The sequence below is a fragment of the Pelomicrobium sp. P1 genome (assembly GCF_052805615.1).
In genome coordinates this window covers 1-101201 of the sequence record NZ_JBRBEM010000017.1, presented here as the reverse complement: position 1 = coordinate 101201, position 101201 = coordinate 1, and the positions used below count along the sequence as shown (strand labels likewise).

The window sequence follows — 101201 nt, the reverse complement described above, 5'->3', positions numbered from 1 at the left end:
GGGAGGCCCAGGTGGAGCAGCTCGTGCAGGCGATGGCCGCCTTCGCCCCGCCCTCCATGGGCCAGGGAACGCTGCCGCCGCAGTACCAGCAGGCGCTCGAACCGGTGATCGCGGCGAACTGGCAGTAGACCGGCGCGCGGGAGGAGGGGTCACGGGCGACGGTTGGTCATGCCCCCGAACCGAGCGAGCCCCTCCGGATCCAGCACCGTCACCACTCCGTAGTCGGCGACGATCAAACCGGCCTTTTCCAGCACTTGCAGCGCTTGGTTGACTCGCTGGCGGGAGGCGCCCACCAGGTAGCCCAGCTCTTCCTGGGAAATCTGGATCTGGGGCTGGGCCGCCGGGTGCAGCAGGGGATTGAACAGGAGCGCCAGGGACCTCGCTACTCGCGCGTCCAGGTCGAGCAGCCGCTCGTGCTCCAGCATGCCGATGAAGTGGGCGAGCCGCTCGTTCAACTGGGTGAGGAGGAAGCGGTTGAAGGCGAAGCTCGTGTCCAGCAGCCAGTGGAAGGTGGCCTCGGGCATGAAGGCCATGCGGGAGGCGCGCAGCGCCACCACGTCGTAGCGGCGCGGCTCCCCTTTCAGCACAGAACCTTCCCCGAACCAGCTTCCCCCGGGAATGCCCGCCAGGGTGAACGACTTGCCGGAATCGGCGGTGCACTGGAGCTTGACAAGCCCCTCTACCACCCCCAGCCAGGCCCGGGAGGGCTCGCCCCGGGGGCAAATCAAAGCCCCCGGCCCGTAGTCCCGCACGACCGTGGAGGCTTTGACCCGGGCGAGCTGCTCGGCCGTGAGTTCCCGGGTCCAGGGGCTCAGGGCCAACATCTCATCGAGAGACCGCACGTGCTCAATTGTCAATGAAGTGACAGTGTACGGGGAAGATCCGCCCTAAGCTTTGTCTGAGCACACAATTTCGGCACGGGCGCATGCTGCGACGCAGTATGACCTCGGGATCCAGGCATAAAGGAGGCAGGGGGTTCATCGCTGGCGCAGGATGGGGGTCCGGAAGCCAGGCGTTCCGCTAGAATCGATCCTATCAGCGCCGGCCGTGGCGTAAGAGCAGGAGCGAGTCCATGAAGGTGCGGGAGCGTCCGTGGGCCATGGCGGGCAGGCGCCGGCTGGTCCCGTCCCAGGACGCGCAGGAGGAAATGCAGACCTTGGGAGTGCCGGGGGAGGCTCCGGACACTTTTCCCCGGCTGCTGCTGCACCACGTGGCAGTGCGGGGCGAGCGTCCCGCCATCCGGGAGAAGGACTACGGCATCTGGCAGACCTGGACCTGGCGCCAGGTGCTGGACGAAGTGCGGGCGATCGCTTGCGGGTTGGCGGCCGAGGGCTTCCAGCGCGGCCAGCGCCTGGCCATCATCGGGGAAAACCGCCCTCGGCTCTACTGGGCCATGGCGGCGGCCCAGGCCCTGGGCGGCATCCCGGTGCCCTTGTACCAGGACGCCGTGGCCCAGGAGATGGGCTACGTATTCCGGGACGCCGAAATCGGCTTCGCCATCGTGGAGGACCAGGAGCAGGTGGACAAGCTCCTGGAAATCCTGCCCGACTGCCCTTTTCTCAAGCGTATCTGCTACGACGACCCCCGGGGGCTGCGCCACTACCCCCAGCCGCAGCTCCAGAGCCTGGACGCCCTCGAGGCCCGGGGGCGTACCTTCGACCGGGAGCACCCGGATTTCTTCCTGCGGGAAATCGCCCTGGGCCGCGCGAGCGACACCGCGGCCCTGTTCTACACCTCGGGCACCACCGGCAACCCCAAGGGGGTGGTGCTCACCCACGACAACCTGATCAGCGCCGCCCGCATCGGCACCGAGATGGAGGGGCTCACCCCCGAGGAAGAGGTGCTCGCCTATCTGCCCATGGCCTGGATCGGGCAGAACATGTTCTCCTACGCCCAGGCCTACGTGGCGGGCTTCTGCGTGAGCTGCCCCGAGTCGGCCGACACGGTGCTCAACGATATGCGGGAGATCGGGCCGACCTATTACTTCGCGCCGCCCCGGGTGTTGGAGGCGCTGCTCACCCAGGTGACCATCCGCATGGATGACGCCGGCTGGCTCAAGCGCCGGATGTTCGACCGCTTTATGGAAATCGCCCGCCGGGTGGGGGGAAAGATCCTCGGGCGCCGGGAGCGGGTCTCCCTCCTCGACCGCCTGCTGTACCTGGCCGGCGACCTCCTGGTCTACGGGCCCTTGCGCAACGTGCTGGGCTTGAGCCGCATCAAAGTGGCTTATACCGCCGGGGAAGCCATCGGCGAGGACCTGTTCCAGTTCTATCGCTCCATCGGCATCAACTTGAAGCAGCTCTACGGCTCCACCGAAACCTCGGTCTTCGTGTGCGTGCAGCCGAACGGGCAGGTGAAACCCGACACGGTGGGCCCGCCGGTGAAGGGGGTGGAAGTGCGGATCGCTGACAACGGGGAGATCCTGGTGCGCTCCCCCGGGCTGTTCCAGGGCTATTACAACAACCCGGAGGCGACCGCCCAGGCCAAGGATCGGGAAGGATGGTTCCACACCGGGGACGCCGGCTACTTCGACGAGGACGGGCACCTGAAGATCATCGATCGCGCCAAGGACGTGGGGCGGCTGGCCGACGGCACCCTGTTCGCCCCCAAATATATCGAGAACAAGCTCAAGTTCTTCCCCTACATCAAGGAAGCGGTGGCTTTCGGCCACGGGCGCGACCGGGTGTGCGCCTTCATCAACATCGACATGGAGGCGGTGGGCAACTGGGCGGAGCGCCGGGGGCTGCCCTACTCCGGCTACACCGATCTCGCCGCCCAGCCCCAGGTCTACGACCTGATCCGGGAGTGCGTGGAAAAGGTGAACCGGGACCTATCCCTCGATCCCAAGCTCGCCGGCTCCCAGATCCACCGCTTCCTCATCCTGCACAAGGAGCTGGACCCGGACGACGGGGAGATCACCCGCACCCGCAAGGTGCGGCGGCGCTTCATCGCCGAGAGGTACGCCCCCCTGGTGGAGGCGCTCTACGCGGGCAGGGAAGAGTGCTACGTGGAGACCCAGGTGCGCTTCGAGGACGGGCGCACCGGCGTGCTCAAGGCCACGGCGCGCATCGCCGACGCCCGCACCTACAGCGTGGACCTGGCAAGAGCGGCCTCCTGATGAACGGCGAGCGCCGGTTCGGCCCTCCGATCCTCACCGTCGAAAACATCTCCCTCTCCTTCGGGGGCGTGAAGGCCCTGGACCGGGTGTCCTTCGAAGTGCGGGAGCGGGAGATCCTGGCCATCATCGGCCCTAACGGCGCGGGGAAAAGCTCCCTGCTCAACGTGATCAACGGGGTCTACCATCCCCAGGAAGGGACCGTGACCTTCCTGGGCAGGAAGCGCCACCGGGTGCGCCCCCACGAGGCCGCCGCCCAGGGCATCGCCCGCACCTTCCAGAACATCGCCCTGTTCAAAGGCATGAGCGTGCTGGACAACATCATGACCGGGCGCAACCTCAAGATGAAGACGGGCTTTCTCGCCCAGGCCCTCTACTGGGGCTGGGCCCAGCGGGAGGAAATCGAGCACCGCAAGAGGGTGGAGGAGATCATCGACTTCCTGGAGATCGAGCACATCCGCAAGACTCCGGTGGGAAGGCTTCCCTACGGGCTGCAGAAGCGGGTGGAGCTGGCACGGGCCCTCGCCGCGGAGCCTAAGCTGCTCCTGCTGGACGAGCCGATGGCGGGCATGAACCTGGAGGAGAAGCAGGACATGTGCCGCTTCGTGCTGGACGTGAACGACGAGTTCGGCACCACTATCGTGCTGATCGAGCACGACATGGGCGTGGTCATGGACATCTCGGACCGGGTGGTGGTGCTCGACTATGGGCGCAAAATCGCGGACGCAGCGCCCGATGAGGTGCGCAACAACCAAGCGGTGATCGACGCCTACCTGGGCGTGGCCCATTGAAGAGGATGACATGGCTTTTTTCATCGAAGTGCTGATCGGGGGCTTGCTTGCCGGCATCATGTATTCCCTGGTGGCCCTCGGCTTTGTCCTCATCTACAAGGCCTCCGGGGTGTTCAACTTCGCGCAAGGGGCGATGGTGTTTTTCGCCGCCCTCACCTGCGTGAGCCTGATCGAGCACGGCTGGAACTTCTGGTTGGCGGTGGGGGCGACCCTCGCCACGATGGTGCTGCTTGGGGTCCTGACGGAGCGCTTCATGCTGCGGCCCCTGGTGAACCAGCCGCCCATTGCGCTTTTCATGGCCACCATCGGCCTCACCTTCCTGCTGGAAGGCGTGGCCCAGCTCCTGTGGGGCTCCCAGCCCCACGGGCTCGACATCGGCATCCGCGACGTGCCGCTGGAGGTGCAAGGCGTGCTCATCAGCCAACTCGATCTCTTCGCCGCCGGCACCGCCGCGGTGCTGGTGACGGCGCTGGGGATATTCTTTAGCCGCACCAAGGTGGGGCGCGCCCTGCGGGCGGTGGCGGACGACCACCAGGCGGCCCTTTCGGTGGGCATTCCGCTGCAGCACATCTGGGCCATCGTGTGGGCGGTGGCGGGGGTGGTGGCCCTGGTGGCGGGGCTCTTGTGGGGCGCTCGCACCGGGGTCCAGTTCGCCCTCACCTTCACCGCCCTCAAGGCGCTGCCGGTGTTGATCCTGGGCGGCTTCGAATCCATCGCCGGGGCGATCGTGGGCGGCCTGATCGTCGGCGCCACCGAAAAGCTGGCCGAAATCTACGTCGGGCCCTTCATCGGCGGTGGCATCGAAAACTGGTTCCCCTACGTGCTGGCGATGGTCTTTTTGCTGATTCGGCCCGAGGGGCTGTTCGGCGAGAAGCGCATCGAGCGGGTGTGAGCCGGGCGCAGGGGGAGCACGCGCAGGAACGGGACCGAAGCCATGATCTACCGCGAAGCCGGCCAGTTCAAGACCAGCTACGTCGCCGACCAGCAGATCTTCCCGATCCGCCAGGATCGCCTCGGCATGGCCCTCATCCTGGCGTTCGCTTACATCGTGGTGCCCGTGATCGGCAACGACTATTGGTTCACCGCCATCCTCATTCCCTTCCTGATCCTGTCCCTGGCGGCCCTGGGCCTCAACATCCTGACCGGCTACGCGGGGCAGCTCTCCCTGGGCACGGCGGGCTTCATGGCGGTGGGGGCCTTCGCCGCTTACAACTTCATCCTGCGCGTGCCCGACATGCCCTTCCTGGTGGCCTTCGTGCTCGCGGGCCTCGCCGCCGCCCTGGTGGGCATCCTGTTCGGGTTGCCCAGCCTGCGCATCAAAGGGTTTTATCTCGCGGTGGCCACCCTCGCCGCCCAGTTCTTCATCGAGTGGGCCCTCATCAAGTTCGGCTGGTTCACCAACTACAGCCCTTCGGGGGTGATCGACGCCCAGACCATGATCCTGTTCGGCATCGCCCTGGACAGCCCCCTGGAGAAATACCTGTTGACCCTGTCCATCGTGTCCGTGCTGGCGCTGGCGGCCAAGAACCTGATGCGCTGCGAGACGGGCCGCGCCTTCATGGCCATCAGGGACATGGACGTGGCGGCCGAGGTGATCGGCATCCCCATGCTCAAGACCAAGCTGCTCGCCTTCGCCATCAGCTCCTTCTACTGCGGGATCGCGGGGGCCTTGTACGCCTATGCTTATCTGGGTACGGTGGAACCTCAGGCGTTCGATCTGACCCGCTCGTTTCAGGTGCTGTTCATGATCATCATTGGCGGCATGGGGAGCATTCTGGGCTCGTTCCTGGGAGCGGCCTTCATCACCTTGCTCCCCATCCTGCTCAACGTGGTGGCCCACGCCTGGTTCGGCGGGGCGGTGCGCATGGCGGTGCTGTCAAACCTGGAGCTGGTAATCTTCGGTGGCCTCATCATTTTCTTCTTGGCGGTGGAGCCCCACGGGCTCGCCCGGCTGTGGCAGATCGCCAAGGAGAAGCTGCGGCTCTGGCCCTTTCCCCACTGACGAGGAGGCGTATCATGGGATCAAGGCGCAAGGTTTAACAAGGCCCGGCCCGACCGGGCCGTGAATCCGATCGATCAGCATTGGAAGGAGGAAAGAGGATGAAACGCGAGTCATTCAAGTCGTGCCGCATCGGCCTGGCCCTGGTGGCCGCCGTTGCGCTGGCGGGAGCTTTCGTGCCGACCCAGGCCGCAGAGCAGTTCATTCCCATGCTGTCCTACCGGGTCGGGCCCTACGCGCCGGGCGGTTCCGGGTTCTTCGGCGGCTACATCGACTACCTGGACATGATCAACAAGCGCGACGGCGGGGTGAACGGGGTCAAGCTCACCTGGGAGGAGTGCGAGACCGAGTACAAGAACGACCGGGGCGTGGAGTGCTACGAGCGGCTCAAGGGCAAGGGCCCGACCGGCGGGACCGTGTTCACGCCGCTTTCCACCGGCATCACCTATTCCCTGATCGAGCGCGCGACCGCCGACAAGATCCCGGTGATCTCCATGGGTTACGGACGTACTGACGCTTCCGACGGCCGCATTTTCCCCTACATCTTTCCGCTGGTCACCAACTACTGGAGCCAGAACACTGCCAAGATCAAGTTCATCGGCATGCGCGAAGGGGGGATGGACAAGCTCAAGGGGAAGAAGATTGCTAATCTCTATCACGGCTCGGCCTACGGCAAGGAAACCATCCCGGTCCTCGATATCCAGGCGAAGAAGTACGGCTTCGAGGTGAAGCACATCGAAGTGCCGCACCCGGGCAACGAGCAGCAGTCCCAGTGGCTGGAGATCCGTCGCTACAAGCCCGACTGGGTGATCCTGCGGGGCTGGGGGGTCATGAACCCGACGGCCCTCAAGACTGCGCAGAAGGTAGGCTTCCCGGCCGACCGGATCGTGGGCGTGTGGTGGAGCGGCGCGGAGGAGGACGTGATTCCTGCGGGTGACGCCGCCAAGGGCTTCATCTCAGCCGCCTTCCACCCGTCAGGGCGCGACTTCCCGGTAATCCAGGATATCTTGAAGCACGTCTACGGCGGCGGCAACCGGGGCAACATGACCGATCAGAGCCGCATCGGCCAGCAGTACTTCAACCGCGGCGTGATCCAGGGCATCCTCACCGTGGAGGCGATTCGCACTGCCCAGGAGAAGTTCGGCAGGGGCAAATCCCTCACGCCGGAGCAGGTCCGCTGGGGCATCGAGAATCTCAACATCGACGAGAAGCGCATCCGTCAGCTCGGGGCCTTCGGGCTGCTGCAGCCCTTGAAGGTCTCGTGTCAGGACCACGAGGGCGGCGGCGCGGTCAAGTTCCAGCAGTGGGACGGGGAGCGCTGGAAGGTGATCTCGGACTGGATTCCCTCGGATCAATCCATCGTGCGCCCCATGATCGAGGAGTCGGCGGCCAGGTACGCCAAGGAGAAGGGGATCAAGCCCCGGGAGGGCACGTCCCTCGGCTCCGACTGCGGCAATTATCCCGAGCACCTGAAGAAGATCGTCTCGGGTGGTTGAAGAGAACGGGCATGCCGGAGGACGCTCGCATTTCTCTGCATGCCCTCTCCCCCGGGGAGAGGGGAAAAGGGCGGCGCTAAATGGTTGGCCAGCCATCTAGCGGAAGCTCGGTTGGCGCCGCGAGCGGGATGGAGGCGAGCCTCTATCTCCTCGCGGTCAACAACATCGAGGTCATCTACGACCACGTCATCCTGGTGCTAAAAGGGGTGTCCCTGGACGTGCCGGAAGGCAGGATCGTGGCGCTTCTGGGCGCTAACGGGGCGGGCAAGACCACCACCCTCAAGGCCGTCTCCAACCTGCTGCGGGCAGAGCGGGGTGAGGTGACCAAGGGCAGCATCGTCTATAAAGGCCGGCGGGTGGACGCCCTCTCCGCCCCCGAGCTGGTGAGGCTGGGGGTGATCCAGGTGATGGAGGGCCGGCGCATCTTCGGCCATCTCACGGTGGAGGAGAACCTGCTCACCGGCGCCTACACCCGGCGGGCGAGCCGGGCCGAGATCCGCCAGGACCTGGAGCGGGTCTACGGCTATTTCCCGCGCCTCAAGGAGCGGCGCAACGCCCTGGCAGGCTTCACTTCCGGGGGCGAGCAGCAGATGACCGCGGTGGGGAGGGCCTTGATGGCCCGCCCGAGCATGATCCTGCTGGACGAGCCGTCCATGGGGCTCGCGCCCCAGATCGTGGAGGAGATCTACGAGATCGTGCAAAGCCTGAACCGCAATGAGGGGGTGAGCTTCCTGCTGGCGGAGCAGAACGCGAGCCTGGCCCTGCGCTACGCCCACCACGGCTACATCCTGGAAAACGGCCGGGTGGTGATGGAGGGCGAAGCCCAGGCGCTGGCGAACAACGAGGACGTCAAGGAGTTCTACCTAGGCATCTCCAAGGGCGGGCGGCTGAGCTTCCGGGACGTCAAGCACTACCGGCGCCGGAAACGCTGGCTGGCGTGACAGAGTTCGTTTCCCATGGACTATTACGACGCCCTGGAAACCCGCGACCCGCAGCTTCGGGAGCGGGCCCTCGTGCAAGCGCTCGCGGCCCAGATCGAGCACGCGAAGCGGGTCGCCCCGGCCTTCGCGCGGCTTCTCGCCGGGGTCAACGGCGCCGACGTCAAGAGCCGCGCGGATCTGGCCCGCCTGCCCCTCATCCGCAAGTCGGAGCTTCCCGAGCTGCAGCGGGCCGAGCCCCCGTTCGGGGGCCTCGCCTCCACGCTGCCCGGAGCGGTGGTGCGCGTCTTCTCCTCTCCGGGTCCCATCTTCGATCCCGAAGGCGCGGGTGCCGACTGGTGGCGCTTCGCCCGGGCCCTCTACGCGGCGGGCTTTCGCCGGGGCGACTGGGTGCACAACGCCTTCTCCTACCATTTCACCCCGGCCGGGTTCATGGTGGACAGCGGCGCCCGGGCCCTGGGCTGCACCGTGTTCCCGGCTGGCGTGGGCCAGACCGAGCTTCAGGTGCAGGCCATCGTCCGGCTCAAGCCCCAGGGCTACGCCGGGACGCCTTCCTTTCTCAAGATCCTGTGCCAGCGGGCCGACGAGCTGGGCGCGGACGTCTCTTCGCTCACCAAGGCGTTGGTCTCCGCGGAAGCCCTTCCGGCGAGCCTGCGGGAGGAAATGGGCCGCCGAGGAATCCGGGTGCTCCAGTGCTACGCCTCCGCCGACCTGGGGCTGATCGCCTACGAGTCGGAGGCCATGGAGGGCCTCATCGTGGACGAAGGGGTGATCGTGGAGATCGTGCGGCCCGGGACCGGCGATCCGGTCCCGGACGGGGAGGTGGGCGAGGTGGTGGTGACCACCCTCAACCCGGACTATCCCCTGATCCGCTTCGCCACTGGGGATCTGTCCGCCGTGCTTCCGGGGCGAAGCCCCTGCGGCCGCACCAACCAGCGCATCCGGGGCTGGATGGGGCGGGCCGACCAGACCGTCAAGGTCCGGGGGATGTTCGTGCATCCCGCCCAGGTGGCGGAGATTCTACGGCGCCATCCCCAGGTAAGCCGCGGGCGCCTGGTGGTGGACCGGGACGAAGCCGGCAACGACCGCATGACCCTCCACTGCGAACTGGAGTCGGGGACGGATGGGGCTGGCCTGCTCGAAGCCTTGATCCGCGCCATCCGGGACGTGACCGGCTTGCGGGGCGGAGCGCTTCTGTGCCGCGCGGGAGAGCTACCCAACGACGGCAAGGTGATCGAAGACCGGCGCAGCGTGTCTTAGCGGGTCCCTGGAAAGGTTTTACCCCGCTCGACCATCTTCCACCCCTCTCCTCATGCCGGCGCCGGAGGGGAAGGCTGTTGCATTGCATTATAATGACGCGTTACGGCCTTCTTCTTCTCATGACGGCGAAGATCATTGACGGTAAGGCGGTGGCCGCCCAGGTGCGGGCCCGGGTCAAGGAGCGGGTGGCTCGGCTGCGGCGGGCGGGCGTCGTCCCGGGGCTGGCGGTCATCCTGGTGGGAGACGATGCGGCGTCCCGGGTGTACGTGGGCACCAAGGTGCGGGCCTGCCGGGAGGCGGGAATTCTCTCCCGCCGAATCGAGCTCCCCGCCCAGACCGCCGAGGCGGAATTGATCCGCACCATCGAAGGCTTGAACCAGGACTCGGCGGTGCACGGCATCCTGGTGCAACTGCCCCTGCCTCCCGCCATGGACGTCCATCGGGTGTTCGAAGCGGTGGCGGCGGAGAAGGACGTGGACGGCTTCCACCTGCACAACGTGGGGCTGCTGTCCATCGGCCGGTGGGGGCTGGCGCCCTGCACCCCGGCGGGCATCCTGCGGCTGCTGGCCCACGAGGGGATCTCCTGCCGGGGCCAGCACGCCGTGGTGGTGGGGGCGAGTAACCTGGTGGGCAAGCCCATGGCCTTGATGCTCCTGCAGGAAGGGGCCACCGTGACCGTGTGCAACTCCAAGACCCGCGACCTCGCCCGGTACACGCGGCTTGCCGACCTTCTCGTCGTCGCCGTGGGCAAGCCCGGCCTCGTCACCGCGGACATGGTGAAGCCTGGCGCGGTAGTGATCGACGTGGGCATCAACCGCCTCCCGGACGGGAGGCTCACAGGCGACGTGGACTTCGACACCGTTGCCCAGCGCGCTTCCTGCATCACGCCGGTGCCGGGCGGCGTCGGGCCCATGACCGTGGCCATGCTTCTGGAGAACACGGTGACCGCGGCCGAGCGCCAGACGCGCGCGAGCTTTCCCACACCCTTAGCCGACCCCGTCGACACCGCCTGAAGAGCGCCAGGGCGCGTGGAAAAATGCGCCCGCGCCCGGTATCATGATTTTTCGGCCCTCCAAGCGCAAGGCCACGAGCCGGTCGCTTGAGTGCAAGGAACCTCTGAAAACGCGCCCTGCGCGGGGTGCCTTCAGGGGTTCTTCAGGCGCGGGTCACCGCCCGCGCCGCCCCCATAAAGTCCAACAGACAAGGTGGAGAAAATGGCTGCTCTTTCCGACCACGATCCCCAGGAAACCAAAGAGTGGATGGAGGCCTTCGAGGCGGTGCTCGAGTTCGAAGGCGCCGAACGGGCCAATTACCTGCTCGACGCCTTGATCGACCGGGCGCGCCGCACCGGCACTTACGTGCCCCGTGACCTCACCACGCCCTACATCAACACCATTCCACCAGACAAGCAGGTGCCCTCGCCCGGCGACCACGAGCTGGAGCACCGCATCCGCTCCTACGTGCGCTGGAACGCGGTGGCCATGGTCCTGCGGGCCAACCGCCACACCAACGTGGGCGGCCACATCGCCAGCTTCGCCTCCGCCGCCACCCTCTACGACGTGGGCTACAACCATTTCTGGCACGCCGAGAGCGAAAACCATGGGGGCGACCTGGTGTTCGTGCAGGGGCACTCGGCCCCGGGCATCTACGCCCGCGCCTTCCTCCTGGGGCGGCTGACCGAGGAGCAGCTCGACAACTTCCGCCAGGAGGTGGACGGCCGGGGGCTTTCGTCCTATCCCCACCCCTGGCTCATGCCCACGTTCTGGAAGTTTCCCACCGTGTCCATGGGGCTCGGACCCATCCAGGCCATCTACCAGGCCCGCTTCATGAAGTACTTGCACGACCGCGGCATCGTCGACACCTCCGGGCGCAAGGTGTGGTGTTTCTGCGGCGACGGGGAGATGGACGAGCCGGAGTCCCTGGGCTGCATCTCCGTGGCGGGGCGCGAGAAGCTGGACAACCTGATCTTCGTGGTCAATTGCAACCTGCAGCGGCTGGACGGCCCGGTGCGCGGCAACGGCAAGATCATCCAGGAGCTGGAAGGGGACTTCCGCGGCGCCGGCTGGAACGTGATCAAGCTGATCTGGGGCTCTTATTGGGATCCGCTGCTCGCCCAGGACAAGAACGGGTTGCTGCTCAAGCGCATGGAGGAGTGCGTAGACGGGGAGTACCAGACCTTCAAGGCGCGCGACGGCGCCTACGTGCGCAAGCACTTCTTCGGCAAGTACCCGGAGCTCGCCCAGATGGTCGCTCATATGACCGACGACGACATCTGGCGCCTGAACCGGGGCGGCCACGATCCCCACAAGATCTATGCCGCCTACCACGCGGCGGTGAGCCACAAGGGCCAGCCCACGGTGATCCTGGCCAAGACGGTCAAGGGCTACGGCATGGGTGAGGCGGGCGAGGGCCAGAACATCACCCATCAGCAAAAAAAGATGGGCACTACCTCCCTCAAGGCTTTCCGCGACCGCTTCAAGCTGCCCATTCCCGACGAAAAGCTGGAAGAGATCCCTTACCTCAAGTTCGAGGAAGGCTCGCCCGAGCTCAACTACATGCGCGAGCGGCGCATGGCCCTGGGGGGCTACCTTCCCTCGCGGCGGCAGAAGGCCGACAAGTCCCTCGACGTCCCGGAGCTGTCCGCCTTCGAGGCCCTGCTCAAGGGTTCGGACGGCCGGGAAATGTCCACCACCATGGCCTTCGTGCGCATCCTGAACGTGCTGGTGAGGGACAAGAACATCGGGAAGTACGTGGTGCCCATCGTGCCGGACGAGTCCCGCACCTTCGGCATGGAGGGGATGTTCCGCCAGTTGGGGATCTGGTCGTCGGTAGGCCAGCTCTACGTGCCCGAGGACGCCGACCAGCTCATGTTCTACAAGGAGGACAAGCACGGCCAAATCCTGCAGGAGGGGATCAACGAGGCCGGCGCCACCTGCTCCTGGATGGCGGCGGCGAGTTCCTACAGCGTCCACAACCAGATCATGATCCCGTTCTACATCTTCTACTCCATGTTCGGGTTCCAGCGGGTGGGCGACCTCCTATGGGCGGCGGGGGACATGCGCTGCCGCGGCTTTCTCATAGGCGGCACTGCCGGCCGCACTACCCTGAACGGTGAAGGGCTGCAGCACGAGGACGGCCACAGCCACATCCTCGCTTCCACCGTGCCCAACTGCATCGCCTACGACCCCGCCTTTGCCTACGAGCTAGCCGTCATCATCCAGGACGGCCTGCGGCGCATGATGCATGACCAGGAGGACGTGTACTACTACATCACCGTCATGAACGAGAACTACGCTCACCCGCCCATGCCCGAAGGCGCGCGGGAGGGCATTCTCAAAGGGATGTACCTCTTCTCCGAGGCAGAAGCGGGCAAGGGCACGAAGGCGCCGCGGGTCCAGCTTCTGGGCAGCGGCACCATCCTACGGGAGGTGATCGCCGCCTCAGAGCTCCTGGCGAACGACTTCGGCGTGATCTCCGACGTGTGGAGCGTGACCAGCTTCAACGAGCTGCGGCGGGAGGGCATGAGCGTCGAGCGCTGGAACCTGCTCCATCCGGAGTCGCCGCCGCGCAAGAGCTACGTGGAGCAGCGCCTGGCGCAGCGGCCCGGCCCGGTGGTTGCGGCCACCGACTACATGCGGCTCTTCGCCGACCAGATCCGGCCCTATCTGCCCAAGCGCTTCATCGCCCTCGGCACGGACGGTTTCGGCCGTTCTGACACGCGCGAGAAGCTGCGCCGCTTCTTCGAGGTAGACCGCCACCAGGTAGCGGTGGCGGCCCTCAAGGCCCTGGCCGACGAGGGCGCGGTGCCGGCCTCCAGGGTTACGGAGGCCATCAAGAAGTACGGCCTCGATCCCGAGCGGGCCGACCCGTGGAAAGTATGAGTCCCGTGCAACGACAGCATCCGGCAGCCGGAACACGCAACCCATGACAACACTGCAAGAAGTAAGGGTACCGGACATCGGCGACTTCAAAGACGTGCCCGTTATCGAGGTGCTGGTCAAACCGGGCGACCTGGTGAAGGCGGAGGATCCCCTCATCACCTTGGAGTCGGACAAGGCCACCATGGACGTGCCCTCGCCGGCGGCCGGGACGGTGAAAGAGGTCAAGGTGAAAGTGGGGGACAAGGTTTCCGAGGGAACCCTGGTGCTGACCCTGGAGGCCGCCCCTGCCCAGGAAGCTCCCCGACCACCTGAGGCCACGCCGCCAGCCCCCGCCCGAAACGAAGTGCCCCCCGCAGCCGCGGCCCAGGCGGCCTCGGCCCCGCCTGCACCAGCCCCGGGAGCGGCTCTGCCGCCGCGGGAAAGCGCCCCGGTCGCTCCTCCCTGGGAGCCGCCCCTTGCGGCCCCTGGGGCGCCGCCTCCCATCGACGAGGCGGGGTTTCGCAAGGCCCACGCGAGCCCGGCGGTGCGCCGCTTTGCCCGGGAGCTGGGGGTCGATCTTACCCGGGTGAAAGGTTCGGGTCCCAAGGGCCGCATCCTCAAGGAGGACGTGCAGGCCTTCGTCAAGCAGGCCCTCGCCCGACCGGCGACGGGCCCGGGTTTCGGGTTCGCCCTGCCCGAGTGGCCGCAAGTGGATTTTTCCAAGTTCGGCCCGGTAGAGACCCGGCCCTTGAGCCGAATCAAGAAGATCTCGGGAGCGAACCTGCACCGCAACTGGGTGGCCATTCCCCACGTCACCCAGCACGAGGAGGCCGACATCACCGAGCTGGAGGCGTTTCGCAGGCAGATGGCGGAGGAGGCCCAAAAGGACGGGGTGCGCCTGACGCTCCTCGCCTTCCTGCTCAAGGCCGCGGTGGCGGCCCTCAAGAAATACCCGGAGTTCAACAGCTCCTTGACGGCGGAGGGGGACGCCCTGGTGCTCAAGGGCTACTACCACATCGGCGTGGCGGTGGACACGCCCGAGGGCCTAGTGGTGCCGGTGATCCGGGACGTGGACCGGAAAGGGGTACTGACCCTCGCCCGGGAGCTAGCGGAGGTGAGCGCCCGGGCCCGGGAGAAGAAACTTTCGCCCGCCGACATGCAGGGAGGCACCTTCTCCATCTCCAGCCTGGGGGGTATCGGCGGCACCGCGTTCACCCCCATCATCAATGCCCCCGAGGTGGCCATCCTGGGGGTCTCTCGCTCCGCCTGGAAGCCGGTATACCGGGATGGGGAGTTCGTTCCCCGGCTGCTCCTGCCCTTGTCCCTGTCCTATGACCACCGGGTGATCGACGGAGCGGCAGCCGCCCGGTTCATCACCGCCTTGGCGGAAGTTCTGTCCGACATCCGACGGCTGGTGCTTTGAAAGCCTTCCGGCTCATCGGCGTCCTCGGGGGCACCTTTGACCCCATCCACTACGGCCACCTGCGCGTCGCCGAGGAGGTGGCCGAAGCCCTGGGCTTGGCGGAAGTCCGGTTCGTGCCGGCCGCCCGGCCGCCCTTGCGGGAGGCCCCGGTGGCGACGGCGGAGCACCGGGCGGAGATGGTGCGCCTGGCCATCGCCGGGAATCCTCGCTTCGTCCTGGAGCCCTGCGAGCTCCAGCGCCCGGGGGTGAGCTACACCGTGGACACCCTGGAGACCCTGCGGCGGGCGCTGGGCTCCGATACGGGCCTCTGCCTGATCCTGGGGGGCGACGCGGCGGCGCGCCTGCCCGCCTGGTCTCGCTGGCAGCGATTGGGGGAGCTGGCCCACCTGGTGCTGGTTAACCGGCCGGGCGGCGGCCCGGTTCCGGATCCGGCTTGGCCGCCGGCGCTCCTGCGGGAGTGGGAGGCGCGCCGCCGCGACGCCCCGGCGGAGCTCGCCCGCGCCCCGGCGGGGGGCATGCTCCAGGTGGCCACCACCCCCCTCGCCATCTCCGCCTCCTCCCTGCGGGCCCTGCTGCGCGCCGGCCGCAGCCCCCGTTATTTGCTTCCCGATTCGGTTCTCGATTATATTGAGATCAACCGGTTGTACGTCCCAGGAGGCGGATGAAACCCGAAAGACTGGCCAGAATCGCCGTTACGGCGCTCGAAGATATCAAGGCCCGCGATATCGTCGTGTTGAACACGACCAAGCTCACCACCCTGTTCGACCGCATGATCATCGCCAGTGCCGACTCCTCGCGGCAGACGCGGGCCCTGGCGATCCACGTGGTGGAAAAAGCGAAGCAAGCCGGCGCCCCGGTGCAGGGCGTCGAGGGAGAGGCGGCCGCCGAGTGGATCCTGATCGACCTGGGCACGGTCATCGTCCACGTGATGCAGCCGGCGGCTCGCGATTATTACAACCTGGAGGAGCTCTGGGGTGGCAGCCGCCCCCGCCGCGAGCGCCAGCGGATTCAGCCGGAACCGGTGAGCTTGCCCTGACCTCGGGCTTCCACCGGGCGTCGCCATGAAGCTTCTGGTGGTGGCGGTGGGCGAAAGGATGCCGTCTTGGGTCATCACCGGCTTCGAGGAATATGCCCGGCGCATGCCCCGGGAAGCGCGCGTGGAGCTGGTGGAAATCCGGGCGCAACGGCGGACGGGGAGGGGCGTGGAACAGGCCTTGAGGCATGAGCGGGACCGCATCCTGGCGGCCCTGCCCGCGGGGTGCATGCGGGTGGTGCTGGACGAGGGCGGCCGGGCGCTGGATACCCGGGGTTTCGCCCGCTTCCTCTCCCGCTGCCTGGGAAGCGGGCGCAGCCTCGCCTTCGTGATCGGCGGCGCCGACGGGCTGCACCCCGACGTGAAGCGGGAAGCGGACCTGCTCCTTTCCCTCTCTCCCATGACCCTGCCCCACGGCCTCGCGCGGGTGGTGCTGGCGGAGCAGTTGTACCGGTCGCTTGCCCTGCTGCACGGGCATCCCTATCACCGGGAATAACGCAAACCGCAACAAAAAGAAACCATGGTGCTCAACCGCAGGCGCGTCTATCTCGCCTCCCGCAGCCCCCGGCGGCGGGAGCTCCTGAAACAGATCGGCATCGAGTTCGAGCTTCTGCTCCTGCGGGAAGGCCCGACCCGCCAGGCGGACGTGGACGAAACGCCCCACGCCGGCGAGACGCCCGAAGCCTTCGCCGAGCGCATCGCCCGGGCCAAGGCCGAAGCCGGCATGCGCTACCTCTTGCAACGGCGGCTGCCCCGGATGTATCCCGTCTACCCACTGCTGGCCGCCGACACTGTGGTGGCGCTGGACGGAGCCGTCATTGGCAAGCCCCAGTCCAGCGCCCACGCGGCGGAGATCCTGCGCCGCCTTTCTGGTCGCACCCACCAGGTCTATACCGGCGTGGCGGTGGCCTTCGAGGACCGGCTGGAATCGGCCCTTTCGGCGAGCCAGGTCACCTTCCGGGCCCTCTCGGACGAGGAGATCGCCGCCTACGTCGCTACGGGGGAGCCCATGGACAAGGCGGGCGCCTACGGCATCCAGGGCCTCGGCGCCGTCTTCGCGACCGAGCTGCGCGGCAGCTATTCCGGGGTGGTCGGCCTGCCCCTGTACGAGACTAGCATGCTCCTCAAGCGGCTCGGCTATGGAATTTTCTGAGCGCCCCGTGGCCGAAATGCAGAAATCCGCCGCCATGAGCGACGAGGTCCTGATCAACGTCACGCCCCAGGAGACCCGGGTCGCCGTCATCCAGCAGGGCGTGGTCCAGGAGCTGCACATCGAGCGGGCCAGTAGCCGGGGCCTGGTCGGCAACGTCTACGTGGGGCGGGTGTCGCGGGTGCTCCCGGGCATGCAATCGGCGTTCATCGACATCGGGCTCGACCGAGCGGCGTTCCTCCACGTGGCCGACATCTGGGCGCCGCGCCAGAACGGCCAGGGTGCGCTTCCCATCGAGCGTCTGCTGTCCGAAGGCCAGAGCCTACTGGTGCAGGTGATCAAGGACCCGATCGGCGGCAAAGGCGCGCGGCTTTCCACCCAGATCAGCATCGCCGGCCGGTTCCTGGTGTATTTGCCCCAGGAGAGCCATATCGGCATCTCCCAGCGCATCGAGGACGAAACCGAGCGGCAGATGCTGAAAGAGAGGCTGCTGCAGCTCATTCCGCCGGGCGAAGGCGGCGGCTACATCATCCGTACCGTGGCGGAGGGCGCCACCGACGCCGAGCTGGTGGCCGACATCGGCTACCTGCGCAAGCAGTGGGCCGACATCCAGGAGAAGTTCCGCGCTTCCGGCCCCCCGGCCCTCCTCTACCAGGACCTCACCCTGGCGCTGCGGGTGCTGCGCGATTTCGTCGGCGAGGAGACGGGGCGCATCCTGGTGGACTCCCGGGAAACGTACCAGAGGATGCTCGCCTTCGCGGCGGATTTCGTGGCCAACGTGGTGGAGAAAATCGAGCATTACGCCGGGGAGCGGCCCCTGTTCGACCTCTACGCGGTGGAGGACGAAATCGAAAAGGCCCTGGCCCGCCGGGTGGACCTCAAGTCCGGCGGCTATCTCATCATCGATCAGACCGAGGCCCTCACCACCATCGACGTCAACACTGGCGGCTACGTGTCTGGCCGCAGCTTCGACGAGACCATCTTCAAGACTAACCTGGAAGCGGCCCAGGTGATCGCCCGGCAGTTGCGGCTGCGCAACCTGGGCGGCATTATCATCATCGACTTCATCGACATGGACAGCGAAGAGCACCGGGCCGCGGTGCTCTCCGAGTTCAAGAGGGCCCTCGCCCGGGACCGCACCAAGATGACGGTCAACGGCTTCACGGCCCTGGGGCTGGTGGAGATGACCCGCAAGCGCACCCGGGAGAGCCTGGCCCACGTCCTATGCGAGCCCTGCCCCACCTGCCAGGGCCGGGGCGAGATCAAGACCGCCCAGACGGTGTGCTACGAGATCCTGCGGGAGCTCTTGCGGGAGGCGCGCCAGTTCAACGCCCGGGAGTTCCGTATCCTCGCCTCCCAGACGGTCATCGACATGTTCCTGGACGAGGAGTCCCAGAGCCTGGCCCAGCTCGGCGACTTCATCGGCAAGCCGGTGAGCCTGCAGGTGGAGACCCTCTACACCCAGGAGCAGTACGACGTAGTCCTCATGTAACTTCGCGGCCGTAGCTCCGCGGCCGCTGGGCCCCCGGCTACCGCTTGTCCTTTTCCGCGGCGGCGCGAAGCAGCGCTTCGATCGCCTGCGCCGGCGCCGTCACTTCCACCCGCTTGCGGCGCGCGCCGGCGCCGGAGGCGATCCGCACCCGGCACACGGGCACGTCGAGCGCTTCCGCGAGGAAGCGGATGAGCTCCGCGTTGGCCTGGCCCTCCACGGGCGGGGCGGCCACGCGGATCTTGAGGGCGTCTCCGTGGAAGCCGGCCACCTCGGTGCGCCGCGCCCCGGGCTGCACGTACACGCTGAGCACCAGCGGTCCGCCGGGATGGGGAGGGGCGGGCTTCACGATGACGGAAACGGCACCGGGTTAGAAGGCCTGGGCGAGGCTCATCTCCAGCCAGGCCACCGGCAGCATGAGCGCCAACTGGCAGGCGATCAGGACGAAGAGAGGCGACAGGTCCACGTTGGCGATGGGCGGGATCCACCGCTGAAAGGGCCTCAGAAACGGCCGGGTGAGGCTGTTCAGGATCGGGGTGGCCGGGCTGTAGGGATTCACCCAGGAGAGCACCGCCTGGACGATCACCGCCACCATCAGGATGTAGATGCTGAGCTTCAAGAGCTTCACCGCGGCGAAGACGCCCAGGGCGATGAGACCCGCGCCGATCGCCGAGCCCCCCGGGGTATGGCCCGCGATGAAGAGAACCAGCAGGCGGAGCAGGACTTCGGCCAGCCAGGCGAGCACTAGCGTCGCCAGGTCGGCGCCCCACAGACCCGGGATCACCCGCCGGGCCGGCAGGACGGCGAAGTTGGTGACCGCCGCCAGGAACTGGGACAACGGGTTGTAGGGCGGCGCGCGGAAGAGCTGAAGGTAGAAGCGCAGGAGCAGGGCCAGGATGAACAACCCGAAAAAGGTCTCCAGCAGAAAAACGAGGGCTTGGCTTGCCATGTCAGTCGAGCTTTCCGAATTCGTCACCCAGCTCCGCTGCCCGGGCATGGGCGGCGCGCACCGCTTCCTCGATGTGGCTGCGCACCCGGACAGCTTCCAGCACGGCGACGGCCCGCTCGGTGGTGCCGCCCTTGGAGGTGACCTGGGCCCGCAACGACGCCACCGGCACCTCGCTCTGGCGGGCCAGGGTGGCGGCGCCGTAAAACGTCTCCAGGGTGAGCAGGCGCGCCTGCCGGGGCTCCAGTCCCAGGCCCACCGCCGCCTCCTCCAGCGCCTGCATGAAATAGAACACGTACGCCGGCCCGCTGCCCGAGACCGCCGTGACCGCGTCGAGCAGCGTCTCCCGCTCGAACCACAGGGTGCGGCCCACGGCGCCTAGGATGGCTTCGGCCCGCTGCCGCTCCTCGGGACCTACCTCGGGGAGGGCGTAGAGGCCGGTGATGCCGCAGTGAACCAGGGCGGGGGTGTTAGGCATGCAGCGCACCAGGCGCCGATAACCTCCCAGCCAGCGGGCCAGGTCGTCCAACCGGATGCCGGCGGCGATGGTGATGACGAGTTGTAGGCCAAGGCGCCCGGCCAGGCCCCGGGCCGCCTCGCGCATGTGCTGGGGCTTGACCGCCAGGAGCACTGTGTCGTCGGCGCCTACCTCCGGCGCTGCGGTCGTCGCCACGCCGAAGCGGCCCGCCAGGCGCTCCCGCTGGGCCGCGTCGATCTCCACCACGCGGATCTCGCCCGCGCTCCAGCCCTTGTGGAGCAGCCCGCCAATCAGGGCGGTCGCCATGTTGCCGCCGCCGATGAAAGTGATAGCCATCGTTTTCTCCTGCGCCGGAGGCGCCAAGAAAAAAGAGATGAAAAACCTCTTTCAACGCAAAGGGCGCGGAGGGCGCAAAGGAAAACATGATCTTGTAGGAGTTTCTTGCGCGCCCTTTGCGCTCTTTGCATTGAGGACTTCTTTTTCTTTCCTTTGTGCCTCCGTGTCTCTGGGGTTCACCTTTCTCCCGCGGGCGCCGAAGATCGCCGTGCCCACCCGCACCATCGTGGCGCCTTCGGCAATAGCCGCTTCCAGGTCGTCCGACATGCCCATGGACAGGGTGTCGATGTCGATTCCCCGGGCCTGGAGCGCCAGGTGCATATCCCGCAAAAGGCGGAACTGGCGCCGCTGTTCCCCTTCGTCCCGGGTGGGGCGGGGGATCGCCATGAGCCCGCGCAGTTTCAGGCGCGGAAGGCCGGCGATGGCTTGCGCCAAGGGGAGGACCTCCTCCGGCGCGACGCCGCCTTTCGAAGCTTCGCCGCTCACGTTGACCTGGATGCACACGTTGAGGGGCGGCATCTCTAGGGGGCGGGAGTCGGCGAGCCGTCGGGCGATTCGCTCCCGGTCCACGCCGTGGACCCAGGCGAAGCGGCGCGCGATGGCTCCGGTTTTGTTGCTCTGGATGGGGCCGACGAAGTGCCATTCCAGCGGCAGCTCCGCCAGGGCGTCCATCTTCCCGAGGGCTTCCTGCACGTAGCTCTCGCCGAAGGCCCGCTGGCCGGCCCCATAGGCCTCCCGGATCGCCTCGGGGGGCCAGGTTTTGCTCACCGCCACGAGCTGCACTTCCTGCGCCGTTCTTCCGGCCGCCTCGGCCGCTCGTCGGATGCGCTCCCGCACGGCTTGCAAGCGCTTTGCAATTGGGGACATAATCGGCCGGGCTTTTGGCTGGAAATCGCTTTAATCGCAGGATCTTATCTCTGTATCCGGGAAGCCGCAGCAGGAAATTATAATGGACATCGCCGAGCTCCTCGCGTTTGCCGTCAAGAACAAGGCCTCCGACCTGCACCTTTCGGCGGGCCTGCCTCCCATGATCCGCGTGCATGGGGACGTGCGCCGCATCAACCTGCCTCCCCTGGAGCACAAAGACGTGCACGCGATGATCTACGACATCATGAACGATTCCCAGCGCAAGCACTACGAGGAGCACCTGGAATGCGATTTCTCCTTCGCCATTCCCGGCCTCGCGCGCTTCCGGGTCAACGCCTTCGTGCAGAACCGTGGCGCCGGCGGGGTGTTCCGCACCATTCCGTCCAAGGTGCTTTCGCTGGAGGAGCTGAACGCCCCCAAGATCTTCCAGGACATCTCCAGCCAGCCCCGTGGCATCGTGTTGGTGACCGGCCCCACCGGCTCGGGCAAGTCCACCACCTTGGCCGCCATGATCAACTACATCAACGAGAACGAGCATGGCCACATCCTCACCATCGAGGATCCCATCGAGTTCGTGCACGAGAGCAAGCGCTGCCTCATCAACCAGCGGGAGGTGGGGCCCCACACCCATTCCTTCGCCAATGCGCTGCGCAGCGCCCTGCGGGAAGACCCGGACGTGATCCTGGTGGGGGAGATGCGGGACCTGGAGACTATTCGGCTTGCCCTCACGGCGGCGGAGACCGGGCACCTGGTGTTCGGGACGCTCCACACCAGCTCCGCCGCCAAGACCGTGGACCGGATCGTGGACGTGTTTCCAGCGGCGGAGAAGGAGATGGTGCGGGCCATGCTTTCGGAAAGCCTGCGGGCGGTCATCTCCCAAACCCTGCTCAAGACCAAGGACGGCTCGGGCCGCGTGGCGGCCCACGAGATCATGATCGGCACGCCCGCCATCCGCAACCTGATCCGGGAGAACAAAATCGCCCAGATGTACTCCGCCATCCAGACGGGGCAGGCGGTGGGCATGCAGACGCTGGACCAGTGCCTGCAGGACCTGGTACGGCGCAACGTGGTAGCGGCTTCCGAGGCTCGCTCCCGGGCCGCCAATAAGGACCTGTTCCCCGGTGCGTGAGCATTCGGGCGGTTGAAGCCCTGTGCTCCGGAAGCGATTCTCAAAACATTTGACGACACTTGACCCTCTCCCGCCTTCTCCCCTTCCCCCTCTCCCGGGGGCTCAGTAGGAGACCGACATGGAACGCGACCAGGCAACCAAGCTCGTGCACGATCTTCTGCGCCTGATGGTGAGCAAGAACGGCTCTGACCTGTTCCTGACCGCCGGCTTCCCGCCCGCCATCAAGGTGGACGGCAAGATCGTCCCGGCTTCCAGCCAGCCCCTCACGCCCCAGCACACCCTGGAGCTCGCCCGCGCCATCATGAACGATCGGCAGGCGGCCGAGTTCGAGTCCACCAAGGAGTGCAACTTCGCCATCAGCCCTTCCGGCATCGGCCGCTTCCGGGTCAACGCCTTCGTGCAGCAGGCGCGGGTAGGGCTGGTGCTGCGCACCATCAACACCGAGATCCCGACGCTGGAGAGCCTGGGCCTGCCGGAAGTGCTCAAGGAGGTGGTGATGAGCAAGCGGGGGCTGGTGATCGTGGTGGGGGCCACCGGCTCGGGCAAGTCCACCACCCTGGCGGCCATGATCGGCTACCGCAACGAGAACAGCCACGGCCACATCATCACCATCGAAGACCCGATCGAGTACGTGCACGAGCATAAGAAGTGCATCGTCACCCAGCGGGAGGTGGGCGTGGACACCGATTCCTGGGACGTGGCCCTCAAGAACACCCTGCGCCAGGCGCCGGACGTGATCCTGATGGGGGAGATCCGCGACCGGGAGACCATGGACTACGCCATCGCCTTCGCCGAGACCGGCCACCTGTGCATGGCCACCCTCCACGCCAACAGCTCCAACCAGGCCCTGGACCGCATCATCAACTTCTTCCCCGAGGACCGGCGGCCCCAGCTCCTCATGGATCTTTCCCTGAACCTGCGGGCGATGATTTCCCAGCGCTTGATCCCGCGGGCGGAGGGCAAGGGACGGGTGGCCGCCATCGAGATCATGCTCAACACGCCCCTCATCTCCGACCTGATCTTCAAGGGCCAGGTACACGAGATCAAGGACGTGATGAAGCGCTCCCGGGAGCTGGGCATGCAGACCTTCGACCAGGCCCTGTTCGACCTGCACGAGGCCGGCGTCATCACCTACGAGGACGCGCTGCGCAACGCGGACTCCATGAACGAGCTGCGGCTCGAGATCAAGCTGCGGGGCCAGGAGGCAAAGGACAAGAACCTGATGGAGGGCCTGGACCACCTCCGTCTGACCTGAGGCGGCGGTCGCGCCGTCGCGCGAGAGCGCGAGTCGTTTAGAGGTTTCCCAGGCTTAAGGATCGAAACGCCCACCGCCCGTTTCATCCTTCGCTTTCGTCCCTCCTTCCTTCTACGCGCTTCTTTACCATCCTGCCTTCCACCATGCGGAACTCGAACAGGCGGCACTCCAGGGCGCCGTTGAAGAGGGGCACGCGCCGGGTGGGCTTCAAGCGGATCAGCCGCGGCAGCCGCAGGTCCGCCGTCAGCAGGTAGACGCTCCATCCGGCGAAGCGCGCCTTCAGCGCGTCGCCCAGGCGGGGGTAGAAGGCGCCGAGGGCGTCCCGTTCCCCCAGGCGCACCGCGTAGGGCGGGTTGGCCACCAGGATGCCCGAGGGCGCGGGCGGTGGAAGTTCCAGCACGTCGGCTCGGCGCAGTTGTACCACTTCGATCAGCCCGGCCGCCCGGAGGTTGGCGGCGGCCGCGCGCACGGCTCCGGCGTCCACGTCCGCGCCGTAAATGGGACCGGGGGAGGTCCGGCGGATGCGGGATTCGGCCTCGCGGCGCACTTCCTGCCACTGGCGCGGGTCGTGGAAGGCGAGCTTCTCGAAGGCGAAGGACCGCTTGAGCCCCGCCGGGATCTGGAGGGCCATCTGGGCCGCTTCTAGCAGGAAGGTGCCGCTGCCGCACATGGGATCGAGGAGAGGCACGCCGGGCTTCCATCCGGTCAGCCGGAGGATGCCCGCGGCCAGGTTTTCCCGGATAGGCGCCTCCGCGCTGGCGGTGCGCAGGCCCCGCTTGAACAGGGGTTCGCCGCTGGTGTCCAGGTAAAGGACGAGGCGCCGGTCATCGAGAAAGGCGTGGACGCGCACGTCGGGGGAGCGGGTGTCCACGTCGGGCCGCCCGCCCTGCTCAGCGCGGAACCGGTCGCAGATCGCGTCCTTGATGCGCAGGGTTACGTAGTCCAGGCTTTTCAACCGGCAACGGGTCGCCGCCACGTTCACGCGAATGGTATTCCCCGACCCGAACCAGACGGGCCACGGCAGGCTCGAGACGGCGTCATAGACGTCCTGCTCGTTCCGGTAGGCGCCCTCCGCCACCTGCCACAGGACCCGGCTGGCGATGCGGCTCGCCAGATTGACCCGGTAGCACACGGCCAGGTCGCCGCCGTAAGCGACCCCGCCCTCCAGGGGCGTGGGATCGCGGGCTCCCAGTTCCGCCAGCTCCTGGGCAAGGACGGGCTCCAGGCCCCGGGGGCAGGGGGAGAACAAGCGCGCCCGATGAAGGTCAAATTGCATGGCGTTATACGGGTTGCAAAACGGCGGTGCAACTGTACACTACGTCTTGTACCTGAAAGCGCTTGCAACCCTTCGGCATGCAAAAAAGCAGAATAAGACGGAAGGAGCACGACCGCGCGTCCCGATCCGAAGCTGCCATCCCCTGCCTGTTACGCATCTCTCCCACCTCATGAACCTGGCCCAGTATCTTGACCAGTATCGCACCCGGAGCGACCGGGTGCTCTACACCCAATGGACCGGCGACCGCTGGAAAGATTACACCGCGGCGGAAATGCTGGATCTCGCCGCGCGCTGGCAGCAGGCCTTCCGGGACCAGGGCTTCGTGCCGGGCGACCGGGTGGCCTTGTGCCTCAAAAACGGGGTTCACTGGGTGGCGGCGGACCTGGCGGCCTTGGGAATGGGACTGGTGGTGGTACCCCTCTACGTGAACGACAACGCGGAGAACATCGCCTGGTGCGCGAACCATGCCGAAGCCCGGCTGCTTCTCCTGGAAAACGAGCGCCTGGTGGACTCCCTGCGCGCCGCGTCCCAGAAGCTCCCCCTGCTGGTGTGCCTGGAGGGGGGCGCGGAGAAGGGAGTGGCGAGCCTAGAATCCTGGCTGCCCCGGGCGCAGCAGCCGTTCCAGGCAATGGATCTCGAGCCCCAAACCCTCGCCACCATTTGCTACACCTCCGGTACCACCGGCCGCCCCAAGGGGGCAATGCTCTCCCATCGCAACATCATGTCCAACGTGGAAGCCTGCCTCAAGGTGGTCACCCTCTACGATGACGACGTGATGCTGTCCATCATCCCCCTGTCCCATATGTTCGAGCGGACGGCGGGCTATTACCTGCCCCTCAAGCGGGGCATCCGCGTGGCCTATTCCCGCAGCATCCAGCAACTGGCGGAGGATCTCGCCACCGTCCGGCCCACCATTCTGCTGGCGGTGCCGCGGGTCTACGAGCGCTTCCTCGCCCGCATCGAGCAGAGCTTGGCGAACGCGCGGCTCAAGCGGGCGCTTTTCCACCGCACAGTGGAGCTGGGCTGGAAACTCTTCCAGAAACGGGGCGGCGCCCTGGACCGGCTGCAGTACGCGCTACTCAAGCGGCTGGTGGCCCGGAAGATCATGGCGCGCCTGGGCGGGCGCGTGCGCCTCTCCGTGGTGGGCGGCGCGGCGGTGGAGCTGCGCATCGCCAAGACCTTCGTCGGGCTCGGCCTCCTCCTGCTCCAGGGCTACGGCCTGACCGAAGCCTCCCCCGTAGTGACCGCCAACCGGGAGGACGACAACGATCCCACCTCGGCGGGCAAGCCCCTGGACGGGGTGGAGATCCGGGTGAACGAGAAGCAGGAGCTGCTGGTGCGGGGCCCCAACGTGATGCTGGGCTACTGGCGCGATCCGGAGGCCACCGCCGCCGTCATCGATCGGGACGGCTGGCTCAACACGGGGGACCAGGTGGAGATGCGCGACGGGCGGGTCTACATCATCGGCCGCACCAAGGAGATCGTGGTGCTCTCCAACGGCGAGAAGTTCCCGCCCGAGCACGTGGAGGCGGCGATTCTCAACGACCCGATTTTCGAGCAGGTGGCGCTGGTGGGGGAGGGGCGGCCATACATCGTCATGGTGGCGGTGACCCAGGAAACCGACGAGAAGAAGCTCATCAAGCGGGCCAACGAACAGTTGAAGGATTTCCCCCGCTACATCCGGGTGCGCCGGGTGATCGTGGAGCGGGAGCCGTGGACCATCGAGAACGGCGTGCTCACCCCCACCATGAAGCTCAAGCGCCGGGAGATCCTGAAGCGCTACCAGGCGCAAATCGAAAAAATCTACGCCTCCGACCGCCTGGGCGAGTAGGCCGCGTCCCGGCGGCGGCGCCCGAGGCGGGCTATAATTCTTTTTTTCCGTTCTTCGGGTTTTCGACCCATGGACCAATTTCACGGCACCACCATCGTTTCCGTGCGCCGGGGCGCCCAGGTGGCGCTGGGCGGCGACGGCCAGGTCACGCTGGGCAATGTAGTGGTGAAGGCGGGCGCCCGCAAAGTGCGGCGGCTCTACAACGAGCGGATACTGGCCGGGTTCGCCGGCGGCACCGCCGACGCCTTCACCCTGTTCGAGCGCTTCGAGGCCAAGCTGGAAAAGCACCAGGGCAACCTCACCCGCTCGGCGGTGGAGCTGGCGAAGGACTGGCGCACCGACCGCATCCTGCGGCGGCTGGAGGCCATGCTGGCGGTGGCGGACCGGGAGACCTCCCTTATCATTACCGGGAACGGGGACGTGCTGGAGCCGGAGATGGGCGTGATCGCCATCGGCAGCGGCGGGCCCTACGCCCAGGCGGCGGCGCGGGCGCTGCTGGAGAACACCGAGCTCGGCGCCGAGGAGATCGTGCGCAAAGCGCTCGCCATCGCCGCCGACATCTGCATCTACACCAACCAGCAGCATGTGGTCGAGGTGCTGGAGTAGCCGCCGGGAAGCTCAAGGGATTTCGCCATGTCCATGACCCCCCAGGAAATCGTCCACGAGCTTAACAAGCACATCATCGGCCAGGAAGCCGCCAAGCGGGCGGTGGCCATCGCGTTGCGCAACCGCTGGCGGCGGCAGCGGGTCCCGGAGCCCCTGCGCCAGGAGATCACGCCGAAGAACATCCTCATGATCGGCCCCACCGGGGTGGGCAAGACGGAGATCGCCCGGCGCCTGGCGCGGCTCGCCGACGCCCCCTTCATCAAGGTGGAGGTCACCAAGTTCACCGAGGTGGGCTACGTGGGGCGGGACGTGGACACCATCGTGCGCGACCTGGCGGAGGTGGCGGTCAAGCAGACTCGGGAGCAGGAAGCCCGCAAGGTGCGACACCGGGCGGAGGACTTGGCCGAGGAGCGCATCCTGAACGCGCTGCTCCCCCCGGCGCGGGGCTTCGGCACCGAGGCGGCGCCGGAGGCCGATAGCGCCGCCCGGCAGAAGTTCCGCAAGAAGCTGCGGGAGGGCGAGCTGGACGACCGGGAGATCGAGATCGAGGTGGCGGCGGTGCAGCCCCACATGGAGATCTTCGCCCCGCCCGGCATGGAGGAGCTCACCTCCCAGATCCAGGGCCTGTTCCAGAGCCTGGGCGCCGCCCGCAAGCGGCTGCGCAAGTTGAAGATCAAGGAGGCGATGCGGCTCCTCACCGACGAGGAGGCGGGGAAGCTCCTGAACGAGGACGAGATCAAGGCCAAGGCGGTGGCCAACGTGGAGCAGAACGGCATCGTATTTCTCGACGAGATCGACAAGATCGCGAGCCGCGCCGAGACGGTAGGCGCCGACGTCTCCCGCCAGGGGGTGCAGCGGGACCTGCTGCCCCTGGTGGAGGGGACCACCGTCTCCACCAAGTACGGCATGATCCGCACCGACCACATCCTGTTCATCGCCAGCGGCGCCTTTCATCTGTCCAAACCCTCGGACCTGATCCCTGAGCTGCAGGGGCGCTTCCCCATCCGAGTGGAGCTCGACTCCCTTTCGGTGGACGACTTCGAGCAGATCCTCACCAACACCGATGCCTGCCTCACCCGGCAGTACCAGGCGCTGCTTGCGACCGAGGGGATCATCCTGGACTTCCGCCCGGACGGCATCCGGCGGCTGGCGGAGATCGCCTATCAGGTGAACGAGCGTACCGAGAACATCGGTGCGCGGCGGCTGTACACGGTGATGGAGAAGCTTTTAGAAGAGGTGTCCTTCGAGGCGGGACGCCGCTCCGGCGAGAGCGTGGTGATCGACGCGCCCTACGTGGACGCCCGGCTCAAGAACCTAGCCCAGAGCGACGACCTGTCGCGCTACATCCTCTAAGCCGGCCTCTGCGGGCCGGCGTTGCGGCCTACCGGGAGACGATCAGGGGCCTCAGGTTGAGGGCGGCGGCGATGCGCTCGGCTGCCTCCCGGGCCGAGGCGGCGTCGGGGTAGGGCCCCGCCTGCACCCGGAACAGGCGTTCGTGGAAGGCGAGCCCCAGGGCGTCCGCTAGCCAGGCGAGCTCGCCCCGCAGTCGGCCGAGGAAGGCTTGCGCGTTCTCCCGGGAGCCGAAAGCGCCCAATTGCAGGTAGTAGCCCGGGGCGGCGGAGAGCGCGGCGTCGGGGCCGCCGCTGACTGGGGAGGCGGGCGGGCTTGTTGGCCCGGGCTCGGCCCCCGGGACCGGGGCGCTCGCCTGAAGGGGTGGGGCGGCGGGCAGCGTCCCCGGCAGCAGGGCCTCCACTTCCACCCAGGCGCTCCCCGCCTCCACCATGCCTAGCTTGTAGGCCGCGGTGTAGGAGAGGTCGATGATGCGCTCCGACAGGAACGGCCCCCGGTCGTTGATCCGCACTACCACGGACCTGCCGTTGCCCAGGTGGGTCACCCGGGCGTAGCTCGGAATCGGCAGCGTGGGGTGGGCCGCGGTCATGGCGTACATGTCGTAGGGCTCTCCCGAAGCGGTCGGGCGGCCATGGTAACGGCGCCCGTACCAGGAAGCCATGCCCCGCTGCTTGAAGGGCCTTGGCTCCGCCATGGGGATGTAGGTGCGCCCCATGGCCTCATAGGGGCGGGCGTTGGCGGCGCGGATGGGCTCCGGCCGGGGCACGGCGTCGGGAATCGCCTCCAGGTTGGGCGGTGGATTTTCCCCAGGGCCGTCGTCCAGGTAATAGCCGCCCCGAGTGGGGACGCCCCCGGGCGGGGGTTCCATCGCTACGGGGCTTCGTTTGGGGGCCGTGCCGCAGCCGCCCAGGAGGAGGGCCGCCGCCAGCCCCAGGGGCAGAAGCCACCCGGCGCAGAAAGGGGGGGCGCCGGCGGATGGCCGAGGCCCTGGGGCCGAAGGCCCGGCCCGGTTTTCGCCCTCGATCCCGGCCCCCTTTCCCGCTTCCCGCATCATGCCTCCCTCGCCGGACGTCAGGTTCTGACCAGTTTCTTCGTGGTGTGGATGCTCATGAGCATACCGAAGCCCAGGAGCAGCGTCACCAGGGAAGTGCCGCCGTAGGAGATCAAGGGCAGGGGCACGCCCACCACCGGCAGGATGCCGCTCACCATGCCCATGTTGACGAAGGCGTAGGTAAAGAAGGTGAGGGTGATGGCGCCCGCCAGCAGCCGACCGAACGGGGTGGAGGCGTGGGCGGCGATGTAGAGGCCGCGGCCGATCACCAGCAGGTACATGAGGAGCAGCAGCAGATTGCCGATGAAACCGAACTCCTCGGCGTAGACGGCGAAGATGAAATCGGTGGTGCGCTCCGGCAGGAAGTCCAGGTGGGATTGGGTACCCTGGAGCCAGCCCTTGCCGGCGATGGCGCCGGAGCCGACGGCGATGGTGGACTGGATGGTATGGTAACCCGCTCCCAGGGGGTCCTGGGTCGGGTCCAGCAGGGTCAGGATCCGGCGGCGCTGGTAGTCGTGGAGCACCGACCACAGGATGGGCAGGCTCGCCAGGGCCGCCGCCGCCAGCCCCGCCATCAGCCGCCACGACATCCCCGCCAGGAACAGGACGTAGAAGCCGGAGGCGCCGATGAGGAGCGCCGTGCCCAGGTCCGGCTGGCGGACGATGAGCCCCATGGGGACGGCGAGCAGCAGGGCGGCGACGGCGAAATCGGCTAGCCGCGGCGCTTCCTCCTTGCGGGCGAAGAACCAGGCTAGCAGCATGGGCACGGCGATCTTCATGAGCTCCGAGGGCTGGATGCGGACGAAACCCAGGTCCAGCCAGCGCCGGGCCCCATTCACCACTTCCCCCACCAGGGCCACGGCGACGAGGAGCGCCAGCCCCAGCAGGTACAGGGGCACCGCGGCGCGCATCAGCCGCTGGGACGGCACCAGCGCCACCGCCCACATGGCGGCCAGGGCGACTCCCAGGTTGGTCAGTTGACCCATCACCCGGGCGAGGCTCGCGCCCGAGGCGCTGTACAGGGTGATCAACCCGGTGGCGAGGAGCAGGGCCGTGGCGGTGAGCAGCATGCCGTCCATGCGGCTCGCGACGAAGCGCAGGGCTCGCTTAATCGTTGGGCTCATTCGTAGGCTCCCCTTGGAGCGGCCCGGGGCTCGGCCGCTTGCCGAGAAGATAGTAGTCGAACACCACCCGGGCGATGGGGGCGGCGGTGGCGCTCCCGGCGCCTCCGTTCTCCACCAGGATCGCCAGGGCGATGCGGGGCGCCTCCGCGGGGGCATAGGCGACGAAGAGGGCATGGTCCCGGTGCTCCTCGCGGAGCTTTTTCTCGTCGTATTTTTCTCCCTGTTTCATGGCCACCACCTGGGCGGTGCCGGTCTTGCCGGCGAATTCGTACGGGGCACCGGCCCCGGCCCGCGCCGCCGTGCCCCCGGGACGGGTGACGTCCACCAGGGCCTCCTGCACCAGCCGCAAATGGTTGGGGTCGAGCTTGAGGGTGTAGAGGGGCTCCGCGGCGATGCGCCGCACTTCGCCGGTGGCGGCGTCCTCGATGGATTGCACCAGGTGGGGGCGGAAGGCCGTGCCCCCGTTGGCCAGGATGGCGGTCGCCTGGGCGAGCTGCATCGGGGTGGCCAGCATGTAGCCCTGGCCGATGCCCACCGACACCGTGTCCCCCACGTACCATTTGTCCCGCAGCCGCTTCCGCTTCCATTCCTGGGACGGCAGCAGGCCGGGAAGCTCTCCCTCGATGTCCACCCCGGTTTTCTGGCCGAAACCAAACTTCCTCATGAAGGCATGGATCGCGTCTATGCCCAGGTCCACCGCTAGGCCGTAGTAGTAGGTGTCGCAGGAGACCACCAGGGACTTGCGCAGGTCCACCAGCCCGTGGCCCCCCGGCTTCCAGTCCCGGTACCGGTGGTTGTGTCCAGGGAGGGAGAACCAGCCCGGATCGCTGATGGTGTAGGAGGGGGTGCGCTTGCCCAGCTCCAGGCCCGCCAGGGCCATGAAGGGCTTGAAGGTGGAACCTGGGGGGTACTGGCCCCGCAGAGCCCGGTTGTTGAGGGGGCGCTCGGGGGATTCGTTGAGCGCCTTCCAGTTCTGGGGATCGATGCCTTCGACGAAGAGATTGGGATCGAAGCCTGGCTTGGAGACCAGTGCCAGGATTCCCCCGGTCGCCGGCTCGATCGCCACCAGCGCTCCCCGACGCTCGCCGAAGGCCTGCTCGGCCACTTCCTGCAGTCGGATGTCCAGCGCCAGGGTGAGGGTGTTGCCGGCCACCGGGGGCGTGCGTGCGAGGGTGCGCAGCGCTCGGCCGGAGGCGTCCACCTCCACCTGTTCCACCCCAGTGACGCCATGCAGTTCCTCTTCGTAGCTGCGTTCGATGCCGACGCGCCCGATGTAGTCCGAGCCTCGGTAATTGGCGTAGCTGCCCTGCTCCTTGAGCGTCTCGATGTCCCGGTCGCTGATGCGGCCGATGTAGCCCACCACGTGGGAGGCGGTCTCGCCCCAGGGATACTGGCGAAACAGCCGGGCGCGCAGCTCCACGTTGGGGAAGCGGAAACGGTTGGCGGCGAAGCGCGCTGCCTCCTCGTCGGAGAGCCGGGTACGGATGGGCAGACTCTCGAAGCTCTTCGCCTCCTCCAGCAGCCGCTGGAAGCGGCGCCGGTCCCTGGGCGCGATTTCCACCACGGTGGAGAGTTCGTCGATCAGGGCGTCCAGATCGCGCACCTTGGCCGGCGTGATCTCCAGGGTGTAGGCGGAGAAATTGCTGGCCAGGACCTCGCCGTTGCGGTCCAGGATGAGGCCCCGGTTGGGCACGATGGGCACCAGAGAGATGCGGTTCGCCTCGGCCAGGGTCTGGTAGTGCTCCCGCTGCACCACCTGCAGGTAGAAAAACCGGGCTGCCAGGACCGCGAACGCCGCCAGCACCAAGAAGCCGGCCGCCGCCAGCCGCAGGCGAAAGGCGTGCACTTCCCGCTCGGTGTTCTTGAGCTCGACCCGCCGGTTCATAGCGCGTCGGGATCCGGCTTGGGCTTCTGCGGAAGGGTGAACAGGAGGGAGACCACGGGCCACAGGAGGGCGCCGGTGAGCACCGACAGAAAGACGCTCCAGCCGGGAAAAGACGCGCCCCCCGCCAGGGCCACCAGCAGGGAGACGAGCTGCTGGGCCAGGAGGATCGGGGCGACGTGCAGCACCTGGCCGCCGGGCCCGAACATCAACACCCGGCGCCGCCAAGTGAGCCCGAGGAAGGCGAGCACCGCATAGGCGAGGGCGTTCTGGCCGAACAGGGTGGCATGACCCACGTCCATGAGCAGACCCAGGCCCCAGGCGATGCCGATTCCCACCCGGCGCGGTTCCCGGATGCACCAATAGAGCAGGGCGACGGCCATGAAGTCCGGGCGAGCCGCCAGCCAAATCCCGGACCAGGGCAGCAGGGTGAGCAGCAGGGCGCCGATCAAGGTGAGGGCGATGAGGCCAGGGCCGGCCGGCCGCAGCAGCTCTTCCGCCCGGGGGACACTTACCGCCATCAACGTTCCTTGCCCTGGACCGGGTGGGGCCGGGCCGGCACCGCCCCCTGCCGCGCCAGGATCAGCACCTGGCGGTACTGTTCCGCCCCCGCTACCGGCTGGCAGACGATGCGGGCGAAGGATTGGCCCGTGTCCCGCTCGATTCGGGTGACCCGGGCCACGGGTAACCCCGGCGGATAGACGCTGTCGATGCCCGAGGTGACCAGCAGGTCACCGGTTTCCACGTCTACCGCCTGGGGCAGATAGCGCAGCTCCAGGGTCCCGTCCTCGCCGCCGAAGACGATGGCCCGCAGCCCGGTGCGCACCACCAGCACCGGCACGGCGTGGTCCCGGTCGGTGACCAGGGTCACCTCGGAGAGGAGGGGATAGACGCGGGTGACCTGGCCCACCACCCCCGCCCCGTCGATCACCACTTCCCCCGCCTGGATCCCGTGGGCCGAGCCTTTGTCCACCAGGATCTTGCGGCTGAAGGGGTTGCGCTCCGCGTACAGGATCTCGGCCGCCACCGCCCGCTGCCCGTACTGCTCCCGGGCCTCCAGCAGGTTGCGCAGGTGGGCGTTCTCCGCCTCCAGCGCCTCCAGCCGCTGCAAGCGGGCGAGGATGGAGAGCTGTTCCTGGCGCAGCCGGGCGTTGTCCCGGGCGAGCTGGCTCTGGGTGACGAAGAAGTCCTTCACCCGGTGGTAGAGGGCGCCGGGTGCCGTGGCGATGCGCTGCAGGGGATAGAGAGCGATGGACGCGCCGTCCCGCAGCACGTCCAGGTAGTGGTAACGGGCGTCGGTCGCCAGCAGGGCCACCGACAGGGCGGCGAATAGCGCCAATCGGGCGAAGGGGCTGGGTCCGCGTTTGAAGAAAGGGGGCGGGGAGTATTCCATTCACGCAGGCGGGGAAAAAAGGCAGGGAACCAAAGAGCCCGCGGGCCCCGGCCTCCCCCGTGAAGCCCCGCCCCTCCCCGGGCCCTTCCCGTGCCTCAATCGCTGGTGAATATGCTGCCTCCCAGCTTGTCCATGCGCTCCAGGGCCCGCCCCGATCCCCGCACCACGCAGGTCAGCGGATCGTCGGCCACGATCACCGGCAGTCCCGTCTCTTCCATGAGGAGCCGGTCGATGTCCCGCAGCAACGCCCCGCCCCCGGTCAACACCATGCCCTTTTCGGCGATGTCCGCCCCTAGCTCGGGGGGAGTCTGCTCCAGCGCCTGCTTGACTGCGCTCACGATGGCGTTCAGGGGCTCGGTGAGGGCCTCCAGGATCTCGTTGGAGGAGATGGTGAAGCTGCGGGGGATGCCTTCGGCCAGGTTACGTCCCTTGACCTCCTTTTCCCGCACCTCTGAGCCCGGGAAGGCGGAGCCGATCTCCTTCTTGATCTCCTCGGCGGTGGTCTCGCCGATCAGCATGCCATAGTTGCGACGGATGTAGTTGATGATGGCCTCGTCGAACTTGTCGCCCCCCACCCGCACCGAGTTGGAGTAGACGATCCCGCCCAGGGAGATGACCCCCACCTCGGTGGTGCCGCCGCCGATATCCACCACCATGGAGCCGGTGGCCTCCTCCACGGGGAGGTCCGCGCCGATGGCCGCCGCCATGGGCTCCTCGATCAGCTCCACCTTGCGCGCGCCCGCCCCGTAGGCGGATTCCCGGATCGCCCGCCGCTCCACTTGGGTGGAGCCGCAGGGCACGCAGATCACGATGCGCGGGCTGGGGGAGAAGAGCTTGGAGTCGTGGACCTTCTTGATGAACTGCTTGAGCATCTGCTCGGTGACGGTGAAGTCGGCGATCACCCCGTCTTTCATCGGCCGGATGGCGGTGATGTTGCCCGGGGTGCGGCCGAGCATCTGCTTGGCCGCCAGCCCCACCTGCTGGATGACCTTCTTGCCGTTGGGCCCGCCTTCCTGGCGGATTGCCACGACGGAGGGTTCGTTGAGGACGATGCCCTTGCCGCGGACCCAGATCAGGGTGTTGGCCGTGCCGAGGTCGATGGCGAGGTCATTGGAAAAGTAAGAGCTTAGGAAACCGAACATGGATTTTCTTCCGCGGCCGGGCTGCGCCCGATAAATAAATTATGATACCCTAACGAGCTTTGTTAATTGAAGCACTTAAGCGGCCGCCATGAGCCTCTCCCTGGACGACGTTCGGCGCATCGCCCACCTCGCCCGCATCGCCATCACCGAGGAGGAGGCGCAGATGGTGCTGCAACAGCTTACCGGAATTTTCGCCCTGATCGAGAAGATGCAGGCGGTGGACACCCGGGACATCGAGCCCATGGCCCACGCCCAGGACGTGGTGCTGAGGCTGCGGCCCGACGAGGTGACCGAAGCCGACCAACGGGAGTTGTTCCAATCGATCGCCCCGCGCGTGGAGGCCGGCCTGTACCTGGTGCCCAAGGTCATCGAGTGAAAACCCGCTCCCGGCCGAAACGCCCGGAACGGGCCAAAGCCCCGTGGATCTGCTGAATTCCAGCCTCAAGGCTCTGGCGGCCGCGCTGGCAGAGCGCCGGGTCTCCAGCGTGGAGCTCACCCGGGCGTATCTCGCCCGGATCGAGCGGCTCAACCCCCGGTTGAACGCCTTCATTACCCTGGATCCGGAAGCGAGCCTGGCCCAGGCGGAGGCGGCCGACCAGCGCCTCGCCCGGGGGGAGGCCGGACCCCTCACCGGGGTCCCGGTGGCCCACAAGGACATTTTCTGCGCAAAGGGGTGGCGTACCACCTGCGGCTCCAAGATGCTCGCCAACTTCGTTGCTCCCTACGATGCCCACGTGGTGGAGCAGCTGAACGCTGCCGGCATGGTGAGCCTGGGCAAGACCAACATGGACGAGTTCGCCATGGGTTCGTCCAACGAAACCTCCTACTTCGGGCCGGTGCGTAACCCCTGGGCTCTGGACCGGGTCCCGGGCGGCAGCTCCGGGGGCTCGGCTTGCGCCGTGGCGGCCCGGCTCGCGCCAGCCGCCACCGGCACCGACACCGGGGGCTCCATCCGGCAGCCGGCGGCCCTGTGCGGGATCTCGGGCCTGAAGCCCACTTACGGCCTGGTGTCCCGTTACGGAATGATCGCCTTTGCCTCCAGCTTGGACCAGGGCGGGCCCATGGCCAGGTCGGCCGAGGACCTGGCGCTGCTCCTCAACGTCATGGCGGGCTTCGATCCCCGGGATTCCACCAGCCTGGAGCGGGAACCCGAAGATTACACCCGCGACTTGGAAAGCCCCCTCAAGGGCTTGCGCCTGGGGCTGCCCCGGGAATACTTCGCGCAAGGGGTGGCGCCGGACGTGGCCCGGGCGGTGGAGCAGGCCTGCACGGTGTTCCGCGAGCTGGGCTGCGAGACCGTGGAGGTTTCCCTTCCCAACATGGAGCTTTCGGTGCCGGTGTACTACGTCCTGGCGCCGGCGGAGGCCTCCAGCAACCTGGCCCGCTACGATGGGGTGCGCTACGGTTACCGGACGCCGCAGTACCAGGATCTGCTGGACATGTATACGAAGACCCGGGCGGAGGGCTTCGGCGCCGAGGTCAAGCGCCGCATCCTGATCGGCACCTATGTGCTCTCTCACGGCTACTACGACGCCTATTATCTCCAGGCGCAAAAGGTGCGGCGGCTGATTGCCCAGGACTTCAAGCGGGCCTTCGAGCGCTGCGATCTGATCCTGGGACCCACCTCGCCCACCACCGCCTTCCCCCTGGGCAGCCGCTTGAGCGACCCGGTGCAGATGTATCTTTCCGACATCTTCACCATCGCCGTGAACCTGGCCGGGCTGCCGGGGCTGTCCATCCCCGCCGGTTTCGACGGCGAGGGCCTGCCGGTGGGATTGCAGATCGTCGGCGGCTATTTCGCCGAGGCCCGTATGCTGAACGCGGCCCACCAGTACCAGAGGGTTACCGACTGGCACCGGCGTATGCCGCCGGACCTGGAGGAGTCATGAGCGCGCCGCGGGAAGGCTGGGAGGTGGTGATCGGGCTGGAGGTGCACGCCCAGCTCTCCACCCGGGCCAAGATCTTCTCGGGAGCGTCCACCGCCTTCGGCGCCGCCCCCAACACCCAGGCCTGCGCCGTGGACATCGCCCTGCCCGGGGTGTTGCCGGTGTTGAACCGGGGCGCGGTGGAGCGGGCGATCAAGTTCGGCCTGGCGGTGAACGGGAAAATCAACCGCCGGTCGGTGTTTGCCCGCAAGAACTACTTCTATCCCGATCTGCCCAAGGGCTACCAGATCAGCCAGTACGAGCTGCCCATCATCGTGGGCGGCGCCGTTCCCATCCAGGTGGGGGGCGTCGAGAAGGCGGTGCGGCTGACCCGCGCCCACCTGGAGGAGGACGCCGGAAAATCCCTCCACGAAGATTTCCACGGCATGACCGGCATCGATCTCAACCGGGCCGGCACGCCGCTGCTGGAGATCGTTTCCGAGCCGGACATGGGCTCCACCGAGGAGGCGGTGGCCTACGCCAAGGCGCTCCACGCCCTGGTGCGCTGGATCGGCATATGCGACGGCAACATGCAGGAGGGGTCGTTCCGCTGCGATGCCAACGTCTCGGTGCGGCGGCGGGGGGAGATGCGGCTCGGCACCCGCTGCGAGATCAAGAACCTCAACTCCTTCCGCTTCCTGGAGCGGGCCATCGACTACGAGGTGGAGCGGCAGATCGAGCTCCTGGAGGACGGGGGCCGCGTCGTGCAGGAGACCCGGCTGTTCGACCCGGACCGGGGGGAGACCCGCTCCATGCGCACCAAGGAGGAGGCCCACGACTACCGCTACTTCCCCGATCCCGACCTCTTGCCCCTGGAAGTGAGCGAGGCGTGGATCGAGGAGGTGCGGGCGACCCTTCCCGAGCTGCCCCAGGAGAAGCGCAGCCGCTACCAGCGGGAATACGGGCTCACCGCCTACGACGCGGGGGTGCTCACCTCCAGCAAAGAGATGGCGGACTATTTCGAGGCACTGGTGGAGCGGCTTCCCCGGGAGCCCAAGCTGTGCGCCAACTGGGTGATGGGGGAGCTCTCCGGCTGGCTCCACCGGCGGGGGCTGGAGATCGACGCGAGCCCCATCTCCCCCGCCCAACTGGCGCGCCTGCTCGGCCGCCTGGTGGACGGTACCATCTCCGGCAAGATCGCCAAGGAGGTGTTCGACGCCCTGGCGCGGGGGGAGGCGGAAGGGGAGGAGGCGGCCGACCGGATCATCGAGGCCCGGGGGCTCAAGCAGATCTCCGACGCCGCCGCGCTGGAAGCCATCGTGGACCGGATCATCGCCGCCAATCCCCAGCAGGTGGCGGACTACCGAGCCGGGAAAGAGAAGCTCTTCGCCTACTTCGTGGGCCAGGCGATGCGGGCCACCCAGGGCAAGGCCAACCCGGCTCAGCTCAACGAGATCCTCAAGCGCAGGCTGGGCGGCTCGTGAGCCACCCCCGCCGCGGGGCGGCTCAGCGGCCCTTCAGCTCCCGGTAGCGCGCCTTGTCCGCCTCGAAGCGGGCCCGGATGGCGTCCATCTCGCCCTCCTTCGCGGCCACCTGGGCCTTAAGGGCGCTGAGTTCCCGCTCGGCGTGGGCCAGCTCTTCGCTGAGCCACTCGGGCACGGGCTTCCCGCGCCCGGCGAACTTATCCGCGTCCGCTTTCAACTTGCCGACTTTCTCGGCGGCGCTCTTTTCCCGGGCCTTCAAGCTCGCGATGGCGAGTTCCGCCTGCTTCAGGTTGCGGTCCCGGGCGAGATCGATTTCCCGCTCGCTGGCGTAAGTGGCGAGCAGGGCCCGGTCCCGGCGCTCCCGCTCCATCGCCTCCCGCTCCTGTTCCGGGCTCGTTCTCGGTTCTTCCCGCTTGACCGGCTTCCCCCCCGGAACCTGCCCCGCTTCGTACTCCCGCACCACGATGCCGCGCTTGTTCATCTCCTGGAGGCCCTGCTGCACGCAGTCCGGGGTGAGCCTATCGGTGTAATAGACCCGGCCCTGGGGATCGGTGCACTTGTACATCCTGGCGTCAGCCGGGGAGGGGAAGGCCGCGGCGGTAAGCGCCGCGAGGCCGCACAGCCAGAAGAGGGCGTGCCGTCCCCTGGCCGACGTTGCCGCTGGGTGTCCGGTGGGTATAGATCGGTCAGACATAGGGCAAAACCCTGTGAGCCGTTGCACATCCGGGCAGCGCGGGCGTTCTCAAGGGCGCGCGCCGAAGGTTTCCCGGTAACGGCGAATCTCAAGCAAGCGCTGTGCCAGTGACTCCTGGGTTTCCAGGTGGGCGATCACGTCGTCCAGCGTGGCGATGCTGATCACCGGGATGCCGTAGGCCTGCCGCACTTCCTCCGCGGCGGACCGGGACCCGAGGCCCCGTTCCATCCGGTCCAGGGCGATCACCACGCCGCAGGGGATGGCGCCGGCGGCGCGGATCAGTTCCACCGCCCCCCGCACCGAGGTGCCGGCGGAGATCACATCGTCCACGATCAGCACCCGGCCCTGGAGGGGGGCGCCGATGGTGGCGCCGCCTTCCCCGTGGTCCTTGGGCTCCTTGCGGTCGAAGCAGAAGGGGCAGTTCAAGCCCTCCTCGGCCAGGGCCACGGCGGTGGCGGTGACCAGGGGAATGCCCTTGTAGGCGGGCCCGAACAGCATGTCGAAGGCGATCCCGCTCGCGCGGATGGCTTTCGCGTAAAATTGCGCCAGCGCCCTGAGGGAAGCGCCGTCGTTGAACAGGCCCGCGTTGAAGAAGTAGGGGGACACGCGTCCCGCCTTGGTCCGGAACTCGCCGAAGCGCAGCGCGCCGCGGGCGATGGCGAACTGGACGAACTGCCGGCGGAAATCGGTCATGGGGAAAGAGCCGGGCGATGGCCAAGCGAGGGCATAGGGAACGAGAAGGGCTCGGGGCGGCGGTTTGAGCGGACAGCCGACAATTTAAGCGGCCCGGCGCTTTTTTTCCAGTATCGGCGTGTTGCGGATCATCACCCTCAACCTGAACGGCATCCGCTCGGCGGCGGCCAAGGGATTCTTCCAGTGGCTGCCCGCCCAGCGGGCCCACGTGGCCTGCGTGCAGGAGTTGAAGGCTTTGGCGGACGATCTCACTCCGGAGATGGTGCGGCCGGACCGGATGCAGGGACACTTCCACTTCTCCCAGCGGCGGGGCTACAGCGGCGTGGGCATGTACTGCAAGCATCCTCCCGACCGCGTGGTAGAAGGCCTGGGCATTCCCGACATCGACGCGGAGGGCCGCTACCTGGAGGCCCGCTACGGTGCCCTTTCCATCGTGTCCCTGTACGTGCCTTCGGGCTCGGCCGGGCCGGAGCGGCAGGCGGCCAAGTTCAGCTTCATGGACCGCTTCTTTCCGGTGCTCGCCAAGCTGGCCAAAAGCGGGCGCGAGTACATCCTCTGCGGCGACATCAACATCGCCCACAAGGAGATCGATCTCAAGAACTGGCGCTCCAACCAGAAGAACTCGGGCTTCCTGCCGGAGGAGCGCGCCTGGTTGAGCCGGGTCTTCGATGAGTTGGGATGGGTGGACGTCTATCGCCGGCTCTACCCGGACGCGACCGGGGAGGCCTATACCTGGTGGTCCAACCGGGGCCGGGCGTGGGAGAAGAACGTGGGATGGCGTATCGACTACCAGATCGCCACGCCGAAAGTGGCCCAGCTCGCCCGGCGGGCCTTCGTTTACAAGGGCGAGCGCTTCTCCGACCACGCGCCCCTGGTGATCGACTACGACCTGACCCTGCCCGGGCGCTGATTTCAGGCCTTCGCCGCGCCTCCCTTGCCCATCGACCGCTCATCGCACCCCTGGCTCGCGGCCCTGGGCGTGTACCTGGAGCCCCGGGTGGCGCGCATGCTGCTCCTGGGCTTCTCCTCGGGGCTGCCCCTGCTGCTCACCCTGGGGACCCTTTCTTTCTGGCTGCGGGAAGCGGGGGTGGACCGCACCACCATCGGGTTCCTGAGTTGGGTGGCCCTCGCCTATGGGCTCAAGTGGGCTTGGGCGCCCCTGGTGGATCGCCTGCGGTTGCCCTGGCTCACCCACCGGCTCGGGCGGCGCCGGAGCTGGCTGCTCGCGGCCCAGCTCGCCGTTGTCGTGGGCCTTACGGGCATGGCCTTCTCCGATCCGGCCACCCACCTGGAGCGGCTGGTGGCCTTCGCCCTGCTCACCGCCTTCGCCTCCGCCACCCAGGACATCGCCATCGACGCCTTCCGCATCGAATCCGCCCCGCCCGAGCTGCAGGGCGCCATGGCCGCCGCCTACCAGGCGGGCTACCGGCTGGCCGTGATCCTCGCTTCCGCCGGGGCCCTGTGGATCGCAGCGCGCTTCGATCCGAGCGAGGCAACCTACGAAGCGTTGCCCTGGACCGTCGCCTACTTGGCGATGGCCGGCTTCATGGGGGTGGGGATGGTCACGGTGCTCTACTCCGCGGAGCCGCGGGTGGCGGTGTCCCGGGAGACCCTGGAGCGGGAAGCCCGGGTGAGCGCCCGCCTCCACGGCAGCGGCCTCTTGCCCAAGGGGCTCGCGGACCTGCTCGCCTGGGGCTACAGCGCGGTGGTGAGCCCGTTCCTGGATTTCCTGCTGCGCTACCGCTGGCAGGCCCTGCTGATCCTGGCCTTGATCGCCACCTACCGGATCTCGGACGTGGTGATGGGGGTGATGGCCAACCCGTTCTACGTGGACATGGGCTACACCAAGGACGAAGTGGCCGCCGTGTCCAAAGTCTACGGGGTCGTCATGACCATCGTGGGGGCGGCCATCGGCGGGGTGCTGAGCCTGCGCCTCGGGGTGATGCGCATCCTGTTCCTGGGCGCCGCCCTTTCCGCCGCCACCAACCTCCTGTTCGCCTGGCTCGCCACCCAGGGGCACAACCTGCCGGGGCTGATCCTGGCGATTTCCGCCGACAACTTAAGCGCCGGGATCGCCAGCGCCGCTTTCGTCGCCTATCTTTCGGGGCTGACCAACGTGGCCTACTCCGCCACCCAGTACGCCCTGTTCAGCTCCGTCATGCTGCTCCTGCCCAAGGTCCTGGCGGGCTTCTCGGGGCTGGCGGTGGACCGCTTCGGCTACGAAAGCTTCTTCGTCGGGACCGCCCTGATCGGCCTGCCAGTCTTGCTGCTGGTGTGGCTCGCCGCTCGCAGCGAGCGGCGTCGGACGGCCTTCGCCCCTCCCCCTCCTCAGTCGAAGGTGCGCTGAAACTGGAGGTCGAAGCGGCGCGGCTCGCCCCGGGGCTGGATCTGCAGGCTGAAGCGCAGGGTCTCGGGCCGGGACAGGCGGTATTCGCCGATGTAGTAGATGGCGCCGCCTTCCCGCACTTCCTTGAGCTCCAGGGTGGTGAGCCGGGCGGTCAGGGTGACCACGGTCGCCTTGACCTCGGCGGCCACCGGCTGGAGCGCACCGCTCGCGTCCCGCTTCAGCACCGCCACGGTCAGCATGCCGGCGTTGCGGCTGCGGGTAATGCCGTAGGCCCGGGCCACCTCCGGCGCGAGATCTTCGGTGACGAGGGCGTTGTAATGGATCTCGTAGTCGCCGAACTTCTTGGACAGCTCGGCGACGCCGCCGAGGGGCAGCAGCAGCGCCGCCAGCCCAAAGACGAATTTCCATGCTTTCATGGGGAGAGCCCCTTGAGATGGCCTGGAGCCATATTTTTCTCCGGCTGCCGGGTGGATACGAACGGCATTATGCCCGTTTCGTCATTTTGATGGGCCCGGGTCGGGGAAGGCAAGACCAGCGCCTCTTTCTCATTTTCGTTCCCGGCGCTCGGGTCGATTCGTGGCGCCATTCCGGGTGACATGAAGCTTCACCGGAGCTGCTCGACCCGGTAGACCGCGATGGAGCCGAGCAAGTTGGGGAACCAGGTCACCGTGGACCCGTTGCCGAGCACCATGCGCTCCAGGATCCGCACCCCGTGCTGATCGCAGAACCATTCGAAATCCTTGAGGGTGCACAGGTGCACGTTGGGCGTGTTGAACCACTGGTACGGCAGGCTCTTGGACACGGGCATGCGCCCCATCAGCACCTGCACCCGGTGGCGCCAGTAGCCGAAGTTGGGAAACGAGACGATGGCCTCGCGTCCCACTCGCACCATTTCGCGCACGATGCGCTCGGTGTGGCGCATGGCCTGCAGGGTCTGGGACAGGATCACATAATCGAAGGAACCGGACTCGAAACCCGAAAGCCCCGACTCCAGGTCCGCCTGGATCACGTTGACCCGGTTCCTCACGCAGGCGAGCACGCCTTCGTCGTTGATCTCCACCCCGTAGCCGTGGGCGCTGCGGGTCTCCCGCAGGTAGCGCAGCAGCGACCCGTCCCCGCAGCCCAGGTCCAGCACCTGGGCGCCGGGCTTGATCCAGCGGGCGATGGCCTGGAAGTCCGGCCGCGCCGCGGCGAGCTGGGCGACGGCGGGATCGATGGCGGCGGGCAGCCTGGGCTCCTTCATCGACCGCCTCCCAGGTCGATGTTCTCCATGTACGCCCGCATGAGCGCGTGGTAGTGGGGATCCTCCATGAGGAAGGAATCGTGGCCGTGGGCCGAGCGGATCTCCGCGTAGGTCACGTCCAGCTTGTTGTCCAGCAGCGCCTTGACGATGTCCCGGGAGCGGCCCGGGGCGAAGCGCCAGTCGGAGCTGAAGGAGATCACCAGGAAGGCCGCCCGCGCCGGCCGGAACGCCGCCGAAAGATCCCCGCCGTGGGGATAGGCGGGGTCGAAGTAGTCCAGGGCCTTGGTCATCAGCAGGTAGGTGTTGGCGTCGAAATGGCTGGCGAACTTGTCGCCCTGGTAGCGCAGGTAGGACTCGATCTCGAACTCGATGTCCCAGCCGAAGGTGTAGTCCCCCGCGCGCAGCTCGCGGCCGAATTTCTCCGCCATGGAGTCGTCGGAGAGGTAGGTGATGTGGCCCAGCATGCGGGCGAGCCGCAGGCCCCAGCGCGGCACCACCCCGTGGGAATAGAAGTCCCCGTGATGGAAGTCCGGGTCGGTGAGGATCGCCTGGCGCGCCACGTCGTTGAAGGCGATGTTCTGGGCGGTGAGCTTGGGTGCCGCGGCGATGGCGATGGCGTGGCGGATCCGGGTCGGGAAATCGATGGCCCACTGCAGCGCCTGCATGCCGCCCAAGCTCCCTCCCACCACCGCGGCCCACTGCTCGATGCCCAGGTAATCGGCGAACCGGGCCTGGGAGGCCACCCAGTCCTCCACGGTGACGATGGGAAAGGAGGCGCCGTAGGGCTTGCCCGTCTCCGGGTTGATGCTAGCCGGCCCGGTGGAGCCGTGGCAGCCGCCCAGGTTGTTGACGCCCACGACGAAGAAGCGGCGGGTGTCGATGGGCTTGCCCGGGCCCACCATGTTTTCCCACCAGCCGGCGCTCTTGCGGTCGTCGGAGTGGTAACCCGCCACGTGGTGGCTGCCGGACAGGGCGTGGCACACCAGCACCGCGTTGGAGCGCTCGGCGTTGAGCTCCCCGTAGGTCTCGTAGGCGAGCTCGTAGCCCGCCAGCGCGCGCCCGCACTTGAGGGTGAGGGGCTCGTCGAAGCGGACCTTCTGCGGCGTGACCAGGCCGACCGAAGTGGGATCGAACATGGAGATGGCGCGATCGCTCGATTCGAGGCGCGATTATAGCGTCATCTAGGCGTTCAGCCGCTCGAGCAGGGTGAGCAGCCTTTCGTGGCTTTCGGCCTTGAGCATTTTCCGGGTGAGCCCGGCGATACGGGAGAGGTCGGTGCGCAGCACCTGCTGCTTGACCATGAGGATGTTGGACGGGTGCATGGAGAACTCCCGCAACCCGAAGCCCAAGAGCAGGCGGGTAAGCGCCACGTCCCCCGCCATCTCGCCGCACACCGCCACGGGCACCCCCGCCCGGGTGGCGGTGCCGATCACCCGAGCCACCAGGTGCAGCACCGCCGGGTGCAGGGGATCGTAGAGGTGGGCCACGGCCTCGTCGGTACGGTCGATGGCCAGGGTGTACTGGATCAGGTCGTTGGTGCCGATGGACAGGAACTCAAGTCGGCGCAGGAACGCCTCCAGCATAAGGGCGGCGGCCGGCACTTCGATCATGCCGCCCACCGGCACCTGGGGATCGAACTTCACCCGCTCGTCGGCCAGCTCCCGCTTGGCCTGCTCGATCAGGGCGAGGGCCTGGACCAGCTCGGAGAGACTGGAGAGCATGGGCAGCAGGATGCGCACCCGCCCGTAATGGGAGGCCCGCAGGATCGCCCGCAACTGGGTGCGGAACATGTGCGGCTCGGCGAGGCACAGCCGGATGGCCCGCAGACCCAGGGCCGGATTGGCGCTGAAGCGCTGGGCCCCGTTCAGTTGCTTGTCGGCTCCCAGGTCTAGAGTGCGGATCGTGACCGGCAGCCCCTTCATCTGGCGCACCACCCGGCGGTAGGCTTCGAACTGCTCGTCCTCGCTGGGCAAGTCGTTGCGGTTCAGGAACAGGAACTCGCTGCGGAACAGCCCGATGCCGCTCGCCCCGCTCTCCTTCACCTGCTCCACGTCCTCGGGCAGCTCGATGTTGGCCTGCAGTTCCACCGGCACCCCGTCCAGGGTGACCGCCTTGGCGCTCTTCAGGCGCTTCAGCTTCTGCCGTTCCAGCTCCCACAGGTGGCGCCGCAGCTCGTACTCCGCCAGGATGCTCCGGTCCGGGTTCACCACCACCACCCCGGCGCCGCCGTCCACGATCACCAGGTCGTTTTCCCGGACGAGCTGGCGCGCGTGGCGCAGGGCCACGATGGAGGGGATGCCCAGGCTGCGGGCGACGATGGCGGTGTGGGAGGTCGCGCCGCCCAGGTCGGTGACGAAGGCGGCGAACTGGTGGTGCTTGTAGATCATCACGTCCGCGGGGGAGAGGTCCCGCGCCACCAGGATCACGGGCTCGCCGGCGGCGGGTGCGGGGACGGCGGCGGGCGGATGCCCTAGCAGGGCCTTTATGATCCGCTCCACCACCTGCACCACGTCGTTCTTGCGCTCGCGCAGGTACTCGTTCTCCATCTCGTCGAACTGGGCGACGAGGGCGTCCATCTGCATTCGTAGGGCCCATTCGGCGTTGCACTGCTCGGTGCGGATGCGCTGGATCGGCGCCCGGGACAGGATCTCGTCCTCCAGGATCATGAGATGGACGTTGAGGAACGCTTCCAGCTCCGCTGGCGCGTTGGGCGGCAGGCTTTCCCGCTGGGCGATGATCTCGTTGCGGGCCGCCTTCACCGCCGCCTTGAAGCGGGCCACCTCGTCGGGGATGCGGGACTCGGGCAGCACGTAATGGGCCACCTCCAGGCTGGCCTGGGAGGCGAGGTGGGCGCGGCCGATGGCGATGCCGGGGGAGGCGCCCGTGCCGTGCAAGGTGAAGCTCATGGCAGAAGGGTCCGGTTGGGGCGGCGGGCTATTCCCCCTCGCCGAAATAGTCGCCGATCAAGGCGATCAGGGCCTGCATCGCTTCTTCCTCGTCGGGACCTTCGGTCTCGATCACGATGCGGGAGCCTTTCCCCGCCGCCAGCATCATGACCCCCATGATGCTCTTGGCGTTGACCCGCCGCCCGTCCCGGGAGAGCCATACGTCGCTCCGGTACTGGGAGGCGAGCTGGCTGAGCTTGGCGGAAGCCCGGGCGTGGAGGCCCAGCTTGTTGATGATCTCAACGTCCCGTCGCAACATTCCGCTGGGGGTCGCTCGCCGCAAGATGCATGACGCCTTCGATGCCGCCGGAAAGCGCCTTGGCGATCACCGTGGCGAGCGGCTCGTTGCGGTAGGTGAGGGCGCGGATCAGCATGGGCAGGCTCACCCCGGCCACCACTTCCACGCGCCCTGGCACCCTCAAACGGCAGGCGATGTTGCACGGCGTTCCGCCGCAGATGTCCGAGAGCACCAGCACCCCGTCCCCCTGGTCCAGTTGCTTCACCAGCTTGAGCGCCTGGGGCAGGATCGCCTCCGGGTCGTCGTGGACCGTCACCCCCACCTGCATGAGCTGCAGCGGGCGGCTGCCCATCACGTGGCTGGCGCAGTGGATCAGGCTCTCGCCCAGGGTGCCGTGGGCGACGATCAGGATGCCTACCATGGGTTGTCCCCCAAGTTCAATAAGATGATTTTACTGCAAAGCCACCGGCCCAGGCGGCGCGGGCAGGCTCCTGGCTTCCCGGTCCACCAGGCTCAGGCGCGCCTCCAGTTCCGGCGTGACATGGAGTCCGCCCTGGGCGTCGATCAAGAGGGCCGCCGGGGTGCCCATGGTCCGGGCCGAGGCGGGAAACCCCTCAAGGCCCGCCAGGAACACGGGCTTGGAGGCCGCATCCGACAAGGTTCCGGCGTCCGGGCCGGGCGGGGCCAGCACCGTGGCCGATTGGGCGCTTTGCCCCGGCAGGCCGGTACGCGGGTCGATGAGATGGCAGTAGCGCCGGCCGTCCAGCTCGAAATACCGCTGGTAGTCGCCGGAGGTACCGATCGCCTCCCCGTCCTGGAGATCGAGCACGGCGATGGGCCCGGGCTTGCGCGGGTGCTGGATGCCCACGCGCCAGGGCCGATCCCCCCGGCGGCCCAGGGCGAGCACGTTGCCCCCCACGTTGATGAGGGCGTTGGCCACCCCTTTCCCCCGTAGCAGCCGGGCCGCGTGGTCCAGGGCCTTGCCCTTGAGGTAGCCCCCGAAGTCGAGCTGCACCGCCGGGTTGCGGCTCGCCGCGGTTCCTTGCGCCAGAACGATGTCTTCCATGGCGGGGCGCTGGGCCACGAGCCGGGCCACGGCGCCGGCCTCCGGCAGGCGCGGCTCGAAGGTCTCCCCGTGGAAGCCCCACAGCGCCACCAAGCGGCCGATGGCCGGGTTGAACAGCCCTCCGGAGCGGCGGGAGAGCTCGGTCGCCTCCCGGATGAAACCGGCGAGCTCCTCCTCCACCGGCACGGGCTGGGGGCCTGCGGCGAATGCCGCGTTGAGGGCGGTTAACCGGCTCGGCTTCCAGGCGTGGTACTGGTCGTGCAGGCGCTGGAACTCCCGGAACACCTCCCGGGCGAGGGCCCGGGCGCGGGGCTCGGGCTCCCCGTACAGGGTCACCTCTACCAGGGTGCCGAAGACGTAGGCCTGCTCCTGGTGGACCGGCTCGCCCCCGCAGCCCCCAAGGGCGAGGGCGAGCGCCAGGAGCGGGAAGCGCCAAAATCGCTGGGACCGCAAACGGTGCGGGGAAAGAGGCAATCGAGCCACAAGCGCCGGACGAAAGCTTAAGCCATGGCCCCGCGCGCTTTCCGGCAGCTCGTCATGGGATTTCCTTGGGCCGGTCGCGCCGCTCGTGCCGTAGCGCCGCCCCCCGCTCCAGGGCGTCGATCATCATGCCGGCCACGTTGAAACCCGTCTGCTGGGCGATCTCCACCATGCAGGTGGGGCTGGTGACGTTCACCTCGGTGAGATAGTCGCCGATGACGTCCAGGCCTACCAGCAGGAGCCCATGGGCCTTGAGGGTCGGCCCGAGGCTTTGCGCGATCTCCCGGTCCCGGGGCGAGAGGGGCTGGGCCACGCCTTTGCCCCCCGCCGCCAGGTTGCCCCGGGTTTCCCCGGGCCGAGGGATGCGGGCGAGGCAGTAGGGCACCGGTTCCCCGTCGATCACCAACACCCGCTTGTCTCCCTTGACGATGTCGGGGAGATAGCGCTGGGCCATCACCGAGCGGGCGCCGTGGCGGGTCAGGGTCTCCACGATGACGTTGAAGTTGGGGTCGTCCCGGCGCACCCGGAAGATCTCGGCGCCCCCCATGCCGTCCAGGGGTTTCAGAATCACGTCCCCGTGCTCTTCCAGGAAAGCGCGGATCAGGTCGTGCCGGCGGGTCACCAGGCTGGGCGGGATGAACTGGGGAAACCGGGCGCAGGCCATCTTTTCGTTGAAGTCCCGCAGCGCCTGGGGCCGGTTCACCACCCAGGTCCCCGCTGCCTCGGCCAGCTCCAGGAGATAGGTGGAGAAAACGTATTCCATGTCGAAGGGCGGGTCCTTGCGCATGAGCACCGCGTCGAAGCGCTCGAGGGGGGTCTCGGCGGCCTCGCCCGCCCGGTACCAGTCGTGAAGGTCATCGGTCAGGGAAAGGGGCCTCGCGTGGCCCACCACGCCGCCGTTGCGCCAGGCGAGATCGCCCTGCTCCATGGCCCAGAGGCGATGTCCCCGGGCGGCCGCCTCCCGCATCATGGCGTAGGAGGAATCCTTGTAGGTCTTGAGGCTGTCGAGGGGGTCGAGGATGAACAGCAGGTCCATGCCCGCCTCAGCCGGAGATCGCGGCGAGCTGGGGCTCGGCCAGGTACTGCTCCAACTCCATCGCCGCCGCCACCAGGGCGAGCCGCGCCACCACGCTGTAGGCATAGAACCGGTTGGGCGGGCAGTCCGGGCTGCCGGTGAAGTCGGGGGTGAGGCAAGAGGTCTCGAAGGCGAGGGGCACGAAGTGCATGCCGGGCGCGTTCAGGTTCTCGTCTTTGCCTCGGGCGGTGTGCACCCGGTAGAAGCCGCCCACCACGAAGTGGTCGATCATGTAGATCACCGGCTCGGCCACCGCGTCGTCGATGTTCTCGTAGGTGTAGACGCCCTCCTGAACCAGCACCTCGTGCACTTCCAGCCCTTCCTTGACCACCGCCATTTTCTTGCGCTGGTTGCGGTTGAGCTCCCGCACCTCGCTGGCGTCCCGCACCATCATCACGCCCATGCCGTAGGTGCCGGCGTCGGCCTTTACCACGGCGAAGGGCGCCTCGCGGATGCCGTACTCCCGGTACTTCTCGCCCACGTCCTTGAGGATCTCGTCCACGTAGGCCGCGAGGCACTCCTCGCCGCGCTTTTCCTTGAAGTTGATCTGGCCGCAGGCGGCGAAGTAGGGGTTGATGAGCCAGGGGTCGATGCCGATGAGCCCAGCGAACTCCTTGGCCACCCGCTCGTAGGCGGTGAAATGGCGCGACTTGCGCCGCGTGCTCCAGCCGGCGACCAGGGGCGGGATCACCGGCTGCTCTAGCCCCTTGAGGATCTCCGGCACCCCCGCCGAGAGGTCGTTGTTGAGCAGCACGGCGCAGGGGTCGAAGCCTTCGACGGTCAGGCGGTTGCCTTTGCGCTGGAGCGGCTCCAGGGTAAGGATCTGTCCGTCCGGTAAGGGGATCGTCTTGGGGGCGGTTACCTCCGGCAGCAGGCTTCCCACGCGCACGTGGAGCCCCGCGAGCCGCAGGATGTTGGCGAGGGCGGCCACGTTTTGCAGGTAGTGGACGTTGCGGGTATGGCTCTCGGGGATCAGCAGCACGCCCCGCGCCTCGGGGCAGATCTTCTCCACCGCCGCCATCGCCGCCTGCACGCACAAGGGCAGGAAGTCCGGATTGAGGTTGTTAAAGCCGCCGGGAAAGAGGTTGGTGTCCACCGGCGCCAGCTTGAAGCCGCTGTTGCGCAGATCCACGGAGGCGTAGAACGGCGCCGCATGCTCCTGCCACTGACCACGGAGCCAATGCTCGATCGCGGGCATGGCGTCGAGGATCGCGCGCTCCAGATCCAGGAGGGGGCCGGACTGGGCCGTGGTGAGGCGGGGAACGTTCATGGGAGCTTCCTGAAAACCAGGATTTTACTACCGGAACCGGCCGGGGCCAGCCCGGCGCGGGGACGCTCGCCAAAAAAAAACGGGCGCCCGCAGGCGCCCGTCCAGGCCGACTTCAGAGGATCAATGGCTCAGTTGTAGGCTTTCTCGCCGTGGGAGGTGACGTCGAGGCCTTCGCGCTCTTCCTCTTCGGTGACCCGCAGCCCGATGGTGGCGTCGATCACCTTGTAAATGACAAAGCTCAGGATGCCGGTCCACACGATGGTGGTGAGGGTGGCGATGATTTGCTTCATGACCTGCCCGCCCATGGACACGCCTTCCGGATAGCCCACGCCGCCCAGCCCGGCGGACATGAAGACGCCGGTCAGGATCGCGCCGAGCATGCCGCCCACCCCATGGACGCCGAAGACATCCAGCGAGTCGTCATAGCCGAGGGCGTGCTTGAGGCTGGTCACCGCCCAGTAGCAGATGATGCCGGCCAGCGCCCCGATGACCAGGGCGCCCATCGGCCCGACGAATCCGCACGCCGGGGTGATGGCCACCAGCCCCGCGATGGCGCCGGAGGCGGCGCCCAGCATGCTGGGCTTGCCCTTGCTCATCCACTCCACGAACATCCAGCCGAGCACCGCGGCGGCGGTGGCGAACTGGGTGTTGGCGAGCACCATGCCGGCGATGCCGTCGGCGGCCAGCTCCGAGCCCACGTTGAAGCCGAACCAGCCCACCCACAGCAGGGAGGCTCCCACCATGGTGAGCCCCAGGTTATGGGGCGGCATGGGCTCGCGCCCGTAGCCCACCCGCTTGCCCAGCACCAGCGCCCCCACCAGCCCGGCGATGCCGGCATTGACGTGCACCACCGTGCCGCCGGCGAAGTCCTTGGCGCCCAAGTCTGCCAGCCAGCCGCCGCCCCACACCATGTGGGCGATGGGCGCATAGCAGAAAACGAGCCATAGCGCCATGAACCACAGCACCGCGGAGAACTTGATGCGTTCGGCAAACGCCCCGACGATGAGCGCGGGCGTGATGGCGGCGAAGGTCATCTGGAACGTAGCGAAGACGTATTCGGGAATCACCCCACTCAGGGTCTCGGGCGTGATGCCCTTCATGAAGGCCTTGGACAGGCCTCCGATCACCTTGTTGAGCGCACCCGCCCCCTCGGTGAAGGCCAGGCTGTAGGCGAAAAGGGCCCACAGCACCGACACCAGGGAGAAGGTGATGAACACCTGCATCAGGATGGACAACGCGTTCTTGGCGCGCACCAAGCCGCCGTAGAAGAGCGCCAGGCCCGGGATCGTCATCATGATGACCAGCACCGTGGCGGTGATCATCCAGGCGGTGCTGCCCGAGTCGAGGGTGGGTTTCTTCTCTTCGGCCGGCGCTGGTGCGGGGGCCGCCGGAGCAGGGACGGGCGCAGCGGTGACGGGTGCCGCTTCCGCCGGCTTGGCTTCTGTCTGCGCGGCAGCGGGTACGCCGGCACCCTCGGTGCTCTGCTGCGCGAGAGCCGGCGCTGCCACCCCCAGGGAGGCGCACAGGGCGAAGAGTGCGATGAGTCGCTTCATGACATTCTCCTACAGGGCGTCCGCGCCGGTTTCGCCGGTGCGGATGCGGATCACTTGCTCCAGGTCAAAGACAAAGATCTTACCGTCGCCGATCTTGCCGGTGCTGGCCGATTTCTCGATGGCCTCGATCACCTGGTCGAGCAGCTCGGACTTGATGGCGACTTCCACCTTCACCTTGGGCAGAAAGTCCACCACGTACTCCGCACCGCGATAGAGCTCGGTGTGTCCCTTCTGCCGTCCGAAGCCCTTGACCTCGGTGACCGTGATGCCTTGCACGCCGATGGCGGACAGAGCCTCCCGCACCTCGTCGAGCTTGAATGGCTTGATGATGGCCGTGACGAATTTCATGTCATTCCCCCAGCGGGTTGTGATAACGGATAAGCCGTCGGCAGGCCTGCATCAGAAAAACTTTTGCACGTACACCACGAACTGGCTATCGCCGATGTTCTTGCCGTTGATGGTGTAGCCGGCGTCGTTGGCGTTGGTGTCGGTATAGTACGCGCCGATATTCAGGCCCTGGAGCACCCCCGAGGGCACCGCATAAGACACGCCAACTTTCCAATCCTCGTAGCTGAAGAGACTGTCGTTGGAGGCGCCGCCGGCGTTGCGCGGATCCGTGCCGTCGTACTCCTGCTTGCCCCAGTGGGCGAAAGCCGTGAAGCCAGTGTCGCCTAGGGGCACGCTGGCCGAGAGGTCCAGGTACCAGGTTCCCCGGCTGTCTTGAACCGCGAACGTCTTGTTGTCGACGCTATAGGAATACTTCACCGTGAACCATTTCCAGCCGAGGGCGCCGTAGACTTCCTGGGTATTGCCGCGCACGCCCCCGGGAGCCACATCGCCCGGGTAGTAGTAGAAGAGGTAGCCGACGTCGTAAGTGAAGTCGGTGGCGCCGATATTGCCCTTGACGCCGCCGTAGAAGTCCCACTCCAGGCTGGAGCTCGTGTATTGGCCGGAGTCCCGCAGCCAACTGATGTTGGACGCCCAGGTGCCGAGATAGAGGCTGGCGGGGCCGAAGTTGTAGGCGTAGTCGAACCCCCCCTGCACGGCCGGATCCTCGTTGGTCTGGGTCAGGCCACGGAAGACGTATTGGCTGAACAGCCCTACGTTGCCGGTGAACGAATGGGGAGAGTCCTCCGCCAGAGCCAGGCCGGGCGCGGTGAATACGATGGCAGTAGCGGCAGCGACAAGGGCTTTGCGCATGACGATTCCTTCCTTTCTATTCGGCGGTTGGGAGGATGCCTAGACGAAATCACCGCCGGTTCAGCAGGTTTTATGCCAAAGGAAAATCGTTCGTCGGTTCATGGGCTTGCATAAAGGTGGGGGAGGATCGGCCTGCGCCATGCACCGAATCGATGCGTCGCTGTGCCCTGCTGCACCATATTGGTGCCAAGGCGCGGAGGTCGTCGCCCCGGCGGATCCGGCGATGGAGTCTGGCATTGCACAAGGGGGTCAAGTGATGGAATAGTTGCGCCCACGTCGTCGCTCCAAGGGGATCCCGAAGATGATGAGAAAAGAGCTGCTGGATGAGATCGGTTCCAGGGTGAGCGAAGTGCTGGCGGCGAGCCCGGCGAAGGACCTGGAGAAAAACCTGAAAGCCCTGCTGGCGAGCGTCTTCGCCCGCCTCGACCTGGTGACCCGGGAGGAATTCGACGTGCAGCGGGAGGTGCTCGCCCGCACCCGGGAAAAGCTGGAAGCCCTGGAGCGCCGGGTGGCGGCGCTGGAGGCCCAGGCGGGGGAGCAGGAGTGAGCACGGGTCTTGCCGGACCCCCCTTCGGCGCGGGGCAGGGCCCCTTGCGTCCTGGTCTTCGCCCTCACTCCCGCAGCGGATGAGCGTTGCGGTGCTCTACAGCCGGGCGCTCGCTGGAATCGAAGCGCCCTTGGTGACGGTGGAGGCGCATCTCGCCAACGGGCTTCCCGGCTTCACCATCGTGGGCCTGCCCGAGACCGAGGTGAAGGAAGCCAAGGACCGGGTGCGGGCGGCGCTGCAGAACAGCCGCTTCGAATTTCCCAACCGCCGCATCACGGTGAACCTGGCTCCCGCCGACCTTCCCAAGGAGAGCGGCCGCTTCGACCTGCCCATCGCCCTAGGCATCCTGGCCGCCTCGGGCCAGGTCCCCCGGGAGCGGCTCGCCGGGATGGAATGGGCCGGGGAGCTGGCCCTCACGGGAGAGCTTCGCTCCATCCGCGGGGCCCTGGCCATGGTGTACGGGGCCTCCCGGGATGGGCGCGGCTTCGTGCTGCCGCAGGAGAGCGCCCGGGAGGCGGCCCTGGTGGGGGAGGCCCTCGTCTACGGCGCCCGGAGCCTCCTGGAGGTGTGCGCCTTTCTCCACGGCAAGCAGCCCCTGGAGCGGGCCCTCCCAGCTCCCCAGCCCGCCGAGCCCCAATACCCGGACATGCAGGAGGTGCGCGGCCAGGGGACGGCCAAGCGGGCCTTGGAAATCGCCGCGGCGGGGGGCCACAGCGTCCTCATGGTGGGGCCCCCGGGCACCGGCAAGAGCATGCTGGCCGCCCGGCTCCCGGGCATCCTGCCGGAGATGACCGACGCCCAGGCCCTGGAGGCGGCGGCCCTCCAGTCCCTGGGCAGCCAGGGGTTTTCCCCCGCGGCGTGGAAACGCCGGCCGTTTCGCGCCCCCCACCACACCGCCTCCGCCGTCGCCCTGGTGGGAGGCGGCGGCAACCCGCGGCCAGGGGAAATCTCGCTTGCCCTGCACGGGGTGCTGTTCCTGGACGAGCTGCCCGAGTTCGACCGCAAGGTGTTGGAGGTGCTGCGGGAGCCCCTGGAGTCGGGCCGGGTGACCGTGTCCCGTGCGGCGCGCCAGGCGGATTTTCCTGCGGTCTTCCAGCTCGTGGCCGCTATGAACCCCTGCCCCTGCGGCTACCTGGGCCACTTCAGCGGTCGCTGCCGCTGCACCCCGGACCAGGTGGCCCGCTACCGGGGCCGCATCTCGGGGCCGCTCCTAGACCGCATCGATTTGCAGATCGAGGTGCCGGCCGTGGCCGAAGAGGAACTCATGGGCCAGCCTACCGGCGAGCCCTCTCGCGCCATCCGCGCCCGGGTAGAGCGGGCCTACCGGGTCCAGCTCCAGCGCCAGGACAAGCCCAACGCCCGACTATCGGTGCAGGAGATCGACGCCTTCTGTGTGCCCGAGCGGGAAGGGGCGGCCCTGCTGCGCCGGGCCATGGGCCAGCTCAACCTCTCCGCCCGGGCCTACCACCGGGTGCTTAAGGTGGCCCGTACGATCGCCGACCTGGCGGGAGCGGAGGGGATCGGCGCCGCCCACGTGGCGGAGGCCATCCAGTACCGAAAGCTCGATCGGGGCTGAAGGAAGGAGAAGCTCAACGCTGTCTTCTAGCTTCTGATCCCTGAAATCAGCACTGCTCCCAGGGCAGGCCCTCATAGCGCCAACCGTTCTTGGTGCTGCGGTGGTGTTTCTCGTCCAGGTCCCCCTCGAAGCCATGGGTGACGTTGTACACGTGCTTAAACCCAGCCTTCTCCAGGGCCGCGCCCGCCTCGGCGGAGCGGTTGCCGCTGCGGCAGATGAGGACGATGGGGCGGGAGGCGTGGTCGGTGCCGGCGAGCTTCTTCACCTGCCCTACGAAATGGGGGTTCACCTCCCAGTCCGGGCCGTCGTTCCAGGAGACGTGGTGCGCCCCGACCGGGTGGCCTACGAACAGGTACTCGATCTCGCTGCGGCAGTCGATGAATAGGGCGTCCGGGTTGGCCTGCAGGAACTCATAGGCCTGCTTGGGGCTGAGGTGCTTCATGGCGATGTGTTTCACGATGCCGATCTTTCCTCGACTGGGCTCCCATTATAGGGGAGCCGGGGTTTGCCGTGGTCCCGGACGGATGGGATATCCATGTTAAACTTGAATTTTTTATGTTTCATCCTAGGGGATCTCGCCCATGAACCGTGCCGACTGCCTGCCGTTGCTGAGACGCCTCCTGGAGGAGCGCATCCTGCTGCTCGACGGGGCCATGGGCACCATGATCCAGAGCTACGGCTTGAGCGAGGCCGACTACCGGGGGCGGCGCTTCGCCGATTTTCCCCACGAGCTGAAGGGCAACAACGACCTCCTTACCCTCACCCAGCCCCAGATTATCCGGGAGATCCACTGGAAGTACCTGGAGGCGGGGGCCGATATCGTCGAGACCAATACCTTCAACGCCACCGCGGTATCCATGGCGGACTACCACATGGAACACCTGGTCTACGAGTTGAACTTCGAGGCGGCGCGACTCGCGCGCGAAGTGGCCGAGGAGTGGACCCGAAAGACGCCTGAGAAACCCCGCTTCGCCTGCGGCATCCTGGGACCCACCAACAAGACCGCGTCCATCTCGCCGGACGTGAACGATCCGGGCTTCCGCAACATCACCTTCGATCAGTTGGTGGCGGCCTACACCGAGGCGATCCGGGGCCTCACGGACGGGGGCGTGGACCTCATCATGGTGGAGACCGTGTTCGACACCCTCAACTGCAAGGCCGCGCTTTTCGCCCTGGACGCGTTCTTCGAGGCGCGGGGCGTGCGCCTTCCCGTCATGGTCTCGGGCACCATCACCGACCAGAGCGGCCGCACCCTGACCGGGCAGACGCCGGAAGCCTTCTGGAACTCGGTGCGCCACATCGGGCCCCTCTCCATCGGGCTCAACTGTGCCCTGGGGGCCAAGGACCTGCGCCCCCACGTGGAAGAGCTCGCGGCGTGCGCCGACGTGTACGTCTCGGCCCATCCCAACGCGGGGTTGCCCAACGCCTTCGGCGGCTACGACGAAACCCCCGAGTACATGGCCGGGATCCTGCGGGAATTCGCAGCCGAGGGGCTCATCAACATCGTGGGCGGCTGCTGCGGTACCACCCCAGCCCACATTCGCGCCATCGCCGAGGCGGTCGCCGATCTTCCACCGCGCAAAGTCCCGGTGATCGAGAAGAAGCTGCGCCTCGCGGGCCTCGAGCCCCTCAACATCGGTGACGATTCCCTGTTCGTCAACATTGGCGAGCGCACCAACGTGACCGGCTCCAAGGCCTTCGCCCGCCTGATCCTGAACGGGGACTTCGCCGGGGCCCTGTCGGTGGCGCGCCAGCAGGTGGAAAACGGCGCCCAGATGATCGACGTCAACATGGACGAGGCGATGCTGGACTCCAAGGCGGCGATGGTGAAGTTCCTGAACCTGATCGCCTCGGAGCCCGACATCTCCCGGGTGCCGGTGATGATCGACTCCTCCAAGTGGGAGGTGATCGAAGCGGGGCTCAAGTGCGTGCAGGGCAAGCCCGTGGTCAATTCCATCAGCCTGAAGGAGGGGGAGGAGGAGTTCCGGCGCCACGCCCTGCTGGCCCGCCGCTACGGCGCGGCGGTGGTAGTGATGGCCTTCGACGAGAAGGGCCAGGCGGACACCCTGGAGCGGCGGGTGGAGATCTGCAAGCGCTGCTACCACATCCTGGTGGACGAGCTGGGCTTCCCGCCCGAGGAGATCATCTTCGATCCCAACGTCTTCGCCATCGCCACGGGCCTGGAGGAGCACGCCACCTACGCCATCGACTTCATCGAGGCGACCCGCATCATCCGCCAGACCCTGCCCTACGCCAAGGTGAGCGGCGGCATCTCCAACCTGTCCTTCAGCTTCCGCGGCAACGAGCCAGTGCGGGCGGCGATCCACACCGCCTTCCTCTACCACGCCATCAAGGCCGGGCTCACCATGGGCATCGTTAACGCCGGCCAGATCGGCGTCTACGACGAGATCCCCAAGGACCTGCTAGAGCACGTGGAGGACATCCTCTTCAACCGTCGGCCCGACGCCACCGAGCGCATGGTCAAGTTCGCCGAGACGGTGAAGGGAAGCAGCAAGGCCAAGGAGGAGGACCTGGGCTGGCGCCAGGCACCGGTGGAGGAGCGCTTGAAGCACGCCCTGGTGCAGGGCATCGCCGACTACATCGTGGAGGACACCGAGGAGGCGCGGCTCAAGTACGAGCGGCCGATCCAGGTGATCGAAGGTCCCCTCATGGACGGCATGAACGTGGTGGGGGACCTCTTCGGCTCGGGCAAGATGTTCCTGCCCCAGGTGGTGAAGTCCGCCCGGGTCATGAAGCAGGCGGTGGCCCACCTGGTGCCCTACATCGAGGCGGAGAAGGAGCGGCTCGGCGACACCCGGCCCAAGGGCAAGATGGTGATCGCCACCGTGAAGGGGGACGTTCACGATATTGGCAAGAATATCGTCGCCGTGGTGCTCCAGTGCAACAACTACGAGGTGATCAACCTGGGCGTCATGGTGCCGGCGCACAAGATCTTGCAGACGGCGCGGGAGGAAAAGGCCGACCTGATCGGGCTCTCGGGGCTGATCACGCCGTCCCTGGAGGAGATGTGCCACGTGGCCCGGGAGATGGAGCGGGAGGGCTTCAAGCTTCCGTTGCTCATCGGCGGGGCCACCACCTCCCGCGTGCACACGGTGCTCAAGATCGCGCCCAACTACTCGGGCCCGGTCATCTGGGTGCCGGACGCTTCCCGCTCGGTGGCGGTGTGCAGCAATCTCCTCTCCGACGAGCTGCGGGAACCGTATCTGGCCGAGGTGCGCGCCGAGTACGAGCGCGTTCGCCGGCAGCACGCCCAGAAGAAAGGCCAGGGTCCCCACCACAAGCTAGAGGACGCCCGGCGCCACGGTTTGAAGACCGACTGGACCGAATACCAGCCCCCGCGGCCCGCTTTCCTCGGCGTCAAGGTCTTCCAGGACTATCCCCTGGAGGCGCTCATCCCCTTCATCGACTGGACCCCCTTCTTCCAGACCTGGGAGCTGCGGGGCCGCTACCCGGCCATCCTGGAGGATCCGGCGGTGGGGGCCACCGCCCGCCAGCTCTTCGCCGACGCCCAGGCCATGCTCCAGCGCATCGTGGAGGAGAAGTGGCTCGCCGCCAGCGGGGTGATCGGCCTGTTTCCGGCCAACAGCGCGGGGGCCGACGACATCGAGATCTACGCCGACGAGTCCCGCGCCCGGGTGCTGATGACCTGGCACAACCTGCGCCAGCAGATGGTGAAGCCCCCCGACCGCCCGAACCTGTGCCTGGCGGACTTCATCGCCCCCAAGGGCTCGGGGGTGAAGGATTACATCGGCGCCTTCGCGGTGACCGCGGGCCTGGGCATCGAGCCCCGGGTGAAGGCCTTCGAGGCGGCCCACGACGACTATAACGCGATCCTCTTGAAGGCCCTGGCGGACCGCCTGGCGGAGGCCTTCGCCGAGCACCTGCACTGGCGGGTGCGGCGGGAGTTTTGGGGCTACGCCCCCGAGGAGGACGCGGACAACGAGCGCCTGATCCGGGAGGACTATCGCGGCATCCGGCCCGCTCCGGGCTATCCCGCCTGCCCCGACCACACCGAGAAGGGGCCCCTCTTCAGGCTGCTGGCGGCGGACAAGAACGCCCGCATGCAGCTCACCGATGCCTATGCCATGCTGCCCGCCGCGTCCGTGTCCGGGTTCTACTTCTCCCATCCCCAGTCCCAGTACTTCGCCGTGGGCAAGGTGGACCGAGACCAGGTGGAGGATTACGCCCGGCGCAAGGGCTGGGACCTGGAGACCGCTGAGCGCTGGCTTGCCCCGGTGCTCAACTACGAGCGGCAGCCCGTCACCGCCGGTTGATTTACGTCACCAGCGCCCGCAGCAGCCCCGGCACCGAGAACAGGCTGTCGGGATAAGCCGTCTCGGCGAAGATCGCCTCCAACTGGCGCCGGACGAAGCGGCCCTCCCGCGCCCGGCGGGCGAGCAGGTTCATGAGGCCAGGCCAGGCGAGGAGCCGCTCCCCGGCCCGGTAGCCCGCGAAGCGGCGCAGGAACCGGCTGCGGGCCGCCTGCCCGTAGCGGGCCAGGAGCTGCTCCGGCGGCTCCCCCCGCCGCAAGGCGTCGAGTACGCACTCGGCGGCCAGCATGCCGCTCTCCAGGGCCTTGCCGATGCCCTCTCCGGAGAGGGGATAGGTGAGCCCCGCCGCCTCCCCGGCGAGGAGCAGTCCGGGCCGTCCCAGCCGGGACCCGTCGAATCCGCAGGCGAGGGGTGCGCCCCGCAGGGGCTCGATCCGGGTGGCGGCTTTCACCAGGACCCGGGCCGGTGGAAAAGTTTCCAGGAAGCGGCGCCACAGCAAGCGCAGGTTGCCCGCCTCGCTGGCTCCGCGGGCGAACAGGCCGACGCCCAGGTTGTAGCGGCCCGCTGGCCCTGGGAAGATCCAGCCGTAGCCCCCCGGGATGGTTCGCTGGAAGGCAAGGCACAGGAAGGGCATGGGAGGCAGGCCCGGCGCGTGCACGTACGCCCGCACCGCCACGGCGCCAGGGCACGGGCGAGGGCCCTCCAGGCCGAAGAGGGCCAGGGACTTGCGCTCGGCGCCGGTGGCGAGGAGCGTGACCCGGGCGCCGATGTCCAGGGGACGGGCGTCCCCCCGTCGGCGGAACCGGGCCCCGGCGACCCCCCCACGGCCCTCCAGGGGTGCGAGGGCCTTCACCCGAGGCAGAAAGCGGGCGCCCGCCGCCACCGCGGCGCGGCGCAGGGCATCGTCCAGGAGCCGCCGCGGCAGGCAGGCGGCTTCCCCGGGAAACTCCACGTAGCTTTCGTCGGGGGCGTGGATGCGCACCGCGCCGACCGGCGCCGCCTGGGCGAGTACCTGGAGCCGCACGCCCAGGGCGTCCAGGGCCTGGAGCGCGTCAGGGATGAGGGCGTCGCCGCAGGCTTTGTCCCGCGGGAAGGCCTGCTGATCCGCGAGGATCACGTCCACGCCGGCCCGGGCGAGGGAGAGGGCCGCGGCACTTCCCGCGGGTCCTGCCCCGATCACCAGTACGTCGGCATCCATCCGGCGCTCCTCCCTGGGGATGTTCTCGCTGAAGTATAGCCCGGGCCCGCACCGGGTCCTCCCGAGCTTCCCGTGAATCCGGGCTAGAATGGGACATGAACAAAACGTCCCGAGAATCCTTTCGACCAGCCCCACGGTGTCCCGCTGAGAAACCGTCGTCCGCGGCGCGGATCAAAGTTAGGCGCACTCGAAGGAAGACCCATGATGAGATCCCTCTTAGCCCTGACGGCGGCCGCGGTGCTCGCCGCCGGTTGCGCCACCAACCCGGTCACCGGGCGCAGCCAGTTGATGCTCGTGTCGGAGAGCCAGGCCATCGTTGCCTCCCGGCAGGCCTACGTGCAGATGCTGGCGCCCCTGGAGAAGCAGGGGAAGGTGAACGAGGATCCCGCCCTCAAGGCGCGCATCGACCGCATCGCCGAGCGCCTGGTGGCCCAGGCCGTCAAGTACCGGCCCGAGACCGGGCAGTGGGACTGGGAGATCAAAGTGATCCATGACCCCAAGACGGTGAACGCCTGGGCCATGGCCGGCGGCAAGATGGCCATCTACACCGGTCTCATCGAGAAGCTGAACGCCAGCGACGACGAGCTCGCCCAGGTGCTGGCCCACGAGATCGCCCATGCCCTGTCGGCCCACACCGCGGAGAAGATGTCCGTGGCCCTGGCGAGCGACCTGGTGGTGACCGGGGTCGCCGTCGCTTCCGACCGGCCCCAGATCGCCGCCACGGGAGCGGCCCTGGCCGCCGCCCTGGCGGTGCAGATGCCCAACAGCCGCACCATGGAGGCGGAAGCAGACCGCATTGGCATCGAGCTGGCGGCCAAGGCGGGCTACGATCCCCGCGCCGCCGTGACCCTGTGGGACAAGATGGCCAGGCTGGGCGACAGCCGGCCGCCGGAATTCCTGAGCACCCACCCGTCGCCGGAAAACCGGAAAAAAATGCTGGAAGCCCTCGTGCCTCGGATGATGGCCTACTACCAGGCGTCCGGACCCCGACCCACCCACCCGGTGAAATGAGCCCGCCGGGGGCGAGCTTCGGTGGGGATTACACCGGCATGGCCGGCCTATCGATGTGCGATGCAAAAGGAGGAGAGCATGGGTGTGATTGCCGAGTTCAAGGAGTTCGCCGTCAAGGGCAACGTGGTGGACCTGGCCGTGGGCGTAGTGATCGGCACCGCTTTCGGCAAGATCGTGGACTCCCTGGTGCGGGACGTGATCATGCCGCCGGTGGGGCTGCTCCTCGGCCGGGTGGATTTCTCGAATCTTTTCGTCCTGCTCAAGGAGGGGACGACGCCGGGCCCTTACCTCACCGTAGAGGCGGCGGCCAAGGCCGGCGCCGTCACCCTCAACATCGGCTTGTTCCTCAACGCCATCGTGAGTTTTTTGATCATCGCCTGGGCGGTCTTCCTGGTGGTGAAGGCGATCAACCGGCTCAAGCGGGAGAAGGAGGCGCCACCGCCACCAGCCCCGGCGCCGTCCCAGGAGGCGGCCTTGCTCGCCGAGATCCGGGATCTATTGAAAGCGCGCGCGTAGGCGGCCTGACCCACGGAGATTTTTCATGGACGCGCCCCTGACGCATGAATGGGTAGACCTTCCGAGCGGCTTCGAGGTGGAGCTGGAGCACGGCATCCCCGTGCGGGTGGGCAATGCCGGCGTTCTGGAGCTGCCAGCCGATCCCGCGGCCCTCGAGGAGGAGATCGCCCGGGAGACCGGGCTGCGGGTGAAGGTCGGCCGCTGGGAGCCCGTGGAAGGGGAGCTGGAGGCCCGGCTTACCGTTTCCCGGGACGACCTGGCGGAAGTCCTGCAGCGGCTGGCGCGGGCATCGGCCTCGGTCTTCGTCGACCGTTTTGTCAAGGCCTACGACGAGACCGACACCGACTACGGCCGGGCGGCCTTCGCCCAGGACTTTTCCCTGGCCCTCGGCTACTGCGGCCTGCAGTGGAGCGACGTCGACCAGGAACCGTTCTACCAGGACTACCTGGAGACCTTCAAGGCGGAAACGGAGCGTCTGGCTCGGCACCCGGACGAGGCGTCCAGCAGCGCATGAGCCCGAGGGAGCGACGCATGGCCAGGCTTCCCCTGGTGAACGAGCAGACCCATCCCGAGCTCGCCCCGTTGATCGAGCGCATCCGGGAGGAGCGCGGGGGGCGGCTCCTCAACCTCTACGCCACGCTGCTCCACAGCCCGCCAGTGGCGGAAGGCTGGCTCAAGCTCTTGACTGCGGTGCGGCAGCACACTCGGCTCGACCCAGCCCTCCGGGAACTCGCGATCCTGCGGGTGGCGCTGATCAATGAGGCGCAATACGAGTATCGGACCCACGTGCCCTTCGCCCTGCAGGCGGGCCTCACCCCGGAGCAGCTCGAGGCCTTGCCGGCGTGGGGGGAAAGCCCCCTGTTCGACCAGCGGGCGCGGGACGTGCTCGCCTACGTGGATGCCATGACCCGGGACGTCCACGTGCCCGATGCCCTGTTCGAACCCTTGCGGCGCTGGTTCGATCCGCGGCAACTGGTGGAACTGACGGTCACGGTGGCCGCGTACAACATGGTATCCCGGTTCCTGGAGGCGCTGCAGGTGGAGGCCGACCGATAGGCGGCCTGCACAGCGGGGAGAAGGCCTCCAGCGGCGCGTAGACGATCTTCTACCCCGCCTATCGCCTTTCCGGGCTGAAGGAAGAAAAAGCAGCCCCCCTCTCCTGCCGGGGAGAGGGGCGAGCGCCGGCAGGGGGCTCTTCTCGACGCTGGGGAAGAAAAGCGGACGCTTACTTCTTTCTCTTGCCGGCGACGGCGTCCTTGAACGCCTGGCCCGCGGAGAAAGCGGGCACCGTCCGCGCCGGGATCTTGATGGTTTCTCCTGTGGCGGGGTTCTTGCCGTTGCGCGCCTTGCGCTTGCGGGGGGCGAAGGTGCCGAATCCGACCAGGGTGACCCGGTTGCCCCTGGCCACGTTGGATACCACGGCGCTCATGGCGGCGTTGATGGCTTCGGCGGCCGCCGTCTTGCTGATGCCCGCGGCCTTCGCGGCGACCTCCACCAGGTCGGCTTTGCTGATGACTTTACCCATCGCTTGACTCCTCTGCGTTCGTTATGATCGTTTCGGGTTCGTTCGGATTGCCCAGCACGAGCCGCCATCCGCTGCGTGCGCGGCAATGATAAGGGCAGTCCGGTACCCCGCGCAACGCCGCCCGGCGGGGCGCGCCGGTCCGCAGCCGGCCTGGGGCCCGCTGCCGTTTCGGCGTAAAATGCGCCGCCGGCTCCGTTCGGCCGTGGGGCTTGGCGGGCGCGGAAGCGAACCACACCTGAGGGTCAACGTGCACATCCACATCCTGGGAATCTGCGGCACCTTCATGGGGGGCGTCGCGCTGCTGGCGCGGGAAGCCGGCCACCGGGTGACCGGCTGCGACGCCCACGTCTATCCCCCCATGAGCGAGCAGCTCGCCGCCCAGGGCATCGAGCTGATCGAGGGCTACGGCGCCGAGCAGGTCGGGCTCGAGCCCGACGTCTTCGTGGTGGGCAACGTGGTGTCCCGGGGCAATCCCCTGGTGGAGGAGGTGCTGAACCGAGGCCTCCCCTACACCTCCGGCCCCCAGTGGCTCGCGGAGACGGTGCTCCCGGGCCGCTGGGTGCTCGCCTGCGCCGGCACCCACGGCAAGACTACCACCGCCTCCATGCTGGCCTGGATCCTGGAGCACGCAGGGCTCGAACCCGGATTCCTGATCGGCGGTGTGCCGCGCAACTTCGGTGTCTCCGCCCGGCTCGCCCCCGGCTCACCCTTCTTCGTGATCGAGGCGGACGAGTACGACACCGCGTTCTTCGACAAGCGCTCCAAGTTCGTGCACTACCGGCCGCGCACCGCGGCGCTCAACAACCTGGAGTTCGACCACGCCGACATCTTTCCCGATCTCGCCGCCATCGAGACCCAGTTCCACCACCTGGTACGCACCGTTCCCGGCAACGGCCTCATCGTGGCGAACGGAGGCGACGAAGCCCTCGCGCGGGTGCTGGCGCGGGGCTGCTGGACGCCGGTGGAGCGCTTCGGCGTCCCCGGCGGCTGGGAAGCGCGGCCTACGGAGGCCGGGTTCCAGGTGCTCCACGCCGGTCGCGTGGAAGGGGAGGTACGCTGGCCACTCCTAGGTGCCCACAACCAACTGAACGCCCTGGCGGCCATCGCCGCGGCGCGCCACGCCGGGGTGCCGGTCCCGGCGGCGGCCCAGGCCCTCGGGCGCTTCGAGAACGTGCGGCGGCGCCTGGAGGTGCGGGGCACCGTGGACGGCATCACGGTCTACGACGACTTCGCCCACCATCCCACGGCCATCCGCTCGACCCTGGAGGCCTTGCGCCCGGCGGTGAAAGGGGGGCGCATCCTAGCGGTACTGGAGCCCCGCTCCAACACCATGAAGCTGGGGGTATGGAAGGACGCCCTCGCCCCGAGCCTGGCCTGGGCCGACCGGGTGTTCTGCTATACCGAGGGCCTTGGCTGGGACGCCCAGGGGGCTCTCGCGCCCCTGGGCGCCAAGGCGTCCGCCTTTGGCGATCTCGCCCAACTGGTGGAGGCGATCGCCGCCGAGGCCCGCCCGGGGGACCACGTGCTCATCATGAGCAACGGCGCCTTCGGCGGAATCCACGAGAAGCTGCTCGCCCGGCTTGCCGAGCGAGGGGAGGAGCAGGGGGCAAGCTCAGCGGGCGCCCGCGCCTGAGGCGGCCCCAGGCGCTTCCTGGGCCGGCCGGGGCTGCCCCTCGAGCCGCTCCCTTTCCTCGCGGAAGGTCCGCTCCCGCAGGGCCCGCTGGGCTTCCCGCGCCGCTTCGCTCTCCGAAGGAGGGGGCGGAGCCGCCAGGGCCCGCTCCTGGGACTGGCGCAGCCGTTGCAACTCAAGCCGGCGGCGCTGGGCATCGGGGCTGCCCGCCCCTTCCCCCTCCGGGCTGGCGGCTCCCTCCTGCAGGCGCTGGCGCAATTCCTGTTGCTGCCATTGCCGCTCAAGCAGCTCCCGCTGGATCGCCTGCCGGGCGGGATCGGCAGCGCCCGCCGGACCGATCGATGAAAGCAGTGCGAGGGCGCCGAGGGCGAGCGCTGACATCAATCTCCGGCGCCCGGCGGCGGAAAAGCGAACAGGCCCCGCTTCAGCGAAGCGTCCGGGGATGACTCGCCGCACGGCGTCTATGAACCTCCGGTAAAGAAGGTTCCTCGCTCCCCGGGGAGAGGGCTTGGCAAGAGGGCCGAAGGTCGTCAAGCATTTTCAGGACGATCGCTGATGCCGCCGGTGGTGAATGGTCTGCGGATCAGAATCCCGCCACGCCTCCGTTGGAGCGGGGGTCGGCGGCCCCTTCCATTATGCCGTTGGCATGAAACACGAGGGCCCCAGCGTGGCCCACCGCCTCGTCGAAGCTGCGCAGCCGCTCCACCGCGTGGCCGCGGCGGGCGAGCTCGTCGAACACCTGCGCCGGAAAGCGCCGCTCCAGCTTGAGGGTGTCCGAGGGGTTGCCCCAGGTGCGTCCCAGGAGCCAGCGGGGCATGGACACCACTTGCTGCAGCTCGTAGCCCATCGCCGCGTAGCGGGTGAACACCGCCGCCTGGGTCTGGGGCTGGCCGTCCCCGCCCATGGTGCCGTACACCATCACGCGGCCATCGTTCAAGAGAGCGAGGGCGGGGTTCAAGGTGTGGAAAGGCTTGCGCCCCGGCTCCAAGGCGTTCAGCGCCTGCGGGTCCAGGGAGAAGCTGCAGCCCCGGTTCTGCCAGTGGATGCCTGTGCCGGGCAGCACGACGCCACTGCCGAACTCGTGGTAGATGCTCTGGATGAAGGAGACCGCCCGGCCCTCGCCGTCGATCGCGCCCAGCCACACCGTGTCCCCGGGCGCGGTGGCCTGTCCCCATGGGGCCGCTCGCTTGAGGTCCACCTCCGCCGCCAGGGAGTCCAGGGCGCCCGGCTCCAGTAGGGACTGGGGGTCCACCTTCATGTAGGCGGGATCGGTCACGTAGCGGTCCCGGATGCGGAACGCCAGCTTGGTCGCCTCCACCGCCCGGTGCACGTAATCCGCCGACAGGGGATCGAGCCCGGCGATGGCGAGCCGATCCAGGATGCCCAGGATCATCAGGGAAACCACGCCCTGGGTCGGCGGGGCCATGTTGTGCACGGTGCCGAGGGAGTGCTTGAGGGAGAGCGCCGGCTTCATGACCGCCCGGTGCCGCGCCAGGTCCTCGAAGGTGAGGGGGCTGCCAACTGCCTCCAGCTCGGCCGCCACCGCCCGGGCCAGCTCCCCTTCGTAGAAGTCCCGGGGTCCGGCCCGGGCGATCCGCTCCAACGTGGCGGCGAGGGCCGGCTGCAGGTAGCGGCTGCCCGCGGCCGGCGGTGCGCCGTCCACCAGGAAGCGCTCGGCGAAGCCCGGCTGATCCTTGAGCTCCTCCAGCTTGGCGGCGGTCGCCGCCGCCTGGCTGGCGGTGACCGGCACCCCCTCCCGGGCGTAGTGGATCGCGTCCTCCAGCAGCCGGGCGAAAGGCAAGCGCCCGCCCCATTCGTTGCGCGACACCTGGTAGGCCAGGTCCCAGCCGGACAGGGTGCCGGCCACCGTGTTAGCGGCGAGGGGTCCGCGCACGGGGATCGCGGCGAGCCCTCGCTCCTGGTAGAACGTGCGGCTCGCGTGGTTTCCCGCAGCGCCGCAGGCGTCGATGGAGCTTACACCCGCCTCCGGCGCGTAGAACAGCCAGAACGAATCGCCGCCGATGCCGTTCATGTGGGGATAGACCACGGCGATGGTAGCCGCCCCGGCGATCATGGCCTCCAGGGCGTTGCCGCCTTCCCGCAGCACGGCGAGCGCCGACTGGGCGGCGAGGGAGTGGGGCGCGACGGCGATGCCGCGGGTGGCGAGGGTGCTGTGGATCATGAGGTTTTCTGAGGGCGCGAAAGCATTATCGGCAAGTATAGCGTCTAGGGGCTTGCGATTCAGGGCGGCGTACTCGGGGGAGTTCCTTTGTTGTCCACAACTTCTTTGGATAACCCTGTGGACAACTCTGCGGCCGCAGTCCGGAGCGCCTTGTGACAGCGACGCTTCCGTTACCGCTGCTCAATTCATGAGCGACGCAGAGTCCCAGGGAAAGCGGCGGATGGATTTCCATCGGAAACGTGGCTTCCCGCCGGGCGACTCTGCCGTCGATGCGACCGAGACGACGGGAGACAAGGGCCGCCACCGGGGAGGGTCGTCGGGCGCAGCGCCCCCGGCGCCCCGGCGGGTTCACTTCAACCATCCGATGGACCTCGGCAGCCACGTGGCGATGTCGGGAAAGAGCATGAGCAGTCCCAGCCCCACGATCTGCACCCCGATGAAGGGGATCACCCCCTTGTAGATTTCCATCGTCTTCACTTCCGGCGGCGCCACGCCCTTCAAGAAGAAAAGGGCCCAGCCGAAGGGCGGCGTCAGAAATGAAGTCTGCAGGTTCATGCAGATCAGCATCGCCAGCCACACCATGTCCACGCCGGCCTGCTGGAAGAACGGCAGCAGGAGCGGCAGCACGATGTAGGAGATCTCGATCCATTCCAGGAAAAATCCCAGGATGAACAGCAGCACCATGAGGAAGAGGATGGTGCCCCACACGCCGCCCGGCACCAGCGCCATGAACTCGGCGATCAGGTCCTCGCCTGAAAGTCCCCGGAAGGCGAGGCTGAACACTTGGGCTGCCATGATGATGAACAGGATCATGGCGGTGGTTTTAAGGGTCTCCCGCATGGTCTCTTGCAGCACCCGCAGGGAAAGCTTGCGGGCGAGGGCAGCGATCAGGAGGGCGCCGAAGGCGCCCATGGAGGCGGCCTCGGTGGGTGCGGCCACGCCCCCGATGATGGAGCCGAGCACCGCGAATACGAGCGCCAGCGGCGGCAGCACGCCCCGGAAGACTTCCACCAGGAGCTGGCCGCGGGAAAGGGAGTCGAGCTCCTCGTGGGACAGGGGCGGCGCTAGCCGGGGCTTCATCTGTCCTAGGATCAGAAGGTACAGCACGTAAAGGCCGGCCAGCATCAGGCCCGGCATGAGCGCCGCGGCGAAAAGCGTGCCCACCGATTCCTGCATCAGGTCCGCCAGCAGGATCAGGATCAGGCTCGGAGGAATGATTTGGCCCAGGGTTCCCGAGGCGCAGATGGCTCCGCACGCGAGTCCGTGGTGATAGCCCCGCTTGAGCAGGGTGGGAAGGGCGATGAGCCCCAGGGTTACCACCGTGGCCCCCACGATCCCCGTGGCCGCGCCCATCATGACCCCTACCAGGATGATGGCGATGCCCATGCCGCCCGGCAGCCGCCCGGCCAGGTGGCCCATCACGTCCAGCATGTCCTCGGCGATGCGAGACTTTTCCAAGAGCACTCCCATGAACACGAACAGGGGCACCGCGAGGAGCGTGTAGTTGGTGGCCACGCCGTAAATGCGCGCCGGGAGGAGGTTGAACAGGGTGGTGCCGAAGCCGAGGAAGCCGAAGACGAAACCGGCGGCGGCGATGGCGTAGGCGACCCGCACGCCAGCGAGCAGCAGGACGACGAAGGAGACGATCAGCAGGATCGCGAGGATTTCGTTCATCGGCATGGGTCAGCCCTTTCGACGATCGCGCCACAGGATCGCCGCCTGCTTGAGGGCGATCGCCAGGCTCTGCAGCCCGAGCAGCAAAAAGCCGGACGTGACGAAGGACTTGAGAATCCAGCGGTGGGTGAGCCCGCCCGGGTCCGGCGAGATCTCGCCGATGGCGTAGGACTGCTGCACGAAGGGGATCGACAGGTAGGCCACGTAGAAGGAGATCGGCGTCATGATGAAGAGGGCGCTCAGGAATTCGATCCAGTCCCGGGTGCGCTGGCTGTAGCCGTGATAGAGGATGTCCACCCGCACGTGGGCGTCCTCCTTCTGGGTGTAGGCGATGCCCCACAGGGCGATCACGGCGAGAATGTGCCACTCCAGCTCCTGGGCCCACACCGCCCCCAAACTGAAGGCATAGCGCAGCAGCACTTCGGTGGCGATGAGGAGCACCAGGATCAGGGTGAGCCAGGACGTCGCGCGGCCCACCCAGTCGATGAAGGCGTCGATGCCGTTGCCAAGCCGCTCCAGCGCGTTCACGGCGCCATCCCTCCTTTCTTCGGACGGATCGTTCGGGACCTGGAAAACGCGCCGGGCCCTGGACGGGCCCGGCGCAGCGGGCGCTTCTCTAGATATCGCGCACCTGGGTGGCGAAGTGGGTCTCGCTCACCTTGGCCCAGAAGTCGTGCTTCTTCTTGAAGGCGAAGTAGTGGTCGTGGACCTTCTTCACCAGAGGGTCCTTGGCGGCGGCGCTGGAGAGGGTGTCCGCGGTCGCCTCTTTCAGTTTCTTGACCACGTCGGGCGGCAGGGTGGAGACCTTTACGCCGTGCTTCTGCACCAGCTCGTCCAGCGCCTCGGCGTTCTTGGTCTCGAGCCACAGCAGCCCCTCCAGGTCCATCGCCTTGGCGGCGTAGACCACGATCTCCTTGAGGTCGGCCGGGAGCGAGTCCCAGGCCTTCTTGTTGATAACGATCTCGGTGGTGGTGGAGGGCTCGTGCCAGCCCGTGGTGTAGTAGTACTTGGCCGCGTTCTGCAGTCCCAGCTTCATGTCCAGGAACGGCCCCACCCACTCGGCGGCGTCGATCACGCCCCGCTCGAGGGCCGGGAAGATCTCGCCGCCCGGCAGCAGCTTCACGTCCACGCCCAGCGCCGCGTAAACCTTGCCGGCGAGCCCCGGGATGCGCATCTTCAAGCCCTTGAAGTCGGCGACCGAGTTGACCGGCTTCTTGAACCAGCCGGTCATCTGCACGCCGGTGCAGCCCGCCGGCAGCGGCACCAGCCCGAAGGGCTTGTAGACTTCTTCCCAGAGCTGATTGCCGCCGCCCTCCCACAGCCAGGCGTGCTGGCCCAGGTAGCTCATGCCGAAGGGCACGGTGCCGAAGTACTGGGAAGCGAAGGTCTTCCCGGCCCAGTAGTAGGCGACGCCGTGGTTCATCTCCACCGTGCCGGCGGCGCAGGCGTCGAAGCCTTCGAACGCGGGGAGCAACTCCCCGGCGGCGAACACCTTGATCTTCAGCCGCCCGTTGGACATGGCCTCCACTTTCTTGGCGAAGGCCTCGGCGCTGCCCGGGCCGGACTGGTAGAAGGGCGAGCCCGCCGGCCAGGTGGTGGTCATCTTCCAGTTGAAGGTCTTGGCGGCCTGGGCTTTTGCGATCATGGGAAAGCCCAGGGTGCCCGCGGCGGCACTGGCGACGGCCGTCTTCTTGAGAAATCCGCGTCGATTCATGATGCGTTATCCTCCGTGGTCAGATGCCCGGAACGGGCAGGGTGGTGGAAGAAGCGGACCGTGGAACACCCGATCCCGGGGGTAAGGTTCGCAGGTTTCGTGCCACGGGATCGGCAAACGAAAATCCAGGCGGTCGCTCGAGGTATTATTCGTGCAGCGCAGAGGGATAACGCGCCGACGCCGCTGGGTTGCCCGGCGTGCCATCGCACCGCGCTGCACCATTTTTGACCGCTCGCACCGGATGAGTGCAAGCGGTTGCTTAGTTTATAACACGAAAACGGATCCCGAATGCCGGCAATCTGCTATATCCACGGCTTCAACAGCTCCCCGGCCTCGTCCAAGGCGCGGCTGCTCCGGGAGCGGCTAGCCCAGTTGGGAAAGGAGGCAAGCTTTCGCGCTCCCGCGCTACCCCACCGGCCCGCGGCGGCGATCCAGGTGCTGGAGCGGGAGATCGGGGAGCTGGATGCTCCGGTCACCCTAGTGGGCAGCTCCCTCGGGGGTTACTACGCCACCTGGCTCGCCGAGCGCCACGGGCTCAAGGCGGTGTTGGTGAACCCGGCGGTGGACGCGCCCCGGGACCTGGCCCAGTGTCTGGGGACGCAGCAGAACTTCCACACCGGGGAGCGCTACGAGTTCACCCGCGCCCATCTCGAGGAACTCTCCGCCCTGGACGTGCTGGCCATCACCCGCCCCGAGCGCTATCTGCTCCTTGTCGCCACCGGCGATGAAGTGCTCGACTACCGCCGGGCGATGGAAAAGTACGCTCGCGCCCGTCAGATCGTGGTGGAGGGGAGCGACCACGGCTTTTCCGACTTCGCCGATTACCTGGACGAGGTGCTCGCCTTCGCTGAGCTGCTCTGAAAGCCCTCGGGGTTCGGTGCGAGTCTCTCTCTGGTGCACCGTTTCGAGCCTCTTTCAGCGGCCGTGAGGCTGCCCTCTCGGCCTTCCTGTGGGACGCCTCTCGAAGCATGGCGCGCGTTGCTGCGCGCTACGCACCCGACTGGGTTGTGAGACAAGTTATGAGCGCAAAGGAACCCGGCGCTTCAACCCTGCGGCGCGCTTGACGCGGCCAGCTCTTCTGTATAACGTATGTTATAATTCCGTCAGGGGACCCGTCATGAAACTCAAGATCACCACCGTCGGCAATTCCGCCGGCGTGATCCTCCCCAAGGAGCTCCTTGCCCGGCTGCGCCTGGAGAAGGGCGACGCGCTCTACGCCATCGAGCTGCCGGACGGCATCAAGCTCACCCCCTTCGACCCCAAGCTCGCCGAGCAGATGGAGGTGGCCGAGCGGATCATGCGCAAGCGCCGCGCCCTGCTGAAAAAGCTGGCGGAGAGCTGAGCGTGATCGTGTGGCTCGAAAAAGCGCTGGTGCTTGCCATCCACGACCGTCAGCTCGCCGAGCACGGGGGCAGCGGCGGCGTGCGGGACGAGACGCTTCTGGAGTCCGCCCTCGCCCGGCCCCGGCAGCTCTACGCCTACGGCAACCCGGCCCCCGATCTGGCGGACCTCGCCGCGAGCCTCGCCTATGGACTTGCGCGCAACCATCCCTTCGTGGACGGCAACAAGCGCACGGCTGCTGTCGCTTGCGAAACCTTCCTGGAGCTCAATGGCGCCACGCTCGAAGCCGACGACCTGGAGCTCTTCCCCGTTTACCTCGCCTTGGCCGATGGCAGGCTCAGCGAAAAGGACTTCGCCGCGTGGCTGCGCGCCCATCTGCGCTTGACCCCGCGCGGGGAAGTGCACGAGCCGCGAGCGAGACACAAATCAAGGACACCGGCCGCCCGCCCCCAGCGAAAGCCCGTCCGCGTGGCGCGCTGAGGCAGCGCTGAACCGGGACCGCAATGGAGACAGGTCTGGAATGATCGCTACAGCGATCAGGGCTTCCTGCGGGATTTGGCCTCCCGCAATCCGGGTGATCGCCTTGCAAAAGGGTTGACGATGGTCAGCCCGTCGATGTTCTGGCCGTCCTGCAAATCCTCGCTGTAAAGCCGCTTGCAGCCAGCCTCCAAAGCGGCGGCAACGATGAGGCTATCGTAAAAACCGAAGCGGTAGCGTGCATGAAGGTCGAGCGCGGCGTGATAGAGCCTGAGGCTCGGCTGCACCTGGTACAAGGGTGCCAGCACTGCCTGTAGGTAGCGGCGCGCGTCGTCGGGAGCCAGCTTCACCCTCGCTTTGCGCAGGACGATGTTGAGCAATTCCTGGACGACTTGATAGCTGATGCACGCCGAACCCTGCGCGATGCCCTCGGCAATCAGCCGCTCGGCGATGTCAGCCTTGCGGGCATCCGAGCGCTCGAGTTGATACACGAACACATTCGTGTCGAGAAACGACTCAACGCTCATTCATTTCATCCCGGCTGAGTTTGCGTCCCACGCGCAGCTTGCCGGAAAGCTCGCGCATCACGGCCAGCGCCTCGGCCGCCTGCTGCTCGCGGCGCACGTAGTCCTCGAGCCAGCGGCGGAACTTTTCGTTCAGGGTCGTATTCTCGGCCTGCGCCCGTGCTCGGGCGGCTTCGATAAGCTTTTCATCAGCACTCAGGGTGATGTTCTTCATGGCGATTCTATGTATATAAGTGTGCACGATAATAGTGTACACGAATAAATGAAAAATGAGCGCTCCAATGGGTTCTCCGTGGGCTTGAGGACCAGGGGACTCAAAAGTGGCTCTATACAGGCCACTGAAAATGCGAGGGTTAGTAACTCAGGAATGATGAGTTGCCGCACGCACAACGATGTGTCCGCTTGCTGCACCCCGCTCACCCAGGGGCGCGGGAGAAGGACCTGCGGCTCGCTCAGAGGGTGAGTCGATTGACTCAACGAACTGAGTCAAATGGGGCGGCGAAGGCGTTGTGAACCCAAAGCCCGGCGAAGTGGCGATCCGTGGTCACCGTGCCGGCTGATTGCGGGGCCTCGGGGCGGCAAACTCGCCAGCGCTTTGCTTGATCCGTTCCCGATGGGTCATGGGCATCATTGATTCACTTGCAGCGTCTTTCATACCGCAGCCGCTTCCCCGGCGAGCATCCACTGATAGGCCGTCTGGCAAGCGATATCCGGCGGTGGCGCTGGTGGCAGGCGGTCTCGCGTGGGCGTGAGTAGCCATCGCCGCGCTTTTCTTCGCCGCCGTCCCGCTTCCCGAAGGGCACGGATTTCCCGCTCCGCCGTCTCAGGGTCGCTCTCGTCCGCGCACACCTGGATCAAGTGCTCGATGCCATCGGGTGCGCGGGCTAGGAAATCCACCTCATACCCTTCTGGCGTGCGCACGTATGTGACTTCGCACCGGCGCCGCTCCAGTTCAATGAGCACCGCTGTCTCCAGTGCGTGACCCAGATTGGCTCGCCCGCTGCGATCGAACAGGGGGATGAGCCCAGCGTCTACCGGATAGATCTTGCGCAGGTTGACCATGCGCTGGCGCTCCGAGTCCGCTTCCATCCACACCGTGCGCACCAGAAAGCAGTCCTCCAGATAAGCGAGCAAGTGGTGGAGGGTGTCGCGCGAAACGGCGATTCCTTGGCTCTTGAGGGTACGGTGGAATTTCTCAACGCTGAAAGCGCCTGCGGCATTGGCCAGCAGATGCCGTACGAGCCAGCGAAGCCCCGCGATGTTGGTGACACCGTGACGCTCGACCACATCGCGCAGAATGGCCACGTCCACGTAATCGCGTAGGAGTTGCCGGCGCGTGACGGCATCGAGCCCTTGCGCCTCCGGAAAACCGCCGGTCTCGAGCCATTGCAGAAAGGCGTGCTCCAGGCGATTGCGTTCTGCGCTGGTGACGAGCGCGGGGTCGGCAGGAACTGGCTCTCCCTGGTGCGCGAGCGCCTCGGGAAAGCTGAATGGAAAAAGGATCACCGACCAGGCGCGGCCCCGGAGCGCCGTCCCGATCTCCCGCGAGAGGAGCGTGGCCGAGGAGCCGGCCACGATCGCCTCGGCGCTCTTGCTATCCAATAGCCGCCTCACGAAGCGCTCCCAGCCAGGGACGACCTGGATCTCGTCGAAGCACCAGAGCACCGTGCGGAGCCGGGCAGTGTCGGGCACGCGGCGCCCGTACTCCTCCAAGAGCAAGCCGAGTTGGTTCCCTTCGAGGCCCGCCAGCCGTTCATCCTCGAAGTTCACGTAGGGCAGCAGTGCGCGCGCGGTGCCCGCCGCCAGTCGCTCGCGCCGGAGCTGATGCACAAAGGTCGTCTTACCCGCCCGCCGCACCCCTAGGACGGCGGTCACCTTTTCAGGCATGCGCACCGCGCCGTGAACGCGGCGCGGAGTACTTTCGGGCAGCGGACCCTCTATGGAGGCTGCCAACGCGTCGGCCAGTGCAGCCCGGGCGATTCCGAGGGACAAGCTCACGATATATTCTCCTTATAGGAAGGAGAAATTAGCATTTTTTATCCTTTTGGAAGGAGAATTCAGACCGAGCGGGGCACGCGGGGAAAGAAAGTCGGTTTAGCGCGGACCCATGGCCGGCCTCATGGACGAAAGGTTGATATCCAACAGGCGTCGGGGTTGACCTCCCTTCGGGCAAATGCGCCTGCGCCACGCGCTCCTTCAGGCCGCCTCGAGCCAAAGCGCCGAGAACGCCTCGGCCTGCTCGAGCACCGTCTGCGTGGCCTTCTCCTGCTTGTCCGGCGGGTAGCCGTGCTTGCGCAGGATGCGTTTGACCAGCACGCGCAGCTGTGCGCGGACATTCTCGCGCAGCGTCCAATCAATCGTCACGTTCTGTCGCACCGTCTCGACCAACTCGCGCGCGATGGTACGGAGCGTCTCGTCGCCCAGGACTTTGACCGCGCTGTCGTTGGTCTCCAGCGCGTCGTAGAAGGCCAGTTCGTCCTCGGTCAGGCCGAGCTTCTCGCCGCGCGCGTTCGCTTCGCGCATCTCCTTTGCGAGGCCGATCAGCTCCTCGATCACCTGCGCCGCCTCGATGGCGCGGTTCTGGTACTTGCGGATCGTCTGCTCCAGCATCTCGGCGAAGGAACGGGCCTGCACGACGTTCTTGCGCCGGCGGGTCGCGAGCTCGCCCCTGAGCAGCTTCTGCAGCAACTCGACTGCGAGGTTTCGCTGCGGCATACCGCGCACCTCGGCCAGGAACTCGTCCGACAGGATGGAGATGTCGGGCTTCTTGAGCCCGGCCGCCGCGAAGATGTCCACGACGCCTTCGGGGGCCACCGCGCGGGAGATGATCTGGCGCACGGCATGATCGAGCTCCTCCTCGGGCCGCGCATCGCCGGGTGCGCGCTTGGCCAACACGGCCTGCACGGCCTGGAAGAACGCCACGTCGTCCCGGATGCGCAGGGCTTCCTCGTGCGGCACCGCCAAGGCAAAGGCTTTAGAAAGGTCGCGCACCGCCTGAAGAAATCGCTCCTTGCCGTTCTCCTGCGCGAGGATGTGCTCCTGGGCAGCCGGAAGCAGCGATAGCCGCGTCGCTGGCGTGCCGGCTTTCCACGGCGCCCAGTCGAAGCCGCCTGCCTGCCGCGCCCCGCCCGAGCGAATTAGTCGTTTGATGCGTTTTCGGCCGAACCCGGTTTTCCACTCGGCTTCCATGCGCACGGCCTCATCTCGCGAGGATGCCAACTCGTAATGCGCGATTCTCAGAGGCCGATGTCGTTTGGTCCATCCTGAGGCCGTTCCGACCTGATGCTCTCGCCAACGACGGAGTAGGTCATCGGTTTGACCGATGTAAAGACTGCCGCCTTCGCACTCTATAGCGTAAACGTAGAATGGGCTGGGCGGCGGCGCAGGCAGGTGGAACAGCCCGCAGCAGACCTCGTACTTCTCCAGCATCAGGGCCACGGCCTCGTCCTGGTCGAGTGCCGTGCGCCCCGTGCCGCCGCTCTCGGTGTAGGTGGCGAGCGCCGCCTTGAGTTCGTGTGTCAGGCCCAGGTAGTCCACCACGTGCCCACCGGGTTTGTCGCGGAACACGCGGTTGACGCGCGCAATCGCCTGCATCAGGCCGTGGCCGCGCATGGGCTTGTCGAGGTACATGGTGTGGAGAGAGGGCGCGTCGAAGCCGGTGAGCCACATGTCGCGGACGATGGCGAGCTTGAAGGGGTCGTTCGGGTCACGGAACCGGTTGGCCAGCGCCTCGCGCCGGGGCTTGTTGCGGATGTGGCCCTGCCAGTCGGGAGGATCGGAGGCGGAGCCGGTCATCACCACCTTGATCGCGCCGCGGGCGTCGTCCTCGTCGTGCCACGCGGGCCGGAGTTTCACCAGCTCCCGGTAGAGCCCCACGCAGATGCGGCGGCTCATGCAGACGATCATCGCCTTGCCGTCCATCGCCTCCAGCCGCTTCTCGAAGTGCTCGACGATGTCGCGCGCCACCAGTTCGAGCCGCTTCTCGGCGCCGACCACCGCCTCGAGCTGCGCCCACTTGGTCTTGAGCTTCTCCTTGCGCTCGACCTCCTCGCCCTCGGTCGCCTCTTCGAAGTCCGGGTCGATCTTCGGCCGCTCGGCTTCGTCGAGCGCGAGCTTCGCGAGTCGGCTTTCGTAGTAGATCGGCACCGTCGCGCCGTCCCGCACCGCGCGCTGGATGTCGTAGACGCTGATGTAGTCGCCGAACACGGCGTGCGAGTTGGCGTCCTGCAGTTCGATCGGCGTGCCGGTGAAGCCGATGAACGCCAGCATCCGGATGTGGTTGTCAGACAGCCCCTCCCGAATCGGTCCCACTCTCCGCCGCTCTCGTGGCGAAGCGCGTGCGAATGTACTCCCGAGCGCTGTCGGGAGGGAGCTTTACGGTCCCCGGGCCGCTGCGCACGAAGAAGTCGCCCTCGCTCGCTGCCTCGAGTCCCTTCCACTTGAGAAACACCGGCTCTGGGCTGCGCTGGCAGGTCACGACGCAAACTGTTTTGCCCTGCACGACCTGGCACTTCGGATCGATGCAGGTGCCCGCCCGATCGCCCAGCCCGTTGCGAACCACTTGCGCGAGGTGGAGCATGAACTTGTCGTCGGACTCCAGACGGTCGGCCTCGATACCGACAATGCTGCCGTCGTCGGCCACGCCGATCAGCAGATCGCCGCCATCGGTGTTCAGGAACGCGGCGATCGTCTTGAGCACGGCGTGCGTCACGCCCTTGTCGTCCTGTCGGTCTTCCTTGAGGCTCCAGCGCAGCGTGGACTTGAACTCCAGTGTCTTGGACTCGCCGCGCTTGATCAGCTCCTCGGCGTTGCGGTGGGCGCGCAAGTACTGGTCGAAGAGGAAGTTCTTGACCGCCTCGCCGAAGGCGCGGTCGTCGGTGATGCGCTTGTAGAGTTCGAAGTTCGAGTCGACGATCTCCTGGATTACCTGCTCAACCTTCTGGTCAAAGGTGAGCCGCACGTTCTCGCGCGTGTTGACGCGCGCGGCGGCATCCAGCGCGGCGTCCTCGTCCAGCTTTTCCATCATCTGGCCGAGCGTCACGCGGTGCTCGGGGCCGAGGTTGAGACCGAAGCGCTCGTTCAGCTCGGCGATGATGCGCGAGAGCGCTTCAAGCTCTTCCGGGGACGCGCCGTGCGCGCTCTTCGTGATCACCGGGTCCAGCACGCCGGGCTTGCGATCGAGCGCGATCCTGCCGCTGCCCGTCTGCTGGATCCGGTACGACTCCATGTCGATGTTCTGCTGCACCTCGCGCGGGAGCGCCTCCCGGTCCGCGGGCAGGAGCCGCCGCAGGTGGCGCGCGAAGACGTAGAGCTTCTCTAGGCTCGCGTCGGCGAAGGGCATCACCTGGGCGAGGAATGCGTAGAGCCGCACATAGTCGGTGAGCTGGCCGCGGAAGTCCGTCTGCTCCTCCTTCGAGAGCGCCTGGAAGCGATCGACCAGCGGGTTCAGCACGGCGTAGAGCCGGTCCTGCGTCGCCTTGGGATCGAAGTAGACCTTCGCGAACGCCTCGATGTCCGCGCCGGTGTACACGGGGAACGCGGCGAGCCGGTGCTCCATCTCGTAGAGGAGGTTCGGGTCGGTCGCCTCCGAGAGCAGCGTCGTCTCGTAGTAGGGCTCGAACGCCGCCTGGATCTCGTGCGCTTCGTTGGCGAAGTCGAGCACCATCGTGCTTTTCTTCTCGGGGTGCGTGCGGTTGAGCCGCGAGAGCGTCTGCACGGCGTTCACGCCGCCCAGCTTCTTGTCCACGTACATCGTGTGCAGCAGCGGCTGGTCGAAGCCGGTCTGGAACTTGTTGGCGACGATCAGGAACCGGTACTCCGGGCGCTCGAACGTCTTCGCGGTCTGCGCTTCGGGGAAGCCGTTCATGTTGGCCTCGGTGTAGTCCTTCCCGCCGTCCTTGACCGTTCCCGAGAAGGCCACCAGTGCCTTGAACGGATAGCCACGCTCGGCGAGGTACTTGTCCACCGCGAGCTTGTAGCGCACCGCGTGCAGGCGCGAACGGGTGACGATCATCGCCTTCGCCTTGCCGCCGATCTCGCCCTGCACCTGCGACGCGAAGTGCTCGACCATGATCTTCACCTTCTCGCCGATCGCGTGCGGGTGCAGCTCGACGAACGACTTGAGCAGGTACTCCGCCTTCCGCTTGTCGTAGCGCGGGTCGTCCTCGATCTTCTTGAGCAGCCGCCAGTAGGCCGAGTAGGTCGTGTAGTTCTGCAGCACGTCGAGGATGAAGCCCTCCTCGATGGCCTGGCGCATGCTGTAGAGGTGGAAGGGCGCAAACTTCCCGTCCGCGCGCTTCGTGCCGAACAGCTCGAGCGTCTTGGGTTTCGGCGTCGCCGTGAAGGCGAAGAGCGAGAGGTTCGGAACGTGACCGCGCTTCACCGCCTCGGCGAGCGCGAGGTTGTCCACCTCGTCCCCGCCTTCTTCACCTTCCGCATCCTCCCGCTCGGCGTCCTCCAGGCTCTTCGCCGCCAAAGACGCTTTGAGCGACTTCGAGATCTCGCCGGACTGCGACGAGTGCGCCTCGTCCACGATTACGGCGAAGCGTCGGCCGGGCAGCTCGCCGATCTGGTCGGCGATGACGGGGAACTTCTGCAGCGTCGTGACGATGATGGTCTTGCCCGACTCGAGCGCCTCCTTGAGCTGGCGCGAGGTGGTGTCGATGTTCTCGACCACGCCGAGCGTCTGCTCGAACTGGCGCATCGTGGTCTGGAGCTGGCGGTCGAGCACGCGCCGGTCCGTGACGACGATGATCGAGTCGAAGACGCGCCGGTCGCTCGCGTCGTGCAGCGTGGAAAGCTGGTGCGCGAGCCAGGCGATGGTGAAGCTCTTGCCGCTGCCGGCCGAGTGCTGGATGAGATACCGCTGGCCCGGGCCGCGTGCGCGCGCGTCGGCGATGAGCCGGCGCACGCAGTCGAGCTGCTGGTAGCGCGGGAAGATGAGGAAGCGCTTGCCGGTCTTCTTCCCCTTCTCGTCCTCCTCTTCGACCTCGTGGATGAACTGGCGCACGAGGTCGAGCACGCTGTCGCGCGCCCAGGCCTCTTCCCAGAGGTAGGCGGTGGCGTAGCCCTTCTGCGTCGGCGGCACGGGCGGATTGCCGGCGCCGCCGAACTTGCCCTTGTTGAACGGCAGGAAGCGCGTCCGCTCGCCCGCGAGGTGCGTCGTCACGTAGACGAGGTCCGGGTCCACCGCGAAGTGCGCGAGGCAGCGGCCGTACTTGAGGAGGGGCTCGCGCGGGTCGCGATCGGTCTTGTACTGCCGGATCGCGTCCTCGACGTCCTGCCCGCTGAGCGGGTTCTTGAGCTCTGCGGTGAAGATCGGGATGCCGTTCAGGAACAGCACCAGGTCGAGGCTGTTCTCGTTCTTCGTGCTGTAGCGCACCTGGCGCACAATGGAGAACAGGTTCGCCTGGTACAGCCGCCGCGTCTCCTCGTTGAGTCCGCTCGCCGGGCGGAAGTACGCGAGCTGGAACTTGCAGCCCGAATCCTTGATGCCGTTGCGCAGCACGTCGAGCGCCCCGCGCCGCTCGATCTCGGCGGCGAGGCGCCGGAGGAACTGCTCCCGCACCGCTGATCCGTGGTGCTGCTCGAGCTTCTTCCATTCCTTCGGTTGCGTGGCGAGCACGAAGTCCACGACATCGCGCGGCAGGAGGCAGAGCGCGCGGTCGTAGTCCTCGGGCTTGCGCCTGCGGTAGCCTCCGGGCGGGTTCTCGCCGTACGGCGGCGAGGGCTCGCGGACCGCCGTCGCGTCGCCCGGGCAGGCGTCGGGGCCGTACTGGAGCAGCGCGCACTCGATCGCATCCTCGAAGGCGCGTTCGGAGATCTTCGGGTTCACGCGGCGCCTCCCCTTCCCAGGACGAACCGCGCCCGTTCTACGCGGAGCATTTCGTAGGGCGTCATGCACTTGATGCCCAGCCCGAGGCAAGCATCCGGGATCTTGATCTTGCGGGGCGACGCGGCGGGCACTTCATGCGTCACGACGACGTGCCCGCCAGTATGTGCCTGAGACACGAGGTAGTAATCGGCGACCTGCAAGAAGGTGCTGATTGCCGAGGGCTCGTAGTGTTGCGACGAGGCCCAGGTGCTCACTGTCGCGAGCGAGTTCTGCACGCTGGCATCGGGGCGAAGGAAGAATCCCGGCCCGCGCTCTCGCGCCCAGTCGGACAGCTTGTCTGCCATGGCGAGCAACTCGTGGCCGACCTTCTCGATGCTGAAGACTTTGCCGGTCGCGTTTTGCTCGACGAGCCATTCCCAAAATGCTGGACAGAAATCGAATCCGTAGTGCAGGTTCTTCGCCCGGATGAACACGTCGGCATCGAGGAGGTAGGCCATCAGAACCCGACTCCCAGGCTGTGGCCGAGCTCTCGGAACGTGGACATTTTGCGGAAGCCGAGCAGCCGGAAGGCTTCCGTGAACGAGGAGCGCCCTTCGAGCGTGCTGACGACGAGTGCGCGGGCGAAGCGCTTGCTCGCTCTTGCGCCGAGCGTCAGATAGAAATTGCCGCCGCTACTACCGGGCAGCGCGCGCAGCCGCTCGACCTCGGCCTCGTATGCCTGCCAGTACGCCTCGCCGCGCAACGTGCCGGCGTCGTGCATCCGACGCAGGATGACGAGCGTGCTCACCTTGAACCGCCGCGCGAGGCGATCAAGTTCGGCGCGCAGCTCGGCGCGGCGGTCGTGCGCTTCGCGAAATGCAGCAAGCGGGACGAGTAGCTCCGCAGCCACCTGGTTGCACCAGCGCTCGACTGCCCGAGCCGGTACCTCCGCCGCGCGCGCGTCGGAGAGCGCCGATTGCCCGAGCCAGATATGGGCGAGCTCGTGCGCCAGCGTGAACATCTGGGCGGCCTTGCTGTCCGCGCCGTTCACGAACACGAGCGGCGCAATCGGATCGGCGAGCGCGAAGCCGCGAAACTCGTTCGGGTCGAGCTTGCGGCGGTTGTTGCTGCCGACCACGCCGCACACCATCACCAGCACGCCGAGCGCGTCCGCCTGCTCGATGAAGCGGCGCAGCGCCTCGGTCCAGGTGGGCATCTGTCGACGCGCGTCGAGGTCGAAGCCCAGCGCAGCGCGAATTCTTGCGGCCGCTTGGACCACGTCGTCTTCCAGGCGAAGCGAACCGACGAAAGAAAGCCGCTCTTCGCCCACTTGGCGCGCGAAATCGCGATACCAGTCCTGCCGCTGCTGGCAGAGGTACACGGTGTCGAGCAGATCCGGGCTCGGACGTTGCACCGGACGGTCCGCGCGCGTGCGGAAATCCGGAATTGGCAAGGGCTCGTCGGGCGGCTCGCGCAGGAAGAGGTAGCCGATCGGCACGTGTACGGTCTTCGCGAAGTCTTCAAGCTGCTTCAGCGTCGGCTGCACTTCGCCCGCATCCCATGCCGTCAGACGTGGAAAGCGGCCCGTGAGGTCGTCGAATCCGAGCCGGGCGCGCTCGCACGCCCAGGCGAGCATGCCGGGTGCGACCGCCACACGCGGCGACGTCATGCAACCTCCTCCCGCACGTCGATCTTGCCGGTTACCGCGGCGGAGATGAGCGCGGTGCGGAGTTCCTTGAGGCGGTCGATGGCGTCACGGATTTTGGCGATGAGGGCGTCGATTCGGGCGGTCTCCCGGTCGAGGAACGCGGCGATGGCGCGTTGCTCGGGTTCGGGGGGCACTGCAGCCGGAGTGTCGCGCATCTGGCCCTCGTTGACCGAAGGCACGGCGCCCGGGTTTGCCAGCTCCCCCATGTCCAATCCGCTGAGCCAGTACAGCGCCCAGGTTGGATCGCATTCGTAAGGAATGAAGCCCATCATGTTGTTGTCAATGCACGAGGGGCGCACAAGCAGCCTCCTGCGGTTCAGCAACAGGGCGGCTCCGACCTTCGCGAAGACGATGGTCCGCGGCGGAAACACGAAAGCGCCCAGCCTCCGCGCCGTCGCCCGAGAGACGCTGTGCTGATGCACGAGCATCTCCCGTTCGTTCCCGGGCATGCCCATGTCACCAACCTTGAAGAACGGCACCTCCTCATCGAGTACACCTTGCTCATCATCGGGGAAGCCTGCTCCAGCCTGTAGTTCGCCGATGCGCTTGAGGGCAGTGGCCGTCCAATGCACCGGAATCTCCCCCAGCCACTCGACGCCGGAGTCCTTCATGGGGACGGTCGGGTCGAGGCCCTTGGTGACGGCGCGGGTGATGAGGGCCGTGCGCTTCTCCTGGAGCAGCTCGATCAGCCGCTCCTTCTTCGCCACCAGCGCATCGATCCGCGCCGTCTCCCGGTCGAGGAACGCGGCGATGGCGCGTTGCTCGGACGGAGGCGGCACTAAGGTCGGCGTCTGAGTCACCAGATCGAGCTCTAGACTCTCAACTGTCGCGCCTTCCTTCTTCCATGCAACGAGAAGCTCTCGCTGCATGCCCGAGATGAACTGTGCCAAGTAGTCTGATAGAAGGATCTCTCTGGGTATCAACGCCTTCAGATCTTGATTTAGCGTCAGCTCGCGACCCGCGATCGCAACCGGGATACTGTGCGCAAGGATCCCAGAGCGAACGACGATCAATACTGCTCCTTTGGGCACAAGCTTAGTCGCACTCTCCCGCACAGCTTGCAGCGTGATCTTGTCTTCCGTGTCATCGACAATCCACACCTTCATGTCCTTGGGCGACACCCAAGGGATGTCTCCGCGCCAGTACTCGATACTGTCCTTCGTCGGCGTACCACCTCCGCGAAATTCAACGAGACGCTTCAGCCGCTTCACCTCCCAATGCGCCGGAATCTCCCCCAGCCACTCGACGCCGGAGTCCTTGTACGCCGGGTACGGCTTGAACCGCCGAAGCGGCTCCGCGCGCAGCATGCGCACCGCTTCGCTCACGACGCTGCCTCCTGCGCCAGCCGCTCCGGACTCCAGATCCGCTCCGCGAGCCGCTGGTAGAGCGCCTGCCGCGCGTCGAGGTCGGCCTTCCGGAACTCGGCGTGCGCACGGAACGGCAACCCGCTTTCGGCGATGAACCGCTTGAACCCCGGGTTGTGGTCGTAGGCGCTCTCGTGGAGGCTCCGCGCGAGCAGGTTCTGCCCGGCGTAGTGCTTGCGCTTCTCCGCGTAGGGCAGGTCACCGTAGCTCGCGTTGAAGCTCTTGGGCAGAAGAAGCAGGCCGCCGATGCGGTTGCGGTACTCCTGGAACTCGCTCGGGTGGCCGAACTCGTCCTGGTGCCGCTCCGGGTGGTCGGCCCAGACGTGCTCGATCTCGTAGCCCTTCTTCCCCCGCTGCGCGTACTCGGCATAGCGCGACGCCTGGCCGGAGCGGGTCTCGACGTAGTCGGTCATGCGCGCGAGCAGGCGGTGGATCTGCCGGCCGTTCATCCCGTGCAGGCGGAAGGCGCCGTTCGCGGCGAAGTCGGGCGCGGTCTCGGGGTCGAGCCGGTCCTTGAGCATCGCGGCGAGCTCGGTGGCGGTCCTGCCACGCACGTCGCGCATCACGAGGAACATCGCGTACTGCATCGTCGAGTAGTCGATGGCGCGGAAGTTCCAGATGCGGCGGTGGATCAGGATGTCGAGGTAGGTGGCCACCACCCGCACCTTGCGCAGCGCCGTGGCCTCGTCATCCTCGACGCGCAGCGGCGCGAGCAGCACCGGATACTGGAGCGTGAAGTTGTGCTGTGCGTTGAAGTGCACGCACTCGAGCCCGGGCGTCAGCGTTTCGGCCGCCCGGCGCAGGCGCTCGTACCAGCGGGCATAGAAGGCGAAATCGCGCTCGATGAAGCGCGCGAACTCGGCGCTCGCCGTGAGGCCGAGCCGCTCTTCGTGATCGCGCACCCAGCGGTGGAACTCGGTGCCGATGAGGTCGAAGTCCTGCGGCGCGGCGCCGCGCTTGCGTTCGCGGATGCTCTCGGCGTACTGGCTGCGCAGCCACGACTTGATGCCGTCGGCGTCCTCGTCCTTGCCCAGCTCCGCGAGCGCCTGCACGCGCTCCTTCCAGACCTTGCTCGCCCGCGTGCGCTTCTCCGTGTCGGTGATGTTGGCGAGGAGATAGCCCTTTAGCATGTCCGCGGGCGTGAGCGAGAGCCCGCGGTCGTTCATCGTCTCGAAGATCGTGTAGGCGTCCTCGTCGGAGTAGGCGGTGATCTCGACCAGATGCACGTTCTCGACCAGCCAGTCCACGAAGTACGGCAGCGCCGGACCGGCGAGCTCGTCCGGGAAGAGGTCCTCCAGCTCCGCGTAACGGGCGAGGATGTTGGCGATGGACTCGGGCGGGTCGGGGTCGGTGAACTCCTCGCCCTTGTAGAGCGCCTCCATGCAGGCGGCGCGCTCGGGAATGTCGAGGTTGAAGGAGCGCTTGCCGTACTTCTGCGAGAAGATCAGGTCGGCGATCTGTCCTTTCTGCTCGGCGTCGTCTAGGCGGTGATGCAGGAAGATCAGGAGCAGCGTCAGCGTGGTCAGGCGCTGCTGCCCGTCGATGATGAACTTCTGCCCGTCCTTGTCACTGACGATGATCGAGCCGAGGAAGTAGTGACCGTAGTCGGCGACGGCGCTGCGCTCGTTGCCGTCCTCGTGGCTTTCGAGGAATTTGGCGGCCAGGTCGTCGATCAGCTCGGCGAGCTGCTTGCGCTGCCACTTGTACTCGCGCTGGTAGTAGTCGATCGAGTACTTGCGGCCGGCGAGCAGTTCGCGCACGGTGCGACCCTTGCCGTCGATCTCGCGCGAGGGTCGGGGGGTGGTGGTCATCGTGCCTCCGGTGGTTGTTCTCGCGACCAGGGGCCTCCGGGTGGCCAAACGAGATCAAGGGAGCGGCCGTCACGAGCAGCCCCCATGACAGGCTCGACGAAGGACGCGATTTGGGCTGTCACCTCGCCAAGTTGTGCGGGTACGGACGAGAGTCCGCTTTTGCGCAAGAACGCCTCCCACTGGGCCTGCTTACCCGGGATCGCAGCGAATTGGCGCGTCAACGCCACCGGCAGCGAGGCAGGGACTGGCGTGCGGCGGCGCTCGAACGTCGCGCGCACCGACGCGGCGAGCACGTCGCCGTCGAAGCGATAGTGGCGCGCCAGCGCCAGGATGTCGAAGAAATCGCGCAGGCGGCTATTGACCTCGCCGAGGACGACTATCGCATGGAGCTTTTCGGCGATGGTGGTTTCCGGCCGATAGGCCCGCAGCTTGGGCCGCGGCAGATCGAGCAGGCCGGGATACTCGAGCCACTCGGCCTCCGGATAGACGGCGTCACCGATGCCGACATCCACCTGCACATAGAGCCGGGCGGTGCCTAGCCTGCCTTGAAGCGTGGCGCGCATACCGCCATAGAAGTCGTCCTCCCGGATCGGTGCCACGCGCACCGATGACGGTAGGAATTCCACTCCATCCGGCTCCACGCGGACGCTACACACTTCCGCGAAGATCATGGCCAGCGACTGCTCGGATATGTCGCCGAAGCCGAGCAGGTCGGCATCCCGCGTGGGCCGGATGGTCTCCCCCAGCCACACGAGCATGAGCAGCGCACCCTTGAGCACGAACCGATCGGCATGGGGCGAGCGGGACAGGCGATAGAGGAAACGCTCCAGGCCGTAACGCGTAAGGACCAGGTTGGGATCGAGGCCCGTCGCCCGCGCGTGGCGCACGAGCCGCGCTTGGAGCGACATGGGGAGCCCCTTGGTCTGCGCGGTCATGCCGCGAGCGCCTCCAGATACGGCCGCATCACGCGCTCCACGCGGCAGATACGGGCGTAGCGATGAAGCTCGTCCATGGTGAAGCGCCGCGCTCGCCAACCTTCGCGAAGTGCTTCCAGCGCCACGTCGAGGCCGATCTTGTTGCGGTATTTGAAGAGGTCCGCGATGGTCTTGGCGACGCCGTAGATGCGCACCGTCTGGCCTTCGATGCGGTGGGTCTCCACGCCTTCGCGGAGGGCTTGGCCGCTGAAGCGCACGACGCGCAGTCTCGGATATCGGATCGAAGGGTGGCGCGCGGAGCGGTCGAGCGCGATCCACACCTCGTGGGGGAGCTGCGTCCCGAGCCGATGAAAGTTGAGTGCGGATAGCAGGCACACCACGCCCTCTGGTACCGCAGCGGCCGCTAGGGCCAGTCCATGATGTTCGCTGATCGGCGCGTCGGCTCGCCGGTAGACACCACGCCCGACTCGCTCCAGCACGCCGGATCGGACGAGCCGGCTGAGCGTATGGGTGTGAATGCCCGCTTTGGCGACTTCTGCGCGAGTCAGCACGCCACGGCGGGCCGCGAGCCGCAGAACCCGATCAGCAGCAGCCGATGGTGCCATGTGGCAAAGTGTAGACAATTATACACAAATGTCAACGTTTCGCCACGGTCCTCCTCTCGGCCGCCGCTTCGCGCGAATGTCGGCACCCACGCGTACGTGCCGACGCTTTGCGCCCTACCGGTCGGCACCGCCTCCCGTCACCTCCGCCAGCATCCGCACGATGTCCGCCTCGATGGCGCGGATGTCGGCCTCGATCTCCTCGACGGGGCGAGGCGGCGTGTAGCGGTAGAAGTAGCGGTTGAAGTTGATCTCGTAGCCGACGACGCCGACGCGACCGTCCCGCGGGTCGCGCTTCCCGGTGTCGATCCAGGCATCCGGTACGTGCGGCCGGACTTCGCGGTCGAAGAAGGCTCGGACGCTGGCCGGAACGCCCGCCGCGTCGGCGGGATCGTCGCCTTCGGGCAGCGGCACGCTCTCGGTGTCACGCAGCTCGGGATCGGGCTCGGGATTGCCGTCCTTGTCGCGGCAGATCGCGGCGGTCTCGTCGCGCTCGGAGAGCGCCGACAGGATCGCCTTTTCGGCGGGCGCCGTAAGCTTGAGACCGGCCTTGCGGGCCGCCTCGCGGAGCACGCGCTCGAACTCCTCCCGATGCTTGTAGAGCGTATCGGGCAGACCGCGCAGGAGGGCGCGAATGGCGTCCTGCAGCTTCAATCCCTCGGCGCGTTCCTTCTCGCCGGCAGCGCCCTTCTTCTTCGATGTGGCGAGATTTTGAAATGCCTTCTCGTCGTCGAGTCGTGCGATCCGCTCCGGCGTCGCCTGGAAGTTGAGCTTCAGCGGCCGCTCGACCGTGATCTTGCGGAAGCCGAAGTGCGTGGTCGGGAAGATGCGGCTCACGACCACCTCTTCTTCCTTCCCGTCCTTCACGATCCGGCGCATGTCGCCGTCGCGGAAGTCGGCGAGGATCTTCAGGATGTCCTGCGCACGCTCCGGCGGGATCTCGCGGCGCTTGTCGCCGAGGCTCTTGCGCATCGGCACCCAGAAGCCGCTCGCGTCGATGAGCTGGACCTTTCCCTTGCGAGCCGCCGCCTTGCGATTGGTGACGACCCACACATAGGTCGCGATCCCGGTGTTGTAGAAGAGCTGCTCGGGCAGCGCGATCAGCGCTTCGAGCAGGTCATGCTCCAGGATGAATCGCCGGATTTCACTCTCGCCGCTGCCGGCGTCACCGGTGAAGAGCGGCGAGCCGTTCGTGATGATGGCGATGCGCGACCCGCCTTCCTTCGGGTCCTTCATGTGCGCGAGCATGTGCAGCAGGAACAGGAGCTGCCCGTCGCTGATCCGCGGCAGGCCCGGGGCGAAGCGGCCCGAAGCGCCGCGCTCGTGCTCGGCGCGCACGGCGTCCTCGTCGCGCTTCCAGTCCTTGCCGTAGGGCGGGTTCGCGATCATGTAGTCGAAGCTCCGCCCCGCGTGCTTGTCGTTGGAGAGCACGCTGCCGTAGGCGATGTTGTCCGCATCGCGTCCCGTCGGATCCTTCATGAAGAGATCGGACTTCGAGACGGCCCAGGTCTCCGGGTTGACCTCCTGGCCGAAGAGATGGATCTCCGCGTGCGGGTTGATCGGCGGCCGGAGCAGATCACCGTTCTTGCGAAGGCCGACGGTGACGTGTTCCTTGGTGATCATCAACATGCCGCCGGAGCCGCAGCAGGGGTCGTACACGGTGCAGACGATGCCCTTGCGGCGGATGCGCTCGGCGTCGCCAGCCAGCATCAGGTCCACCATCAGGTGCACGACGTCGCGCGGCGTGAAGTGCTCGCCGGGATTCTCGTTCAGCGCCTCGTTGAACTTCCGGATCAGCTCCTCGAAGATCGTGCCCATCGTCGGGTTGTCGATCCTGTCCGGGTGAAGGTCGACCTCCTTGAAGCGCTCGAGCACCTGGAAGAGAAGGCCCGCTTCATCGAGCTTGCTGATCGTGTTGTCGAAGTCGAACTTCTCGAGCACCTCGCGCATGTTGGGGCTGAAGCCGGCGATGTAGTTCCGCAGGTTGGCGGCGAGGTGCGGCGCGTCGGCGAGCAGCTTCTCGAAGTCGTAGCGCGAGGTGTTGTAGAAGGCGAAGCCCGATGCGCGCCGGAGCTGCGCATCGAGATCCTTGAGCCCCTTGCCTTTAAGCTCTGCCTGACGCTTGAGGACGGCGTCCTTCGTGTCGGCGAGCACGCAGTCCAGGCGGCGGAGCACCGTGAGCGGCAGGATCACGTCCTGGTACTTGCCGCGCTTGAAGGTGTCGCGGATGAGGTCCGCGACACCCCAGAGGAAGCTGACGATCTCGCTGTGGTTCATGGGCAGGTGCTCCGGTCTGCAGTGGGCGACGAACTGTCCTTCCAGCGCTTGTCGTCGCGCAGGCGCTCGCCGCCCCAGTCGGAGACGTTGAACGGCGGGTTGGCGAGGATGAAGTCGGCCTTGAGGTCGGGGAAGCGGTCGTTGTGGAAGGTGTCGCCGTGGGCGATCTGGCCCTCGATGCCGCGGATGGCGAAGTTCATCTTGGCCAGCCGCCAGGTCGTGTAGTTCGACTCCTGGCCGTAGATCGAGATGCCTGCCTGCCGCGCCGCCACGCTTTGCGGCGCAGGCAGGTCGGCCTTGGCCTTGCCGCCGTTGCCGTTGCCGTTCGCGTGCGCGCCTGCCTGTGCGTGTGCGCACGCAGACAGGCGGATGAACTCCACCGACTGCACGAACATGCCGCCCGATCCACAGCAGGGGTCGTACACGCGGCCGCGGTAGGGCTCGAGCATCTCGACCAGGAGCTTGACCACACAACGCGGGGTGTAGAACTCGCCGCCATTCTTCCCCTCGGCGCTCGCGAACTGCGAGAGGAAGTACTCGTAGACGCGGCCGAGCACGTCCTTGGCGCGGTTCGCCTCGTCGCCGACCTTGATGTCGCTGATCAGGTCGATGAGCTGGCCGAGGCGCGTCTTGTCGAGCGCCGGGCGGGCGTACTCCTTCGGCAGCACGCCCTTCAGCGCCGGGTTGTGGCTGCGGCCGCCGCTTCGCGGCTTGACGTGCGCTGCGCTCACGTCAGCCTGCGCCGAAACTTCGTTTCGCGCTCGATCGCGGCCATCGCGTCGTCCACGAGCTGGCCGATGGTCGGCTGCTTCGCCTGCGAATGGAGATACTCCCATCGGGCCTCAGGCGGCACCCAGAAGACGTTGTCCCCGCGGTACTCGTCCGGGTCTTCGGGGTCCGCGTTCTGGTCGCGCTGCGCTTCGAGCTTGGCGTGGTGCTCCTCGAAGGCATCCGAGATGTACTTGAGGAAGATGAGGCCGAGGACGACGTGCTTGTACTCGGCGGCGTCCATCGAGCCGCGCAGCGCATCGGCCATGCGCCACAGTTCGGCCTCGTAGCCCACAATGGCGCCGTTGTTCTTTGCCGTTTTCGCTTCGTTCTTCGATCTTGTCATCCCGTTCCTTGTGGGTCTTCTGGGTCTGGGAGCTGCTAGGGGTTTCCGAGCCGAGTCCGGGCACCGGCCCCATGCTCCGGTTGCCTGGGACAGGGGTGGATTAAACGCATTCCTTCCTCCTCTGGCAAGAGGCATCCCATCGGGATAGGGTTGAACTTCTCGGTGCCCCGAACCGGGGAGGGTATAGCGGGCGCGGGCGAGGCTTATTCACAGTGGGAGGGCTTCAGCGCCTGGGCCGCGGCGGCGCGTTGCGGGTCCCGGGCCCACCCCCCGGACGGAGCCGGCTAACGCGGTGGCGGCGATCAGGTGGGCGTCGAGGTCGCCGATGCCCTGGCTCATGAGCCGGTGCCGCTCGAGGAAGGCATGCGCTGCCGCGCCCTTGCGGCGGGCGTCTGCGACTGCGTGACGTCGGAAGTGTCTTCTTCACAACACCCTCCACCATGGCGCCGCGAGCACGCGGCGCGTGAGGGGGAAGATGTCCTCGCCGCCGTAGAGCAAAAGACCGCCATCGGCGCGGTCGGCGTATTCCTCGAGGAAGGTTTCCAGACCTTTGGCATCGGCAGGCAGCACGCGCGCGGCGGCCTTGACCTCGACGGGCAGGAGCCGACGGCTCGTCTCGATCACGAAGTCCACCTCGGTGCCCTCGGCGGTGCGCCAGTAGAGCACTTCGGGCCGCGGCGTCGTGAGTGCCCGCCAGGCGATGAGGTCGAGCAGCACCAGGTTTTCCAGATGCGCCCCGCGGGGCTCGGCTTCGCCGCTCAAGTGCAGGGCGAATGCGGTGTCGCACCAGTAGAGCTTGGGGGTTTTGATCAACCGTTTGGTGCGGTTGATGGCAAAGGCGGGCAGGCGGAAGGCGAGATAGCTCGCCTCGAGCACATTCAGGAAGCGATGCACCTGTGGCTGGCTGATGCCCACATCGCGGCCGAGCTCGGCCTGGTTGAGCAGCGAGCCCAGGCGCAGACAGGCGGCTTGCGCCAGACGGCGGAACTCCGCCAGGTTCTCTACCGCGCGCAGTTCGGGCAGATCGCGCTCGAGATAGGTCTGGAGGTAGCCGGAGAACCAGATGGCCCGCTCGTCGGCGGTGGACAGCTCGTGCGCGGGAACGGGGAAACCGCCGCGGCGCACGGCCTCCCGCCAGTCGGCGGGGGCGCGTCTTGCGCCCTCCAGCACGTCGCGCCACTTTGCCGCGCGAACGGCGAGGAGTTCGCTCCACACACCGGTCCTTCCGGCGCCGGCCAGCTCGCTCACCGTCAGGGGCCAAAGCGTCACATAGGCGGCGCGCCCGGCCAGCGTCTCGCCGATCTGCCGCAGCATGAGCAAGTTCGCCGATCCCATCAGCACAAAGCGTCCCGGGCGACGGGGCCGGTCGCGATCCACGGCGCGCTTAACGGCGATGAGCAGGTCTCTTGCGCGCTGCACCTCATCGAGTACGAGCGTGGAGGCGCGCGATACCAGCGCTTCGGGATCGGCCTCGGCCTGAAGCCGCAGGTCCAGGTCATCGAGCGTGAAGTACGGTCGAGCGGAGAGCTCGGGGTGCGTGCGAACGAGCGTGGTCTTGCCGGTCTGCCGCGCGCCCAGCAGCACCACGACGGGCATGACGCGAAAAGCCGCCTCGAGCGCGCGGGAAGCGGCGCGGGGGAGCACGGTGGCGTGCGGGCTCGATTCCATGGGCGTATGATAATCATACTCTAACGGTATTGTCTGACCGGCCAACCCTCGTCCGGCTGGGGTCGGCAAGGCTCCTCCGCTCGAGCCAGTAGCTCCGCGAAGTCGTCGTTCACGCTGGTTACGCCGAAGTCCGGCTCGCGCCGGAACGGCCGGCGCAGGGGGCGGACGCGGTGTCGGTCCTCGCCCCATCTATGGCGCCGGGAAAGAGGGCCGCGTTGCGAGGGTTTCGGTGGCGTAGGTTGAAGTGCGAGACGCGCCATCGTGCCCGCCCAGCCCCGCCTCCGGTATAATGCGCCCCCACTGATCCGGCTTGCGCCCCGTCCGCCGGCGCGGGCTTCCTCCCGAAGTGCCGCATTGCGCGGCCCCGATCCGTCCGATGAACGTCCTGTACGAAGAAAGCGGCACCCTCAAAGCCGGCGCCGTGCTCGCCGACAATGTGACCTCGCTCCACGTGGAGTCGCCCCACGGCAAGCGCACCAAGGTGAAGGCGGGGAACGTCCTGCTGCGCTTCGCCGAGCCCGCACCCCTGGCGCTGCTGGAGCAGGCCAAGACCCTCGCCGACACCATGGACCCGGACTTTCTCTGGCAGTGCTGCGGGAGCGAAGAGTTCGGGTTCGAAGACCTCGCCCGGGAGTATTTCGGCCATCCGCCGTCCCCGGTGGAGGCCGCCGCCGTGCTCCTGCGGCTGTGCGCCGCGCCCATGTACTTTTACCGTCGGGGCAAGGGCCGCTTCCAGGCGGCGCCGCCGGAGAACCTGAAGGCGGCGCTGGCGAGTCTGGAGCGCAAGCGCCAGCAGGCGGAGCGACAGGCCCAGTACGTGGAGGCGCTCAAGCGCTTCGAGCTTCCCGAGGCGTTCCGGCCCCAGGTCGCGCGGCTCCTGTACGACCCGGACAAGCAGTCCCTCGAGTACAAGGCGCTGGAAGCGGCCTGCAGCGAGTTGAAGCTCTCCCCCGCGCGGCTCTTCGAGCGCTGCGGGGCGCTCGCCTCCAGCCACGACTATCACCTGCAGCGCTTCCTGTATCAGTACTTCCCTCAGGGGACGGGATTCGATCCGGGCCTCGAGCCCGGGGCGCTCCCTGAGCTGCCCCTGGCCGAAGCGCGAGCCTTCTCCATCGACGATGTGACCACCACCGAGATCGACGACGCGTTCTCGGTCACCCGCCTTCCCGGCGGAGCCGTGCGGGTGGGCATCCACATCGCCGCGCCCGCCCTGTCCGTGACCCGGGGCTCGGCCCTGGACCAGGAGGCGCGGCGGCGGCTGTCCACGGTGTATATGCCCGGGGCCAAAATCACCATGCTTCCCGACGCGCTGATCGAGCGCCATAGCTTGAGCGAGGATGGGGACCGGCCGGCCCTCAGCATGTACCTGGACTTGAGCCCCGAGCTGGAGGTGCGCGCCATCGACAGCCGCCTCGAGCGGGTGCGCATCGCCGCCAACCTGCGCCACGACGCGCTGGAGGCGCAGTTTAACGAGACGAGCTTGGCCCAGGGGCGGCGCGATTATCCCTTCGCCGAGGAGTTGGCGCTCCTCTGGGCGCTCGCGAACCGGCTCCAGGCGGCCCGCGGCAAAAACGGGGAGAGCGAGCAGGCGCGGGTGGACTACAACTTCTACGTGGTGGACGACCGGATCACCATCACCGAGCGGCGCCGGGGTTCCCCCATCGACAAGGTGGTGGCGGAGCTCATGATCCAGGTGAACCAGGCCTGGGGCCGGCAGCTCGCCGAGGCAGGCTTCGCCGCCATCTACCGGGCCCAGGGCGCTTCCGGCGTGCGCATGACCACGGTGCCTTCGCCCCACCAGGGGTTGGGGGTGGAGCAGTACGCCTGGTCTTCCTCGCCCTTGCGGCGCTATGTGGACCTCATGAACCAGCGCCAGTTGATCGCGCTCATTTCGGGGGAGGCGCCGCCTTACGCCCAGGGAGACGAAGAGCTCTTGGCCGCCATGCGCGACTTCGAGGTGACCTACGACGCCTATGGCGAGTTCCAGCGCACCATGGAGCGCTATTGGTGCCTGCGCTGGCTCCTGCAGGAGGGGGTTCGGGCGACCGGCGCCGAGGTACAGCGGGAGGGGGTGGTGAAGGTGGACCGCATCCCCCTCTATCTGCGGGTGCCTTCCCTTCCGGAGCTTAAACCCGGCACCCGGGTGCGGATCGAGGTGGGGGAAATAGACCTGTGGGAGCTCACGGTGCAGGCCCGCTTCGCGGGCGTGGAGGCGGAGGCGCTTCGGGCCTGAGGGCAGCGGTGGGCAAGGGTCGGAAAATTCGTGCCGGTCTGCTCCCTCAGCGTGTAGAGTGCGCCTTGGCGCACCAGCGACCCGTGCGGCGCGGGCAGGCTGCGCTCTACGGACCGGTGACTGCGCGCACCCCATCCCCTTCCCAACCCCCCCTTGAAGGGGGAGGAGTACAAGTGCAGCCGGCCTCCTCCTTGAAGCGGAAGGAGCAGAAACGGGTAGTGAATTGTTGACGAACGGTGAACTCCGGACAGTAGAGGGGAATCCGTCTGCCCGAGGAGAAGGGGCCCGGCGAAAGCGCTTCCCGCGCCGGCGTGACTCACTCGAACGAAAGCTCTACAATCGGCGCAGCTTTCTTTTGTAGCACATTCTTCCGAAACCGATTCTTCGAGGACGTTTGGCCAGCGTGATGGCAGCACGAAAGCTCTTCGGGGCGGGCGGATGGCCCCGGGGCCACGCTTTCGATCCGTCCACCCGCATGGCCGTCGCCCTGGGGTTCTCGGTGGCGCTGCACGGCTTCGTCGCCTTCGGCGTGGGCTTCAAGCTCCCCGATCCCTCCAGGGTGGTGAACACCGCCCCTCCCATCGAGGTGATCCTGGTGAACGCCCGCACCCGGGAGGCGCCGGCCAAGGTGGAGGCCTACGCCCAGGCGAACCTGGACGGGGGCGGCAACACCGACGCCCCGCGCCGGGCCAAGAGCCCCCTTCCGGCGAAACAGAAAGACACGCCCTCGATGGAGCTCGCCCAAGCGGCGCGCCGGGTCCAGGAGCTGGAGCAGAAGGCCAGGCGCTTGATGGCCCAGGTGAAGGAGCAGGCGCCGCCGGCCCCCCCGCCTGCGGAACCGAAAGAGAGCGAAAAGGTGGAGGAGCCGCCCCAGCCCGAGCTTCCCGATGCTTCCGAGCTGATGGCCCGGAGCATGCAGCTCGCGCGCCTTCAGGCCCAGATCGAAAAGGACTGGGAGAGCTACCAGAAGCGTCCCCGGCGCAAGTTCATCGGCGCCCGGGCCACCGAATACCGCTTCGCCCGCTACGTGGAAGACTGGCGCATGAAGATCGAGCGGGTGGGCAACCTCAACTACCCGGACGAAGCCCGGCGCAACAAGATCTTCGGCAACCTGGTGGTGACCGTGTCCATCAAGTCCGACGGGGAGGTGGAGAAGGTGGAGATCAACCGCTCTTCGGGGCACAAGGTGCTGGACGAGGCGGCGCTGCGCATCGTGAAGCTAGCGGCCCCCTTCGCGCCGTTCCCCGAGAACATCCGCAAGGACACGGACATCCTGGTGATCTCCCGCACCTGGATCTTCACCCGCTCGGATCAGTTGATCGCGGAATGAAGGCATCGCAGGAGGACCCGGGATCGATGGTGCTGAAGCCTTTCGCTCCCTGTCGATGCGTTTCGCTTGCGCTCTGCGCGCCCTTTGGGAGACGGCGGCGTTCTGTAGGGTGCGCTTTAGGGCACCGCTGGGGAGCGTTCTTGCTCCTGCGCCGGTTGGCGGTGCGTTTCGCGGCGCTCAACGCACCCTACGGCGGGGTAGGCCTCTTGATCCGGTGCGTTTCGCTGCGGGCGGCGGTTCGTTTTTGATATTGATCTCCGATTCCTGAAATGCCCGACCGCTACGCCGTCATCGGTAACCCCATCGCCCACAGCCGCTCGCCTTGGATCCACGCCGAGTTCGCCCGCCAGACGGGGCAGGATCTGACCTACGAAGCGATCCTGGCGCCCCTGGACGGCTTCGCCCAGGCGGTGCGCGCCTTCCGCGATGCTGGCGGCCGGGGCATGAACGTGACGGTACCCTTCAAGCAGGAGGCGTTCGCCCTATCCGACGCCCGCACGCCCCGGGCGGAGCAGGCGGGAGCGGTCAACACTCTCACCTTCGAGAATGGGCGCATCCTGGGGGACAACACCGACGGGGCGGGCCTGGTGCGGGACCTGGAGCAAAACCTGGATTTTCCCCTGGCGGGGCGCCGAGTACTCCTCATGGGGGCAGGGGGCGCCGCCCGGGGGGTGCTGCTTCCGCTCCTCGCCCGGGGCGTAGCACGCCTCACGATCGCCAACCGCTCCGTATCCCGGGCGGAGGAGCTGGCGGCGATCGCCCGGGCGGCAGGGTATCAGGACGTGACGGCCCGGGGCTACGCCGCGCTTGCGGGCCAGGCCTTCGACCTGGTCGTCAATGGCACCTCCGTCTCCCTCGCGGGGGAGCTTCCGCCCCTTCCTTCCGGGACCTTCGCCCCCGGATCCCTGGCCTACGACCTGGTCTATGGCCGGGGGACGACCCCGTTCCTGCGCTTCGCCCGGGCGCGGGGGGCGGGGCGCATCGCCGACGGGTTGGGGATGCTGGTGGAGCAGGCGGCCGAATCCTTCCTGGTATGGCGGGGAGTGCGGCCGGCGACCCGGCCGGTGATCGAGCGGCTCGCGCGGGAGCTGCCGCCCCTGGATTGAGGGGGCCGGGGCATTCGCCATGAAGGGGCTCGGCCGCTTCATTCTGCGCGTGGCGTTGCTCGCCCTGGTGGCCTTCATCGGCTACCAGCTCTGGATCTTCGGCCACGTCCTCTATTGGAACACCTTCAATCCGCAGAGCACCGCTTTCATGGAGCGGCGGCTTGCGGAGCTGCGCCGGGAGCATCCCAACGCCCAGCTCAAGCACCGGTGGGTCCCCTACGGGCGGATCTCGCCCCATCTCAAGCGGGCCATCGTGGCGGCGGAGGACGCCCGGTTCCTGGAGCACGAAGGCTTCGACTTCGAGGCGATTCAGAAGGCCTACGAGAAGAATCTGAGGGAGGGACGCATCGTGGTGGGGGCTTCCACCATCAGCCAGCAGCTCGCGAAGAACCTTTTCCTGTCGCCGGAGCGCACCCCCTGGCGCAAGGCGCAGGAAGCCCTCATCACCGTCATGCTGGAGGCGGTGATGAGCAAGCGCCGCATCCTGGAGATCTATCTCAACGTGATCGAGTGGGGCAACGGGGTGTTCGGCGCTGAGGCCGCCGCGCGCCACTACTTCGGCACGTCCGCCGCGGCCTTGAGCGAGTGGCAGGCAGCGCGGCTCGCCGCCATGGTGCCCAACCCCCGCTACTACGACCGCCGCCGCAATACCCGCTGGCTCGAGCGCAAGACCGAGATCATCCTCGCTCGCATGCCCGCGGTTCAGGCCCCCTAGACGCCTCGCGTGTTTTCTTGGTGGCTGGCGCGACCTTCGCGTCAGCCGTTCGACCGCCCCTGCGTTTATCGCCTAGAATTCCAGCATTCTCTTTGAAGCCCATGAGCGAAGTCGAGGAAACCAGGCGCGCGTCGGAGGCGCCCCAAAGCGACCTCCAGGAGGTGATCGACCTGCTCCACAAGCACGAGCTGGTGGAGAACATGGTCCATCGCCAGGAGATGCCGCGCCACGAGATGGTGGAGCAGCTCGTGCACAAGCAGCACCTGACGGAGCTGCAGAAGAAGCTGGATGCCATGCACCCCGCCGACGTGGCCCGGCTGCTGGAGGTGCTGCCCCTGGAGCAGCGCCTGCTGGTGTGGGACCTGGTCAAGGCCGAGCGCGACGGGGAGATCCTGCTGGAGGTCTCGGACGCGGTGCGGGAGAGCCTCATCCAGAACATGGATGAGGCGGAACTGCGGGCCGCCGCCCAGACCCTGGACACGGACGAGCTGGCGGACCTAGCCCCGGACCTCCCGCCCCAGGTGATCGAGGAGGTGATGCTGTCGCTGCCGGCCGAGGAGCGGGCGCGGCTGCAGTCGGCCCTGTCCTATCCCGAGGACAGCGTCGGGGCGCTCATGGACTTCGACATCATCACCGTGCGGGAGGACGTGACCCTGGAGGTGGTGCTGCGCTACCTGCGCCGGCTGGACGAGTTTCCCGATCAGACCGACAAGCTGTTCGTAGTGGACCGCACCGGCACCCTGAGGGGGGTGCTGCCCATCCAGCGGTTGCTGCTCCACGACCCGGAGACCGTGGTCAAGGAGGTGATGGAGCAGGACATCGTCACCTTCCGGCCGGAGGACAAGGCGCGGGACGCGGCCAACGCCTTCGAGCGCTACGACCTGGTGAGCGCGCCGGTGGTCTCCGCCGACAACAAGATCGTGGGACGGATCACGGTGGACGCGGTGGTGGACTACATCCGGGAGAAGTCCGAAGCCGAGGTCCTGGGGCTCGGGGGCCTGGAAGAGGAGGAGGACCTCTTCGCCCCGGTGATCAAGAGCGTGAAGAACCGCTGGGCCTGGCTCGCCATCAACCTGGTGACCGCCTTCATCGCCTCCCGGGTGATCGGCATCTTCGAAGGCACCATCGCCCAATTGACCGCCCTGGCGGCCCTCATGCCCATCGTCGCCGGCATCGGGGGCAATTCAGGCAATCAGACCATCACCATGATCGTGCGGGCCCTGGCCCTGGGGCAGATCACCCGGGAGAACGCCAGGAAGCTGTTCCTCAAGGAGATCGCCGTCGCCCTGGTGAACGGCGTCGTCTGGGGGGGGGTGGTGGGGCTGTTCGCCTACGCCATCTACCAGAGCGTGCCCCTGGGGCTGGTGATGATGGCCGCCATGATCCTAAACCTGTTGCTCGCAGCGGTAATGGGAGTGACGATCCCCCTCGTCCGCTATCGGCTCGGGGCCGACCCGGCCGCGGGTTCCAGCGTGATGATCACCGCCATCACCGACAGCGGCGGGTTCTTCATTTTCCTGGGACTGGCGACCCTCTTCCTCACCTGAGGCCTGCATGGGGAATTTCGACCTGGCGGTGATCGGCTCGGGGCCCGGGGGCTACCGGGCCGCGGTGCTGGCCGCCCTGCGGGGGCTCACCGTCGCCATCGTGGAGAAGGGGCAGTGGGGCGGCACCTGCCTCAATCGGGGCTGCGTGCCCAAGAAGGCCTGGCATCACACGGCGATGCTGATGGCGGAAAGCGCCCGGTTCGCGGACCGAGGCGTGGAAGGCCGGCTGCGGGCGGATCTCGCCGGGGCCTGGCAGCACCAGCGCCGCGTGGTGGCGGAGGTGCGGGAGAGCTACGTAAATTACATGAAGCGCCTGGGCATCCGGGCGTTCACGGGAGAAGCCCGCCTGCGGGATGCCCACACCGTGGCGGTAGGCGGCGAAGCGTTCACCGCGGACCACCTGATCCTCGCCACGGGCTCCGTGCCCTTCGTTCCCAACACCTTGCCCAGAACCGAAGGCCGCATCCTCACCACCGACGACCTGTTCGATTTCCCGCCGCCGCCAGGGCGGCGGGTGGCGGTAGTGGGAAGCGGTGTGGTGGGCACCGAGATGGCCTTCATCCTCGCCATGCTGGGCTGCGAAGTCCTGTGGCTCACCCATGCCGAGCCCCTCTCCCGCGCCGGCTTCAGCAGGCCGGCCTTGAAGCTGCTGCGGGAGCGCCTCGTTGGTTTCGGCGTCGCCCCCCGCACCCGCTCCCGGGTGCGGGGGGCCCGGATCACGGCGGAAGGCGTGGTGCTCATCCTTCCCGACGGGTCCGAGGAGCGGGTCGACTGGGTGCTCCTCGGCAGCGGGCGTATTCCTTGCACCGCCGGGCTGGGGCTTGAGACGCTGGGCGTGAAGACCGACGCTGCCGGGTTCGTGGTGGTGGATGAGGCCCAGCGCACGAGCGTTCCCCATATCTTCGCCATCGGCGACGTGGCCAACCCCGCCATGACCTCCAACCACGCCCTGGCGGAGGCCAGCGTGGCGGTGGCCAATATCCTGGCGCCCGACTCCCGGCGGCGGGACGCGGAGGCGGTGCCGACGCTCGTCTACTCGGCCCTGGAATTGGGACGGGTGGGACTCAACGAGGACGAGGCGGAGGCCCGGGACCTGGAGCCGGCGGTGGGCTTCGCCGCCTTTGAGGCGAATCCCGCGGCCCTGGCCCAGGACGCGCCGGAGGGTTTCGTTCGGCTCGTGGCGGACGCGGATGGCGGGACGCTCCTCGGCGCGGAGGTGGTGGGGCGCCAGGCGGACGAGCTCATTCATGTGATCGCCCGGGAGCTGCGCAATCCCCGCGCCCTTGCGAGCCTCGCCCGGGCCTTCTACAACCATCCCACCCGGGCCGAGGAGTTCCTGAACGCGGTGGAGACCCTGGCCGCCAAGTGGGCCCTGCAGGGGCCGGTCTTCGGCGACGG

The 101201-nt window shown here is 67.3% G+C and carries 87 protein-coding genes and 5 pseudogenes; 42 read left to right on the top strand and 50 right to left on the bottom strand.

All coding sequences use genetic code 11. The features are described from left to right. Nucleotides 1-149 precede the first annotated feature (149 nt). On the bottom strand, nucleotides 150-842 hold the full coding sequence (locus ACUVYZ_RS15430; RefSeq protein ID WP_439933105.1) for a Crp/Fnr family transcriptional regulator: 693 nt from the start codon (nucleotides 840-842) through the stop codon (nucleotides 150-152). A 305-nt stretch (nucleotides 843-1147) separates the two neighbouring features. Between ACUVYZ_RS15430 and ACUVYZ_RS15425 the strand changes: the two genes are divergently transcribed. From ACUVYZ_RS15425 to rng, 15 genes are all read left to right on the top strand, one after another. Beyond that, entirely contained in the window at nucleotides 1148-3118 is a 1971-nt protein-coding gene (locus ACUVYZ_RS15425) for an AMP-dependent synthetase/ligase (RefSeq protein ID WP_439933401.1), read from the top strand. Continuing rightward, nucleotides 3118-3906: an ABC transporter ATP-binding protein gene (locus ACUVYZ_RS15420; protein ID WP_439933106.1), complete on the top strand. Its 789-nt coding sequence runs from the start codon at nucleotides 3118-3120 to the stop codon at nucleotides 3904-3906. The genes ACUVYZ_RS15425 and ACUVYZ_RS15420 overlap by 1 nt, the downstream gene beginning before the upstream one ends. A gap of 10 nt (nucleotides 3907-3916) precedes the next feature. Then, complete coding sequence (locus tag ACUVYZ_RS15415) at nucleotides 3917-4798, top strand: branched-chain amino acid ABC transporter permease (protein ID WP_439933107.1); 882 nt, start codon at nucleotides 3917-3919, stop codon at nucleotides 4796-4798. 42 nt (nucleotides 4799-4840) lie between these two features. Then, nucleotides 4841-5908 (top strand): branched-chain amino acid ABC transporter permease, encoded by a 1068-nt coding sequence (locus ACUVYZ_RS15410; protein WP_439933108.1) that lies wholly within the window; start codon nucleotides 4841-4843, stop codon nucleotides 5906-5908. A 98-nt stretch (nucleotides 5909-6006) separates the two neighbouring features. Further along, complete coding sequence (locus tag ACUVYZ_RS15405) at nucleotides 6007-7401, top strand: ABC transporter substrate-binding protein (RefSeq protein WP_439933109.1); 1395 nt, start codon at nucleotides 6007-6009, stop codon at nucleotides 7399-7401. 128 nt (nucleotides 7402-7529) lie between these two features. Further along, nucleotides 7530-8342, top strand: a complete 813-nt coding sequence (locus ACUVYZ_RS15400; protein WP_439933110.1) for an ABC transporter ATP-binding protein — start codon at nucleotides 7530-7532, stop codon at nucleotides 8340-8342. A 15-nt stretch (nucleotides 8343-8357) separates the two neighbouring features. Beyond that, nucleotides 8358-9599: a phenylacetate--CoA ligase family protein gene (locus ACUVYZ_RS15395; RefSeq protein WP_439933111.1), complete on the top strand. Its 1242-nt coding sequence runs from the start codon at nucleotides 8358-8360 to the stop codon at nucleotides 9597-9599. A 119-nt stretch (nucleotides 9600-9718) separates the two neighbouring features. Continuing rightward, nucleotides 9719-10612 carry a bifunctional methylenetetrahydrofolate dehydrogenase/methenyltetrahydrofolate cyclohydrolase FolD gene (folD, locus tag ACUVYZ_RS15390; RefSeq protein ID WP_439933402.1) on the top strand — a complete coding sequence of 298 codons (894 nt, stop codon included), beginning with the start codon at nucleotides 9719-9721 and terminating at the stop codon, nucleotides 10610-10612. A gap of 201 nt (nucleotides 10613-10813) precedes the next feature. After that, on the top strand, nucleotides 10814-13480 hold the full coding sequence (aceE, locus tag ACUVYZ_RS15385; RefSeq protein WP_439933112.1) for a pyruvate dehydrogenase (acetyl-transferring), homodimeric type: 2667 nt from the start codon (nucleotides 10814-10816) through the stop codon (nucleotides 13478-13480). Nucleotides 13481-13523: 43 nt separating this feature from the next. Beyond that, nucleotides 13524-14882, top strand: coding sequence for a dihydrolipoyllysine-residue acetyltransferase (gene aceF / locus ACUVYZ_RS15380; RefSeq protein ID WP_439933113.1), 1359 nt, complete (start codon nucleotides 13524-13526; stop codon nucleotides 14880-14882). Then, the gene (gene nadD, locus ACUVYZ_RS15375) at nucleotides 14879-15547 is read left to right on the top strand and encodes a nicotinate-nucleotide adenylyltransferase (protein WP_439933114.1); all 669 of its coding nucleotides are present in this window, start codon (nucleotides 14879-14881) and stop codon (nucleotides 15545-15547) included. The genes aceF and nadD overlap by 4 nt, the downstream gene beginning before the upstream one ends. After that, on the top strand, nucleotides 15544-15918 hold the full coding sequence (rsfS, locus tag ACUVYZ_RS15370; RefSeq protein ID WP_439933115.1) for a ribosome silencing factor: 375 nt from the start codon (nucleotides 15544-15546) through the stop codon (nucleotides 15916-15918). Before nadD ends, rsfS begins: the two co-directional genes overlap by 4 nt. Before the next feature lie 25 nt (nucleotides 15919-15943). Then, nucleotides 15944-16411 (top strand): 23S rRNA (pseudouridine(1915)-N(3))-methyltransferase RlmH, encoded by a 468-nt coding sequence (rlmH, locus tag ACUVYZ_RS15365; protein ID WP_439933116.1) that lies wholly within the window; start codon nucleotides 15944-15946, stop codon nucleotides 16409-16411. 24 nt (nucleotides 16412-16435) lie between these two features. Continuing rightward, on the top strand, nucleotides 16436-17068 hold the full coding sequence (locus ACUVYZ_RS15360) for a Maf family protein (RefSeq protein WP_439933117.1): 633 nt from the start codon (nucleotides 16436-16438) through the stop codon (nucleotides 17066-17068). Between the two features lie 34 nt (nucleotides 17069-17102). Then, nucleotides 17103-18557 (top strand): ribonuclease G, encoded by a 1455-nt coding sequence (gene rng, locus ACUVYZ_RS15355; RefSeq protein WP_439933118.1) that lies wholly within the window; start codon nucleotides 17103-17105, stop codon nucleotides 18555-18557. A gap of 37 nt (nucleotides 18558-18594) precedes the next feature. On the opposite strand, the gene ACUVYZ_RS15350 is transcribed toward rng, so the two are convergent. From ACUVYZ_RS15350 to ACUVYZ_RS15335, 4 genes and pseudogenes are all read right to left on the bottom strand, one after another. Continuing rightward, nucleotides 18595-18903 carry a DUF167 domain-containing protein gene (locus tag ACUVYZ_RS15350; protein WP_439933119.1) on the bottom strand — a complete coding sequence of 103 codons (309 nt, stop codon included), beginning with the start codon at nucleotides 18901-18903 and terminating at the stop codon, nucleotides 18595-18597. 21 nt (nucleotides 18904-18924) lie between these two features. Continuing rightward, nucleotides 18925-19503: a YggT family protein gene (locus ACUVYZ_RS15345; RefSeq protein ID WP_439933120.1), complete on the bottom strand. Its 579-nt coding sequence runs from the start codon at nucleotides 19501-19503 to the stop codon at nucleotides 18925-18927. Nucleotide 19504: 1 nt separating this feature from the next. Continuing rightward, on the bottom strand, nucleotides 19505-20314 hold the full coding sequence (gene proC / locus ACUVYZ_RS15340; protein WP_439933121.1) for a pyrroline-5-carboxylate reductase: 810 nt from the start codon (nucleotides 20312-20314) through the stop codon (nucleotides 19505-19507). 189 nt (nucleotides 20315-20503) lie between these two features. Next, nucleotides 20504-21181 (bottom strand): annotated as a pseudogene (locus ACUVYZ_RS15335) (YggS family pyridoxal phosphate-dependent enzyme); the annotation flags it as partial. A gap of 82 nt (nucleotides 21182-21263) precedes the next feature. On the opposite strand from ACUVYZ_RS15335, the gene ACUVYZ_RS15330 reads away from it, so the two are divergent. Then, nucleotides 21264-22310, top strand: coding sequence for a type IV pilus twitching motility protein PilT (locus ACUVYZ_RS15330; RefSeq protein ID WP_439933122.1), 1047 nt, complete (start codon nucleotides 21264-21266; stop codon nucleotides 22308-22310). A gap of 118 nt (nucleotides 22311-22428) precedes the next feature. Next, nucleotides 22429-23565, top strand: a complete 1137-nt coding sequence (locus ACUVYZ_RS15325) for a PilT/PilU family type 4a pilus ATPase (RefSeq protein ID WP_439933123.1) — start codon at nucleotides 22429-22431, stop codon at nucleotides 23563-23565. Nucleotides 23566-23647: 82 nt separating this feature from the next. Here the strand turns inward: ACUVYZ_RS15325 and ACUVYZ_RS15320 are convergent, their stop codons facing one another. Further along, a complete protein-coding gene (locus ACUVYZ_RS15320) occupies nucleotides 23648-24841 on the bottom strand; it encodes a THUMP domain-containing class I SAM-dependent RNA methyltransferase (RefSeq protein WP_439933124.1) in 1194 nt (397 codons plus the stop codon). A gap of 169 nt (nucleotides 24842-25010) precedes the next feature. On the opposite strand from ACUVYZ_RS15320, the gene ACUVYZ_RS15315 reads away from it, so the two are divergent. The 3 genes from ACUVYZ_RS15315 (at nucleotide 25011) to hslU (ending at nucleotide 28631) form a co-directional block, all read left to right on the top strand. Next, complete coding sequence (locus ACUVYZ_RS15315; RefSeq protein WP_439933125.1) at nucleotides 25011-26672, top strand: AMP-dependent synthetase/ligase; 1662 nt, start codon at nucleotides 25011-25013, stop codon at nucleotides 26670-26672. A 69-nt stretch (nucleotides 26673-26741) separates the two neighbouring features. After that, complete coding sequence (hslV, locus tag ACUVYZ_RS15310) at nucleotides 26742-27278, top strand: ATP-dependent protease subunit HslV (protein ID WP_439933126.1); 537 nt, start codon at nucleotides 26742-26744, stop codon at nucleotides 27276-27278. 27 nt (nucleotides 27279-27305) lie between these two features. Further along, complete coding sequence (gene hslU, locus ACUVYZ_RS15305) at nucleotides 27306-28631, top strand: ATP-dependent protease ATPase subunit HslU (RefSeq protein WP_439933127.1); 1326 nt, start codon at nucleotides 27306-27308, stop codon at nucleotides 28629-28631. A 28-nt stretch (nucleotides 28632-28659) separates the two neighbouring features. Here hslU and ACUVYZ_RS15300 read toward each other — a convergent pair whose 3' ends face one another. The 6 genes from ACUVYZ_RS15300 to ACUVYZ_RS15275 form a co-directional block, all read right to left on the bottom strand. Further along, nucleotides 28660-29496: a septal ring lytic transglycosylase RlpA family protein gene (locus tag ACUVYZ_RS15300; RefSeq protein WP_439933128.1), complete on the bottom strand. Its 837-nt coding sequence runs from the start codon at nucleotides 29494-29496 to the stop codon at nucleotides 28660-28662. A gap of 203 nt (nucleotides 29497-29699) precedes the next feature. Next, nucleotides 29700-30803: a rod shape-determining protein RodA gene (rodA, locus tag ACUVYZ_RS15295; RefSeq protein ID WP_439933129.1), complete on the bottom strand. Its 1104-nt coding sequence runs from the start codon at nucleotides 30801-30803 to the stop codon at nucleotides 29700-29702. Further along, nucleotides 30787-32688, bottom strand: coding sequence for a penicillin-binding protein 2 (gene mrdA, locus ACUVYZ_RS15290; RefSeq protein ID WP_439933130.1), 1902 nt, complete (start codon nucleotides 32686-32688; stop codon nucleotides 30787-30789). Before mrdA ends, rodA begins: the two co-directional genes overlap by 17 nt. Continuing rightward, the gene (mreD, locus tag ACUVYZ_RS15285) at nucleotides 32685-33206 is read right to left on the bottom strand and encodes a rod shape-determining protein MreD (RefSeq protein WP_439933131.1); all 522 of its coding nucleotides are present in this window, start codon (nucleotides 33204-33206) and stop codon (nucleotides 32685-32687) included. Before mreD ends, mrdA begins: the two co-directional genes overlap by 4 nt. Continuing rightward, nucleotides 33206-34078 carry a rod shape-determining protein MreC gene (gene mreC / locus ACUVYZ_RS15280; RefSeq protein ID WP_439933132.1) on the bottom strand — a complete coding sequence of 291 codons (873 nt, stop codon included), beginning with the start codon at nucleotides 34076-34078 and terminating at the stop codon, nucleotides 33206-33208. The genes mreD and mreC overlap by 1 nt, the downstream gene beginning before the upstream one ends. Nucleotides 34079-34173: 95 nt before the next feature. Next, entirely contained in the window at nucleotides 34174-35220 is a 1047-nt protein-coding gene (locus ACUVYZ_RS15275; RefSeq protein ID WP_439933133.1) for a rod shape-determining protein, read from the bottom strand. Nucleotides 35221-35308: 88 nt separating this feature from the next. Between ACUVYZ_RS15275 and gatC the strand changes: the two genes are divergently transcribed. Genes gatC through gatB form a run of 3 tightly spaced genes read left to right on the top strand, consistent with a single transcriptional unit; the run spans nucleotide 35309 to nucleotide 38569 of the window. Beyond that, the gene (gene gatC, locus ACUVYZ_RS15270) at nucleotides 35309-35596 is read left to right on the top strand and encodes an Asp-tRNA(Asn)/Glu-tRNA(Gln) amidotransferase subunit GatC (RefSeq protein WP_439933134.1); all 288 of its coding nucleotides are present in this window, start codon (nucleotides 35309-35311) and stop codon (nucleotides 35594-35596) included. Nucleotides 35597-35645: 49 nt separating this feature from the next. Continuing rightward, nucleotides 35646-37109 (top strand): Asp-tRNA(Asn)/Glu-tRNA(Gln) amidotransferase subunit GatA, encoded by a 1464-nt coding sequence (gene gatA / locus ACUVYZ_RS15265; RefSeq protein WP_439933403.1) that lies wholly within the window; start codon nucleotides 35646-35648, stop codon nucleotides 37107-37109. Further along, nucleotides 37106-38569: an Asp-tRNA(Asn)/Glu-tRNA(Gln) amidotransferase subunit GatB gene (gene gatB / locus ACUVYZ_RS15260; protein ID WP_439933135.1), complete on the top strand. Its 1464-nt coding sequence runs from the start codon at nucleotides 37106-37108 to the stop codon at nucleotides 38567-38569. The genes gatA and gatB overlap by 4 nt, the downstream gene beginning before the upstream one ends. 22 nt (nucleotides 38570-38591) lie before the next feature. Here gatB and ACUVYZ_RS15255 read toward each other — a convergent pair whose 3' ends face one another. Both ACUVYZ_RS15255 and pyrE read right to left on the bottom strand, forming a co-directional pair. After that, a complete protein-coding gene (locus tag ACUVYZ_RS15255; protein WP_439933136.1) occupies nucleotides 38592-39263 on the bottom strand; it encodes a DUF4124 domain-containing protein in 672 nt (223 codons plus the stop codon). A 48-nt stretch (nucleotides 39264-39311) separates the two neighbouring features. Next, nucleotides 39312-39956: an orotate phosphoribosyltransferase gene (pyrE, locus tag ACUVYZ_RS15250; protein ID WP_439933137.1), complete on the bottom strand. Its 645-nt coding sequence runs from the start codon at nucleotides 39954-39956 to the stop codon at nucleotides 39312-39314. Nucleotides 39957-40074: 118 nt separating this feature from the next. On the opposite strand from pyrE, the gene ACUVYZ_RS15245 reads away from it, so the two are divergent. Then, the gene (locus tag ACUVYZ_RS15245) at nucleotides 40075-40866 is read left to right on the top strand and encodes an exodeoxyribonuclease III (protein WP_439933138.1); all 792 of its coding nucleotides are present in this window, start codon (nucleotides 40075-40077) and stop codon (nucleotides 40864-40866) included. Between the two features lie 24 nt (nucleotides 40867-40890). After that, a complete protein-coding gene (locus ACUVYZ_RS15240) occupies nucleotides 40891-42303 on the top strand; it encodes an AmpG family muropeptide MFS transporter (RefSeq protein WP_439933139.1) in 1413 nt (470 codons plus the stop codon). On the opposite strand, the gene ACUVYZ_RS15235 is transcribed toward ACUVYZ_RS15240, so the two are convergent. The 12 genes from ACUVYZ_RS15235 to ACUVYZ_RS15180 form a co-directional block, all read right to left on the bottom strand. After that, nucleotides 42285-42719, bottom strand: a complete 435-nt coding sequence (locus ACUVYZ_RS15235; protein WP_439933140.1) for a DUF4426 domain-containing protein — start codon at nucleotides 42717-42719, stop codon at nucleotides 42285-42287. The two genes, ACUVYZ_RS15240 and ACUVYZ_RS15235, sit on opposite strands and share 19 nt — an antisense overlap. A gap of 188 nt (nucleotides 42720-42907) precedes the next feature. Further along, nucleotides 42908-43546: a methionine biosynthesis protein MetW gene (gene metW, locus ACUVYZ_RS15230; RefSeq protein WP_439933141.1), complete on the bottom strand. Its 639-nt coding sequence runs from the start codon at nucleotides 43544-43546 to the stop codon at nucleotides 42908-42910. Beyond that, the gene (gene metX, locus ACUVYZ_RS15225) at nucleotides 43543-44682 is read right to left on the bottom strand and encodes a homoserine O-succinyltransferase MetX (protein ID WP_439933142.1); all 1140 of its coding nucleotides are present in this window, start codon (nucleotides 44680-44682) and stop codon (nucleotides 43543-43545) included. Before metX ends, metW begins: the two co-directional genes overlap by 4 nt. A 45-nt stretch (nucleotides 44683-44727) precedes the next feature. Beyond that, nucleotides 44728-46452 (bottom strand): phosphoenolpyruvate--protein phosphotransferase, encoded by a 1725-nt coding sequence (gene ptsP / locus ACUVYZ_RS15220; RefSeq protein ID WP_439933143.1) that lies wholly within the window; start codon nucleotides 46450-46452, stop codon nucleotides 44728-44730. 28 nt (nucleotides 46453-46480) lie between these two features. Further along, nucleotides 46481-46750, bottom strand: coding sequence for an HPr family phosphocarrier protein (locus ACUVYZ_RS15215; RefSeq protein ID WP_439933144.1), 270 nt, complete (start codon nucleotides 46748-46750; stop codon nucleotides 46481-46483). Then, nucleotides 46731-47150 (bottom strand): PTS sugar transporter subunit IIA, encoded by a 420-nt coding sequence (locus ACUVYZ_RS15210; protein ID WP_439933145.1) that lies wholly within the window; start codon nucleotides 47148-47150, stop codon nucleotides 46731-46733. The genes ACUVYZ_RS15215 and ACUVYZ_RS15210 overlap by 20 nt, the downstream gene beginning before the upstream one ends. Before the next feature lie 30 nt (nucleotides 47151-47180). Next, the gene (locus tag ACUVYZ_RS15205; protein ID WP_439933146.1) at nucleotides 47181-48248 is read right to left on the bottom strand and encodes an FAD:protein FMN transferase; all 1068 of its coding nucleotides are present in this window, start codon (nucleotides 48246-48248) and stop codon (nucleotides 47181-47183) included. Nucleotides 48249-48330: 82 nt separating this feature from the next. Then, nucleotides 48331-49311: a glutathione synthase gene (gene gshB, locus ACUVYZ_RS15200; protein ID WP_439933147.1), complete on the bottom strand. Its 981-nt coding sequence runs from the start codon at nucleotides 49309-49311 to the stop codon at nucleotides 48331-48333. A 7-nt stretch (nucleotides 49312-49318) separates the two neighbouring features. Then, entirely contained in the window at nucleotides 49319-50620 is a 1302-nt protein-coding gene (gshA, locus tag ACUVYZ_RS15195; protein ID WP_439933148.1) for a glutamate--cysteine ligase, read from the bottom strand. 128 nt (nucleotides 50621-50748) lie between these two features. Beyond that, nucleotides 50749-52173 (bottom strand): ammonium transporter, encoded by a 1425-nt coding sequence (locus tag ACUVYZ_RS15190; protein WP_439933149.1) that lies wholly within the window; start codon nucleotides 52171-52173, stop codon nucleotides 50749-50751. A gap of 9 nt (nucleotides 52174-52182) precedes the next feature. After that, a complete protein-coding gene (gene glnK, locus ACUVYZ_RS15185) occupies nucleotides 52183-52521 on the bottom strand; it encodes a P-II family nitrogen regulator (protein WP_147799005.1) in 339 nt (112 codons plus the stop codon). A gap of 51 nt (nucleotides 52522-52572) precedes the next feature. After that, on the bottom strand, nucleotides 52573-53373 hold the full coding sequence (locus tag ACUVYZ_RS15180) for a TorF family putative porin (RefSeq protein ID WP_439933150.1): 801 nt from the start codon (nucleotides 53371-53373) through the stop codon (nucleotides 52573-52575). A gap of 301 nt (nucleotides 53374-53674) precedes the next feature. On the opposite strand from ACUVYZ_RS15180, the gene ACUVYZ_RS15175 reads away from it, so the two are divergent. Both ACUVYZ_RS15175 and ACUVYZ_RS15170 read left to right on the top strand, forming a co-directional pair. After that, complete coding sequence (locus ACUVYZ_RS15175; RefSeq protein WP_439933151.1) at nucleotides 53675-53920, top strand: accessory factor UbiK family protein; 246 nt, start codon at nucleotides 53675-53677, stop codon at nucleotides 53918-53920. A gap of 79 nt (nucleotides 53921-53999) precedes the next feature. Further along, a complete protein-coding gene (locus ACUVYZ_RS15170) occupies nucleotides 54000-55496 on the top strand; it encodes a YifB family Mg chelatase-like AAA ATPase (RefSeq protein ID WP_439933152.1) in 1497 nt (498 codons plus the stop codon). A 46-nt stretch (nucleotides 55497-55542) separates the two neighbouring features. On the opposite strand, the gene ACUVYZ_RS15165 is transcribed toward ACUVYZ_RS15170, so the two are convergent. Continuing rightward, complete coding sequence (locus ACUVYZ_RS15165) at nucleotides 55543-55938, bottom strand: rhodanese-like domain-containing protein (RefSeq protein ID WP_439933404.1); 396 nt, start codon at nucleotides 55936-55938, stop codon at nucleotides 55543-55545. Nucleotides 55939-56077: 139 nt separating this feature from the next. Here ACUVYZ_RS15165 and metH point away from each other — a divergent pair, with 139 nt between their 5' ends. Continuing rightward, nucleotides 56078-59791, top strand: coding sequence for a methionine synthase (gene metH / locus ACUVYZ_RS15160; RefSeq protein WP_439933153.1), 3714 nt, complete (start codon nucleotides 56078-56080; stop codon nucleotides 59789-59791). A 1-nt stretch (nucleotide 59792) separates the two neighbouring features. Here the strand turns inward: metH and ACUVYZ_RS15155 are convergent, their stop codons facing one another. Then, nucleotides 59793-60986, bottom strand: a complete 1194-nt coding sequence (locus ACUVYZ_RS15155; RefSeq protein WP_439933154.1) for an NAD(P)/FAD-dependent oxidoreductase — start codon at nucleotides 60984-60986, stop codon at nucleotides 59793-59795. Nucleotides 60987-61187: 201 nt separating this feature from the next. Between ACUVYZ_RS15155 and ACUVYZ_RS15150 the strand changes: the two genes are divergently transcribed. The 4 genes from ACUVYZ_RS15150 to ACUVYZ_RS15135 all read left to right on the top strand — a co-directional run bounded on the left by ACUVYZ_RS15150 (nucleotide 61188) and on the right by ACUVYZ_RS15135 (nucleotide 63569). Then, nucleotides 61188-61997 carry a M48 family metallopeptidase gene (locus ACUVYZ_RS15150; protein ID WP_439933155.1) on the top strand — a complete coding sequence of 270 codons (810 nt, stop codon included), beginning with the start codon at nucleotides 61188-61190 and terminating at the stop codon, nucleotides 61995-61997. 78 nt (nucleotides 61998-62075) lie between these two features. After that, nucleotides 62076-62513 (top strand): large conductance mechanosensitive channel protein MscL, encoded by a 438-nt coding sequence (gene mscL, locus ACUVYZ_RS15145; protein WP_439933156.1) that lies wholly within the window; start codon nucleotides 62076-62078, stop codon nucleotides 62511-62513. A gap of 25 nt (nucleotides 62514-62538) precedes the next feature. Continuing rightward, complete coding sequence (locus ACUVYZ_RS15140) at nucleotides 62539-63027, top strand: hypothetical protein (RefSeq protein ID WP_439933157.1); 489 nt, start codon at nucleotides 62539-62541, stop codon at nucleotides 63025-63027. Nucleotides 63028-63044: 17 nt separating this feature from the next. Further along, a complete protein-coding gene (locus ACUVYZ_RS15135; protein WP_439933158.1) occupies nucleotides 63045-63569 on the top strand; it encodes a carboxymuconolactone decarboxylase family protein in 525 nt (174 codons plus the stop codon). A 169-nt stretch (nucleotides 63570-63738) separates the two neighbouring features. Here ACUVYZ_RS15135 and ACUVYZ_RS15130 read toward each other — a convergent pair whose 3' ends face one another. After that, on the bottom strand, nucleotides 63739-64038 hold the full coding sequence (locus ACUVYZ_RS15130; RefSeq protein WP_439933159.1) for an HU family DNA-binding protein: 300 nt from the start codon (nucleotides 64036-64038) through the stop codon (nucleotides 63739-63741). Nucleotides 64039-64216: 178 nt separating this feature from the next. Here ACUVYZ_RS15130 and mpl point away from each other — a divergent pair, with 178 nt between their 5' ends. Beyond that, nucleotides 64217-65671: a UDP-N-acetylmuramate:L-alanyl-gamma-D-glutamyl-meso-diaminopimelate ligase gene (gene mpl, locus ACUVYZ_RS15125; RefSeq protein WP_439933160.1), complete on the top strand. Its 1455-nt coding sequence runs from the start codon at nucleotides 64217-64219 to the stop codon at nucleotides 65669-65671. Here mpl and ACUVYZ_RS15120 read toward each other — a convergent pair. From ACUVYZ_RS15120 to ACUVYZ_RS15100, 5 genes are all read right to left on the bottom strand, one after another. Continuing rightward, a complete protein-coding gene (locus ACUVYZ_RS15120; protein WP_439933161.1) occupies nucleotides 65651-66049 on the bottom strand; it encodes a hypothetical protein in 399 nt (132 codons plus the stop codon). The genes mpl and ACUVYZ_RS15120 overlap by 21 nt on opposite strands. A gap of 202 nt (nucleotides 66050-66251) precedes the next feature. Next, nucleotides 66252-67850 carry a gamma-glutamyltransferase family protein gene (locus ACUVYZ_RS15115; protein ID WP_439933162.1) on the bottom strand — a complete coding sequence of 533 codons (1599 nt, stop codon included), beginning with the start codon at nucleotides 67848-67850 and terminating at the stop codon, nucleotides 66252-66254. A 348-nt stretch (nucleotides 67851-68198) separates the two neighbouring features. Next, entirely contained in the window at nucleotides 68199-69530 is a 1332-nt protein-coding gene (locus ACUVYZ_RS15110) for a TRAP transporter large permease (protein WP_439933163.1), read from the bottom strand. 3 nt (nucleotides 69531-69533) lie between these two features. Further along, on the bottom strand, nucleotides 69534-70052 hold the full coding sequence (locus tag ACUVYZ_RS15105) for a TRAP transporter small permease subunit (RefSeq protein WP_439933164.1): 519 nt from the start codon (nucleotides 70050-70052) through the stop codon (nucleotides 69534-69536). 88 nt (nucleotides 70053-70140) lie between these two features. After that, on the bottom strand, nucleotides 70141-71238 hold the full coding sequence (locus ACUVYZ_RS15100; protein WP_439933165.1) for a TRAP transporter substrate-binding protein: 1098 nt from the start codon (nucleotides 71236-71238) through the stop codon (nucleotides 70141-70143). Between the two features lie 288 nt (nucleotides 71239-71526). Here ACUVYZ_RS15100 and ACUVYZ_RS15095 point away from each other — a divergent pair, with 288 nt between their 5' ends. The 3 genes from ACUVYZ_RS15095 to ACUVYZ_RS15085 all read left to right on the top strand — a co-directional run bounded on the left by ACUVYZ_RS15095 (nucleotide 71527) and on the right by ACUVYZ_RS15085 (nucleotide 73059). Continuing rightward, nucleotides 71527-72099, top strand: coding sequence for a YqiA/YcfP family alpha/beta fold hydrolase (locus tag ACUVYZ_RS15095; RefSeq protein WP_439933166.1), 573 nt, complete (start codon nucleotides 71527-71529; stop codon nucleotides 72097-72099). Between the two features lie 256 nt (nucleotides 72100-72355). Beyond that, a complete protein-coding gene (locus ACUVYZ_RS15090) occupies nucleotides 72356-72580 on the top strand; it encodes an AbrB/MazE/SpoVT family DNA-binding domain-containing protein (RefSeq protein WP_147798984.1) in 225 nt (74 codons plus the stop codon). A gap of 2 nt (nucleotides 72581-72582) precedes the next feature. Continuing rightward, a complete protein-coding gene (locus ACUVYZ_RS15085; protein ID WP_439933167.1) occupies nucleotides 72583-73059 on the top strand; it encodes a type II toxin-antitoxin system death-on-curing family toxin in 477 nt (158 codons plus the stop codon). Nucleotides 73060-73115: 56 nt separating this feature from the next. Here ACUVYZ_RS15085 and ACUVYZ_RS15080 read toward each other — a convergent pair whose 3' ends face one another. From ACUVYZ_RS15080 to ACUVYZ_RS15005, 16 genes and pseudogenes are all read right to left on the bottom strand, one after another. Then, the gene (locus tag ACUVYZ_RS15080) at nucleotides 73116-73583 is read right to left on the bottom strand and encodes a PIN domain-containing protein (RefSeq protein ID WP_147798982.1); all 468 of its coding nucleotides are present in this window, start codon (nucleotides 73581-73583) and stop codon (nucleotides 73116-73118) included. Next, nucleotides 73573-73794, bottom strand: coding sequence for a hypothetical protein (locus ACUVYZ_RS15075; RefSeq protein ID WP_147798981.1), 222 nt, complete (start codon nucleotides 73792-73794; stop codon nucleotides 73573-73575). Before ACUVYZ_RS15075 ends, ACUVYZ_RS15080 begins: the two co-directional genes overlap by 11 nt. Nucleotides 73795-74231: 437 nt before the next feature. Then, the gene (locus ACUVYZ_RS15070; RefSeq protein WP_439933168.1) at nucleotides 74232-75578 is read right to left on the bottom strand and encodes an ATP-binding protein; all 1347 of its coding nucleotides are present in this window, start codon (nucleotides 75576-75578) and stop codon (nucleotides 74232-74234) included. 198 nt (nucleotides 75579-75776) lie between these two features. Then, a pseudogene (locus tag ACUVYZ_RS15065) lies at nucleotides 75777-76688 on the bottom strand (DUF3387 domain-containing protein); the annotation flags it as partial. A gap of 60 nt (nucleotides 76689-76748) precedes the next feature. Continuing rightward, nucleotides 76749-76934 (bottom strand): annotated as a pseudogene (locus ACUVYZ_RS15060) (GIY-YIG nuclease family protein); the annotation flags it as partial. Between the two features lie 36 nt (nucleotides 76935-76970). Further along, a pseudogene (locus ACUVYZ_RS15055) lies at nucleotides 76971-77843 on the bottom strand (type I restriction enzyme subunit R domain-containing protein); the annotation flags it as partial. Nucleotides 77844-77862: 19 nt separating this feature from the next. Beyond that, entirely contained in the window at nucleotides 77863-81414 is a 3552-nt protein-coding gene (locus ACUVYZ_RS15050) for an RNA-binding domain-containing protein (RefSeq protein WP_439933169.1), read from the bottom strand. After that, nucleotides 81411-81911 (bottom strand): DUF4411 family protein, encoded by a 501-nt coding sequence (locus tag ACUVYZ_RS15045; RefSeq protein WP_439933170.1) that lies wholly within the window; start codon nucleotides 81909-81911, stop codon nucleotides 81411-81413. Before ACUVYZ_RS15045 ends, ACUVYZ_RS15050 begins: the two co-directional genes overlap by 4 nt. Continuing rightward, entirely contained in the window at nucleotides 81911-83062 is a 1152-nt protein-coding gene (locus tag ACUVYZ_RS15040) for an ImmA/IrrE family metallo-endopeptidase (RefSeq protein ID WP_439933171.1), read from the bottom strand. Before ACUVYZ_RS15040 ends, ACUVYZ_RS15045 begins: the two co-directional genes overlap by 1 nt. Then, the gene (locus tag ACUVYZ_RS15035) at nucleotides 83059-84426 is read right to left on the bottom strand and encodes a restriction endonuclease subunit S (protein WP_439933172.1); all 1368 of its coding nucleotides are present in this window, start codon (nucleotides 84424-84426) and stop codon (nucleotides 83059-83061) included. Before ACUVYZ_RS15035 ends, ACUVYZ_RS15040 begins: the two co-directional genes overlap by 4 nt. Beyond that, nucleotides 84423-86276: a DUF262 domain-containing protein gene (locus ACUVYZ_RS15030; RefSeq protein WP_439933173.1), complete on the bottom strand. Its 1854-nt coding sequence runs from the start codon at nucleotides 86274-86276 to the stop codon at nucleotides 84423-84425. Before ACUVYZ_RS15030 ends, ACUVYZ_RS15035 begins: the two co-directional genes overlap by 4 nt. Then, on the bottom strand, nucleotides 86273-87211 hold the full coding sequence (locus tag ACUVYZ_RS15025; RefSeq protein ID WP_439933174.1) for a nucleotidyl transferase AbiEii/AbiGii toxin family protein: 939 nt from the start codon (nucleotides 87209-87211) through the stop codon (nucleotides 86273-86275). Before ACUVYZ_RS15025 ends, ACUVYZ_RS15030 begins: the two co-directional genes overlap by 4 nt. Continuing rightward, nucleotides 87208-87816, bottom strand: coding sequence for a type IV toxin-antitoxin system AbiEi family antitoxin domain-containing protein (locus ACUVYZ_RS15020; protein WP_439933175.1), 609 nt, complete (start codon nucleotides 87814-87816; stop codon nucleotides 87208-87210). Before ACUVYZ_RS15020 ends, ACUVYZ_RS15025 begins: the two co-directional genes overlap by 4 nt. 114 nt (nucleotides 87817-87930) lie before the next feature. Continuing rightward, nucleotides 87931-90090: a type I restriction-modification system subunit M gene (locus ACUVYZ_RS15015; RefSeq protein WP_439933176.1), complete on the bottom strand. Its 2160-nt coding sequence runs from the start codon at nucleotides 90088-90090 to the stop codon at nucleotides 87931-87933. Between the two features lie 14 nt (nucleotides 90091-90104). Then, nucleotides 90105-91204 (bottom strand): annotated as a pseudogene (locus ACUVYZ_RS15010) (type I restriction-modification system subunit M); the annotation flags it as partial. Between the two features lie 423 nt (nucleotides 91205-91627). After that, the gene (locus tag ACUVYZ_RS15005; protein ID WP_439933177.1) at nucleotides 91628-92872 is read right to left on the bottom strand and encodes an ATP-binding protein; all 1245 of its coding nucleotides are present in this window, start codon (nucleotides 92870-92872) and stop codon (nucleotides 91628-91630) included. Between the two features lie 376 nt (nucleotides 92873-93248). Here ACUVYZ_RS15005 and ACUVYZ_RS15000 point away from each other — a divergent pair, with 376 nt between their 5' ends. The 6 genes from ACUVYZ_RS15000 to ACUVYZ_RS14975 form a co-directional block, all read left to right on the top strand. Beyond that, nucleotides 93249-95105: a ribonuclease catalytic domain-containing protein gene (locus ACUVYZ_RS15000; protein ID WP_439933178.1), complete on the top strand. Its 1857-nt coding sequence runs from the start codon at nucleotides 93249-93251 to the stop codon at nucleotides 95103-95105. Between the two features lie 406 nt (nucleotides 95106-95511). Further along, entirely contained in the window at nucleotides 95512-96435 is a 924-nt protein-coding gene (locus ACUVYZ_RS14995; RefSeq protein WP_439933179.1) for an energy transducer TonB, read from the top strand. Between the two features lie 269 nt (nucleotides 96436-96704). After that, nucleotides 96705-97541: a shikimate dehydrogenase gene (gene aroE, locus ACUVYZ_RS14990; RefSeq protein ID WP_439933180.1), complete on the top strand. Its 837-nt coding sequence runs from the start codon at nucleotides 96705-96707 to the stop codon at nucleotides 97539-97541. A gap of 19 nt (nucleotides 97542-97560) precedes the next feature. Next, a complete protein-coding gene (gene mtgA, locus ACUVYZ_RS14985) occupies nucleotides 97561-98256 on the top strand; it encodes a monofunctional biosynthetic peptidoglycan transglycosylase (protein WP_439933181.1) in 696 nt (231 codons plus the stop codon). Between the two features lie 101 nt (nucleotides 98257-98357). Further along, nucleotides 98358-99803, top strand: a complete 1446-nt coding sequence (gene mgtE, locus ACUVYZ_RS14980) for a magnesium transporter (RefSeq protein ID WP_439933182.1) — start codon at nucleotides 98358-98360, stop codon at nucleotides 99801-99803. 7 nt (nucleotides 99804-99810) lie between these two features. Further along, nucleotides 99811-101201, top strand: a 1391-nt coding sequence (locus ACUVYZ_RS14975; RefSeq protein WP_446033082.1) for a dihydrolipoyl dehydrogenase family protein, incomplete at its 3' end; no start/stop codon positions are given.

Excerpts from the sequence above, each read along its gene's own strand:
- ACUVYZ_RS15395 (WP_439933111.1), top strand. The coding sequence starts at position 8,358 with ATGGACTATTACGACGCCCTGGAAACCCGCGACCCGCAGCTTCGGGAG.
- mpl (WP_439933160.1), top strand. The coding sequence starts at position 64,217 with ATGCGCCGCCGGCTCCGTTCGGCCGTGGGGCTTGGCGGGCGCGGAAGC.
- ACUVYZ_RS14995 (WP_439933179.1), top strand. The coding sequence starts at position 95,512 with ATGGCAGCACGAAAGCTCTTCGGGGCGGGCGGATGGCCCCGGGGCCAC.
- ACUVYZ_RS15320 (WP_439933124.1), bottom strand. The coding sequence starts at position 24,841 with ATGCAATTTGACCTTCATCGGGCGCGCTTGTTCTCCCCCTGCCCCCGG.
- ACUVYZ_RS15095 (WP_439933166.1), top strand. The coding sequence starts at position 71,527 with ATGCCGGCAATCTGCTATATCCACGGCTTCAACAGCTCCCCGGCCTCG.
- gshB (WP_439933147.1), bottom strand. The coding sequence starts at position 49,311 with ATGGACCTGCTGTTCATCCTCGACCCCCTCGACAGCCTCAAGACCTAC.
- rlmH (WP_439933116.1), top strand. The coding sequence starts at position 15,944 with ATGAAGCTTCTGGTGGTGGCGGTGGGCGAAAGGATGCCGTCTTGGGTC.
- mrdA (WP_439933130.1), bottom strand. The coding sequence starts at position 32,688 with ATGAACCGGCGGGTCGAGCTCAAGAACACCGAGCGGGAAGTGCACGCC.
- ACUVYZ_RS15400 (WP_439933110.1), top strand. The coding sequence starts at position 7,530 with ATGGAGGCGAGCCTCTATCTCCTCGCGGTCAACAACATCGAGGTCATC.
- metX (WP_439933142.1), bottom strand. The coding sequence starts at position 44,682 with ATGTTCGATCCCACTTCGGTCGGCCTGGTCACGCCGCAGAAGGTCCGC.
- pyrE (WP_439933137.1), bottom strand. The coding sequence starts at position 39,956 with ATGACCGATTTCCGCCGGCAGTTCGTCCAGTTCGCCATCGCCCGCGGC.
- ACUVYZ_RS15025 (WP_439933174.1), bottom strand. The coding sequence starts at position 87,211 with ATGACCGCGCAGACCAAGGGGCTCCCCATGTCGCTCCAAGCGCGGCTC.
- gshA (WP_439933148.1), bottom strand. The coding sequence starts at position 50,620 with ATGAACGTTCCCCGCCTCACCACGGCCCAGTCCGGCCCCCTCCTGGAT.
- ACUVYZ_RS15410 (WP_439933108.1), top strand. The coding sequence starts at position 4,841 with ATGATCTACCGCGAAGCCGGCCAGTTCAAGACCAGCTACGTCGCCGAC.
- rng (WP_439933118.1), top strand. The coding sequence starts at position 17,103 with ATGAGCGACGAGGTCCTGATCAACGTCACGCCCCAGGAGACCCGGGTC.
- mreD (WP_439933131.1), bottom strand. The coding sequence starts at position 33,206 with ATGGCGGTAAGTGTCCCCCGGGCGGAAGAGCTGCTGCGGCCGGCCGGC.
- ACUVYZ_RS15075 (WP_147798981.1), bottom strand. The coding sequence starts at position 73,794 with ATGAAGAACATCACCCTGAGTGCTGATGAAAAGCTTATCGAAGCCGCC.
- ACUVYZ_RS15135 (WP_439933158.1), top strand. The coding sequence starts at position 63,045 with ATGGCCAGGCTTCCCCTGGTGAACGAGCAGACCCATCCCGAGCTCGCC.
- ACUVYZ_RS15315 (WP_439933125.1), top strand. The coding sequence starts at position 25,011 with ATGAACCTGGCCCAGTATCTTGACCAGTATCGCACCCGGAGCGACCGG.
- ACUVYZ_RS15020 (WP_439933175.1), bottom strand. The coding sequence starts at position 87,816 with ATGGCACCATCGGCTGCTGCTGATCGGGTTCTGCGGCTCGCGGCCCGC.
- metH (WP_439933153.1), top strand. The coding sequence starts at position 56,078 with ATGAACCGTGCCGACTGCCTGCCGTTGCTGAGACGCCTCCTGGAGGAG.
- ACUVYZ_RS15180 (WP_439933150.1), bottom strand. The coding sequence starts at position 53,373 with ATGCGCAAAGCCCTTGTCGCTGCCGCTACTGCCATCGTATTCACCGCG.
- ACUVYZ_RS15210 (WP_439933145.1), bottom strand. The coding sequence starts at position 47,150 with ATGGTAGGCATCCTGATCGTCGCCCACGGCACCCTGGGCGAGAGCCTG.
- metW (WP_439933141.1), bottom strand. The coding sequence starts at position 43,546 with ATGAAGGAGCCCAGGCTGCCCGCCGCCATCGATCCCGCCGTCGCCCAG.
- aceE (WP_439933112.1), top strand. The coding sequence starts at position 10,814 with ATGGCTGCTCTTTCCGACCACGATCCCCAGGAAACCAAAGAGTGGATG.
- ACUVYZ_RS15100 (WP_439933165.1), bottom strand. The coding sequence starts at position 71,238 with ATGAATCGACGCGGATTTCTCAAGAAGACGGCCGTCGCCAGTGCCGCC.
- gatB (WP_439933135.1), top strand. The coding sequence starts at position 37,106 with ATGAGCGCGCCGCGGGAAGGCTGGGAGGTGGTGATCGGGCTGGAGGTG.
- ACUVYZ_RS15110 (WP_439933163.1), bottom strand. The coding sequence starts at position 69,530 with ATGCCGATGAACGAAATCCTCGCGATCCTGCTGATCGTCTCCTTCGTC.
- ACUVYZ_RS15155 (WP_439933154.1), bottom strand. The coding sequence starts at position 60,986 with ATGGATGCCGACGTACTGGTGATCGGGGCAGGACCCGCGGGAAGTGCC.
- ACUVYZ_RS15405 (WP_439933109.1), top strand. The coding sequence starts at position 6,007 with ATGAAACGCGAGTCATTCAAGTCGTGCCGCATCGGCCTGGCCCTGGTG.
- ACUVYZ_RS15080 (WP_147798982.1), bottom strand. The coding sequence starts at position 73,583 with ATGAGCGTTGAGTCGTTTCTCGACACGAATGTGTTCGTGTATCAACTC.
- hslV (WP_439933126.1), top strand. The coding sequence starts at position 26,742 with ATGGACCAATTTCACGGCACCACCATCGTTTCCGTGCGCCGGGGCGCC.
- ACUVYZ_RS15235 (WP_439933140.1), bottom strand. The coding sequence starts at position 42,719 with ATGAAAGCATGGAAATTCGTCTTTGGGCTGGCGGCGCTGCTGCTGCCC.
- ACUVYZ_RS15130 (WP_439933159.1), bottom strand. The coding sequence starts at position 64,038 with ATGGGTAAAGTCATCAGCAAAGCCGACCTGGTGGAGGTCGCCGCGAAG.
- ACUVYZ_RS15175 (WP_439933151.1), top strand. The coding sequence starts at position 53,675 with ATGATGAGAAAAGAGCTGCTGGATGAGATCGGTTCCAGGGTGAGCGAA.
- ACUVYZ_RS15090 (WP_147798984.1), top strand. The coding sequence starts at position 72,356 with ATGAAACTCAAGATCACCACCGTCGGCAATTCCGCCGGCGTGATCCTC.
- ACUVYZ_RS15005 (WP_439933177.1), bottom strand. The coding sequence starts at position 92,872 with ATGGAATCGAGCCCGCACGCCACCGTGCTCCCCCGCGCCGCTTCCCGC.
- proC (WP_439933121.1), bottom strand. The coding sequence starts at position 20,314 with ATGGCTATCACTTTCATCGGCGGCGGCAACATGGCGACCGCCCTGATT.
- ACUVYZ_RS15015 (WP_439933176.1), bottom strand. The coding sequence starts at position 90,090 with ATGAACCACAGCGAGATCGTCAGCTTCCTCTGGGGTGTCGCGGACCTC.
- rodA (WP_439933129.1), bottom strand. The coding sequence starts at position 30,803 with ATGAGCCCAACGATTAAGCGAGCCCTGCGCTTCGTCGCGAGCCGCATG.
- rsfS (WP_439933115.1), top strand. The coding sequence starts at position 15,544 with ATGAAACCCGAAAGACTGGCCAGAATCGCCGTTACGGCGCTCGAAGAT.
- aceF (WP_439933113.1), top strand. The coding sequence starts at position 13,524 with ATGACAACACTGCAAGAAGTAAGGGTACCGGACATCGGCGACTTCAAA.
- ptsP (WP_439933143.1), bottom strand. The coding sequence starts at position 46,452 with ATGAGCTTCACCTTGCACGGCACGGGCGCCTCCCCCGGCATCGCCATC.
- ACUVYZ_RS15045 (WP_439933170.1), bottom strand. The coding sequence starts at position 81,911 with ATGGCCTACCTCCTCGATGCCGACGTGTTCATCCGGGCGAAGAACCTG.
- ACUVYZ_RS15330 (WP_439933122.1), top strand. The coding sequence starts at position 21,264 with ATGGACATCGCCGAGCTCCTCGCGTTTGCCGTCAAGAACAAGGCCTCC.
- ACUVYZ_RS15215 (WP_439933144.1), bottom strand. The coding sequence starts at position 46,750 with ATGTTGCGACGGGACGTTGAGATCATCAACAAGCTGGGCCTCCACGCC.
- hslU (WP_439933127.1), top strand. The coding sequence starts at position 27,306 with ATGTCCATGACCCCCCAGGAAATCGTCCACGAGCTTAACAAGCACATC.
- ACUVYZ_RS15150 (WP_439933155.1), top strand. The coding sequence starts at position 61,188 with ATGATGAGATCCCTCTTAGCCCTGACGGCGGCCGCGGTGCTCGCCGCC.
- ACUVYZ_RS15360 (WP_439933117.1), top strand. The coding sequence starts at position 16,436 with ATGGTGCTCAACCGCAGGCGCGTCTATCTCGCCTCCCGCAGCCCCCGG.
- ACUVYZ_RS15255 (WP_439933136.1), bottom strand. The coding sequence starts at position 39,263 with ATGTCTGACCGATCTATACCCACCGGACACCCAGCGGCAACGTCGGCC.
- glnK (WP_147799005.1), bottom strand. The coding sequence starts at position 52,521 with ATGAAATTCGTCACGGCCATCATCAAGCCATTCAAGCTCGACGAGGTG.
- aroE (WP_439933180.1), top strand. The coding sequence starts at position 96,705 with ATGCCCGACCGCTACGCCGTCATCGGTAACCCCATCGCCCACAGCCGC.
- ACUVYZ_RS15040 (WP_439933171.1), bottom strand. The coding sequence starts at position 83,062 with ATGACGTCGCCGCGTGTGGCGGTCGCACCCGGCATGCTCGCCTGGGCG.
- folD (WP_439933402.1), top strand. The coding sequence starts at position 9,719 with ATGACGGCGAAGATCATTGACGGTAAGGCGGTGGCCGCCCAGGTGCGG.
- ACUVYZ_RS15300 (WP_439933128.1), bottom strand. The coding sequence starts at position 29,496 with ATGGAACCCCCGCCCGGGGGCGTCCCCACTCGGGGCGGCTATTACCTG.
- ACUVYZ_RS15345 (WP_439933120.1), bottom strand. The coding sequence starts at position 19,503 with ATGGCAAGCCAAGCCCTCGTTTTTCTGCTGGAGACCTTTTTCGGGTTG.
- ACUVYZ_RS15000 (WP_439933178.1), top strand. The coding sequence starts at position 93,249 with ATGAACGTCCTGTACGAAGAAAGCGGCACCCTCAAAGCCGGCGCCGTG.
- ACUVYZ_RS15415 (WP_439933107.1), top strand. The coding sequence starts at position 3,917 with ATGGCTTTTTTCATCGAAGTGCTGATCGGGGGCTTGCTTGCCGGCATC.
- ACUVYZ_RS15140 (WP_439933157.1), top strand. The coding sequence starts at position 62,539 with ATGGACGCGCCCCTGACGCATGAATGGGTAGACCTTCCGAGCGGCTTC.
- mreC (WP_439933132.1), bottom strand. The coding sequence starts at position 34,078 with ATGGAATACTCCCCGCCCCCTTTCTTCAAACGCGGACCCAGCCCCTTC.
- ACUVYZ_RS15425 (WP_439933401.1), top strand. The coding sequence starts at position 1,148 with ATGCAGACCTTGGGAGTGCCGGGGGAGGCTCCGGACACTTTTCCCCGG.
- ACUVYZ_RS15420 (WP_439933106.1), top strand. The coding sequence starts at position 3,118 with ATGAACGGCGAGCGCCGGTTCGGCCCTCCGATCCTCACCGTCGAAAAC.
- gatC (WP_439933134.1), top strand. The coding sequence starts at position 35,309 with ATGAGCCTCTCCCTGGACGACGTTCGGCGCATCGCCCACCTCGCCCGC.
- ACUVYZ_RS15030 (WP_439933173.1), bottom strand. The coding sequence starts at position 86,276 with ATGACCACCACCCCCCGACCCTCGCGCGAGATCGACGGCAAGGGTCGC.
- ACUVYZ_RS15165 (WP_439933404.1), bottom strand. The coding sequence starts at position 55,938 with ATGAAGCACCTCAGCCCCAAGCAGGCCTATGAGTTCCTGCAGGCCAAC.
- ACUVYZ_RS15120 (WP_439933161.1), bottom strand. The coding sequence starts at position 66,049 with ATGTCAGCGCTCGCCCTCGGCGCCCTCGCACTGCTTTCATCGATCGGT.
- mscL (WP_439933156.1), top strand. The coding sequence starts at position 62,076 with ATGGGTGTGATTGCCGAGTTCAAGGAGTTCGCCGTCAAGGGCAACGTG.
- ACUVYZ_RS15115 (WP_439933162.1), bottom strand. The coding sequence starts at position 67,850 with ATGATCCACAGCACCCTCGCCACCCGCGGCATCGCCGTCGCGCCCCAC.
- mtgA (WP_439933181.1), top strand. The coding sequence starts at position 97,561 with ATGAAGGGGCTCGGCCGCTTCATTCTGCGCGTGGCGTTGCTCGCCCTG.
- mgtE (WP_439933182.1), top strand. The coding sequence starts at position 98,358 with ATGAGCGAAGTCGAGGAAACCAGGCGCGCGTCGGAGGCGCCCCAAAGC.
- ACUVYZ_RS15325 (WP_439933123.1), top strand. The coding sequence starts at position 22,429 with ATGGAACGCGACCAGGCAACCAAGCTCGTGCACGATCTTCTGCGCCTG.
- ACUVYZ_RS15275 (WP_439933133.1), bottom strand. The coding sequence starts at position 35,220 with ATGTTCGGTTTCCTAAGCTCTTACTTTTCCAATGACCTCGCCATCGAC.
- ACUVYZ_RS15190 (WP_439933149.1), bottom strand. The coding sequence starts at position 52,173 with ATGAAGCGACTCATCGCACTCTTCGCCCTGTGCGCCTCCCTGGGGGTG.
- ACUVYZ_RS15170 (WP_439933152.1), top strand. The coding sequence starts at position 54,000 with ATGAGCGTTGCGGTGCTCTACAGCCGGGCGCTCGCTGGAATCGAAGCG.